We start from the raw sequence: 115,343 nt of genomic DNA, 5'->3' as shown, positions 1-115,343 counted from the left end.
ATTCGAAGAAAATATCACTGCTGAGTGCTGTACTTATTGGAGTGACATCCATGGTTGGCTCAGGATGGCTATTTAGTGCCCAGCTTACAGCAAAAGCAGCTGGGAACTGGGCATTTTTGGCATGGGTACTAGCATCAATTGTGATTATGATGGTTGGACTATGTCTAGCAAAAGTTGTTTCGGTCTTCCCGGTAAGAGGAGCTACTACAAGATCTAGCGCCCTTTCTCATAACAGCTTATTCGCAATGCCTTTTGCATTTGCCAACTGGTTTGGTGTTGTAGTTATGATCTCCACAGAGGCGCAAGCAACTACCCAATATTTGGCCGGGCTAAAAAGTTTTAGCTGGTTAATGAATGGTGGTGTTATCTCAACTTATGGGATAATACTATCTTTATTTATCCTTTTTCTTTACCTAATTATTAATTTTTATGGTGTAAAACTCCTATCTAGTGTTAATAATGGTATAACCATATTCAAGATGACTGTGCCCGCGCTTATAGTCGTTATATTTATTGTTTACGCGTTTACACATAGTGGTGAACATCATAGCCTATTATCTCCAGAGATACCTAATAATAACTTTACAGCTTATAATGCTCTTACTGCAATTGTCGCAGGTGGACTTGTGTATACATTCAATGGTTTCCAGATAGTAGTTGCTTATAGTAGTGAAATCAAAAACCCATCTAGAAATGTTCCTATAGCAATAATACTATCGCTAACAATAGTTTTAATACTTTATATTGCTTTACAATATGCCTTTATGGAAGCTGTACCGCATAGCTACCTTATTGAAAAAGGTGGTTGGGCAGGACTAGATTTCGAGTCTCCTTTACTACAAGTTGCAACAATGATAGGACTAGGATATATTGCCGTACTATTAATCATCGATAGTATTGTTAGCCCTTCTGCAACTGGATATAGTTATCTTGGTGCTTCTTCTAGAATGTTATATGCGATGTCTGCTGAAGGTCAAATGCCAAGATTTTTTGCTAAAATAAATCAAAAAGTTAATATTTCGAGAAGATCACTTATTGCTAACTTTATTTTATGTGCAATCTTCTTGATGTTTGCTGATAACTGGGCTGCTTTGATGCTATTTGTCACAGGTTTCAATATTATTGGTTATATGGCAGCCCCTGTTAGTATGGGTGCTATTGCTCCTAAATTAAGAATATTTGGTCTAGTTGTATTTGTACTTTTAACACTCCTATTAAATACTGTTGATATTTTATCTAATATTTATCTCGGCGTGATCCTCGCTGTACTAGTTATTATATTCTGCTTTTTTGAATATAAACGTGTCGGCATCAAAACTCTAATGATACTAGTACTTCCTTTTATAATATTTATATGTGCTACAGCTCCTGTAGAAAACTATATAATTAATGCAATTGCTGGGGCTATATTCTATATTGTAGTTACTGATAAGCGTTATGTGGCATATTGTAAAGAAACTGCTAATAAAGATAATATTGTTGAAGATTAAAATATCTCAATTATTTGACCCAAATCTCTTTTCCTCTAACTTGTTATAATCAAATATTTTAGCTAAACTCTAGATCAAATTGATATTTTGAATAGCTAAAAATGTTAGTAGATAAGCTAATTAACCTTAAAACTGCTACAGATATAGTTAATAATAATAAACACTGCTCTTTTGGTTATGCCATAAAAAATGCTAAAGGACAAGTAATAACTTGTAATCACATGTTCTTAAAGTCGACAGGAGTAGCTAGTCTAAAAGAATTGCAAGGCCTGTCAGATCAAGATATAGAATTGTGGAAAGATGATGTATATGATTATGCTATTGGAGAGAAAATATCAATTGATTCGAAATCGTACTATCTCTCAACCGAGTCACTAGCAAATCAAACAAGTATTGAACCAATAACAATTCTAACAGAGAAAATACCATTTTATGATGAGGATGGTAAAAACTATATTTTGGTCAGAATTAAGATTCTAAAAGATAATGATTTAATTAAATGTAGAATTTATACACTCAACGATGTACCAATAATTGAGTTTAAATATTATTTTGAAACACTTAAATTCACAGCTAAAGAATACCAGACTCTTAAGTATCTAATTGAGCATAATCTAGAATATAATCAAATAGCAAAACTGATGAATTATACACCAAGCTCAATAAAAGCCTGTATTTCAAAGATGTACGATAATCTTAATATATATTCAAAAGATTATAGAAAACTAAATTTTTTACGCTCACTATTAAAGTACATGTTCCTGCCAGAGCTAAATAGAGAAATTTCAAAAATTATAAGATTTTGATAAAATGTGACTGAAAAATTACGAATTATACACATAAATATTTTATAATTGATCTCTCAAGTGCTTATTTCGCCAATAAACAAAAAGCATGAATAATGAGCAAACAAATAAGAATCCACATAAATATAATCCTGCATAAGTCAATGAATCGATACTTATCAAATTCTTCGGCATGACAAATCCTGCTATCATAGCAACTAGGATACCTAAAATACCCATAATACATAAACTATAAAAAATCAGCTCATTGTGTATAATAGTTTTTTTAGCTGTTTTTCTAAGTCGTAACGCTGCTAAAAACATCAAAATATACATAGTCAAATATACTTCTGTATTAAGTGATATTAACACCCAATAAAAAGAATTCATATTATTCACCATAGTTATCATCAATGATAATCCAATAACAACTAACCCTTGTACATATAAAATATTACTAGGAACGCCATAGCTGTTATTAGTAGAAAATCTCTTTGGTAAGTAGCCTCTTTCAGCAGCTTGGCGCAAACTCACAGCAGGACTTAAAGCCCAACTGATAGCCGAGCCAAATGCTCCTAAAACTAAGCCAATACTAATCAAAGGCATTGCAGCTGATAAGCCTAGTCTTTCAAAACCAATCTTAAAAGTCTCAAAAAGACCATTGTATAAACTTATAGAACCAGCTGGAATTAGAAAAGCTATAGTCAAAGCTCCCAAAAACATCATTAATACAATAAATACTACTGCTAAGAAAATTGCTCTAGTAAATGTTTTCTGAGGATCTTTTAGCATCGGAACATATACTGAACATAACTCTATCCCCAAAAAAGAAATAATAACTACCGTTAATGCAGATATATCTTTCAGTGCTGATAGATTAAATGATATCTGGGATATTTTGAGCTCTAGAGGATATCCTTTAACCAACCAAAAACCAAGAAATATAAAAAGTACCAAAACAGGAATTACTACTCCAAGAATCATACATATAAACGATACTACCGCAGATTCTTTGACACCAAAATGATTAACAACCATTATTAACAAATACAAAGTTACCATAATACTAGCAATAGCTAGAGGACTCACGAAACCAAACACAGAACATATAGTGGATGACATAAATAGCAAACTAGCAGGAAACCAGATTACATTACTACTCCATTGTGCCCAAATTGCAAACATACCGGCATTATCACTAATACCCTTTGAACACCACTGAAAGATTCCATTTTGATGTTGATCAGCAAAGTTTGCACTAAGCTCAGCTGAAATAAATGCTACAGGTATAAGAAAAAATACAACACCAATTATAAAAAATAATGGTAAATACTCGCCAAATACAGCTAAAGAAGGCAAATTTCTCACAGAATCTACTGATATAATTATCAAACCTGTTAACATTAATAAAGATAGATTATTTTTCATCAACATTGATCTTTTATGAATTTAAGTCCTATAGTAGAAATAAATAGCAAATTAGTAAAGTCAAATATTGAGTATCTTCGTAATAAAAATCCTCACTCAAAAACAATGTTTATCGTCAAAGCTAATGCTTATGGTGTAGGCATAGAAAACATCTATAAGGTAACTAATGATTTAGTTGATGCTTATGGCATAGCTCGTATAGAAGAGTATTATGTTCTAAAGAATTTGGGCTGTACAAAAGATATAGTTTTCCTAAGTGGCATATATGCAGAATGCTTTAACTTTAAGATACCTAAAAATGTTATTCCTATACTTGGTAATGAATTACTAATCAAAGACTATATAAAATATGAAGATAATAAATCGAAACAAGTTATGCTTGATTTTGATTGTGGTATGGGAAGATTTGGTTTTTATAGAGATGACTTTATAAAACATCTTGATATGCTAAAAAGTTTCGGATTTTCAAACATAATATTATTCTCACATATTCCAACTGGCTATAATGGCTATGATAGATCTAAAAAATATATTGATAAAATTCTTTCGTTAGCTGAAGAAACCAAACTTAAATATACTTTTTCTAACTCACCAGTTTCTCTTTTTGATACTGATTTTCAACAAGAGTATATCCGTTCTAGCTCGGCAGTATTAGGCTATGATCAAGAACCTAAAGAAATCAAGTTTAGTTTATCTCTTAAAGCTTGTATTATCTCTATCAGAGATATCCCCAAAGGAGAATATATAAGCTATGGTAATGAATATTTCTGTAATAAAGATACGACTATAGCTATTTTAAATATTGGCTATGCCGATGGACTAGGTTGTGAAATTCATCATGACTCATATCTACTTATCAATGCTACTAAGTGCTCTATCCTATCAATAAATATGGATTATTTATACGTAGATATATCAGCTATTAAACATCAGCTAAAAATGCTTGATATGATTGAACTATTTGGACCTAATAGCCTAAGCTTAGAACAACATGCCAATATGTACAATATAACTAAAGATGAAGCACTCACCAAGCTTAATGCTCTAAGAGTAAGAAAGGTAGTACGATAAAAGAATGTAAATTCGAAGTTTTATATATTTAAGAAACATTAAATGATAGCTGAATGTTCGGCGTAATATAGATAATTCACTCCAGAGAACAGCCGTAGATTTTTGATTTGAATTATAAAATAATTAGAATTCATTTGTCAATTTTTAACAAGCCCTATCAAATTCTAACATACCCGCACACCGATTACTTAATATATAATTAATCACAACTCAAATAAAAAATATTTGAGCGAAATAAGTAATAATAACTACTTAATAATTACTAAATAATCTTAAAATTTATAAGGATATTGAAAATGAATAATAAGATAAAAGTCTTATCAGCATTTACCTTAACTTTAATGGGATCTTTAGCTTTTGCTAATTGCAAACTAGAAGATGTACAAAAAGGTTGGACAGGTAAAATAACTTTTAGCTGCGATAAAAATACGAATCTAGAGGAAAATCCTATCTCATTTAAATTGAGCAATGGTGTAGAAGTTGGAAGTATCTGGGGTATCGGCAATGCTAGCATGACCCTGTCAAATGGAGGTGTTATATCCATTACTTCTAAACAATGGAGTGGTCAGCCAACTATTGTTACAGCGGGTAGTACTGCAAGCTTCAGCTTCTCTCCAAGCGCTCCTGTATTTAATGTTGAAAGCTTTTCAGTTGGCAATGGTAGTAGTGATGACCCTGTAGATCCTACAGATCCAGAGGATCCTGTTGATCCAGTCGACCCTGTTGACCCTGTAGATCCGATTGATCCTCCAAGTGGAGATTATGAGAGCTATGTTGCTGGTACAAAATATGAAAGTGGTACTATAGTCTCTGCTGATGGTAAATTATACAAATGTAAAACTGGTGTCGCTGCTTGGTGCTCAAGCGCTGCTGGGTGGGCTTATGCTCCAGGCTCTGGTACTGCTTGGGAGACTGCTTGGGATTTATACGATCCTAGCAATCCTGATGAGCCGATTGATCCTACAGATCCTACAGACCCTGATGAGCCAACTTCTGATAAATATGTTACGACTCAAGCTAAACTTGATGCAAAAGAAGCTGAATTAACAAGTGGAACAGTTTTAAGCCAAGTGAAAGAGTCGATTAAAACTAGAGATAACAGCGTGGTTGAAGCTGTAACCGCAGGAAACCAGAATAACCCAGAAAATGTTAAGAGAGTAGAAAGTATAATATCTGCAGAAGATTGGGAGTATATGTTCCCTAAACGTTCACCAGAATATACTTATGATAATTTCTTAAAAGCTGTAGCTAAGTTTCCAGCATTCTGTGGCACCTATACTGACGGTAGAGATTCTGATGCTATTTGCCGTAAATCTCTAGCTACTATGTTTGCTCACTTTACTCAAGAGACAGGTGGACATACTAGTTGGTGGGATGTGCCAGAATGGCGTCAGGCTCTAGTTCATGTACGTGAAATGGGATGGGATGAAACTATGCGTGGTGGTTATAATGGTGAGTGTAATCCAGATGTATGGCAAGGTCAAACTTGGCCATGTGGTAAGTTTGAAAATGGTGATTTCAAATCTTACTTTGGTCGTGGAGCAAAACAATTAAGTTATAACTATAATTATGGACCATTCTCACAAGCAATGTATGGTGATGTAAGAATCCTATTGGATAATCCTGAGATGGTTGCTGATACATGGTTAAATTTAGCATCTGCAGTATTCTTCTTTGTATATCCACAGCCACCGAAACCATCTATGCTACATGTTATTGATGGTACTTGGCAACCAAATGCTGCTGATAAAGCAAATAACTTAACTCCTGGGTTTGGAGTAACTACGCAAATCATTAATGGTGGTGTAGAATGTGGTGGTAGTGTTGAGGTTGCTCAGTCTATAAACCGCATAGATTACTATGGTAATTTTATGAACTATCTTGGCTTAAATATTCCAAGTACTGAAGTTCTGGGCTGTAAGGGTATGAAACAATTTGATGCCAATGGTGCAGGTGCTACACAAATATACTGGGAAAAGGATTCTAGTTGGATAGCAAGCAATCCTAATGGTGAGGCATTTGCTTGTAAACTAGTTGGTTATCAAACACCATACTCAGCATTTACAGAAGGTGATTATACTAAATGTGTTAAAGCTCACTTCCCTAATATTGTTATAGAAGGATAATCTTTTCTTAAATCTCAATCTCCATTGAGATTATCTTCCACTTTTCTTTTAAACCAGGAATATCAATATATTCTTCTATAGTTTTCTCAAATCCTATAGCTTCATAACATTTAATTGCTGAGTTATTAAAATCAAAAACTCTTAAGCTTATGTTTTTTAAGCCAATGGATTTAGCAAATTCTAAAAGTTTTTTGATCATTAACTTGCCAAAACCTTTTGCTCTATATTGCTCATATATTAGTAACCTACCTATAGAAGCTTTTTTGTTCGCCTGATCTAATCTAATTATTTGACAATGTCCAATTGATTTACTCTCATCATTTATAACATTAAAGAGTAAGTTTAATTTATTATCCATAGTTTGTTTTATCTGAAGGTAATCAAGAGGAAATTGATAATTAATACCTCCAAACTGATATAAAAAACGAATATCATACTCCTTCAATTCAGACAAAAGATCAGGTATATTGTTTTCTGTAAATTTTTCTAATTTAATCATATATGCCTGATTTACAAAAGTTTTTTAAGATCAATCATTTTTAAAATCACTATCAATAATGGTGGTACCATCATCAATAATCCAAATAAAAATTGATTATTAAGGCTAATACTAGAAACAAGTGATGATGAAATAGTAGTTACAGCTATCTGTATAAATCCGAATATTGCCGATGCTACACCAATCTCTGTGTGTATCTCCTTATAGGCACAAATATAAGTAGCTGTATATTGAAAAACATTCCCGCAAAAAGCTAAAGCACATAATACAACAATTACTTTAGCATCTAATCCAAAAATAAAATAGGACAAAGCCAGTAATATACCACTTAGTGCAGAAAAAGATCCACAATAAAGTATTACCCTATCCATATCTAATTTACTAATCTTATTTTTAAAGATTATTAAAAATATTGCTGAAGGTATAATTACAGTTGCTGATAAAAATGAAAACTCAACAGCAGAAAATCCTAATCTTACCTGGAAGAAAAATGGTGAAAGTGTTGCAAATACAAAAACCAGCGATAATGCCAAACCGCTACATATTGCATTAAGGACAAAGACCTTATGAGATAATATTCTCTTATATGACTCTAGAAGCTTATAATTACTTTTTGGTATAGCTTCTAGATGTAAATACTTAACAATCAAAACTGTAATCGCAAGTGCCATTATTGAATGCAAAGCAAAATTACCACGCCAACCAATAGTCTCTTGGATAATTCCTCCAGTAATCGGAGCTAGAGGTGGAGTTAATGAAACTATACTAGTGATTACAAGACTAGCCTTTGCAAGTGATTGGTTATCACTAAAAACATCTTTCATAATTGCACGAAAAGATACAAAAGAACTACCCATTCCAATACCTTGTAAAAAGCGAAAAAATAACAACTGCTTTTCACTTTGAGCCAGCATACACAAAATACTTGCAATACAAAATACCAAATATCCAGCTAATAATGCTTGTTTGCGACCATATTTGTCAGATAAGTAACCAAATCCAAGCATCGAGCATGTCATACCAAAAAAGTAGATTCCAACGGTTAGTTTAATATCTTTGGCAGCAGCATGAAAATAATCTGCGATATGTGGTAGTGATGGTGTAAAGCTGTCAGTAGCAAATTGTGACATCAAACCAAAAAGACAAATTATGAGAATAACTGTTTTATCAGATGATATTTTTTTAAAAGGATCATTAGACATAATGCCAATCCCAAATTTTTAAAAGATTAAATTTTGAAGAGATTATAGACTAAATATTAGCTTTGGAAATATTTTTTAAATGAATCTTTATATTTAACTAGTTCATCATAAGTAAGTAAAAACACACCATCTCCACCATCAGCAAAGCTTAACCATGTAAATGGAATATCAGGACATATCTCCATAAGAGCATACTGACTATTGCCAACTTCAACTATTAATACACCAGCTTCTGTCATATACTGGTCAGCTTCAAGAATTATTCTTTTTGCCAAATCTAAACCATCATCTCCAGCTTCTAGAGCAAGCTTGGGCTCATAATGATACTCTTGTGGCATACTGCTTAAATCTTCTCTATCAACATAAGGAGGATTTGAAACAATCAAATCAAACTTTTGACCATGAAGATTATCAAATAGATCAGACTTCACAGCTTTTACCCTATCACTTAACTGATGCTTTTTGATATTATGATTTGCTACAGCTAAAGCATCATCAGATATATCTACCAAAGTTATATTTGCATCCTCAAAGACATTACTACATGCAATACCTATACAACCACTACCAGTACACAGATCTAGTACATTAGTGACATCATCAATATCATTAATCCATGGAGAAAAATCATTACGGATAAGCTCTGCAATTGGCGAGCGAGGAATAATAACTCGCTCATCAATATCAAACTCCATATCTGCAAACCATGCTTTCTTTAAAATATATGGTAATGGCTTACGTTCACATGTTCTTTGATATACATAATTTATGATTTTTTGCTTTTCTTCTTTTAAAAGTCTTGCAGCAACCATATTACTATCAATATCATGAGATACATTTATTGCACTAAGTACAAGATGTACCGCCTCATCCCAAATAGACTCTGATCCATGACCAAAGTAAACATTATTTGCCGTCATTTCAGAGATACTCCAACGGATATAATCTCTGATTGTATGTAGATTATCTATAATATCTTGTTGCTTTTCGTTTGAATACATTTATTAACCTTTCTTCCATGTAGTACCAGTTGCACTATCTTCTAATACTATTCCTTGATTTTGAAGCTCATTTCTAATCTCATCAGCTCTAGCATAATTTTTATCTTTTTTAGCTTGAGCACGCTCTGCTATAAGCTTCTCAATTTCGCTAGCATCTACATCATCACCCTGCTTGAAGTAATCTTCTGTATCAGTAAATAAAATACCCAATACATCACAAAGCTTACGTAGTAAAAATGCATAACCACTAGCTTTATATTTATTTGTTGTTTTTAATGTATTTATCTCTTTAGCCAAGCTAAATAGAACTGCTAAAGCTTCCGGAGTATTAAAGTCATTATCCATAGCTTTGATAAACTTCTCTTCATACTCGTTAGCATCATCTGGTAGATTTACCTCAACTGGCTCTATATCTCGAAGAGCATTAAATAATCTCTCTACCGATGCTCTAGCGTTATCTAGATTTTCTTTTGAGTAATTAATCTCACTTCTGTATACAGTAGAAGCTAAGAAGTATCTTATAACTTCAGGATGATATTCCTCTATGACCTCGTTGATAGTGAAGAAATTATTCAAAGATTTTGACATCTTTTCAGCATTAACTTTTACCATACCTGAATGTAACCAATAGTTAGCAAAAGTACATTCATTACAAGCTTCAGATTGAGCTATTTCATTTTCATGATGTGGGAATCTTAGATCAGAACCACCAGCATGGATATCAAAAGTATCTCCTAGAAGCTTCTTTGACATTGCTGAACACTCTATATGCCAACCTGGACGACCGGCACCCCATGGTGAATCCCAAGCTGGCTCACCTTGTTTTGCCATCTTCCAAAGTACAAAATCCATAGGATTTTCTTTTTCTTCAACAACATCAACTCTTGAACCTTGCTCAAGTGCTTCAAGATTTTGTTTACTTAATTTACCATAATCAGCAAACTTAGCAACCCTATAAAACACATCACCATTAGTACCTTGATAAGCGAATCCTTTCTCAACCAGAGTTTCAATCATAGCTATCATTTCAGGGATAGTTTGAGTAGCTCTTGGCTCTTTTGTTGGTCGTAAGATATTTAACTTATCAAATGCATCATGCATTGATTTGATAGTTCTCTCAACTAACTGATCTGTAGCTTCACCATTTTCATTGGCTCTTTTGATAATCTTGTCATCGATATCTGTAATATTACGCACAAAAGTAACATCAAAACCACGATACTTGAAGTATCTATTAATAACATCAAAGGCTATATTTGTGCGAGCATGTCCAATGTGGCAATCATCGTAAACCGTAATACCACAAACGTACATCTTGATTTTGTTAGGTTCAATTGGCTTAAATTCTTCTTTTTTACCAGATAAAGAGTTATAAAAAATCATAAACAAAAAGTCCATCTCTCGAATCTTATAATATAAGTTATCAGTATAACTAAATTTTAGTATTTTTGGAAAAAATCTTAATAACTGAAGTTCTTATAAACTATATTCAAATATGGTGAAACATTATTAAGCTCAGTCATTGCATCACAACCACCGCTATATGCTCCACATCCACTATCAAGATAAACCCTAGAAGAAGTATTACAATTGCCATTGATAGTACAAGTAAAACCATCTGGCATTGCATAAATCCTACCACTACTATCTCTAGCAATTTGATAATTTGCTCCATATATAGCCACGCGGCTTATCAGTGCTGAATTTTGGACATCTTCAACATATATATTATTATTAGTGATAATAAATAATGCTCCATATTTAGCTATAATTTTTTGAATTGTCTGTCCAGAAAAAATATTAGTCAACACTAGTGATGGTGAAGATACTCCATAACTATATAGATATTTATAGACAGTATTATTATTGAAATAGACTATATAAAACTGTGTTGCATTTTTCTTGATAATAACTGGCTTATTGGTAACATTAGCTGTTAAAACTGATTTAGTTGAACCTACTCCATCACCCAGTGTATAAGGAGCATCATAATTAAAATCTATAATATTAGTACCTTGAAAAATTAATGGTACTGCACCAAATAGTGTAAATAAACTATCAGGGACTAGTGTGAAAACCTCTTTATCATTAAAATTGGTTGTGCCAGTTACAAATCTATCTGTTAGCGTAGCCGCATAAGTTTTAGTAATTGAGGCATATGTTGTCCGATAGACATCTATATCGTAACTACCACTTCTAAGAAATTTCTCCAAAATCATTAACTTCGGCACATCTTCTACATTATCAAAGTACCATGCCACATTAACAATATCACCACCATCAAACTCTTCTAATCCAGAGACCTCTTTCCAGTTTGATAAAGATACTTCTGCTGTTGATGGATTATTCTTGATATCATTGAGAGTAGTTGAGGAAGTATAAACCCTATCCAAATCATAAACAGCTAAATACAGAGTCCATTGACCATTCTCAAGACCCCAACCAACACTAAAATGATAATAACTCAAAGCCAAAACATCAGGGAAAGTCATAGTAAGAGTATTGCCATATATATTGATAGTAAAACTACGTGAACTATTTAAACAAGGCCCTCTATAATCACCATGATCATGGTGAGCGTCCCAAGAGTTCTCTGATACAACTATTCTATTTCCACCGTCCTCTGGCTTATGACATAAAATATACTTTATATTACCATTACCTTGCTCAACAATATAATCAGACTCTGAGCCAGTACCATCATATCCATCTATTATTGGCTTTCGTAAATACCCAATATAACCACCTTCAACGGGAGCTGCATTTTGACTTCCAATTTTATAATTATATTCTGCTTGACTCATAGCTTCAGCATTAACATATGGTAAATTTAGAGGAATGACTGACCTGTCATACTGAGTCATAACAGAAGAACCTGGCAATATATTATAGATGAACTCTCTTACATACCTATTAATTTCTCCCTCAAAAAATCTGTGAGTATACTTATAGCTAAGCAGGTATGGCTCTGACTCGTATAGATCAGCATTACTATCTTCATATAAGAATTTTAGACCTGAAGAATCAATATTGGTCTGAAACTTATAACCATCTATAGTTTCTTCTTTATCTTGTAAAGTATCTAAATTACCTATAATACCACCAAAATATCCCTCATCTACGCCTATATTTTGCTTTTGACCTAATATAGTACTAACAGCTAAAGAGTCTATTCTATAGTTATACGCAAGTGCTGATATTACCACTAATATTACAAAGGCAAATATTAAAGATGCTAATAGTGCAGAACCTTTAATTTTTTTCGTCATTCTTAATAACCTATAAGTTAATTATCTTATGAAATGCTTGCCCATCTAAATCAAAAGATACCTTAAGTGATGGATAGTTAGAAGTACTGACATCTACATCAGTAGAAACACTATTCCATGTTACATTACCATTACTAACGGTTGCATATTCAACATGCAAATCACTTACTCCTCTAACCAATTCAAAAACACCACAACCATCTTTTGGAATATAGTCAACATCCAAATCATTTCTACAATCAGAATCATTACTTTTAATATAAACATACAAAGAAAAAATTTTTTGCCCATTATCATCAACTACTCCACTATCTCTGATATATAAGATTTGTAAGGAGTATTTACCAACATAATCTCCAGGATAATAATCACCACCCTGAGGGGCTCTTGAGAGATCAACAATATTACTTCCACTATTGATACTAGTCGCTTTCACGAGATTAATATACTTTTTATTACACAGAAACAAATAATCTCCCACAGATATATCTTCTACTGAAGTAGTATGTAATTCTGAACTAGAAGAGTTTATTTGTGTAAGATAAACACTATTCTCTTCTTTTTTAATCATGATATAATCAGTTCCTGCTTTAAAACAATTACCTGAACAACCTTCTTCAAGAGACTTTGCAGCATGATTAGAAGTCGTCAAAGGCAACTGACCTACTTGAATCATTGCTGAATTATAAAAAAAGTTATCAAGAGAATCGGAAGTACTATCATAATATGTTTGATTTAAACTACCAAAGTTACAAGCAAAACCAACATCTTTAATAAAATCATATAAGAAATTTTTGACAAGCAATTCCTTGGATTCTGTAGTTGTTTTATCTTTATATTCTTTATAGCTTCGTTTGACTCCCATATATGTATTAATCAATGCAGAAAGAACAATTATCCCAACCACTGTAGCAACTAAGAGTTCTATTAAGGTAAAACCTTTTTTATTTCTTTTATTGTAAAATATTAGCATTTCTATCCTCTACTATAAAACACACCAAGAAGGAAGTAAATCTGCATCAATATTATATGGCGTACAATGCCACTTAATTGCCGGTGTAACATCAGCATTTGTCATTGGCCCGACTATTATATATGCTCCATAAAAGTCAAAAGGTGGATTTTCCATCGGTTGTGTTGTGTTTAGCTGAGTATTACCTAAATTTAATAATACCATTGTATTACTAGAATGCTTCTCTGTACTAGCTGACAAGTATTGATTCCTTGCTGCTTCTATATCTGCTAATACGGCCGGATCGTCAATTACACTTGCATTTTTCTCTATATATATTTCATTGGCACGACGCATATATGGACCAAGCTCACGATCAATAATATCAGCAACTGTTATAGGTGCATAAGCTCTCTTGATAATTTGTAATGAAAAACTAGAGTTCGTTCCCACAAACTCACGTATGCCACTACCACTATCAACCCTACTAAAAGTCAAATCTCCGAATGAACTATCATCAAAACTTCCAGTTAGCATATAGTTATCTACTCTAGACTCTAACTCATTTGCCAACTCAACTTTTTTCTCAGTTAAAACCGCGTTTGATAATATATTTCCAATAGCATAAAAAGCTGCAATAAGAACAAATATACCTAATATTGAAGCTATTAATACCTCAAGAAAGACGAATCCCTTAAGATTTTTAACACTTATGTTCTTTTTGCTTCTTCTCAAAATATACAGTCACATTAAATAAGCGATTATTGGTAGATAGTATTTTAACATAAAAATATTTATTTAGTTCCAAACCATCTTGACCTTAATCTTAAACTAATTCTTGATGAACAATTCCAAAACTCAAATAACCTGAAATATTTTGAGCTAGCTTATTCATTTGCGAACCATCTTGATTTAAAAGGCTTATTTTATCATCACAATCAGCATTTATAGCACATTCTAAGCCATTCTTAATACCAAAAAGCTCTCTTGATATAGTCCTATAAAACTGTAGATTATTGTTATTGTTTTTTTGAATTTTGTTTGAGTTATTTACTACCCCTCCCCAAAGAATCTTATATTCTAGATTAGTATCTTTTTGGGCAGTTATTGTTACATTTATTGGTTTATCTTTATACGCAGTATAGTCTAAGTCAACAAATAATGTTTTCTTAGAAACATTCAAACTAACTCTCTTAATATTCTCAGCAACAGTATCAATACTATATTTAACATCCGCATCAGAAACATCTATAGACTTGATATCGATATCATTTCCAATTAAGTAAAAAATCACTTTATTATCATCTAATGATATATCTGTATCACAACTAAAGTCTATAAATCCTTTATAACCATTCTGACTATCAATAAGTTGGCAATTAATAGCATATACTAAGTTAGAAGCTAAAATAAAAATAGATATCAATAAGGCAGATTTTAGTTTTAACATATTATTTATCTATATTTGAACCGTTTCAATTCGCTGATTATTAAAATTTTCTATATATACTTTGCTACTAGTAACTATAAATTTTAAACCGTATTTAACTATTATACTCTGGATCTTTTGCTTAGGATATACTACTGGATTTGATACGTTTATGAGCTTCGTATTAATAGTATATAAGTACTGATAATAATGATCTCCTTTATAGACTAAAATATAATTACTGTACTGATCCTTTCTCACAATTATTGGAGCATTTTCTATAACTCTATCTAAGTTCACTTGTTTTTTACTAGTATCAAAAGAGCTTCCTAAACCATATACTACAAGTTTATTCCCAATAAAAAGATATAAAAAACTTTTTGCGAGAGTTCTTGTTGGATCTAATACTTGCACATAAACATTATTATCACCAATCTCTACTCTAGTATCTATGATATCTTTTATTGAAGTTATATATCTATTGTTAGACTGATCATACTCAACATCTTGGATAATTACATTTATATTACCTACATTATCTTTGCGCGTAGACAAAACTATTAGACTTGGCATTGACTCATCTGACTGATAATACCAATCTAATGTTACTATATCTTTTGGTGTATCAGTCACTTTGATTGGTGTTGATAAATCTAAGATTGCTTTAGATAAATTATTTACTAGATTAGTTAGCTTGGTTTTGAATATATATAAATGTTGTTTATCATATATTGCCAATAACATTTGCCAACTACCCTTACTAAGTTGCCAACCAATTTTTAAGCTATAGTTTTCAGAAAGATCTAAGTTTTTTAGATTTATTATTTGAATATTCTTGTTTACTGATATTAATAGCCAGTCATACTCTTTCTTAAGAAAACCAATATAACCTCGCTCTGTATCACTAATATGCCCACTTGAATTAAGTCTATAAAACTTCTGTGAATTATTCATTCTAGCAACATCAATATACGGAACATTGATCGGCACTAATGATGAATCATAATTAATCATTGAATGATGAGGTAGCTTTTTATACAAAATCTCCTTGTTTAACATTAATTTATCTCTATAGAAAAGCTTATGTTCTATATCCATACTTATAGCCGCAGGCTGTGAGTCATATAGATTTATCGTGACATTTCTATTAGAAAATATAGGTTGACTACTTTGTAATGTATTCTCTATATGATAGCTCCCAAAGCTAGTATCTCCTGTGGCAATAGTACCTTTTTGAGATATTTCTTGGATATATTGTTGTTCTACTGTTGATGCTATCTCTTGTGATTGCAAACTTTTTATACTTAATAAATTATATCTAACAATATAGCTAAGACTCGATACTGTAATTAATACTACAAAAGCAAATATCATCGCAGGCATCAATGATGATCCTGTTTTTTTTGTAAAAGTTACTAAGCGAAAATAACTCATATTAGCACTACTTTATCATAATATTGATTGTTGGATTGAAACGATATTTTTAGAGCTTTTGCATTTATTTGATCAATATTAGTATCTTGTAATATTTCTTTCCAACTAAGCTTATCTTTATCTAGTATCGCATAAGCCAACTTAAGGTTAGAAACACCTTCCACAAGAGGATATGTAACTGCATTGTTATCACCACTTTTAACAAACATATATAAAGAGTAAGTATATTCACTTGGATTCTTTAGAGTAGCTACCGCAGCTGTATAAAAGATTTGGATATTTATCTTACCTGCATAATCACCTTTATTAAATTCGTTAGTTGGTGCTGAAACCAACTTAATCGCTTTTGTAGTATTATCAGCTTTTAGTACTTTCACAATATCAATATAATCATTATTACAAAGTGCTAAATAATCTCCCTTTTGCCACTGCTGAAAATCTTGTAAATACAAGCTTAAATTTAATGGTTTTTGAGCAAGCTCGCTTGATGAGCTGTCTGTTTTAATCATTAAGTAATTTGTATTCGGTTGATACAAAAATTTTTGCTTAGTATATAGAGACTGTTGAAGAAATCCTTCTATCGAAGATATCTTTCCCACTCTAACTGATGAAGCATTATACAAAAATTTAAACTCTTGAGGATTTTCTCCAGTTCGATTTATGTAAGTCTGATGATTATCTCCATATTTACATGATAGTCCAGCATTGATGATAGCATCTGACAATACTTTCTGAGTAGAAATAATTTTTATATTTTGCTCGGTATTAAGCTTGGCTTTGTTGTAACTTTTTTTGGTAGAAATATATATATTAACAGCGATTGTAATTACAATAATCGAAATAGTAATGCCAACCATAAGCTCGACTAACGTAAAACCCCAAATAATTCGGTTTCTATAAGTTTGAGCCATATTTGATAATTTCCTTAGAGATACATAAATTGAAGTCTTTATTTTTAGCAACAAACTTAGTTAACTTAGAATCATTAACTTTTTTCTGAAAGAAATAATCATCATCGATAGTTTTTGTATTAAATTTACCTGTTAGAATATAATCAGCTATCTTTTTATCTAACTGCTGTATTAGCTGTGTTTTCTTTTCTGCTATTACTGAAGTAGTTATTGATGAATTTATTATCAAAAATGATGATGATAAAACAAACAAAATCAGTCCTGACGAAACTATACTCTCGACTAGAGATGCCCCTTTTTGTTTATTCGCATTATAAAACTTATACTTAATCATTCAGTCATTTTTTCTTAAAAAAATTTCTGCAATATACTAACACAGCTATATTTTTAAGTCACTTTTTCAAAGGTTTAATTTTTAATATCTTACTTAAGTTCTAAAATAATTTCTTCTAAAGAGCCGTTTTCAAAACGATATGGTCGAACGATGAACATTTGTTGCTCCCAAATATCATCTATAGATGGATAATGCCCGAATAAATTGATTAACAAGTCAATAACGGTATCTACTGGATATTCAGATAGATCCAAATCTGCTAATTTTTCTACTGCGTACACAGGTGCGTTAGCTTTTATCAAAAACTTATTATTTGCTAAGGTTATCCATGGCTCTTTAACAAGATGAAACTCATCTGAAATTCTACCAATCATTATTGTTAACAAATTATCTAATGTAATAAAGCCTATAAGCTTGTTCTTTTTGTAAACTAATGCAAAGTGTGGTTTGCCTTGTTGAAATTTACGTAAAACATCAATCAACTGATCATGATGAGATACTTTCAATATTGGTCTAAGATTCTCTTGTTGTGAATCATTATCTAAAGCACAAAGAATATCTTTTGTATGAATAACTCCAATGATATTATCTTTATTGCCTTGATAAACAGGATATCTTGTGTACAAATTTTCTTTAACTACTTCAAGTTTTTCTTTATTTGATAGATTATAATTAATCACAACCATCTCTTCGATAGGTCTCATAGCATCAATTGCTTGTAGATGAGAAAACTCAACCATCCTTAGCAATATATCTCTATGCTCTTCTGTAAGTGGCTTCTTAAGATGGCTACTCTTTAGGATAATTTTGACTTCATCTGTAGTATAACCATATTCAGCCTCTGCTACCGTATCTAATTTAAACAACTTTAAAAGCTTATTAGCTGTAACATTTAATACCCAGATAAAAGGAAACATTAACCAGTAAAATATATACAACGGTATACACGTCAATAAGGATAGTTTCTCTGTTTGTCTAATAGCCATCGATTTAGGCATAAGCTCACCGATCACTATATGTAAGAATGATATAATCGCAAACCCAGTTGCAAAAGCAATGATCTTTGACAAACTTCCTGTAACTCCAAAAAACATAAAAACAGGTTCTAAAATCTCAGAAAAAGCAGGCTCACCAATCCAACCCAAACCTAATGAGGCTAGTGTGATACCAAATTGACAAGCTGAAAGATAAATATCGATATTAGTATGAACTTTATAGAGTATTTTACCTTTCAACCCTTTTTTCTTACTTAAAATCTCAACCTGAGAGCTTCTTATTTTAACTAGTGAAAATTCAGCGATGACAAAAAAAGCATTAAGTAAAACAAAGCCAAAAGCAACAATTAGATAGACAACATTATCGTATTCAATCATTAATATTTCTCTAGTATCTCGCTCTACCTAATACTAACACACATAAAATAGTATTCAAAAAAAGTAATATACTTGGCAACATACATAACATATACAGATAAAAGTCAGCTTGAGAGTAAAGTGTAAAAATAGAATAAATAGCTATAATCAAGCCAACCAAAGAAAAGCTTAACTTACCAATATTATCATATATAACTTGTGCCCAACCTTCAACTTTATCAAAGACTTTACTTGTTGGTTTCCAACCCTGGGGCTTATTTAGATAATAATTTATTTCTGCTTTTATACCACACCAAAACACAAATGATGACAACATAAACATTGCAATATAAATTTGAGAAATTTTACTTATAAAACTACCTTTTATATCACCGTATAGATAATACCAAACACTTAGGATAAGCAACGGAATAAGTGTCACATTTACTATCGACACAAAAGCTATATTATTTCTTGGAAAAATAACCAATAATAATGCAAATATCGGAAAACCTGAAGCTACAACCTTAAATAATAAATATAACATATCAAGCTTCACTCTAAAGTTCAGATTGGAAGAGCTTATAATATTTGACATATATTTATGCATTACTTGCATACCGCCAAAAGACCATCTTAACCACATTTTCTCAAACTCTTTGAGAGATGTAGGAACCCACTCTCCAGTTTTAAGAAAAACAGGCTTACTATTAAACCCTGCTTCATAACACCTAAATCCAGCTGCAATATCTTCTGTGACCATAACTTGAGATTTATAATATTCTTCCCATTTAGATGTTGCTTGTAGCGCTTGTTTGCTCCATATACCATTGTGCCCTTGATAATTACAGTAGCCATATTTACCTACAAACTCATTAAAATAGCGAATTGTATTTTGGAAAATACTGGCGACCTTAGTAACTAAATTAGTACTATAGTTAGTACTTTCTATCAAGAAACTAACAAAACCAAGCTTAGAGTCTTTTTTAAACTCTGGTAATCCTACTTTTAATGCACTTTGAGGTAAAGTTGAATCAGCATCGAGAAACAATACATAATCAAAATTAATATATTGCATTGCAACATCAAGATTACGTGGTTTAAAACCCTCTGTACCATTTCTATGTATAAACTTACAACTTATGCCATCTTGCATATTGTGCTTGTTAACATAACCTTGCCATTTCAAGAAGTCTGGATGATCTAAATCACTGTTATCAACAATTATTATCTCGATTTTATCAGTAGGATAATCAAGCTGATATGCCGAATCAAAAGTTAATTTACAAACATCAAAAGGTTCATTACGTGTGGTTATAACGACAGAACACCCTAGTTCTTCATCAGTTTCCTGAAAATTCTTACTTTTACCAAAAAGACTATCAATGAAACAATGAACACTCAAAATAATTCTATAACCAAGTAAAAAGAAAGTTGGTAACAATATGCACAATATCAACATTGATATAAATGGATGAGAACTATAATCAACGCTCAATATCGCAATTGTAGTAAATACCACAAAAATAAAGCTTAATAATACATATATTATCGTTATAAGATTTAGCTTACGAGACTTAGATGTCACGAATAGATAGACAACAAAACAACACAAAAAAGATAATAGCGCTATACTTGCAAAAGTCTCACCAACCTGTGAAAGACCATAAAGAACGAGTAAAGCTGCTATAAGAGATAACAGTTTTTTCATAAAAAATCATAGAATCCAAATGATGAGAATTTTACTCCAAAAAAGTACCACTAACAATAAGTAATTATAATGATTGTTTATATTTTTGATATTCTAACTGCACAGATTCTTCTGGCTTCGAGCTTAATAAACTAAATACCACTATACAGATACTGCTCAAAGCAAATCCTGGAACCATAGCATAAACCTTAAACCAGCCACCTAAATGACCAAATAGTGGCCAAACTAAAACTGTCAATGAACCCACAAGGATTCCGGCAATAGCACCATTTTTATTCATCCTAGACCAAAATAATGAAAATATCACTACTGAACCAAATGAACTACCAAGACCAGCCCAAGCAAAACCTACTAAATTTAAAATACTCGTTTCAGGATTATATGACAAGATAATTGCGAATATTGCCACTAATAATACGATCAAACGACTTACATTTAGAAGCTCTCTATGAGATGCATTCTTTCTAAGAAATTTGGCATATACATCTACCGAAAAAGCACTAGATAATGATAGTAATTGTGCTGATGATGTACTCATTACTGCGGATAATACTGCAGCAAGTAAAACTCCTTCCATCCACGGATTAAAAAATACTGATGATAATTTCAAAAATACGGATTCTGGATTAGCTAAACTATCACTATAGTATGCAGCACCAAGTATACCTACACAAGCAGCCCCTATTAATGCTAATATCATCCATATCATACAAATCCACATAGCTTGTGATGTCTTGTTTGGGTCTTTTATTGCCATAAATCGCACAATAATATGAGGCTGACCAAAGTATCCTAACCCCCACGCAAGTAACGATACTATAGTGATCAAAGGAACTCCAGAAGTAACATCGAAGAAACCATCTACTTTTATATTTGATAACGCCGCTGAAATATCTGTACTTCCCAAATTGAAATAAACAACTGCTGGTACAATCAACAAAGCTAAAAGCATCAAAGTTCCTTGAAAGAAATCAATCCATGATATTGCTAAAAAACCACCCACACATGTATAAATAAATATAATTGTCGCTGTTAGAAGCAAAGCTTCATGATAAGAGATACCAAACATTGAACTAAACAATACTCCTCCAGAAACGAATCCTGCTCCTGTATATATTGTAAAGAAAATAACAACTACTACTGCTGTTAATGATCTTATTATACCCTTATCATCATGAAATCTATTTTCAAAATATGCTGGAATAGTTATCGAATCCTTAGCAATTTCCGTATAAATACGTAACCTTCTAGCGATAACACCCCAGTTAACAAAAGCTCCTAATGATAAACCTAACGGTAACCATATTTGATTAAACCCAGAAACCATGAATGCTCCTGGTAGAGCTAATAGTAACCAAGATCCCATATCAGAAGCACCAGCACCTAGGGCTGCTATTGGTGCACTTAAAGACCTACCTCCCAACATATAATCAGAAACTTTTTTTGTTTGAAAATATGAATATATCCCTATACCAAATATAATTAAGATATATATTATAAATGTAACCCAAAGTATGCTGTTTTGACTCATTACCTAATGACTATTTAAAAAAATACATTCTATAAACTTAACATTTTCAGATGCTATTTAAAAGTTTACAACAGAAGTTTAAATGAGAGAATCTCTTGACAAAGTATTTTAAAATACTAATTTAATAATATTTACCAGCAAGTTAAATAAAAGAAAATTACAATATTCAGATAATTATTAAGACATAAATTTTTCAACACCATCTTTAAAATCAAAGCTATGCTCCGCAGTAATATGTCTAACTGTCTTAGTTGTTGAACGCATAACTACACTATGAGTAACTGCATATGAGCCTCTGCGAGTACTATTAACCCTCTTAACGCCTCTAAGCATATTACCATCTGTAACACCTGTTGCCGCAAAAACGATATCTCCAGATGCTAAATCATCAATATCATATTTTTTATCAAGATCTGTTATACCTAACCTATGAGCTCTTTGAACCTCTTCATCACTATGAAATTCTAATCTAGCTTGCATTTGACCACCTAGACACTTAAGAGCTGCTGCAGAAAGGACTCCTTCAGGAGCTCCTCCAGTGCCTATAAAAACATCTATACCAGAGCCTTCTGTAGCTGTAGAGATAACTCCTGATACATCACCATCATCGATAAGAACAACTCTAGCACCGCATTCACGTGCTTCTTTGATAATATGTGCATGACGAGGTCTATCCATAGTACAAACAACTAGTGCCGACATATGCACACCCTTGAACTCAGCAACTCTTCTTAAATTTTCTGTGACAGAATCATCTAAGTCGACAATACCTTTAGGAGCGCCAATACCGCCAACTGCAATTTTTTGCATATATACATCAGGCGCATTTAAGAATCCACCCTTATCAGCTACTGCTAAGACAGTAAGAGCATTTGGACCACCTTTGGATGTTATAGTTGTGCCTTCTAGTGGATCTAGAGCTATATCAACTTCACAACCTCCAGAACCAACTTTCTCACCTATATACAACATCGGTGCTTCATCTAATTCACCTTCACCAATAACAACTGTACCATCGATTGCTACTTCATTTAGTGCTTTTCTCATTGCATCGACTGCTGCTTGGTCTGCAGCAATTTTATCACCCCTACCCATCTGGCTCCATGATGCTAGAGCCGCTAGCTCAGTAACTCTTACTGCTTCTAGTGCTACATTTCTATTCATTTGCTTTGGTCCTTTTTGTTTTATAGTTTATCTACAATTGGTATAAGAAATTTTTCTATTTCATCTTTTAACTGTATAAGCTTACCATGAAAAAAATGCCCAACCTCGTTCATTTTAACCAATGTCAACTCAGATTTAACTGTTTTAAGAGTAAAATCAAAAACAGAATTAGGGTTTACAGTATCATCATCTGCACCTTGGATGACTAACCATGGAAGATTCTTAGGCTCATCAAATTTAGTCAAATCAAATCTATCAACTGCTGGCGCTATAGTTATTAAACCCACAACATTATCTATCTTATTTAAACTCATATATGCTATGGCACCACCAAATGAAAAGCCACACAATATAATTTTTTTAAAATGGGTATTTTCCATAATCCAATCACAGACAGAAATTAGATCCTCTAACTCACCATCTCCCTCACCATACTCACCTTGACTATCTCCAACTCCTCTATAGTTAAATCTATATGACTCAATGTTAAGTGTTTTCATAGCTCTAGAGATAGTAGTTACAACCTTATTGTGCATACTACCTTGATATAGTGGATGAGGGTGACATACTACCGCCACGACTTCTTGGCTAGCACCTTTGACTTTATCATAGGCTACTTCCATCTGGCCAGCCTTACCTTGAATAAAAAAAGTGTTCATAATAACTACAACTATGACTTTCTTGAAAGATCACAATCCTCTAATTTTATCAGTTTCGTTTTTTTAATAAACTTATATGCAAAATATAGTATCACAAATGCAAAGAAACCTACATAAGTTGATAGAAACTCAATCATAACACTTGACCAACTTCTACCTTCCATTGTTAGCATAGTCACACCTTGTCCAACTATAACAACAGAAACCAAGATTAATGCAATAATAGGTGCCCAAGGAAAAAACTTAGCTACAAAAGGTAGGTCACTTAAACTCTTACCTTGCTTAATATATGCTCTTCTAAAGCGATAGTGACTCAAAGCGATTGTAAACCAAGCTATAAATCCAGCTAAGCTTGATACATTAACTAACCATGTAAAGATTTGTCCACTGCCAACAAATGATACAAAAAAGAATGAACTACCAATCAAAGCTGTAATTAAAAGAGCAATCATTGGCGTACCTTTTGAATTAGTAGTAGCAAAAAATTGTGGTGCTTGCTTAATCTTACCTAAATGCCACAAAACTCTAGTCGCACTATACATACTAGCATTACATGCAGATATTATCGCTGTAAGAATAATCACATTCATGATAGTAGCAGCAGAACCTAAACCAACATTTTCAAAAACTATTGTAAATGGACTAACCGAAATATCATCTCCAGCGCTAGACTGTATCAAATAAGGATTATTGTAAGGAATCAAAAAGCTTATTATTACTACAGCTAGTATATAAAATATGAATAAACGCCAAAATGTCTGTTTAATAGCCTTAGGAATAGATGTATTTGGATCTTTAGCTTCACCAGCTGTAACTCCAATAAGCTCACTACCTTGAAAAGAGAATCCAGCAATCATAAATACTGAGATGAATCCCCACCAACCATTATGGAATGGAGCATCTCCAATATGCCAGTTTTCAAAACCTACACTACCATGGTTTCCAACCATACCAAGAATCGATAAGAAACCAATTATAATAAATATAATAACAGTTGAAACTTTAATAAATGATAACCAATATTCAACTTCACCATATACTTTCACCGAGAATATATTCAAAGCAAATACAAGCACAAAGAAAAATGCACTCCATAATAATATCGAGCTTCCTGGAAACCAGTATTGCATAATTATCGCAGCTGCAATTACTTCTGTTGCTACAGTTATCGCCCAATTAAACCAATAACTCCAACCTGTACTGAAACCCAAAGCAGGATCGACATAACGAGTAGCATATTCACAAAATGTTCCACTAACGGGACTATGAGCAGCCATTTCACCAAGACTAGCCATTAAAAAATAAACCATTACAGCAATTATAATATACGCTAGAACTGTACCACCTGGTCCTGCATCGGCTATGGCTCCACCAAGTGCTACAAATAAGCCTGTACCTATACAGCCACCTAAGGCTATCATTGACATATGTCGAGTATGTAATCCACGTTTAAGCTTTTGTGACATCTACTATTTTTCTCCCCAAAGGCATTATTAAAAACTCAAAGAGCCAAAAGTAACAACTTGCTCTTCATAACTAAGATTGGTACCCAGAAAATTTAAGATTTTAAAAGCGATTGGAGTAGATAGAGTATTAGAGACCATTTTTTTGTCTCTAAATATTCCAAATCTTTGCCATAAAAATAAAACCTAAATCCATAATACTGCTCCAATCAATATCTTCAATTTTCAATTATGTATGTTTACAACATATAAATCAATGTTATTTTTCCCGATACATAACCGCATAAACAATCCATGTGCATATATAGACAAATATGCCACAGAACACCACATCACTAAAAAAATGCCCTCCTTGAGCTATTCTCATTAGTCCCAAACTTCCTCCAGCAAACATTGCAGCTGCAAATACTATGGCTTTTTTTCTACGTGTAGTTACTAATGGCATGAATGCAAACAACCAAAAGCCCATTGATGGATCACCACTAACAAAAGAGCAATTTTTATCGCATTGTGATGATATTACAAACGGTGGCTGAAAAACCTTATCACCATTGAATTCTTGCACCATAACAGGTCTAGGTCTACCCCAATGATCTTTAAACACATAGTTAACAACCAATCCAGGACCAATCCATAAGCATACTGCAATAAAAAAGATAGCCTTTCTATACTTAATCTTAAATTTATCTATAAATAGAGAACCTATTAAGAATAAAATTACTCCTATAGAGAAAAATATCGGAAAAAACCTTGCAAACCAATGTAAAAAGCCTAAAAAACCATCATATCCACCAATAAACTGATGCGTAGATGAATCATAAAAATAATTTGCTATCTGTATATCTAAATGAGGAAATATTAAAAAGAATATCCAAGCAAAGAAACAAACCACAAACCCCAATATAATATGAAATCTAGCCAAATCTTACCCCTTTAAAACGTTAAGCTTGATAATTTAGTAGTATAGTCTAACATTTTTAGAGTTTTTTTTGTTAGAATTGTGAATTGGTTTTTATCATTAATTTTTAAACATTTTACAAATCATGGCTGACAATAATATAAATAAAACAAATCATGCAGTAGGTAGACTAAAGATAACTCTTGTAGTTATATTAACTGCCATAATAATATATCTTTTCATAGCACTATTTAGCTTTAACATAAATGATCCTGGTTGGAGCAGTATATCTTCTGAAACTACAATCAAAAACTACGCTGGTCCTGTTGGAGCATATATATCTAGTTTTATACTAGCCATTTTTGGAATTATTGGCTTTGTTTTACCTTTTTTACTTATTGATTTTGTTAGAATCCTGCTTCTAAAAAGGAAACAAGAAAGTCTAAGCTATTTAATGTTTACTGTTAAAACTGTTGGTATTATTACTTTTATACTTTCTTGCTGTGGATTATCTGAGCTTTACCTAAACTTTCTTAATTACTGGGTACCTCAGCGCTCTGGAGGAATATTAGGATATGAAACAGCAAAATTTATTATAAAATACTTAGGCACAGTAGGTGGCTCTTTCACACTACTGATAACGCTGTCTATCGGCTTAATACTATATTCAGGCACCACATGGATATATATTTTCAAAAATATAGTAATGTTTTTAGGTCGAGCTCTAAACTACTTGACAAAAGCTAGGCCTAAAGATGATAAAGATATTCCTGACATAAATGATTTTGATGCTTTTGAGGGACAAACAACTACAACAAAGAATCTTGAAAAAAACAATCCTCAAGAAGCCTCTATTAGCTTACGAAAAGATGAAAATCCTAAAAAGAACGATATCTTCCGCGATGTTTTAGAAAATACTAAAGTTGATAATGAACTATCATTTAAAGATCCTAAAAAAGAATTAAACACAGATATATATGAAGAAACCATATCAGAACTTGATATTGATATTGATTTTGATGACAATGAGAATAGCAATCTATTTGATTCAGAGTCGACTTCATCACAAATGACCAAAGAAGATTTAAGAGCGATCACCCGAACTCAACCTACAGCCAAACCTTTGAAAAAAGCGAATTTACCATCATTAGAGCTACTAACAGAACCTGAACCAAAACAAACTGTTATTTCTCAAGCACAACTCAATGAAACATCCTCTTTACTAGAACAAACACTAAATGACTTTAATATAAATGCTAAAGTTGTCGCTGCTTATCCTGGCCCTGTTATCACTAGATATGAAATAGATTTAGCAAGAGGTACAAAAGTTAGCAAACTTACAAATATCGCTCAGGACTTGGCTAGAGCCTTATCAACCACAGCTGTTAGAGTTGTAGAGGTAATCCCCGGTAAGCCTTATGTAGGTTTAGAATTACCAAACCCAACTAGACAAATGGTACGTATCAAGGAAGTACTTGCATCACCTGAATTTATGAAATCAAAAGCTCCTACTCTAATGGGAATAGGTGTTGATATATCTGGTAAGCCAACATTTGCTGAGCTTGCTAAAATGCCTCATTTACTAGTAGCTGGTACAACAGGCTCAGGTAAATCTGTTGGTGTGAATGCGATGATCCTCAGCATGTTATACAAGTGTAGTCCTGATGAGCTTAAATTTATTATGATCGATCCTAAGATGCTTGAGCTTTCTATCTATGATGGCATTCCTCATTTACTAACACCAGTTGTTACAGATATGACCGAAGCTGCTAACTCTTTGCGCTGGTGTGTAAAAGAAATGGAACGCCGTTATGCGCTAATGTCTGCTGCTGGAGTTAGAAATATAGCATTACTTAATGACAAAATTGAGCAGGCTGAAAAAGCTGGCAGACCGCTCAAAGATACAATGTTTATCAAAATGAATCCAGAGAGAGCTCACGAGGCTCCAACTCTTACAAAAATGCCATACATTGTCGTTGTTGCAGATGAGTTTGCCGATATGATTATGGTTGTCGGTAAGAAAGTTGAGGAGTTGATCGCAAGACTTGCACAAAAAGCTCGTGCTGCGGGGATTCATATCATTCTAGCAACTCAAAGACCTTCTGTTGATGTTGTGACAGGACTAATCAAAGCAAACATTCCAACAAGAATGTCATTCCAGGTATCTTCAAGGATTGACTCTAGAACAATCCTTGACCAGCAAGGTGCTGAGCAACTTCTTGGACAAGGTGATATGCTATATTTAAAGCCTGGCTTTGGAGCCCCTATGCGTATTCATGGCGCTTTTGTTGATGATAATGAAGTACATAGAGTAGTAGAATCATGGAAAGAGTATGGCGAGCCTGACTATGTACAAGATATTTTAGAAGCCTCTGAGGATGCTGATAATGGTAATGGTGGCTCTGATAGTAGTGGAGATAGTGAAGATCCTTTATACAACGAAGCTGTAGAAATTGTTATCAAAACACAAAAAGCGTCTATATCCGCTGTCCAACGCAAATTAAAGATAGGTTATAACCGCTCTGCAAGACTAATGGAAGAAATGGAAGAAAACGGTATTGTTTCTGAAATGAATCAAAATGGTATGCGCGAAGTTCTAATTAAAAGAGACTCTTAAATGAAAAAAATAGCTTTACTCCTAACTCTTATATTTAGCATCAACTATAGTTTTGCTAATGCAAGTGATGATCTTATAAACAAAATCAAAAACATTCACTCAATGACCGCAAGCTTTGATCAAAAACTCATTAATGGTGGAAGAGCTAGTGATAATATTAGCTCAAAAGGTTACATGAGTTTAAAAAAGCCTAAGTTCTTTAGGTGGATAACTACTTCTCCCAATAATCAAGAAATCATCTCAAATGGCACAAAGCTTTGGATATATGATGGAGACTTAGAACAAGTTATCATAAAGAAGGTATCTAACAATATCGCACAATTCCCTTATCTTATTTTGCTTTCTAAAAATACCGACAATATAAATAAACTATTTACTGTTAGAGAACTAGATAAAAACACATATCTACTAAAACCCAAAAATGATCAAATGATTGATAATATACAAATTAAATTCTCTGATAATGAAAATCTTGAATACCTAGCTATATCTACATCTTTGAATCAATTTACTAAAATCTCTTTCTCAGATGTGAAAACCGATATTAACATAGATAATAATAAATTTGATTTCAACATCCCTAAAGATACTGATGTAATTGATGAAACTAAAGATTGATAGGTTTATTTTATATACTTCTTAAATATCACTCCAAAAAAAAGATAATAGTAAATAGCCAGTAATACTGGTAAGGAGGTAATCCACACAAAAGATGCTACCTGAGTCAAACTATGCACTCTGATAACATCTAAAAATTTAAAAAATATTGTCGAATTTTGCACTCTAGCAAACACATAACTATAAATTGCAACACCAATAAAAAAAGTTATAACAAAAACAATCAGCAGCAATATTTTTATAAAAAAACTCTTATTTAACATTATTTCATATCCTAACTTTTAGTTAACCAACAGTCTCACAAATAACACTTTTAAAACCATAAAAGTCAGCATAAGCTTGATTATTATAAAGATCTTTATTAGGTGTAATATCATCAATAAAAACAGTTGGTGATATATAATCAACTATACACGGTAATGTTGGATCAGTAACTCTGGAATGTTGATATTGAGCTACTAAAACATCACGCTTCTGCTCGAAGTTGTAAAAAAACAAACTCATACTAAATATTAAATATAATTGTGCTACTAACAATAACACAAATATCGGACTTAGCTTCTTGAGAGCGGCATATAGTTTGATAACAAATGAACTACTATGACTATAAATTTGCATATAAGCAGCTATAAAAAATATCGCATAATAAATAAGTAATACTCTTTGATTTAGATCATATGATTTAGCTACAGGCACTAATACAAACAGTGATAATATAAGTGCTGCAGAATATACAATTACTGATAGTTTTTTGAAACTCTTATTAGTAAAAGCTAATATTAAAAAGATCACAATCATAATCAACAGTATAAATGTATATTGTGGCGTAAATATTAGCTCACTTATTAAACGAGTAACATTTTGCAATAATGATGACTGAACTCCTGATGATAAATGATCTAGCCTTGCATAGTTTCCAGGTGCTGTTATTAATACAATCCCTCCTATTCCACACGCTACAAAAAAAGCAACAATCGTATCATTTATAACTTTCTTTGTAAGCACCCTTTCAAAAAAGTATGCTAGACAAAGTAAAATACTAACACATACAAATATCTCATTATATAAACCAATAATTGACCCAATAAATAAGCCAAGTAATATACTGTTTTTATTTTTGACTATGGAGAAATAGTATAAAACAGTAAGTAATGTTAATCCCCAAAAGTACTGTATAGCTCCTGTTTTCCATAGGATATTTGCGATAAATCCTGTCTGGTAAAAGACAAAAACAAAGAAAAAACTATATATAACAAAATCTTTAGATAGTATTCTACCTCGATCATAAGTGACTATTTTGAACGTCAGCAGCATAAATATATAAAACGCTATCGAATTAATGACATTGACTATAAATAGCGATAGAGTTATATATGTCTTACTCATCAGGAAGTAGATTAAAGCCTGTGCAGAAACTCTGCCTGTCCACGTAAAATAATCAGCCTGAATAGAGTGAACCATAATTATTAACCCTTTTGCTAGGGTATCTGTATTTGCTCTACCAAAATCATCCGCCCTCATTGGTTGCAAATAATTTAAAATCAAAAAAAACGCAACTATAAAAACAGATATAGTAGTAATAACAAAATACTTCTTTTTCATAACTTACCAACAATCAAGGGATACACAAATACACTCTAAGTGTATTATATTTAATGTCTAATACAAAGCTGATTGTAAAAATAGAACTAAGTAAAGATATACTAATTTATTTTTTTTAAAGAACTAACCATCAAGAAAATCTGTTTTAGGTTTAGCTTCTCTTTTGTAGATATTTCTGTGCTTTAATATTTCTTTCTTCTGTGATTCAGATTTCTGCGGGTTAGCTTTATCGAATTCTTGCAAAAACTGATCTATCTCACTCACATAGGCTCTATCTTTTTTGTTATCAAACAAGTGAGCCAAACGCAATATAAGCTTCATCATACGACGACTTCTCCTAAAATACTAAATATAAATTATCTTGTAGCTTGTGTGTAATTATACTAAACTAAACATCAAAGTCATATATAAAACATTAAGCTTTTAAGTATTAGCAGATTATGTTGAGTCAAAAACCAAAGATAATTGGTATATTCTTAATGTTTTTAAGCATTACTATGCTTAGTCCATTATTAGTTGACTACATATATGCCGAAAAAAACTCTTACCCTTATATTTTAAGCTTTACTGTGACCTTTTCATGCGGCTTCTTCTTGTGGTTCATCTCTAGAAACACCCAAAAGAAACTTTCTAACAGAGATGGTTTTTTAATAGTAACATTAGTTTGGATGTTCGTGACCATATTTGGTGCCATTCCCTATATGTCCTTTCCGGGCTTAAACCTCTCATTCACTGATGCGGTATTTGAATCAGTCTCAGGCTTTACAACTACGGGGGGTACCGTAATTGAAGGACTAGACAAATTACCACACAGCATACTATTTTATCGTCAACAAACTGAATTTTTTGGTGGTATGGGGATTATCGTTTTATCAGTTGCCATCTTACCACTTTTAGGTGTAGGTGGTATGCAGCTCTATAAAGCTGAAATATCTGGACAATGGAAAGATGACAAAATTGCTCCAAAAATTTCAAGTACTGCCAAAGCTCTATGGCTAGTATATTTATTGCTAACATTCCTATGCTTTATTTCTTATTTATTGGTTGGTGTAGATCCTTTTAATGCTATATGCTATACATTCTCTACCGTATCTACTGGTGGTTTTGCACCATCTGATTCAAGTATGGCTGACAAGCCTTTTGGAATGATTCTAGTTTGTGGAATCTTTCTTTTCTTGGGAGCCACTAGCTTCAAAGCTCACTATATAGCTTTATCGAAATTTAAAATAAGCCACTATTTCAAAAATGTTGAATTCAAAGCATACTTTTACTTCGTATTTTTTGCTTCTTTCATAGTGTGTATAACTATGATTGCTCATACTGATGACTTGTCAAATGTCTTTAGTATAGTTACAAACAGTGTTTTTCAAGTCATCTCCATATCCTCAAGCGCTGGTTTTGTTTCCGATACAAACTACTATTTATGGCCTAGTTTCTTACCAATAATGCTAATGTTTATTGGAATAATTGGTGGTTGTGGTGGCTCGACTGCCGGTGGTTTGAAAATGATTCGCGCCATTCTTTTTAAAGAAAAGGCTATCCTAGAAGCCAAAAGAGTAATCCACCCTCAAGGAGTCTTCACTGTTAAACTTGGAGATATTCATATATCCGAACAAGCTTTAAATAGGGTTTCTGGGTTTATTTCTGTTTATATTATAATCTTTGCTGGTGGTTGGTTAGCACTGCTAGGTTGTGGCTTAGACGTAACTACAGCATTTTCTACTATTGCAACAACACTATCGAATGTCGGTCCAGGACTAGGAGAAATTGGTTCTAACTTCAAAAGCTTACCTAAGGAAGCTCTATGGATATGTGACTTCGCAATGATTGCAGGACGTCTTGAGATATTTACAATCCTAGTACTATTCATGCCAGATTTTTGGAGAAAATAAAAATACTTACAAACCTCCCGAAGCAGCTAAGTAAGATAGATTTCCTACCTTGTTATATTCTACACTATTAGCATAAACGACAATCTTATAGTCAATATTTGAGTCTTCACCTTTACACTCTAATTTCAGTAACTCATTACTACCTGATAAGTATGATACAAAAGAACTAGTTTTGGTAATCTCTTCTTTTTTACCTTCTTTATCCATAGTATAAGTAAACTTACAACCATAATTATCACCAATATATACATTAACCAAAAACTCAGTAGGTTTTTTATCAAGAGTGTTATAAATACCACTAGGAGTATTTTCAAACTTAAAACCGTATATATTATAAGCTGTCTGTTTTTTCTTTGAATGGCCATGCTTTATAATCGGAAGTACTTGCCCTTGATAGCCATCACCAGTAGTAGAACAACCACTCAAAAGAAATGATACGGATAGAAGTAATACTACCAAAAACTTTCTAGAAAAAAATATTTTTATCATACTGTCAGATAATCAGATTTGATAATTCATGAATAAAAGAATAAACCTAAAAGGCAAAAGAGGCAATAATTTACAGTGATTTTAAAAACTTATTCTTCAGTATCTACCTTTTCTTCTTGTTGCTGTTTTTTGTACTCGTAATAATCTTTCATAGTCAAGCCCTTTGCTCTAAACTCGGCTTTCTCAGCGATTTCATCAAGACGCTTTTTAGAATACTCAACGTGTTCAGGAGAGTAATCTTCAACTGGTTGACCTTGTAGATTAAATCTTTGCTTGAGTTCAAAAACAGCCTTATGATAACGCGTATCACCAACATAGCGACGCAACACATTTCTAAGAACCATTTTATCTACAGGAGCAAAGTGCTCATTTTGATAAATTATTTCAATTTCTTCACTTATACCAATTTTAAGTGGCTTCTTATTGATCGGATCGAAACATTTAGGAAAACGAAGACACAACCATTTGAACAGTTTTGCTTCTTCTTTTTGTCTTTCTTTCTCAACATCAACAGTTATCACAATTTCTTGAGCATCCTCTAATTGAGGATTCTGCAATTCATCTACTGTTTTATTATTTATTCTATGACCATACTGTGGAATACGGATAAAAGAAGTATCTCTTTCTTCAACTTTTTTAGCAGGAGCTTTTGGAATATTTTTACTTTTAGAAATATTCTTATCTCTAGCCTGCCTCATTCTAGAAGTCTTTTCTTCTATTTTAGATGACCCACCCAACAATGATTGTAACAATGAAAAATCGTTTAATTTATTTCTACCTTCAGACATTTCTTTATTTTATTAATAGTTATATAGGGTAAACCCTGTGTATACTTGGTTTATATCGTACTACAAAACTAATATATTTAGCAAGCAATAAAACATCTGTAATATTTTTTTTAACATCGATATGAATTAATATTGACAATTTTTATAAATTACATATAATAAATCTCATCTTTCGTGGCTATGTAGCTCAGTTGGTTAGAGCACAGCATTCATAATGCTGGGGTCACTGGTTCAAGTCCAGTCATAGCTACCACTTATTATCATGTTTTTTTTCAAATTAACATTAAATAACAAATCCAAATCAATTTTGTCCTTACTTTTATATAGCAAAAGTTTATTTTTTAATAAAAAACAGATTTAAAAGATAGCTAAATTAAAACTCACTACTCTCTTTAGGCAACCATAGATCAGCTAACTCAGATGAGGTTAGTTTTGTAGTAGTTTGAACTGTACTATCTACACCTCCTCCATCTATATCTATATCATCTGCTCCAGCCGCTGCTAATAGCTCCGCTATCTTATTTGAGTTAGCAGATAAATCTAGTGCAAATCCATCACTAGCATCTATCTCTAAGCCTTGATTAGTGTATTGACTAGAAAAATAATCATCTACTATCACTGAACCTAATGGATCAGTATCAAAACTAATTAACAAATCTTCTCCATCTCTACTTAAATTAATAGCATCATGATCCATATCTGTTAACTCTAATGTATCCATAGTTCCATCATTAGATGATACATTTAAGATATCGTTACCATCTCCTTGAGAATATCTATAGGTATCTGAGCCTTTCTAAATTATTTTTACAATATACCCGAGGATATTTATTAACCATTATTAAAATAATTATTATTTGATATTTCATTATTAATACAGATATAATTAACCGCAACTCATATAAAGATAACCATATAGAATGAAGCATTGTAGTATGTTAAAGAATCTAATTTTTGTTCTACTGCTTCTTTATTCTTGTAATGCTATTGCTTGGCAAATTGTTTACTACTGTCCCACACCTGAAGATTTTATAAATACGAATAATAAACTAGTAGCCAAAACAAGGTACCATCAATTTAAATATACTTGGCTAGCTGAAGATAAGACACCTTCTCAATTCCCTGAGTACCCTTTAACATTTAAAGGCGCTGATCTAGTTAACTGTAAAGGTGGTCTATGTGATATAAAATGTTACTATTACTCAAATATTGAAGGGCACTTAATTACTTCTACAATATCTTCAACTAAAAATATTAATATCTTTGAATATCCTAATCGTTATTTAAACAACTTTAGTTGCCAATATACAGAACATGTCGACTGCCCTTTTTTAGTAGATATTTAATGTATACTTACATATCTTTAACAGCAGATAACGCACTTATCATTTCTGAAGTTAGATTGTTGAAGCCTTTTGGTGAATTTGGAGTGAAGATTACATTTGATTTGCCAGATTTTGTCATATTCTCTAGAGTATCAAGGTATTGATACATCATTACTAAAGATGAAATATATTCAGAAGAAATATTTCCTCCAGTACCCTCTTTGACATCTTCTATAGATACACGCAGACCTCTTGCTATTGCCTTACGCTGCTCTGCTATACCTTCACCTAGCAGCTTCATTGACTCTTTTTGCCCTTCTGCTTCTTTGATTTTGATAAGTTTCTCAGCTTCTGCTTTTGCTTTTGTTGCTTCAAGCTGTCTTTGTGCAGCATTGATCTCGTTCATCGAACGTTTAACATTTTCCTCAGGATTAATATCAACAACTAATGACTTAATTATCGTATATCCATAAGTACTCATCTCTTCAGATAGCTCTTTCTTGATATCTAATGCTATTGCATCTTTATTTTCAAAAGATTCATCCAAACTCATACGTGGCAATGATGATCTAATCACATCAAAAACATATGACTCCATTTGAGCTCTAGCATTTGTCAACTTATAAAACGCATCTACAGCTTTCGACTCTTCAACTAGAAATTGTACCGATACTTTCATATGCACAAATACATTATCTCTTGTTTTAGTCTCTGCAACTATATCAAGTTGCTGAACTCTCAAACTAACTCTACCAGCTATTCTCTCGATAAAAGGTATTCTAAAGTTAAGTCCTGCTCGTTGGATCCTCACAAACTTACCAAATCTCTCTATTATATTTACAGATTGAGTCTCAACTATACTTATTGAGAAAGCCAATAAGAATATAGAAATTATTATCAAGAATATTAAAAAAAACACAAACATCTCCCTATATTACATAAATTACGACTGTGGAAAATCGACTATTATACTATAGTTATTTTCACTACCTTTTTGCCAAACAAGTAAATCATGTCCTGAGGCAACTTTGCCATCAGAACTTGTCCAAATAAACTTTAATATGACTAATTGATGATTTTCATCAAGATTTCTACAATACTCGTAGTTAAGTTTTAACTTACCCATATCTCTTTTACCAGTTTTATTTGCAGCAAATCCATCAACGTAATGCTTTAACACAGCATCTTTATTTGTATAAGGTTTACCTCCGCTCATATACATAAAAGCATCACTATAAAAGGAAACTACTTTTTCAAGATCTGCAGAATCCCAAGCTTGTTCCATTTGTCTAGCTTTAGCTCTTATTGAATCAAAGCTTTTATCACTACAATCCATAGCTGTTGCACTCAAAGCAATCAACATTGCGGATATTATCATCAATATTTTTTTCATATATACTCCTAGTCTAAAAGTGATAATACTGTCACATCTTTTGTTAAAATCTTAGGGTGTTCTTCAAACGGTCGAAAACACTCAAAATGCAATACAATTTTATGAGGCACTTTTCTAAATTTCTTAGTAAGTTTAAGTTTAAAATTATCCATACCGCCCCATTTTGAATTTTCAATATCAACACTCTCATGAGTATAACCAGTATCATCTACATAATCATAATCAGGTGGGATAAGAAACCATCTGTATCCATCTATTGAGTCAACAGGCAACTCGATATTAAAAGTATATTGTTTACTATCTAAAACAATAGATTTTGTGTATATCTTATCTATCTCAGCCTGAGTCATCTCTGCCAACCCCAAATATGGAAAAAACAATAAAAGCACTAATATTCGATACATTCTCAAAGTATAAAATCACTACTCATATAAGATAATTATATACATAAAAGCTAACCAAATGCATAACTTTGTATCAATCAGTATATATGCCATATCCTAATGACTTAGATTTTGTAGATATCTATATTTCTAGGTATTTTGGGTATATAATTAGTGCTGTTATAAATCATAATAGTTTTAAATAAAATGGCTTTGGAAAAATTTGAACTTGAATTAGTTTCTTTTAAAGATATCACTAATAATGTTAGACACTTTGCATTCAAAAGAACTGATGGCAAACCTCTTAACTTTATCGCAGGACAATTTATTACCTTTTTACTTACTGATGAAGAAGGCAATCTTAAGCGTAGAAGTTACAGCTTAGGCTCTCTACCTGTTGACAATATGCTTTTAGAAATAGGTATCACTTATGTAAAAGGTGGTGTTGCAACTGATACGTTCTTCAACATGAAAGTTGGTGATACAGCACCAGCTATGGGGCCTGCTGGTAGACTTGTCCTAAAGGATGAGCAAATAAACAAGTTAGTTCTAGTTGGTACTGGTACTGGTATCGTCCCATACAAATCAATGTTCCCAGAACTACTAGAGAAAGCTGATAATACTGAAATTCATATTCTTCTAGGTGTTCAATATCGTAAAGATGCTCTTTATCAAGATGAATTTGTAGAATTTTCCAAAAAGCATCACAATATTCATTTTAAACTTTGCCTTAGTAGAGAAACACAAGATCTTAAAGATTATGAAATCTCTGGATATGTACAAAATCAATTTGATACTATAGGACTAAATCCGGAGACTGATGTTGTTTATGTTTGTGGTAATCCTAATATGATCGACCAATCTTATGAGATGTTAACAAATGCCGGTTTCAACCCTAAAAACGTACGTAGAGAGAAATACATTTCTTCTAATTAAGCTTGATACTGTGGATAATTTAAGCTACAATCTCTGAGCTATTCTAATAAGGGATATGGTGCTTAGATGAGATAGTCTAAGTGGCGATGTCAGATTATAAATATAAGGAAACTATAAAAATGAGACAAGAAATTCATCCTAAGTATACTGAAGTGACAGTAACTTGTAGTTGTGGAAACACTTTTGTTACTAAATCAACTATCGGTAAAAATGATTTAAATATTGATATTTGTTCAGAGTGTCACCCATTCTACACAGGTAAGCAAAGAATCGTTGATACAGCTGGTCGTGTTGATAAGTTCAAGAAGAGATTCGGCGGTATCAAGAAAGTATAATTATACTTTACTTGTATCAAAATATCTAAACCAGCTTCATGCTGGTTTTTTTATATCTAGTAATTTATAAATAATGAAGACAATCGTAGTTTAAGGCAACTAACAACATCCTTTTGATGATTGATAGTATCGACTAATATATTCATCTAAAGATATATTATCGCCTGCCACTAGTTCCTTTTCTGTAACTATCGATGTAGAAACTTGATTTTGTAATTTAGTCTCAACATCTGTAGATAGTTTATAGTTTCTAAACTCTTGAGATACTTTTTGAGACACTTCTAGCGCAAAGTTTTTATATCCTTGCTCTTGTGCAATTTTAACCATTTTAGCAGATGGAGTTTTATTAACATCTAAAACTTTTTGCTTCTCTAGTTTTACTGCTTCAACATACTCTGGCAGCATTTTACTTGCTACTCTCTCAATTTTATTGAATAGCTCTAGTGCATAATCTTTTAGTGAGATTTCACTAAAATCTCCAACTTTATTAAGCCTAAGATCCAGATTACGCCCTGCTATTGCTACAGCTGTTAAATTCTTCTTAGCTTGTTTAATTTGCTCTTTATCATACCTCACCTCACCTTCTTCTAAACATGTCATCAGCATTGCTTCAACAAAAAGAGCTGTATTTTTACTTATCCCAATAGGAGCAAAAGGATCGACATCTAGAACCCTAATTTCAATATACTCTACACCACGATTATATAAGGCACATGCTGGTCTTTCGCATCTTTTAGCAATTTGCTTAGGCCTAATCGCACTGTAGTATTCGTTTTCTATTTGTAAGATACTGTCATTAAGCTGTATTCTTTGACCGCTAGTGTCATACAGACCTAATTTTTTATAATCATTAAAAGTGTCATCTGTAGCATGTATTAAATCTTTAACATAAGATTTAACATCATTATAAGATATAGCCAAATCTTTTTGTGCTGGACTTGTATAGCCAAGGTCACTCATTCTCAAACTTGTAGCATATTTACCAACATAAAACTCTTCATCTAGATCCGATAAATAACTAGGCTTACTTTTAACCGAAGTTTTAGCACATATTGGACTAGAACCAAACAAGTATGGCAATAACCACATGAATTCAAAATAATTATTTAGAACATCAAAATAAACATCAGAGATTGAAATCTGCTTTTTATCAGCAATACTTTCTACTAATTTCTTATCAAAAGAAAAATTATAGTGTATTCCTGATATTATCTGCATAATCTTACCATATCTAACGGATAATCCCTTACGATAAACTCTTTTCATTTGCCCAGAGTTTGAGATGCCAAAATTAGCTTCTTGTATTTCACTTTCATTAGCTGATAATGGCATACTAGTATTAAGTATAATCTCATCATTAGCCATATTAACTAGAGTAAAAGCTGAAAGATCATATAGCTCACAAAAAGCACTTTCAATACTATCATGAGGCTTTGTTATTAACTCAAGGAGATTCTCTGAAAAATCTACTGTTATACTGCTATTAGTTAGTTTATGCCCGAGAGCATATGGATGGCTAGAGCTAGCAAGGGCTCCATTATGACTAATCCTTAGAGTTTCTCTTTCTATTCCTCTAAGATTATTTATTTTTTTAAAGTCGTACATTTTTATCCTAAATAAATTTGTTCTGATCACCTAATAAACTATTCAACTAACTTATCGCTTCAATTCTTTAAAAGACCCTAAGCCTCCTAGTATTATCATAATCACAGAATAAACAAACACACCAGCACAAACTATTAGAGCTATACCTTTGAGTCTATCAAACATTGATAAAGTAATCCAATAACTATCACTTAGATTAAATGATTTTAATACTAAAACCATACATATACTCGCAATTATTATTCTAAAAATTGTCATAAAATGTAAATAGCTTTTGATAAATAATCTAAGGCTAAAATCACAAAGAACCCACAGCTGGATAACCAAATTTAACAATGCCACAAATGAGCTTACCAATGCCAAATATAAAAAGGCATGAACATCGCTTGCAAACAAATTCACAATTAGCATATCAGCAGCTATAGTAATTATCAAACATATTAAACTAATATAAAAAACTATTGATGTTTTATTTTGTGTATAAAGTGCTGAGACAATCACTCTAACAAGCACAAAACAAAATAGTGATACAAGATATCCAAGCATAGCCAAATAGGTGAAATCAACATCCTTAAGACTAAATTTACCATAAAAAAACAGTGAGATAACTACTGGCTTAGCCAAAATAAATAAACCCAATACGGCAGGAACCGTAACTATCAAAGTAAATCTTATAATTAACCCTAATGTTTGAAAAAATTTTTGCTTATCCTTTTTACAACTAATTAAGTATGGAATCATAACAGTTGCAATTGCTGTGCCAAACACCCCATATAAAAACTGATTAACTCTATCAGCATAATACAACCAAGCTAAACTTCCAGATATCAAAAATGATGCAAAAAACGTTTCTACCAATCCATTTATCTGCAATATTGCTGTTCCGAAAAATGCTGAAGGAAGCTTTTTGAGAAAAGTCTTTGCTCGTACATCTTTGACTAGAACTATACCTTTATCAAGCTTAAATTTACCAATTAGCTTTATAAGACTATACCCACCAATAGCAACTTGAATTACTCCTGCTAACAAAACAGCATAAGCAACCGCAAATATAGGAACATTTAATTTAGGTGATATGATTATACCTATTATCATGACAATATTTAGTACTATCGGTAACATTGATGATATAAGATATTTACTATAACTATTCAAAACTGCTGATATTACACCCATAACACCATTAAACAGCAAGTATGGGATCATGATAATAAACATACTTCTAACTAAACTTAGAGTGTCACTATCATCGACTAAACCATATGCATATATCTCTACCCAAATATTACTAAATACTATTGCTACAACAGCTATAACCAACAACAATAATGCTATAGAATAAAGTATAGTTATAATAAATTTTTTATTTCTATCGTTAGCGTTACCATCAAGATACGGATTAAGTATTTGTGTCAAAACCCCAGATGAAGTGACTTTACGCATAAACTCAGGAAATCTAAAAGCTACCAAAAATGCTTGTAAGGCAGATCCACTACCAAAAAAACTAGCTAACAATAAATCTCTGACAAAACCTAAAAGTTTCGATAAAAATAAAAATATAGATACAATTAAACTATTTGAGAAGAATTTTTTCATTTCCTCAAATCACAAGCATATTCATTAAGATTGGCTTGATTCTACTTCTGTTTTTTCACTAACTTGCTGCTGTGTCTGAGAAGATTCTTGCGTTGGCTGCTCTTGTTTAACATTAGGATTCCATACTTCTAGACTCTCTTGTTCTTTAACCGCCAGCTCTTTTTCTTCTGGTGTAAGCTTTATTTTAGCTAACTCTTGTTCAGCTTTCTTTAGTCCTCGCTTATCAGAAAGATTTGGCATACAGTAAGGATTAAACTGACGCCAGAAATCAAACAATGGATTATCATACAACTTGATAGCTTCTGATAAATAAGCATACTTAGCAACCTTGTTATCAGTCAATTCCGCCATAATAACAAATGCTGGTGCATATGGTTGCGTTATAGCTTCACGCGCATATTTATATGCGCGTTGCTTATCATCTTTTGCAATAAGTGCTTGAGCCATTCCTGCATGCTTAAATGCATGTTTACCGTGATTAATATTCTTATGCTCATTATAATATCCTTCAGCCAAACCAGCTTCTACCTCAGCTGAATGATCTAAGTCATATGCCTTCTGATACCATTTGATAGCATACTCAGGATTCTGTGGAAGACCTCCCTTCCCATTCAAATACGCATCAGCGATAAAAGCCCTACCAAGAGACATACAGTAAGGATATTCTTGAATAAATTTTTGCTGATTATTAATCAAATAAGCCCCTCTAGCTTCTAAGCTGCCATTAGCTATAGCAAGCTTATACCACTTATAAGCCTTAGCTACATTCATACCAGGCACTTTATCATTTCTTACATATAGATTGCCTAGCTGATTCTGTGCAACATCATAACCTAGATCCGCTGATTTAGTTATATACTCAATACCTTTTGGCTGATCTACTTTAACACCTTCTGAACCGAAGAAATATAACTCACCAATTAAATATACTAGATATGAATAAGATCTAATACCTTCAGGATCAGTTGGAGCACCATTCTTTTCATAAAAATCAGAGGCCCACAATGCATAATCTAGAGCTTCTTTGTCACTCATATCAAGTTGAACATTCGCTTCAGCCAATAGTCCTGTAGCTCTAGCATCGGTTTTAAGATATGGCTTACAAGACTCTAAAACTTTTTCATACTCCTGATCAACACCATCTTTATAGCACTCTTGCATAGTTGCGTATGATGAACCAAAGAACATAACTGATAAAAAGGCGATTGCAAATCTAACTTTCATCCCTCTCTCCTACAGACGAGTAATATAAATACAAATATTTTTAACAGTATAATATACTTTCACACCATATTTGTAGAGATTTTTAACAAAAATCTATTTGCCTACCTTCCGGTAAGTATTTTATATATATGTCAATGCTATTTTTTGGCAAAAATCCTCTACCTTTTTCTGGCCATTCAACAAAACAAATAGAACTATCATTTAAATAATCTCGAATACCTATCCACTCTAACTCTTCTGGATCAGCTAATCTATACAAGTCAAAATGATAAATATTAAAATTATCGAACTCATAACTCTCAACCAAAGTATAGGTTGGGCTTTTGACATTACCTTTATACCCCAAAGACTTAAGCACCCCTTTTACAAAAGTAGTTTTACCAGCACCTAAGTCTCCGTGTAAATATATAATCTGACCTGCTTGGAGTTTTTTAGCATACTCTTGAGCAAACTCAAACATCTGCTTTTCATTTTTCACTATTATGCTTTTCATACTGCTTTATAAATTCTCCAGCTAATACAAATGATCCAAAAACAACTGTTACTGTGTCTTTTTTTGACAAATATATACCACTTAAGTCTTTATTAAAATCGACTCTCACAATCTGCTGCGACTTAAACTCTTGCTTTATTTTATCCAAACTTGCTGCTCGATTATCTAGATAACAAAGGTCAACAATATTCCATTTATATATATGAGGTTTTGCAATATTTAATATTTCGTGCAGATCCTTACTTGCCAAAACTCCAAACACTGCTTCATACCTAATACTTTTATCGCCAAATTTTGTATCTAAAAGCTCAAACAAATGTCTCACAGAAGCTGGATTATGTGCAACATCTACAACAATATAGCTATTATTTATATAGTCACTTTTCAAAGTCGCAAATCTTGCCTTAGCCCTTATACCTTCTAAATTTGGAATATAGGATATCAATAGCCTATCAAAAAGATAATTAGCTACACTTACAGCGATATTATAACTATGCACAAAGCAGTCTCTAGAACTATACTCATGAGTTTGTTCATAAATGATTGCTCCACATGCTTGTGCATACTCATAAACACTATCAGGCATCTTTGTACCCAAAAATAAAGGAACTTCTTGCCTAGCTACACCAGCTTTTTCACGCCCTATTTTATCTAGAGTATCACCAAGAATCTCGCAATGATCAAAATCAATATTAGTAATTGCCGTAATATCAGCATCTATTATATTTGCGGCATCTAAACGCCCACCTATACCAACTTCTAAAATCAGATAATCAATAGCAACTCTTTGAGAATACATACAAGCACATAAGAAAGCTATTTGATAATAAGATAGTCGATACTCTGGGGTTATCTCCTCTAATCTTTCTAATAGCTCCAAAAGGATATTATCTGCTATTGATTGCTTATTTAAAGAAATTCTTTCATTAAATTTGAAAACATGAGGAGATGTATGACTTAATACTTGTTTGTTATTAGACACTAATAGCTCTTCTAACATAGCTACTGTAGTACCTTTACCATTTGTCCCAGCAATTGCTATTACTTTAAACTTCTTGATAAAGTTAAATCTGTCAAGGATAAGTAGTAAATCTAAAAGATCACAATTGCGAGCATCTAATTTAGCCATTATTTTAGCTATTTTAACTTCGATGCTCATCTTTGTTACGAACTACGCTTGTTGCTCAGATTTGTATTCTAGAGAATGATTATGGTTAATTTTAGTCAAATTAGGCATAAGCTTGTCTATCAGCTTTGCAACTTCTTCTCTTAAGTTTCTACGATCAACGATCATATCAACCATACCCTTTTCTACTAGAAATTCACTTCTTTGGAACCCTTCAGGTAGCTTCTCTCTAACTGTCTGCTCAATTACTCTAGGTCCAGCAAAACCTATCAAAGCTTTTGGCTCAGCAAGATGTACATCACCAAGCATAGCTAGAGATGCAGATACACCACCTGTAGTAGGATCTGTCAGTACAACTAAGTACGGTAGCTTAGCTTCTGCCAATTTTTGTAAAGCAGCACTAGTTTTCGCCATTTGCATTAATGAGAATAATGATTCTTGCATTCTAGCTCCACCACTTGCAGTAAAGCATACAAAAGGAACTTTCTTCTCAATAGCAAGCTTAACTCCTCTTACAAACTTTTCACCAACAACTGAGCCCATAGATCCACCCAGGAACATAAAGTTAAAAGCTGCAGCGACTACAGGAAAGCCTTTAACAGTTCCTTCCATTACAACTAATGCATCTTGCTCATCAGTTTTTTTCTGCGCTTGTGAAAGTCTATCTTTATATGCTTTAGTGTCCTTAAACTTCAACATATCGACAGGAGAAATATTTGCAAAATGCTCATTTGTACTTTCTCTATCAAAGAATAGATTTAATCTATGTCTAGCAGATATTCTATAATGATAGTTACAACTTGGACATACTGACTTATTGTTATGTAACTCTTCAGAATATAATGTTACTCCACAGCTTGGGCATTGACTCCAAACTCCTGTAGGCATATCTTTTTTCTGTGCTTCTAAACCAAGACTTCTACCAATTACTCTAGTTAACCAACTCATTATCAATCTCCTCCTAGATATTATTAGATATAGACCGGCTTAGCCAACAATCTCTATATCACTAAAGAAATATTTAATTTCTTGTGCTGCTGTCTCTGGAGCATCTGAACCATGAACAGCATTAGCATCAATACTATCAGCAAAATCAGCTCTAATAGTTCCAGCTTCTGCTTCTTTAGGGTTTGTAGCACCCATTAACTCACGATTCTTAGCTATAGCGTTCTCACCTTCTAAAACTTGTATCATCACAGGACCTGAAATCATAAACTCTACAAGAGCACTAAAAAATGGTCTATCCTTATGTACCGCATAAAACCCCTCTGCTTCTGCTTTTGACAAATGTTTCATTTTAGCAGCAACAATTTTTAGTCCAGATTTTTCAAAACGTCTATAGATTTCACCAATTATATTTTTTTCTACCGCATCAGGTTTGATAATAGACAAAGTTCTTTGTTTACTCATTTTAATTAATTCTCCAATTCTTAGTTAATTCAGATTATATCACTTTTATTAACAAAATTTCAAAACTAGGGATTATTTATTAGATTTTTCAACTGCAGCTTGAATATATGATTCAAATAATTTATGCCCATATCTAGGAGTAGATGTAAATTCTGGGTGAGCTTGACAAGCTATAAACCATTTATGTTCTGGGATTTCTATGAGCTCCATTAGTTTATTATCTTCAGATCTTCCTGAGAAAATCAAACCAGCATCTTCTAAACGCTCAACATAGTTATTATTAACTTCATATCTATGACGATGTCTTTCAATCACTTCATCTGCTTGATAAATTTCTCTAGCACGAGAGCCTGCTTTTAATACGCATTTATATCCACCTAGACGCATCGTACCACCTAAATCTGAATCATGTGCTCTTTGGTGTATAGTACCATCCTCTGCTTGCCATTCTGTTATTAGACCTATAACTGGATTAGTAGTTGATGGGTTTAATTCACTCGAGTGTGCATCTTGTATGCCTAACACATTTCTAGCATATTCTACAACTGCCAGCTGCATCCCTAAACAGATACCCAAGAAAGGAATCTGATTTTCTCTAGCATATTTGATTGATGCTATTTTACCCTCAACACCTCTACTACCAAAACCACCTGGAACCAAAATAGCATCAGTATCCTCAAAGAATGACCCTACATTAGTATCATTAACCTCTTCAGAGTCAACAAATTTTATTTTGACTTTAACACCCTTCTTATACCCTGCATTATAAAGGGCTTCATTTAAAGACTTATATGCTTCTGTTAAAGAAACATATTTACCAACCATTGCAACTGTTACTTGACCTTTAGTATTTCTGATAGTGTTTACAACATTTTGCCATTCTGATAGATCAGCTTCTTTTGTATTTAGGTTCAAAAGTTCGACAAGCTTTGCATCAAAACCCTGTTGATTATATCTAAGTGGCACCTCATAAATTGTACCAACATCTTCAGCTGTAAATATACAATCTTGATCTACATTTGTGAAAAGAGCTATTTTACGTTTCTCACTATCATCAAATCTTTTCTCACAACGACAAACTAACATATCAGCTTGAATTCCAATACCTCTTAGCTCTTTAACAGAGTGTTGTGTTGGTTTTGTCTTTAGTTCTCCAGCCACTCTTATATACGGTAGCAAAGTTAAATGTACAAATAATGTTCTATTTTTACCAAGTTCTATTCTTAGTTGTCTTATTGCCTCCAAAAATGGTTGAGACTCTATATCTCCAACAGTTCCACCAATCTCAACAATTGCCACATCAACATCTTCAGCAATCCCTTCACATACTCGTCTTTTTATTTCATCTGTAATATGAGGTATTACCTGTATAGTAGCTCCAAGATAGTCACCCCTACGTTCTCTTCTTAGAACACTTTGATAAACTTTACCAGTTGTAAAGTTGCTTGCTTGAGTCATTTTATTACGAATAAAACGCTCATAGTGACCCAAGTCAAGATCAGTTTCTGCTCCATCTTCGGTTACAAAAACTTCACCATGTTGTAGCGGACTCATAGTTCCTGGATCAACATTTATATACGGATCGAGCTTCATCATAGTTACATTTAAGCCACGACTTTCTAAAAGAGTTGCTAAAGAAGCTGCGGTTACGCCTTTACCCAACGATGATACAACACCGCCAGTCACAAAAATAATTTTAGTATTAGGATTCATTTGAACACATGAAAATATAAAAAATCATGGAACACAATAATAACATTTTTAAAGGCATGTTGCTATTTGAAAATATGACAATCTTTGTTAATTTTTATACCTACTTTTTATCAAATACTGATAATCTAAATAAACACTCATAATAAAATTATTCCATAGATGAGAAGTCAAAAAAAAATACAAATGCCTGATACTTTAGTGATACTATTCTGTATCGCGATCCTCGTAGCTATCACAAGCTATTTCATACCTGTTGGTAAATTTGATGTAAAAAAAATCCAATACTCTTCAGATGGCCAAACATATTCTAGAAATGTATTAGTTGCTGATAGCTTTCAATATAAATTAGATTTTCAAGGCAATCCAGAAACATCACCCGTCAAAGTTTTTGCAACTGAAAATAGTCAAAGTCGAGGTTTTACCAATTTTATATACGATGGTATAACTTCAGGATCAAAAGATGGTGGTGCTGTTGCAATTATAGCTTTCTTATTGATTATAGGAGGCTCTTTCGGGGTTCTTCTTAAAACAAAAGTTATTGACCAATCAATTCTTAGAGTAGTGAATAAATTCCAAAATAACAAAATTATCCTACTACCCGTTTTATGTTTTATTTTTTCTTTAGGTGGGGCTGTATTTGGTATGGGAGAGGAAACGATTCCTTTTATAATGTTGCTTGTGCCAATTTTTGTACTTATTGGCTTTGATGCTCTGACTTGTACTGTGGTTATCTACTTAGCAACTCAAGTAGGATTTGCAACTTCTTGGATGAATCCTTTCTCAGTTAGTATTGCTCAAGGAATTGCAGAGATTCCAATATTATCAGGTAGTCTTTTTAGGATTATTATGTGGTTTATATTTACTTTATCTATAAGTATTTTTGCAATCATCTATGCACTAAAAATACAAAAGAAACCTCAATCCTCACCCATGTATATTTATGATAATTTCTATAGAAACTCTGATGAACATAGTTTAGAACAGACACAAAAAATGTGTATCTACTCATGGTTAATACTCTTGAGTTTAATCGCTACGATAATATGGCTAGTGTATGGCGTAGTAGAACTAGGCTATTATATCCCAGAAATTGCAACACTTTTCACAATCCTAGGGCTATTAACTGGGCTGTTTGCTATAGTTGGTAAAGTAAATGGTATGAATTTAAGTATTGCTATTGATGCTTTCAAAAATGGTGCCAAAGATCTTTTACCTGTTTGTTTAATCATTGGTTTTGCTTATGGTCTGATATATCTTATGGGAGGCTCTAATCCCCAAGATTACACAATGTTAAACACTATACTACACTATGCTTCAGAAGCTATCTCAGGTACCAATGAGTATGTATCTGCTATAGGGATGTTTTTCTTCCAATCAGTATTTAACTTCTTTGTCACCTCAGGCTCAGGTCAAGCAGCTCTTACCATGCCAATTATGTCGCCATTAGCAGACCTAACGGGCCTAAGTAGGCAAATTGCTGTCTTAGCATTCCAACTTGGTGATGGCTGGACACATTGCTTAATGCCTACATCAGCTACACTTATGGCTGTGCTTGGTGTTGCTAGGATACCTTATGGGTTATGGCTAAAATTCATCTTTAAATTCTATCTATATCTGATGACTTTAAGTACTATTATGATAATTATAGCTGTGTATATAGGGTATAAATAAAGCCATAATCATATAAATATTTATTCGCCATAGCCGCGATAAAATCCTTGATGTCGAATATTAATTTGATAAAATGAATAAATATTCAAAATAATTGGTAATTAAAATGTCTACCTCATATCAAAAAGTCGCAAGTCATGAAGCAAAAAAAGGTGATTTTACACGTTGTCTTCTATTATACTCAGGTGGTCTTGACACATCAGTAATGCTCAAGTGGATTCAAGAAGAATATAATGTTGAAGTTGTTGCTTTAACTATGGATATTGGTCAAGTTGCTGATAATCTAGAACAAATAAAACAAAAAGCTATCACTTTAGGTGCTATAGATGCTGTGGTGTATGATGCCAAAAATCGTTTTGCAGATGAGGTTATAAGCAAAGCTATTAAAGCAAATGCTGATTATCAAGGTGGTTATGCTCTTTCAACACCTCTTGGCAGAGTTATTATTTCAGAGATAGCTGTTGAAGTAGCTAAGAAATATGATTGTCAAGTTATTGCCCATGGCTGTACGGGTAAAGGTAATGATCAAGTTCGTTTTGAAAGCTATCTTACAACTCTTGATGAAAATATAAAAACAATCGCTCCTGTTAGAGAATGGGGAATGGGAAGAGAACAAGAATTAGAATACGCCGAAAAACATGGTATCCCTGTTAAGCAACAAAAAGATAAACCTTACTCTTATGATGAAAATATGTGGGGCAATACCGCAGAAGGTGGTGAAATAGAACACTCTAACCTTATAGCTCCTAAAGAGGCAATTTTACAATGGTGTAAGACTCCCGAAAATGCCCTTGATAAACCACAAAATATTACCCTAGAGTTTGTCGAAGGTATACCAACTAAACTAGATGGAAAAGCTATGCCTTTAGCCGAGCTAATTATGCAGTGTAACAAAATTGGTGGCGAGCATGGTGTTGGGGTATTTAATCTTATTGAGGATAGATTGATTGGTCTAAAAGTTAGAGGTATTTATGAAAACCCAAGTGCTAGCATTATAATAGCAGCCCACAAAAAGCTAGAACAACTTGTCTCTACTCGTCAAGAAAATGAGCTAAAAACATTTATGGATAGCAAATGGGCTTACCTTGCTTATGCCGCTGAGTGGTATAACCCAGTTATGAATAATATTCTTGCATTTATCGAAGAACAAAATAAAAAAGTAACGGGAAAAGTGACTGTATCTTTATATAAAGGTAATATAGAAGTAGTAGCTGTCGAATCACCATTTTCAATGCTAAAACCTGAGTTAGCAACTTTTGAAGCTGGTGGTGATTTATTTAATCATAATGCTTCTGCTGGATTTATAGAACTTCATAGCTTAGCCCAACGTACAGCATATTCAATAATGAAAAATAAGAAATAAATATTATGAGTAAAAAACTTTGGCAAACTGAAACAGATAAACTCTTACCTATAGTTGAAAAATATACTGTAGGTCAGGACTATGTACTTGACCAGAAACTATTAAAATACGATCTACAAGCTAGTTTAGCTCATGCAAAAATGCTTTATAAGATGAAAGTTATCACAAAAGATGAACTTAATCTTCTCAAAAAAGGATTACAGGAAATACAGGAGCTCTTATCTACCAATGAATTTAGAATAACTCAAGATCAAGAAGATGGTCACACTGCAATTGAACAGTATCTATGTACGCATTATGGTGAAGTTGGTAAAAAGATACACACCGGTAGAAGTAGAAATGATCAGTCATTAGTGATGCTACGTCTTTTCATGATAGATAAGATTCAATTCTTAGAAAAAACTATTCAAGACAATATTTACACTCTTCGCTCTAAAGCTAGTAAATTCAAAAACATACCTATGCCTGGCTATACACACATGCAAAAAGCAATGCCAACTACGGTTGCAACTTGGTTGGGCTCTTTTGCTGATGCACTAGCAGACACTCTGTTACTAATATCAGCTACTAGCAAAGTTATCAACCAAAATCCTTTAGGATCAGCATCAGGATTTGGCATTAGTAACTTCAAACATGATAAAGAATATACTACCGAACTACTTAGTTTTAATAGAGTACAAGACAACCCTATTTATTGCGCATTCTCTAGAGGATATTTTGAGAAGCTAATTCTTCAAACACTATCAAATCCTATGAGTATTTACTCAAGATTTGCTAATGATATGATGCTATTTACAATGGCAGAATTTGACTATTTTAGTCTAAACAACTCATATACAACAGGGTCTTCAATTATGCCTCAAAAGCGTAATTATGATTTATTTGAAATTATGAGAGGCAATGCAAAACTGTACCAAGGTTATCTCCAACAAATCACTTCCATAATTGATAGTGTCCCTAGTGGTTATAATCGTGACTACCAACTAACAAAACTACCTTTCTTTGAAGCTATAACTATAATCGAAGATACTGCTTTGTTATTTAACTCAACAATCAAAGATTTAAATGTTCATATAGATAAGCTAGAGCAAGCAATGACCTCTGATTTGTATGCTACCGAAGAAGTATATAAATTAGTAGAACAGGGTCTATCTTTCCGTGATGCTTATGTAGCCATCAAACTTAAACTAAATAAATAATCCTAGTATTTTTGCAAAAAATAGATATATTCTTCTGAAAAGCTTATAATTGCGATATCTCAATATCGTCAAAATAACGAAAGACTGAAACAAGATTGTGGTTAGTTTATTTAAGGAAATTTTATGGATAAATCTGATATTTATAACGATTTAAGACAGCTCATTCTTAGCAAAGAATTTTCTTCTCAGAACGATATCTGTGATACTTTGGAGGGCTTAGGCTATAGTGCTAGCCAGTCAAAAGTTAATAGAATGCTCAAAAAAATTGGGGCTGTTAAAGTCAAAAATGAAAAAAGTACTCTAGTATATAAAATACCTAATGAGCCAGCTCCTCCAATAATGACTGATAATATTTCATCATTAGTTATTAATATTGACGCAAATGAAGCTGTTGTAGTAATAGATACCGCGCCAGGTGCTGCACAATTAGTAGCAAGAACTTTAGATTATAATAAAAATAGCTTTGAAATAATCGGTATAGTGGCTGGAGATGATACAATTTTTGTTGCTCCATCATCAATCAAAAATATTAAAAAATTAAAAACAAACATAGAAAACTTCTTATTTTCAAAATTTTAGATTTTTTATTATATTTGCAGCATCCATAAGAATATCTCTGTCTATAGTTAGTGGTGGCAATAAACGAATAGTATTATTTCTAGTTTTTACAGCAAGTATACCTAGATTTAAAAGCTCTTGATAAAAACTCTCAAAATACTGTGGATATATTTGCAAAGCAATAAATAAGCCTTTTGCTCTTATTTCTTGTATATATTTTGAATTTATCTTTTTTAACACATCTACAAATAAGCTTCCTAAGACTTCAGCTCTCTCAGCTAAAGCTTCTTCATCCAAAACACTAAGAGCCTTATATGCTATAGCAGAAGCCAATGGATTTCCTCCAAAAGTACTACCATGATCGCCAGGGTGTAACACTTCCATAAGATCTTCTTTGCCTAGAAATAGTGAAATAGGTAAAACTCCTCCTCCCAAAGATTTCCCCAATGTCATCCCATCAGGATCTAAACCATAATGCTCTTTAGCAAAATTTTTGCCAGTACGTCCCATACCTGTTTGTATCTCATCTAGAATAAACAAGACATTATTCTTTTTGCAAATTTCTTGACACTTATATAAATATCCTTCATCTGGAATAACAACTCCGCCCTCACCTTGGATAGGCTCAATAATTATTGCTGCTGTATTTTTTGTGATAGCTTTTTCAAGAGCATCTAAATCATTAAACGGTATGGAAATAAATCCACTGGGCATAGGACCAAACTTATCTTTATAGGCAAGATTAGATGATGTGCCTATTGCCGTTATTGTTCTGCCATGAAAACTATTATCAAAAGTTATTATTTCTACTAGACCATCTGGAATTTGTTTCTTAACATATCCCCATTTTCTAGCTACTTTTATAGCGGTTTCTATAGCTTCGGCGCCACTATTCATAGCTATAGCTTTATCCATATTTGTTAATTCACAAGCTTTTTTAAATAGATTTGCCAATGGCTCATTATAAAAAAGTCTTGGAACAACTGAAATTTTATTTGCTTGCTTGAATAATTCTTCAAGAATCTTGGGATTATTATGACCAAAATTTACTGATGAAATCCCTGTTGCCATATCTATATATTGTTTACCTAAATCATCATATACATAAGCATTATCTCCTTTAACTATTGTTATAGGTGCTGGTAATATAATACTTGCATCATATTGCTTTGTTGTATCAATTGTTGTCTGCATTGATTATCTCCCACTTGAATACCAACTCACAAAAGTTGAATAAAAAAACAATAAACTAGTATTATTATAAATTTTTATTCCTTTTTAGTAAATAATTATTCACTTTTTATTTTTTTGATGTTAAGTTAATTATCAAACGCAAATTTATAAGATAAAACTATGACTTGGAAAATATGTATAGCTGGTGTAAATGGCTACACTGGTCAACTTCTTAAAAAACTGATAAATAAACACCCCAACTTCGAACTTGTTGGAAGTCTAGGAATATCACCACAAGAAGACAAAGCATATACATATACCTTAGATAGCATAAACACAGAAAACTTTACTGTAGATTTCCTACTTCTTGCAACACCTGCTGAGGTTTCTATTAATATCTTAGAAAAGTTACAAACTAAAAATATCAAAGTTAAAGTCATTGACCTAAGTGGTGCTCTTAGATTAGATAAAGAATCCTTAAGATCATGGTATAACTTATCTCATTCTATTCAAGGACTTGAGCATAGTGCTAAATATGGGCTTTCTCCATATGTTAACTTTAATAAGAATGATACTGTAATAGCAAATCCTGGATGCTATGCGACATGTGTATTATTATCACTACTCCCCCTACTAAAGCATAATCTAATAAAAACTAGCAATATTATTATAGATGCTAAATCAGGAGTTTCTGGAGCAGGCAAAAAACCTAGAGAAGATCTAATGTTCTCAGAGATGCTCAATAACTTTTTTCCATATAAAATTGGCAAACATCAACATACTCCGGAGATTCTAAAAGCTTTATCAGAGTTTGATATTAAAGAAGATGAGCTTTACTTCAACACAAGTATGTTGCCTGTTCACTCAGGTATTTCTATGAGCATTTATGCAGATCTTAATTTAGCAGATAATCTATCAAAAAAAGAACTTAGAGATTTAGTCAGTGATGCTTATAACAAAGAATATGCTGGCTACCCTTTATTTAAATTTATTGATATTGCAGCAACAACGAATTCAGAAGCATCATCATTCTTATCAATTAAGAACATAGCTGGCACACCCAACACTCATTTAGGATTTTCGATTAAAAATAACAAAATCATAATTTTTTCTTTTATCGACAATTTATTTAAAGGTGCTGTTACTCAAGCAATTGAGAACTTAAACAATTATTACGGGCTTCCTATAACCACAGGATTATAAAAAAGGAGATAGATATGGAGAGCTTATTTAGAACAAAATTACCAAAAGGATTTTTAGCAGGCGGTGTAAATTGTGGTGTTAGGCTCTATCGTCCAGATCTAGGAGTCATAATCTCAGAATACAACTGTAAAGCTGTAGGAGTTTTTACAAAAAACAAATACAAAGCTGCACCAGTCAAATATTGCATGAAGTTATTACCTGCAGATAATATCAAAGCGATCATTACAAATAGCGGTCAAGCTAATGCTGCTACAGGAGAAATAGGTGATAAACACAATCAACAAGTAATTGATAGTCTAGCAACAGAGCTAAGCTGCTCATCCGAGCAAGTCTTAATCGCTTCAACAGGTGTTATTGGTCAGAAAATGTCTATTGATAAAATAACCTCTGCGATACCAAAACTAGTAAATAGCATATCAAATATTGCTGATAAGTTTGCAATCTCAATACTAACTACAGATCTACTACCTAAATCAGTTTATAAAAAAATACAGCTATCCACAGGAGAAATCACTATTACTGGGATTTGCAAAGGTTCTGGAATGATAAATCCAAATATGGCAACAATGCTTGGATATTTTCTAACAGATGCTGATATAGATATTCATTTAGCTCAAGAAATCCTTAAAGAATCAAGCGATAACAGTTTTAATATGATTTCAGTAGATGGTGATATGTCTACAAATGATTGTGTATTTTTGTTGGCAAATAGCGCAAGTGGTCTAAAAATTTCATCTAATGATGATATAAAAATATTCAAAGAAGCATTACATGAAATAGCTGTAATTTTAGCTAAAAGCATTGCTCGTGATGGCGAAGGAGCAACCAAACTTATCGAAGCAAAAGTTTCTGGCCTAAACGATATAGCACTTTCTAAGGAATTAGCAAAAAAGATCATTTCTAGTTCTTTAGTCAAAACAGCTGTATATGGCGAATCTCCTAACTGGGGAAGAGTTTTAGCAAAAATTGGTGAAGTTGATATAAATGAACAAACTCTAGAAAGTTGCCAAATATTTATGCAAGGACAAAAAATCTTCGCTAATGGCCTACCTGTTTCAGACGATTTAACAAATCTTAAAAATGCCATGAAAGAAGATACTGTAACTATTGATGTCACATTTTCTCAAGGAAACAAACAAGCAATAGCATGGGGCTGTGACCTGACTCAGCAGTATGTAAACATAAATGCGGAGTATTTATCATGAAAGAATTAGTAAATAAAAGAATCCTAATAAAACTAGGTGGCTCAGTACTTGAAGATGAAAAAGTCATGAAAAATCTATGTATTGATATAAAAAACCTAAAAGAAGCTGGAGCAGAAATAATCATTGTCCATGGTGGTGGTAAATTTATAACTAAGTGTCTAGAAAAGCATAATATTCAAACGAAGTTTCTAGATGGTTTAAGAGTTACCCCAAAAGAGCATATGGAGATAATTCAAATGGCTTTGTATAGAGTTAATAAAAAACTCTCACAAATGTTTAGTAGTATTAATTTAGATGGTATTAGCATCTCTGGTGAAGATAGTAACTTACTTACTTGTAGTCTAATTGACAAGGAAAAGTATGGTTATGTTGGTCTAGTCAAAGATGTTGACCCTACAGTTATCCTAAAAGCTCTACCACAAGGACTAATTCCTATAGTTGCAACAATTTGTCTTACCGATAAATTTGAGTCAGTAAATGTCAATGCTGATAACGTAGCATCTGAACTGGCTATTATTTGTGATGTCGATAAGCTTATCTATATAACCGATCAAAATGGTGTACTTGATAATAATGGCAACCTAATCAAAAGCCTATCAGTAAAAGATATTTCAAAACTAATTGAAAATAAAACAGCTATTGGTGGAATGAGTATCAAGCTTGACTCAATAAAAAACTTTTTAAATTGTTCAAAAAAAACCATCAGCATACTAAATGGTAATCAAGAGAAAATTTTAACAAAAAAAATATTACTTAATGTAGAAGAACTAGGAACAACTTGTGTATTTGGAGGAGGAATATGAAAAACTTATCTTTTAATCATCTACTTTCTGGAGCAGAAATAACAACTGAAGATTTTGAAAACATCATGCAAATAGCCCAAGACATGAAAGCTAATCCTCAAAAATATAACAATGCCTTAAAAGATAAGATAATTGCTCTAATTTTTGACAAACCATCTCTTAGAACTCGTTTTAGTTTTTCCGCTGCTATTATTGAAATGGGTGGCAATCTTATCGAAAGTGTCTCGGCTTCGAGAAAAAATGAACAGCCCAAAGATTTTATTAGAGTAATTCAAAACTATTGCTCTGCTGTTGTGATTAGAACTTTTGCTGATAGCGATGTTGAGGAAATGGTTTCTTACTCTAAAGTTCCTATTATAAATGCTCTAACAGACTTATATCATCCTTGCCAAACATTAGCAGACTTACTAACTTTAAAAGAAGTTTTTGGTAGTCTAAATTCCCTAAAAATAGCTTATATAGGTGATTCTAATAATATTTTATATAGTTTGTTATTATTAGCTAATACTATCAGCTTAGAGGTACACTATGCATGTCCAGAGGGTCATAAACCAGATCAAAAGATTTTAGATCAACTTCAAGATCTAAGTATTGTTAAAGGTTTCAATGATCCTAAAGAAGCTGTCAAAGGATGTGATGCTGTATATACTGATGTTTGGTGTAGCATGGGCTTTGAACCAACCACAGAAGATGCTTTCGTAGGATTTCAGGTAAATAAAGAGCTAATGTCATACGCAAATGATAGTGCCATCTTTATGCATTGTATGCCGATGGAAAGAGGCAAAGAAGTCAGTGAAGATCTTCCCGATGATAAGTGTTCCGTTATTTTCCAACAAAGCTTGAATAGAAAATTTGTCCAAAAAGCTCTTTTGTATATGCTTCTAGGAAAACATGTAGCAGAGTGAATTATCTAAACTAATCCTTTAATTTTAATAATTTTCTAATCTGTAAAGCGATTAAAAACCATAGCAATGTGGCTAATATGGATGTAAATTTTAGAGCTAAAATAACTCCAGGCAGACAAACACCTTTAGAGTGCGTAAATAAACCTGACATTGGTAAGATGTTGTTTATCGCATAAATTAAAACTTCACTTCCTTCCTTGAGTTTTAAAAACTGAAACTCTAAAACACCGATATTTACATATAATAAACAAAGCATTAAAATAAATGGCATTTGTAAACTAGTCCCACAGCCATTAATCAAATCATATAAGCCAACCCAAGTTTTCAAACCACAGCTTTTAGACTCCTTAGCTTTTGCCAACAAATAATGTCTATGTAATTGCTGCGCTTCCATATAAGCATTATTGCGGTTAAAAAATTCTGCAAGTCGGCTGTATTCTAGCGAGCCTGTATTTTCTATTTTTAGTAAGTTATCAAAAGTTTTTTTGTCTATATCTACAGAATGTTTTATTGATGTTTTTTCATCAAATTGTGGCATTGCGACAAACTCACTTTTAGATAAATTTAGTTTATCAATGGTAGTATTAGAACATTTAAATTTATGACAAGTAGCATTATGAAAATTAATTTCATCAAAGATGCTATCATTTAAGTTAAAATTTTTTATTTGACCATTTACAATCACACTAAAGTAAGTGGCATTTTTAAAATTAACTTCTTGAGATATATTTTCAATTTGCACTCTATTTTTTAAATTTATATCTAAGCCACCATGCTGTTCTTTAATTTCTTTACTGTTTTCTATGATATTTAAAAACTTACTATCTTTAATAGTAATATCATAAACTAAAGGTTTGTTACCAATTCGTGAAATATACTTACCATCACTAGATATCCAAATATTATTACAATTTATAAGTTCAAATTTTGATAAACCAATAGATGTAGTCGAATTATTAATGAATACATTAGAAATATCTTTATAAAAATACCTATTATTTTCAAAAATACACATATTAAAACTAAGAATAGAAAAAGCACCTTCAATTTCGATACGCCCACGAAAACAAACATTTTTGAAAATTATTTTTTCAAATTGCTTATACTTTTCACCATGATACATGAAAAAAATATCATTCAAATGTCCTTCATAAAAACAAATTTTTGTTATATCTTTAAAGTTTGGATTATCTTTTTTAATGTGATCTATATATGTATCTAAAAAGACATTAATGTTTTTAATATTATTTTTAATACTCAAACTTATTATCAAAGTATTATTCTCAATAGAATAATTACTCATATCATTATTCATATTCAATCCTTAAATAAAAATCGCCGTCATTCCATGACTTACTTCGACCGACGCTCAGCACAAGTGACCACGGAATTCATTTGATAATTTAAAGTATTACCCCGACCTGCTTTGCAGCCCACCCCTTCGACACTCGAAGGGGAATAACCAAACTTTAGCTACTAGCCAAATTCCCCTTCGCTTCGTGAAGGGGTGGCAGTCGTTAGACTAATGGGGTAGTTTTTACCCAACCGACTTCTCGATAATAGCAATCTCATCATCACTTAGCTCATAGCGCTTGTAAACAGTTTTATTAACTTCTATAGCATTATCTAATTGATTTGTAAAAATTTTAGATGACATAAAACCATATCATTAAGTAAAACAACACTACTAATAGATTATAAGTAAGAAATATGAAGATAAAAAGGAAAGAAAAACTATCTAATATATTTATTCACAAGCTTAACAAAAGCCATTGGATCTTCTATCTTAGCACCTTCAACAAACATTGCCTGAAGAAGTAAAAGCTCAGATAAATCAGCAAATATTTCTGTATCTGCTTCATTTTTAAGCTTTTGAACTAAATTATGCTCTGCATTAAGCTCTAAGATAGGCTTCATACCCATACCAGGCATAAACCCTTGACCAGCCTCTTCCATCATCTTCTGCATATGTAGGCTCATACCATAGTCATTTACAACCACACAGCTTGGAGAATCTGTCAAACGCTTAGATAAGCGTACATCTTCAACCTTATCTTTTAAAACTTCTTTGATTTCTTTTAAAACACTTTCAAAGTCTTTCGCTTCTTTCTCGAATTTTTCTTTGTTCTCTGGAGTCTCAAATTTATCAAGATCGATATCACCTTTGATAATAGACTTCATATGCTTACCATCAAACTCAGTCAAAGTAGACATCATCCATTCATCGATTCTATCTGTCATCAAGATAACTTCGATACCTTTCTTCTTGAATGCTTCAAGTTGCGGATTATTTACAGCAGCCTTATAACTATCTGATGTAATATAGTAGATAGTATCTTGACCCTCTTTCATGCGAGAGATGTAGTCAGCTAAAGAAACTGTTTGCTTAGCATCACCACTTTCAGTAGTCGCAAATCTTAATAAGCCAGCGATCTTTTCTTTGTTTGAGTAATCATCAGAAACACCTTCTTTCAGCACCTGACCAAAACTATCCCAGAACTTTTGATATTTTTCTGTATCTTTACTAGCTAGCTTCTTAAGTTCGCTTAGAATTTTAGTTGTTATTGCTTTTTTGATCTTATCAATAACTTTATTATGCTGTAATATCTCACGCGATACATTAAGTGGTAAATCAGCAGAATCAATCACACCCTTAACAAATCTTAAATATGGAGGTAATAATTCCTTATTCTCCATAATAAAGACTCTACGCACATATAGTGATAGTCCATAATCCTTATCTCTATTCCAGAAATCAAAAGGCTTATTCTCAGGAATATACAACAAGCTATTATACTCAAGATTACCTTCTACTTTGTTATGTATCCACATTGAAGCATTCGCAAAATCATGAGAAATATATTTATAAAACTCTTGATACTCTTCATCAGTTACTTCTTCTTTTGATCTTAACCAAATAGCCTTAGTATTGTTTATTGTCTCATACTCATCTTTGATAGTTTCTTTACCATCTTTATCGTGCTCAACTTTTTTCATCTGAATTGGAGTATTGATACAATCTGAATACTTATTAACCAGACCTTTAAGCAAATGAAACTCAAGTAAATCTAAATGCTCTTCCTTAATATGGAGAGTAATCTCTGTACCACGCTTCTCTTTTGTAATAGTCTCAACTGTGAAGCCATTTTGAGCATCCGAAATCCACTTAGTAGCTTGAGACTTATCCTGACCTGCTTTTCTAGTTCTAACTGTAACTTTATCAGCAACGATAAATGATGAATAAAAACCAACGCCAAACTGACCAATTAAGTCATTATCTTTACTTTTATCACCAGTTAAGCTTTCTAAAAACTTCTTAGTGCCTGATTTTGCAATTGTACCTAGGTTCTCAATAACTTCTTCTTCAGTCATACCAATACCATTATCACTAACAGTAATTGTTTTTGCATCTTTATCAAAATCAATTCTGATAGCATAATCAGTATCATCTTCATTCAAAGCTGCATTTGAGATACTTTCATATCTTAGCTTCTCGATAGCATCAGAGCTATTAGATACTAGCTCTCTTAAAAATATTTCACGGTTTGAATATAATGAATGGATCACAAGATGAAGCAACTTATCAACTTCTGTTTCAAATGTATATTTTTTCTCTGACATTTATATAACCCTCTTTTGTTATACTTTTTCAAATAACTTTATGACAAGTATGTATATGAGAGTTATTGCTATTTTTTCAAGACTTTTTAGATAATTATTCTACTTTTTGTTTATTTTTAGCAGCTAATTCTCTTTCTTGACGTATTTCATCAATAAAAGCGCCCCCAATCAAACCACTTGGAATAGCGAAAACTCCAATTCCCAACATAGAAACTATTGCGGCTATTAACCTACCTAAAAGTGTGATAGGAAACATATCTCCATAACCTACCGTAGTTAGAGTAATAACACCCCACCACAAAGTATTGGATATAGATGAAAAAACCTGAGGTTGAGCATCATGCTCAGCATAAAACATCAAGATACAAGATATTATCAATATTACAAAAATTAAGCAGTATGATACTAACAGCTCGAGATAGATTTTTTTAAATACATTAATTAATCTATTCATAATTGCTGTATTCTGGAAAATTTTGAATACTCTTAGTAACCTCAAAACTATTAACTCATGAGAATTGATACCAAATAATGATAATATTAATGGTAAAAATATAGCTATAAAATCAATAATATTATAAAAGCCGAAAATAAAAACTAGTTTTCTACGAGCAATAATTAATCTAACAATATACTCAATAGAAAATATAGCTGAGAAAGTTATATTAATATAATTTAGATAATCAATATCACCATAATCGATCTGAGCAATTAAAGTAAAAGAATTTATAATAACAAGAACAATTATTATACTTTGATAAATTTTTTGTAGCATATGATAATTTTCATAACTCTTTTATTAAGAGTTTAGCAAAATTTATAAGTATAGGTTAAATTTAAAATAGAAATATTTGTTTAAGATAAATATAGAATATAGAAAAGAGATTATTATTCTTCGTCAGCTGATTCTTCAACTTGAGGTCTATCAACCAATTCAATGAAAGCCATAGGAGCTTTATCACCGAATCTATAACCACACTTAAGAATTCTAGTATAACCACCAGCTCTTTCAGCATAACGAGCACCAAACTCTTCAAAAAGCTTAGTTACAGCAGCTTTATTTCTTAAGAAGTCGAAAGCTTGTCTTCTAAGAGCAACTGATTGTGCTTTAAACTCATTAGAATTAACATCTAATTCATTTCTTAATTTATACTCTCTCTTAGCTAATGTTACTAAAGGCTCAACTATAGTTCTTAACTCTTTAGCTTTTGGTAAAGTAGTTTTAATAAGCTCATGATTAATCAAAGATGCTGACATGTTCTTAAACATAGCTTTTCTATGACTACTAGTTCTACCGAACTTACTACCTCTTTTATGATGTCTCATAGTAATTACTCCTTTATAGTTAATATTATATGATTACTATATATGTTTATTTTCCTTCAACTAGTTCTCTAAAGTTGTCAATTTGAACACCTAGAGATAAGTTGTTATCTATTAATATTTGCTTGATCTCATTTAGAGATTTTTTACCTAAATTAGGTATCTTCATAAGCTGTGATTCTGAATACTGTACTAAGTCACCTAAATACTTGATATTTTCTGCTCTCAAACAATTAGATGATCTAACAGTTAACTCTAGATCATCAATTGGTTTAAGCAATATAGGATCAATATTAGAATCTAATAAAGCATCTCCACTTTTACCATTGCTTGGTACTCTAAGAGATACAAATACAGATATCTGCTCACAGAAATACTCAAGAGCTTTTGTAACAGCTGCTAGTGGCTCAATAGTACCATTTGTTTTCACAAATACTTCTAGAGTCTCACTAGCACCATTATCAAAAATTTCAAAAGCAACTCTTTTTATTGGATTAAAATCAGAATCTACAGCTATATCTCCGACTCTTTCAAGTTCGGTTGGCAGTGCTGAAAGAATTCCAACATTTCTACCTACACTCACAGTAGCTACTAAGCTAAATTCTCTTTCATTAGTTAAAGTAGCAATAGGTTGATCCTTGTTAATTATTTCAATACCTTGAGTAGTTTTGAAATCGCCAGCAGTCACAACACCAGATTTAGTTACTGATAGTTCTAATTCTACTTTTGTTACATTTTTATCAAGTTTTATTGCAACCTTCTTCAGATTAGAAACAATCTCAACAACATCTTCTTTAACATCTTCTAAAGTCGAATATTCATGTAAAACACCACTAATATTGACTTTAATAATAGAAGCACCTGACAATGAAGATAATAAAAACCTTCTAATAGAGTTACCAAGGATATGAGCCATACCTTTTTCTACAGGAGAAACTTGAATTTTATATCCAAAAGCCCCTAACTCTTCTTTAAGCTGTATATTAGGTACAAATTCCTGATTTGAATTATTATTACTCACTAAAAAAATCTCCTTGAAATAAGGCTATATACGAGTCTTTAAAAAATAATAAAATATTACTTAGAGTAAAGCTCGATGATTAACTGTTCATTTATGTCTGCAGATAATTCTGATCTGTCTGGTGAAGACTTCATAGTACCTTCTAAAGAATCAGTATTAACATCGATCCAAGAAAGTTCTTTTCTATGCTTAGCAAGCTCAACAGCATTTTGAATTCTTAATTGCTTTTTAGCTTTTTCTCTAACAGCAACTATATCACCAGCTTTAACTTGAGCTGAAGGAACATTACAAGTATGTCCATTAACTAAAATACCTTTATGTACAACAAGCTGTCTAGCTTCAGCACGTGTAGCAGCAAAGCCCATTCTATAAACAACATTGTCTAATCTTGATTCTAATATTTCTAGTAAAGTAGCACCAGTGTTACCTTTTCTTCTATTAGCTTCAACATAGTATTTTTTGAATTGACCTTCTAAAACACCGTACATACGACGAACTTTTTGCTTTTCTCTTAACTGTAAACCATAGTCAGATAGGCGCGCTCTTCTTGCTCCATGTTGACCTGGTGCAGTATTCATTTTACATTTTTCGTCGTTAGCTTTTACGCCACTTTTTAAAAATAAGTCTGTACCTTCTCTTCTAGAAAGTTTACATTTTGGTCCTAGATATCTAGCCATTATTAATTTCCCTTTAAAATATTAAACACGACGTTTCTTAGGAGGACGACAACCATTATGAGGTAATGGAGTCACATCTGTTATGCTTGTTACTTTTAAGTTTTTAGCATTTAAAGCTCTAACAGCAGAATCTCTACCTGAACCCGGCCCTTTTACTAAAACATCTACGTTTTTTACACCATATTCAAGAGCCATATCAGCAGCTCTTTCAGCAGCTACCTGAGCAGCGAAAGGTGTACTTTTTCTTGAACCTCTAAAGCCACTACCACCAGAAGTAGCCCAAGATAAAGCATTACCTTGTCTATCAGTAATAGTTACTATAGTGTTATTAAAAGATGAGTAAATATGAGCAACTGCATCAGTCACTACTCTTTTTACTTTTTTCTTTGATGATCTAACAGACTTAGCCATATAATCTACCCTTTAATCTTTATAGTTATAATTGTATTACGCCTTTATTGGCTTTCTTGGACCCTTACGAGTACGTGCATTAGTCTTCGTTCTTTGTCCTCTTACAGGAAGGCTACGACGATGTCTTCTACCTCTGAAGCAACCTAAGTCCATAAGTCTTTTTATGTCCATAGAAACTTCACGGCGTAAATCACCTTCTACCGTAAACTTAGCAACTTCTGTTCTTAAAGTTTCAATCTGTTCTTCAGATAAATCTTTAATCTTAACAGTTGGATCTACTTTGCAAGATTGGCAAATTTGTTGCGCTCTTGTTTTACCTATTCCATAAATTGAAGTTAATCCTATCACTGTATGTTTATGAACAGGAATATTAACACCAGCTATACGAGCCATCTACTTCACTCCTAATAATTATTCTTAATTTAGTTGCTATCTGTTGCATTTTGTAACTTGCTAGGATAGCTTTTTAAAAACAAATAATCAAGCTTTATTTAATTTGCTTGATTGATTAACCTTGTCTTTGCTTATGTCTAGGGTCTGTACATATCACACGAACAACTCTATTACGTTTGATAACTTTACAGTTTCTACACATTTTTTTAACTGAAGCTCTAACTTTCATTATATTTCTCCAAAAATATTTCTCTATTTTCTCTTACCACTAAGATTTGCTTTCTTTAGTAAAGAATCATATTGTGTTGACATCATATGAGATCTAACCTGAGCCATAAAGTCCATCATAACAACTACTACAATCAGTAAAGAAGTACCGCCAAATGTAAATGATAGTCCTTGAGCAAAGAACTTAACCACAAAAATTGGCAATAAACATATAGCTGTGATGTACAGTGAACCAACTAAAGTTAGTCTAGTCATAACTGCATCAATATACTTAGCTGTTTGCTCACCAGGTCTCACACCAGAAATGTAAGCACCAGATTTTTTAAGATTATCTGCTGTTTCTTTTGGATTAAAAACCAATGAAGTATAGAAGAAACAAAAGAAAATAATTGTCGCAGCAAATACTACAGTATATACAATACTACCAGGCTGTAATAGTTCTGCAACATCAGCAAACCAACCAAGTGAATTATAGTTAGACAACCAACCAAGCAATACACCAGGCACCATAAGTATAGATGATGCAAAAATTGCTGGGATCACACCTGCCATGTTTAGTTTCAATGGCAAATGACTAGTTTGAGCAGCAAACATTTTTCTGCCTTGCTGTCTCTTAGCATAGTTTACTGTAATTTTTCTTTGAGCACTTTCCATAAATACCACAAAAGCAATCACTAGCAAAAGAAGTATCAATAGAACCCAAACAGATAAGTAAGATATTACATGTTGGTTGGCCTGTGATAGTGTATTAGAGATCTCAAACGGTAAATTCGCAACAATACCTGAGAAGATTAGTAGCGATATTCCATTACCTACACCTCTTTCTGTAATTTGCTCACCTAACCACATCAAAAACATACTACCTGTAGTTACAGAAACAATAGTAGTTAAATAAAATAACCCCATATTGTTTGTAGTAACTAGACCATCCTGATGCAATACAAACGCAACAATACCAAATGATTGTACTATAGCCAAAGCAAGAGTTAAGTATCTTGTATATTGAGTTATTTTCTTTTGACCAGATTCGCCTTCTTTTTTAAGCTCTATAAATTTAGGATATACAGCAGAAAGCATCTGAAAAATAATAGATGCCGAAATGTAAGGCATCACACCCAAAGCAAAAATACTCATTTGAGTAAGAGCGCCACCAGAGAACATATTAAACATACTCATCAAGCCACCTGTTGATGAGTGTTGATTCGATATAATCTCAACCAATTTAGTAGGATCAATATTAGGTATAGGAATATATACACCTAATCTAAATACCAATATAGCAACAACTACAAAAATTAGTCTTGATTTCAATTCACCTGTTGTACCAGAAGCACTATTATACTTTGACATATCTTAAATCTTACTCTACCTTACCACCAGCTTTTTCAATAGCTTCTTTAGCACCTTTAGTGCAAGCTATACCCTTAAGGCTAACAGCTTTTTGAATTTCTCCACTAGCTATTATTTTTACTGATTTGATATCTTTTCTTATAAGACCAGAATCTTTTAAACTATCTAATGTTACTTCTTCAAGAGCTAGATTATTTAATTCATGCAACCTGATTTCAGCAACAAATCTTTTAGACGCAGAAGTAAAACCAAATTTTGGCAATCTTCTTTGTATAGGCATCTGACCGCCTTCAAAACCTACTTTATGATAGCCACCTGAACGCGCTTTTTGACCTTTATGACCTTTACCAGAAGTTTTACCTAAACCACTTCCAATACCACGCCCTAGTCTTTTAGGAGCACTTTTAGAGCCAGCAGCAGGAGCAATTGTATTTAATTTCATCTTATACTACCCCTCTATCTTAACCATATAATATATTTTGTTTGCCATACCACGATTCTCTGGAGTATCTAATACTTCAACAGTGTGGTTTATTTTTCTTAGGCCTAAACCTCTAGCCGATGCTATATGGTTTTCTTTACGACCAATTAGGCTTTTTACTAAAGTAACTTTAAATGTTTTAGCTTGAGTCATTTCTAATTACCCCTGAATCTCTTCAACAGATAGACCTCTTTTATCAGCGATCTCTTCTGGTGATTTAATTTTTGCCAAACCTGCAATTGTTGCTCTTACAACATTAGCTGGATTAGTTGAGCCATATGTTTTTGCTAAAACGTTGTGTACACCAACAGCTTCAAAAACTGAACGCATAGCACCACCAGCAATAATACCAGTACCAGCAGAAGCCGGCTGCATAAATACTTTAGAAGCACCATGGTTAGACATTACAGGGTACCATAACGTATCATTATTTAAGTTAACTGATACCATGTTCTTTTTAGCGTTTTCCATAGCCTTTTGGATAGCAGCAGGCACTTCTCTTGACTTACCTCTACCTACACCAATTCTACCTTTACCATCACCCACAACAGTCAATGCGGCAAAGCTCATAATTCTACCACCTTTAACTGTCTTAGAGTGTCTTTTAACACTAACTAACTTTTCAATCAGTTCTTCGTTTTTTTTCACTTCATTAGACATAATGAATAATCATCCATATTTTATTTATTAAAACTGAAGACCATGCTCTCTAGCAGCTTCTGCTAAAGCTTTAACACGTCCATGATACTTATATCCAGATCTATCAAAAGCAACCTGAGAAATACCCTTCTCTTTACATCTATTAGCGATAATTTCACCAACAATTGCAGCAGAGTTAACATTCCCAGTATATTTACACTTCGCTTTTACATCTTTCTCTACAGTAGATGCAGCAGCTAATACAGTAGAACCATCACCAGATATTACCTGAGCATATACATGTCTAGGCGTTCTATAAACACACAGTCTAGTATGACCAAGCTCTTTTAGTTTAATTCTAGTACGCTTACTACGACTTAAACGAGCAGTTTTTTTATCCATAATTATACTATCCCTTACCTAACTACTTCTTCTTAGCTTCTTTTTTCGCTACGTACTCATCTTCATAACGAACACCTTTGCCTTTATATGGTTCAGGTTTTCTATATTCTCTAATTTCAGAAGCTACTTTACCTAAAACTTCTTTATCAGCACCTTTTAGAATAATTTCTGTAGGAGCTGGAGTTTCAGCCGTTATACCCTGAGGTAACTTATAAACAACTGGATGTGAGAAACCTAGTGTAAGATTTAGCTCATTACCTTGAGCTTTAGCACGGTAACCGACACCTATAATCTTAAGCTTTCTTTCAAAACCTTTGTTTACGCCCTCAACCATATTGCTAAGTATAGCTCTTGCAGTACCAGACTGAGCAATAGCATTCTTACTATTATTCTTAGGTGATACAGTTGCTACTCCATCTTCAATACTAAAAGTTACATCTGTAGAAAAAGTCTTACTTAAAGTTGCTTTAGTGCTCTTAACTTCAACCTGATTACCAGCAGCAACATTTATCGTAACGCCACTTGGGATAGCAACAGGTTTTTTACCTATTCTTGACATATCAAATCTCCTTGCTAACTAAGCTACGTAGCCGATAATTTCGCCACCAACACCAAGATCTCTTGCTTTTCTATCACTAACTAAACCTTTAGACGTAGAAATGATAGCAACACCAAAACCACCATATACTTTTGGTAGTTCTTCATGAGATTTATAAATTCTCAAACTTGGTCTAGAAACTCTTTTTATCATTTCAATCACAGGAGCGCCAGCATGATACTTAAGCTCAATTTCAATTGAAGGATGACCAGCTGTAGTCGTACCTTTTGTACAACCTTTAATATAACCTTCGTTAACTAAAAAGTTCGCGATTTCCATTTTCATCTTAGAGAATGGTACAGAAATAATTTCTTTCTCAGCAGAAAGACCATTTCTAATTCTTGTAAACATATCCGCGATTGGATCTTGCATACTCATAACTTAAATTCCTTATTACCAACTAGCTTTTTTCAAACCAGGAACATCACCTGCCATTGCATACTCTCTAAGCTTATTACGGCATAAGCCAAACTTTCTGTATACAGCATGTGGTCTACCTGTAACCTTACATCTTCTTTGTACTCTAGAAGCTGAAGAGTTTACCGGTAACTTTTGCAGTTTAATTTGAGCTTCCCATACTTGTTCTTCAGAAGAATTTATATCAAGAATGATAGCCTTAAGCTCAGCTCTTTTTTGAGCATATTTAGCTACTAATTTCTCTCTCTTTAATTCTCTCTGAATCATTGATTTTTTTGCCATTTAAAACCCCAATTTAAATTAAGACTTAAAAGGAAAACCAAATGCTTTAAGCAAAGCTCTTCCTTGATCATCATTTTTAGCTGTAGTAGTTATCGAAATATCTAAACCTCTGATAGAGTCAATTTTGTCATAATCAATTTCAGGAAAAGAGATTTGCTCTTTCATACCCAGACTATAATTGCCTCTGCCATCAAAAGATTTAGCACTTAAACCCCTAAAATCTCTAATTCTAGGAATAGCAATTGTTATAAGTCTATCTAAAAATTCATACATACGTTCACCACGCAGTGTAACTTTAGCGCCTATCGGCCATCCGTCACGAATTTTGAAACCAGCAATTGATTTCTTAGACATAGTAACAACTGGTTTTTGACCAGCGATAGCTGTCAAATCATTTAATGCAAAAGTCATTATTTTTTTGTCTTTCGCAGCATCACCAACACCCATATTAAGAGTAATTTTCTTAATAGCAGGTACTTCCATTATATTATCTAGATTTAGCTCAGACTTTAACTTTGCTACAAGCTCTTTTTGATAATAATCTTTTAATCTTGCCATAAAAACTTAGTCCTATAAGTCTATAAGCTCGCCATTAGATTTAAAGTAGCGAACCTTTTTCTCATCAACAAACTTATAACCCACTCTATCTGCTTTCTCAGTAGCAGGGTTAAAGATAGCAACGTTAGAAGCATCAACAGGAAGTTCTTTCTCAACAACCCCACCTTCTACACCTCTATTAGGGTTAGGCTTAACATGTTTTTTAACAACGTTAATACCTTCCACTAAAACTAAAGAACCGCCTTTAGCGAATGACTTAACAACGCCTCTACGACCCTTATCTTTACCAGCGATAACTATTACATCATCACCTTTTTTTAATCTATTCATTATCTACACCTCAATAAATATGACTATAGTACTTCTGGTGCTAAAGATACGATCTTCATGAACTTCTCTGTACGTAATTCTCTAGTAACAGGACCAAAGATACGAGTTCCTATAGGTTGACCATTATTGTTTAGAAGCACAGCTGCATTATCATCAAATCTGACTTTAGAACCATCTTTTCTACGCACACCTTTAGCAGTTCTTACAACAACAGCATTATATACAGATCCTTTTTTAGCTTTACCTCTTGGAGCAGCTTCTTTCACAGTGACTTTTATAACATCTCCTACAGATGCATATCTACGGTGTGAACCGCCCAAAACTTTAATACATTCAACTCTCTTAGCGCCACTATTATCAGCAACTTGAAGTTCTGTTTGCATTTGAATCATACAAATAACCCTTAATTATTATTATACAGGACTGCTGTGTATTTTGCAGTCCGATAAATATACCAATAAACTATAATAAAATCAAATTTATTATTTTTCTCTATTGATAATATCAACTAGACACCATTTCTTAGTTTTTGAATACGGTCTAGTTTCTTTGAATTTGATAACATCACCTTCTTTACATTCATTATTTTCATCATGAACATAGTATTTTGTTGTTTTTTTAACAAACTTACCATACAAAGGGTGCTTAACATATCTTTCAGCTTTTACAACTACAGTTTTATCCATAGCCACGCTAGAAACTTTACCTTCTAACAATCTAATTTTATCGCTCATCTTCAAGGCACCTATTTATTCTTTTCTGATATTATTGTATTTATACGAGCAATATCTCTCTTAGCACTTTTGAACAAGTGATTTTTCTTTAATTGCCCGGTACCCTTCTGCATACGAAGAGAAAATAACTGTTGCAATAACCCTATTTTCGCTTCTTGCAATTGGTCAATACTTTTACCTCTAAAATCTTTTAAAGTATCATTTCTTTTCATTACATCACCTGCTTTTCAACAAAAGTTGTCTGCACTGGCATTTTAGCAGCTGCTCTAGCAAAAGCTTCACGTGCTAATTCTTCTTTTACACCAGTAATTTCATATAGTACACGACCCGGCTGAATTTGAGCAACCCAATATTCAACTGAACCTTTACCTTTACCCATACGAACTTCAAGAGGCTTCTGTGTAATTGGCTTATCAGGAAAAATTCTTATCCAAATCTTACCACCACGCTTGATATGACGGCTGATCGCCCTTCTTCCTGCCTCGATTTGTCTAGCAGTTACTCGACCTCTAGATGTTGCTTGAAGACCAAACTCACCAAAGCTTACCTTGTTACCTCTGTGAGCCAAGCCTCTATTACGCAACTTCTGCTGTTTACGAAACTTTGTACGCTTAGGCTGTAGCATTATTTAGCTCCTTTTTTATTATTTTTCTGATTCATTTGACCAGGAAGAACTTCACCCTTATAGATCCAAACCTTAACACCAATAATACCATAAGTAGTCAAAGCTTTTGATGTTGCATAATCCACATCTGCTCTAAAAGTTTGTAGCGGAACTCTACCATCTCTAGCCCACTCAGAACGAGCAATCTCAGCACCACCTAAACGGCCGCTTACCATTATCTTGATACCTTTAGCACCAGATTTCATAGCAGCTTGCATAGCTTTTTTCATAGCTCTTCTGAACATCACTCTTTTTTCTAGTTGCTGAGCTACGCTATCTGCCACTAGTTTAGCATCGATTTCTGGCTTACGCACTTCTTCGATATTAATTTGTACAGGTACACCCATTAACTTATTGACATCAGCACGTAATTTCTCAACATCTTCACCTTTCTTACCAATTACAATACCAGGTCTTGCTGTATGAATTGTAATCTTAGCATTTTGAGCAGGTCTCTCAATCTGGATTTTACTAACCGCAGCTGCTGCAAGTTTTTTATGTAAAAACTCTCTAACCTTGATATCTTCATTAAGCTTAGTAGCGTAGTCAGAAGAGTCAGCATACCAAGTTGAATTATGCTCTTTTACTATGCCTAATCGAATTCCATTAGGATTTACTTTTTGACCCATTTTTACTACACCTCTTAATTTTTCTCAGCAACTTTCACAGTAATATGTGAAGTTCTCTTTAAAATACGATTACCACGACCTTTTGCTCTAGCTTCAAAACGCTTCATAGTAGGACCTTCGTCAACAAATACAGTTGAAACAATTAGAGAATCAACATCCATACCATCATTATGCTCTGCGTTAGCGATTGCTGAATTTAAAACCTCTTTAAATAACACCGCCGCTTTCTTATTGCTAAAAGTCAAAAGATTAATAGCTTTTTCTACAGGCAAACCTCTGATTTGATCAGCGACCAACCTACATTTTTGAGCTGAGATTCTTGCAAATTTTAATTTAGCTTGTACTTCCATGTATCCTAACCCCAACTATTTCTTCTTAGCTTTCTTATCAGCCGCATGACCACGGTAGTTACGAGTAACAGCAAACTCACCCAATTTATGACCTACCATTTCTTCAGTCATAAGAACAGGCACATGCTGCTGACCGTTATGTACAGCTATAGTTAAACCTATCATATCTGGCACAATCAATGATCTTCTTGACCATGTTTTGATTGGCTTTTTAGAATTACTTTCTTGCGCTTCAAAAACCTTCTTTAAAAGATGATGATCTACAAAAGGTCCTTTTTTTAATGAACGAGGCACAACTTTCTCCCTAATTACTTACGTTTTTGAACAATCAACTTATTAGAACGCTTATTTTTACGCGTCTTATAACCTTTAGTTGGGATACCCCATGGTGTAACTGGATGTCTACCACCAGATGTACGACCCTCACCACCACCATGTGGGTGATCTACCGGGTTCATAGCCACACCTCTAACAGTAGGTCTTATACCTCTCCAGCGCTTAGCACCAGCTTTACCTAAAGACTTCAAGTTGTGCTCAGAATTAGAAACAACACCAATAACCGCTCTACAATCTAAAAGTACTCTTCTCATCTCACCTGATCTTAGACGAATAATTGCGTAAGCATTATCCTTACCAACCAATTGAGCAAAAGTTCCAGCACTTCTAATCATTTGCGCACCTTTTTTAGGCTTCATTTCGATATTGTGAATAACAGTACCTAAAGGGATATTTCTCAAAGGCATACAATTACCAACTGCAACATCTACTTTTTCACCTGAAACAACAGACATATCTTTCTTTAGACCCTTAGGAGCAACGATATATCTTCTCTCACCATCAGCATATAATACCAATGCAATGTTTGCACTACGGTTAGGATCGTACTCGATTCTCTCAACCTTAGCTACGATATCATCTTTATTTCTCTTAAAATCAACAATACGATAATGCTGCTTATGTCCTCCACCTTGATGGCGAACTGTAATTCTACCAGTATTATTTCTACCAGCTTTACTTTTCTTAACCTCTACCAAACCTTTGAATGGCTTACCTGTATGTAATTCTGTATTCTTTACGCTCACTACGTGGCGACGGCCAGGTGAAGTAGGTTTAGCTTTTTTTATTTCAATCATGATTATAAACCTTCTTTAAGTTACTCTGCACCAACAAAATTGATGTCATGTCCTTCAGCAAGTTTTACATAAGCCTTTTTCCATGCTTTTGTTCTACCCTCAACACGACCAAATCTACGCGCCTTACCCTTAATATTAAGGATATTCACAGACTCAACTTTTACCTCAAAAAGCTTCTCTACAGCACTTTTCACATCCTGCTTAGTTGCAGTTCTAGCTACTTCGAATACTATAGTTGAATTAGCATCTGAAAGACCATAAGTTTTATCAGAAACGTGAGGTCTAACAACTGTTTTTAATAATTTTTCTTGAGAATTCATACTAGCTTCTCCTCTATTTCCTTGATAGCTTGCTTAGTGAAAACTACATTTTCAAAACAAACCAAAGAAACTGGATTAATTTCCACAGAATCACATACTGCTACATTCTTAAGGTTTCTAGAAGATAAGTATAAATTTTCATTAAACTCTTCCACACCAACAACAAAAAGAACATCTTTAACACCTAAAGAATCAACTACTGATTTGAATTCTTTTGTTTTAGGAGTTTCTAATTTCAATGATTCAACCACAGTCATTCTATCTGATCTTACAAGTTCAGATAATATAGATTTAACTGCACCCGAGTACATTTTACGATTTACTTTTTGCTTATAGCTTTTAGGCTTAGCTGCAAATGTAACACCACCCTTTCTGAAGATAGGCGAACGAATAGTACCCGCTCTTGCTCTACCCGTACCTTTTTGTCTCCAAGGCTTAGCCCCACCACCAGATACTTCTGATCTAGTTTTTTGAGCCTTAGTACCTTGACGAGCGCCTGCCATATAAGCAACAACAACCTGATGAATCAGAGATTCATTATAGTCTGCCGCAAAAACTCCGTCTGCAACACCTACTACACCAGCCTCTGCACCAGCTAAAGATTTTATATTTAAGTCCACAACAACTCTCCGGTATAATTAATATTTATCTACTAACTTTTAACAGCTGGAGTAACGATAATATCTCCACCAACTGAACCTGGAATACCACCCTTCAAAAGTAATAAACCATTTTCCGCGTCCACTCTCACAACTTCAAGTGACTGAATAGTAACATTCTCGCTACCTAAATGACCAGCCATCTTCTTGTTCTTAAATACTCTACCTGGAGTCTGGTTTTGACCAGTAGAGCCATGAACCCTATGAGAAACAGAGTTACCATGAGTAGCATCTTGAGTAGCAAAGTTGTGACGCTTAACACCACCTTGGAAACCTTTACCTTTAGATACACCTCTGACATCGACTTTCTGACCTGCTTCGAAAATTGTAGCATCTATAGACGCACCAACCTCATACTCAGAAGCATTATCAATAGCAAACTCCCACAAACCTCTGCCAGGCTCAACACCAGCTTTCGCATAGTGACCTGCTGCAGGCTTGTTTACATTAGAACGCTTCTTAAAACCAGTAGTTACTTGGACAGCATTATACCCATCTGTTTCAGTAGTTTTAACCTGAGTAACTTTATTAGCCTCAACTTGAACAACCGTTACAGGAATAGAAACACCATCTTCAGTAAATATACGAGTCATACCACATTTGCGACCAACTAATCCTAAAGACATTATTATATCCTCTATTATTATTATATTAACTTCGCGATTACGATTGACCGCGAAGACCTAATTGATACTATTTTCGAAAAATTTTCAAAAAAGTAACGTATATATTAGCTTAAACTGATCTGAACATCAACACCTGATGCTAAATCTAGCTTCATTAGAGCATCAACAGTTTTATCTGTAGGCTCTACAATATCAATCAATCTCTTATGAGTTCTGATTTCATATTGATCTCTTGCCTTTTTGTTTACGTGCGGAGAAATAAGAATTGTAAACTTCTCTTTACGAACTGGTAAAGGGATTGGCCCTTTAACTTGTGCCCCTGTTTTCTTAGCCGTATCAACAATTTCTTGAGTAGAAATATCGATAAGTTTATGATCAAAGGCTTTCAATCTAATTCTGATACGCTGATTATTTATAGCCATTTTAAATTTATCCTTTTAATTATGAGTTACGTGATTTTATAATTTCATCTGCAATATTGTTTGGTACTTCTGCATACTTCTTAAACTCCATAGAGAAAGATGCTCTACCTTGGCTCATAGAACGAACATTAGTAGCATAACCAAACATTTCAGCAAGAGGAACTAGAGCGCTAACCACTCTACCACTTGGATTCTCATCCATACCTTCGATTATACCTCTTCTTCTGTTAAGGTCACCCATAACATCACCAAGATAATCTTCCGGAGTCACAACTTCAACCTTCATGATCGGCTCAAGTATACAGGCATTAGCTTTCTTTGCACCCTCTTTAAGAGCCATAGAACCAGCAATCTTAAATGCCATCTCAGATGAGTCAACATCATGGTATGAACCATCAAATAGAGTAGCCTTAACACCAATCATAGGATATCCAGCCAACACACCATTAGTCATTTGCTCTTCGATACCTTTAGCAACAGGACCAATAAATTCTTTAGGTATCACACCACCAACAATCTCATCAACGAACTCAAATATTTTTTCTTCGCCAGCATCATTAGTAGAGACTTCTAAAGGCTCAAACTTAACTACAACATGACCATACTGACCACGACCACCCGACTGACGAACAAACTTACTATTTTGCTCAACAGTTCCGCGAATAGTCTCTCTATAAGCAACCTGTGGGTTACCTACATTAGCTTCAACCTTAAACTCACGTCTCATACGATCAACAATAATATCTAAGTGAAGCTCACCCATACCAGAAATAATTGTTTGACCTGACTCTTCATCAGTCTTAACTCTGAAAGATGGATCCTCTGCAGCTAACTTACCTAAAGCTATAGACATTTTTTCTTGGTCTGCTTTAGTTTTTGGCTCAACAGCAACAGAAATTACTGGCTCTGGGAAATCCATTCTCTCAAGAATTACTGGCTTATCAAGATCACAAAGAGTATCACCTGTAGTTACATCTTTAAGACCGATACAAGCAGCAATATCGCCAGCACGAACTTCTTTAATCTCTTCACGCTTATTCGCGTGCATCTGTACGATACGACCTACACGCTCTTTTTTACCCTTAACAGGGTTATAAACAGCATCACCAGACTTAAGCACACCAGAATAAACACGAATAAACGTTAAGTTACCCACAAACGGGTCTGTAGCAAGTTTAAATGCTAAAGCTGCAAATGGCTCATCATCAGATGAAGATCTAGAAGCTGGCTCACCATCTTCAGTCTCACACTTAATAGCAGGAACCTGGTTTGGAGCTGGCAAGTACTCAATAACACCATCAAGAACTGCTTGAACACCCTTGTTCTTAAATGCAGAACCACAGAATGCTAAAACAATCTCATTCGCAAGAACTCTAGCACGCAAGCCTTGCTTTATCTCAGCATCGCTAAGCTCACCTTCTTCAAGATACTTTTCCATTAGCTCTTCAGAAGCTTCAGCAGCTGCTTCCATCATTTCCATACGAAGTTCTTCAGCTCTATCTTGAAGTTCAGCAGGAATATCAACAAGATCATAAGTAAGACCTTGATCTGCCTCATTCCACATGATTGCCTTCATTCTAATAAGATCTACAACTCCCTTGAAATCTTCTTCTGCACCAATATTCAACTGAACTGGAACAACGTTAGCTTTTAAACGCGTTCTGATTTGGCCACAAACTCTCTCAAAGTCAGCACCTGATCTGTCCATCTTGTTTACAAATACAATTCTTGGAACACCGTATTTGTTAGCTTGGCGCCATACAGTTTCTGACTGAGGCTCAACACCTGATGAACCACAGAACACAACAACCGCACCATCTAGTACACGAAGAGAACGCTCTACTTCAATAGTGAAGTCAACGTGACCCGGAGTATCAATAATGTTTATACGATGCTTATCAAATTGCTGATCCATACCAGACCAGAAAGTAGTTGTCGCAGCAGAAGTAATTGTAATACCTCTCTCCTGCTCTTGCTCCATCCAGTCCATAGTAGCAGCACCATCATGTACCTCACCAATCTTATGAGATAACCCTGTATAGAAAAGGATACGCTCTGTAGTTGTTGTTTTACCAGCATCAACGTGAGCACAGATACCAATATTTCTATATTTTTCTAAAGCTGTATTACGAGGCATTTTCTAATCTCCTATTACCATCTAAAGTGAGCAAATGCTTTGTTAGCTTCAGCCATCTTATGAGTATCTTCTCTTTTCTTGACAGCAGCGCCTCTACCCTCTATAGCTTCTAGAATTTCCGCAGCAACTCTATCACCCATAGTACTCTCTTTTCTCTTACGCGCAGCATCTATAATCCATCTCATACCCAAAGTTTGACGACGTTCTGGTCTAACTTCTACAGGAACTTGATATGTAGCACCACCAACACGACGTGACTTAACCTCTACCATAGGACTAATACTATCTAAAGCCTTCTCAAAAACTTCAACTTCATTAGCAGAAGCATCTTTAGCTTTAATCTTATCAAACGCACCATATACAATCTTTTCTGCAACAGATTTTTTACCATCTAGCATAATATGGTTTACAAACTTAGCAACAACCTGACTCTTAAACTTAGGATCAGGTAGAATATCTCTTTTAGGAGCTCTATTTCTTCTAGACATTTTTACACCTTCTTCAAATGTTAAACTTTAAACACAAATTAAGACTTAGGACGCTTAGTACCATACTTTGAACGACCGTGCTTACGATTATTAACACCTGAAGTATCTAAAGCACCCCTAACAATGTGGTAACGCACACCTGGCAAATCTTTAACCCTACCACCTCTAATAAGCACAACACTGTGCTCTTGCAGGTTATGACCTTCACCACCAATGTAGCTTGTCACCTCAAATCCACTCGTTAATCTTACACGAGCTACTTTTCTAAGTGCTGAGTTAGGCTTCTTAGGAGTTGTAGTATACACTCTTGTACACACACCTCTTCTTTGAGGACACGCCTTTAACGCAGGAACCTTAGACTTAACAACCGATCTCTTGCGAGGGTTGTTCACCAACTGATTTATAGTTGCCATTAGTTATTATTCTCCGTTTTTTATCAGTTTTTTGATTTAAATAGTTTCAAATGCTAAGCACTGGTAGTACCTATGCAAAAATAGCATTAGACAGACATAATAACAAAAAAGCAAAGAAAAGAAAAGAAAAAGTATTATTTATGAGAACTGCCAAAAACAGATTTAAATGCAACATAGAGATAGTTACACATAGAATAAACCGTGAGAATCACCGCTACATAAAGCATCAAAAAGCCCAAAAGAATAAACCAAGTATTAAAGCTAGAGTAATCTAACGAATGTCTAAAATCTATTGCTGGCTTAATTAAGAATATAAAAAGTGCTGCCATCTGAGCCGTAGTTTTGACTTTACCCCACATACCAACTTTGACAACACTACGCTGCCCAAGCTCAGCCATCCACTCTCGCAATGCAGAAACAACAATCTCTCTACAGATCATCACAATTGCTGGAATAGTTGCCCACCAGTATGGGTACATTTCAATAAATAAACAAAGAGCCGTAGCAACAATCAATTTATCAGCAACAGGATCTAAAAAAGCTCCCAACTTACTTGTCTGCTCCCACTTACGCGCTAAATAACCATCCAACCAATCAGTAGCCGCACCCAATAAAAACAATGTAGCTGTAATACCATGATGATGCGGAAATTCAAAATAATAGCACACTACTATGAAAGGAATTAAGGCCAAGCGACCAAAAGTTAAAATATTAGGGATATTAAAAAACATAATACTAAACCCCAGTATGTCCAAATCCTCCAGCAGCCCTAACAGTCTGCTGAGAAAACTCATCTACAACATCGAACCTTGCTTGAACCACAGGAACAATCACAAGTTGAGCAAACCTCATTAAAGGCTCGATCTCTACAATCTCTTGAGAGCGATTAAAGCAAGACACCATCAACTCCCCTTGATAGTCAGAGTCAATAAGACCAGTACCATTACCCAACACCAAGCCTTTTTTATGTCCTAATCCAGATCTTGGCAAAATCATTGCAGCATAATTTGGGTTTGCCACATTAATAGCAATTCCAGTACCTATTAGCTTACATTCACCAGGTTTTAAAAACTCTGCTTGTGATATACACGCCCTAAGATCAACTGCCGCCGAGCCTTCTGTACCATACATAGGTATTTCTTTAACAATCTCTCTATTCAAAATCTTCAATTCTATATTCAAAACAAATCCCCTATATGACAAACACGCCAGCTAAATAACCAAGAGTCACAAAAATAGGCAATGCAGGCATATAACCATCCAACCTATCAAGCACCCCACCATGACCTGGCAATATATTTCCACTATCCTTAACTCCTGCGATACGCTTCATCATACTTTCAAAAACATCTCCAATAACAGACAAAGCAGCTACCAAAGCAGAAATGACAACCATTGATAAATATTCAAAAATGTCCAAATTCATAAATAACAGAAATATTACAGCGATAACCACCGCACAGACCATTCCTCCCAATAAACCCTCGATAGTTTTATTTGGACTCAACCGTGGAAGCATCTTACGCTTACCAATCGCCTTACCTGTAAAATATGCACCACTATCAGCACCCGCAACAACCAATATAAACATAAATATCCATGCAACCGAATTACTGTGAAGCACATATAATGATGCCGCAAATGGAGAAATTGCAAATAATCCAAGTATCAACATTTCATTAACAGATAACGTATCAAATTTTTGACGTTCATATCCGCTAAGTCTATAAATCGCATATAGCCAAAATATAGGAAAAATATACTGAATATAAACAAAGAACTCTGAAACAACAAACAGCACTATCATAAATATCATAAGATAATTTACTGTTTCTTGTTGACCAACCTTTGTAAACTTAAGCCATTCATATGCTGAAAGCATAGCAACCAAAAATACCCCAACACCAAAAAGATAGTCATTTGCATACACAAGTCCTGCAAAAACAAAAACTACTAACAATATCCCAGTTATTATCCTTTCTTTCATATATTCCTCTTTTCAAGTTGTTCGCCACTCTTGCCAAACCTTCTCTGGCGTGAGTAAAAATACTCTTCTGCTTTCTGAAACTCAGACTTTGTAAACTCAGGCCACATAACATCAGTAAAATACATCTCAGCGTAAGATAACTGCCACAGCATAAAATCACTTAACCTAACCTCTCCACTAGTTCGAATAAGCAAATCTACTGGCATCTCACCGGCAATTGTATAACTACCAAAACTATCTTCTGATATATCATCCGGTGCTATCTTACCACTATCCACCTCCGCAACAATAGACTTCACAGCGTGAACAATATCCCATCGCCCAGCATAGTCAACTGCCAGTCTAAGCTGAAGTCCCGTATTACCATCAGTAACCGACTCGCAATGCTCAATCATTTGCACAAGCCTATCTGATAATCTAACCCTATCTCCAATAACTTTTAAAACAACATTGTTTTCATGTAATTTTGGAGTCTTGTCCTTCAAAGTTTTATAAAAAAGATCCATCAAATCAGAAACTTCTTTAGCAGGCCTAAGCCAATTATCTCGACCAAATGCAAAAAGAGTCAACATTTGAATATCATGCTCAATACAATACTCTATAGAAGCATCTACACTGGATATCGAATTTCTATGACCAAATATTCTTGGCTTTAACTTACTTCTAGCCCAGCGCCCATTACCATCCATAATTATAGCAACATGCTTGAGAGCATTTTCCTTAGCCAAGCTCATAACAAGTAAATATAAAGTTTAAACTAGATAAATAATAAGAAAGAATAAAGAGAAATACAAGTTTTATTGAGAAATCTAATAATTAGACCACCATTAGATCTTGTTCTTTTTTAACAGCAAGAGCATCTGCCTGAGCGATCATCTTATCTGTAATTTTCTGAATATTATCTTCTGCTCTTTTAGCCTCATCTTCTGTTATCTCTTTTTCTTTAAGAAGTTCTTTGATGTCACCATTAGCATCACGGCGTATATTTCTGATAGAAACTCTACCACTCTCAGTTTCAGATTTAACAAGTTTAACAAGCTCTTTTCTACGTTCTTCATTAAGCGCAGGCATAGGAACTCTCAAGCTATCACCTAAGTTAGTTGGATTAAGACCTAAGTCAGAAGTTATAATAGCCTTCTCAATCTTGCCTGCAAGACCCTTCTCCCAAGGAGTAATACCTAGCGTTCTAGCATCAAGAACAGTGACATTAGCCACTTGAGTAATTGGCGTAGCAGAACCGTAATAATCTATAGTTACATGAGCTAAAATATCAGGATGAGCTCTTCCAGTTCTAATTTTAGCTAAATCATCGGCTAAAACCTCTAATGTTTTACTCATTCTATTTTCAGCATCTTTTAGAATATCGCTTATCATAAAAACTATTCCTTTTAAAAAAATTAGTTAGTCTAAAGTAACCCAAGTACCATACTTTGAATCAACAACAGCATCAACCAAAGCATTCGGCTGAGTCAAATCAAACACATATATTGGAATACCAAAGTCTCTACACTGGGTAAATGCTCCCAAGTCCATCACACTCAACTCTTTACTAACCACCTCTGAAAAAGTAACTTTATCAAAGCGCTTAGCATCTGGGTATTTATTTGGATCCTTATCATACACACCATCTACAGTTGTAGCCTTTAACAAGGCATCTGCACCAATCTCCACCGCTCTAAGGCTAGCTGTAGTATCAGTTGTAACAAATGGATTACCAGTACCACCTGCAAATATCAAGACCTTACCTTTTAAAAGCTCTTGATTAAATTCATGTGCACTAGCAACTTTTAACAAACCATCAATACCTTTAGCCGAAAAAGCCTCAGCTTCGACTCCCTCGCTGATCAACATATCACGAAGAGCTAAAGCATTAATCATAGTAGCAATCATACCCATAGAATCTGCAGTAGCTCTTCTAATTTTATCACCAAAGTTAGCTCTGCCACCACGAAGGATATTACCACCACCAACAACTATCGCTAGCTCAACACCTGAATTAACAAGAGTTTTGATTTGATTTATGATAGGAGCAGCAGATTCAACACTTATACCAAAACCTTGATCTGCCGATAAAGATTCTCCACTCAACTTAAGAAGAACTCTTTTAAGTTTTGGAGAACTTTGAGAACATTCTAACGAATCATTAGACATATATTAACCTTTAATTTGGCTCATCACCTCTGCTGCGAAGTCTTCTTCTTTCTTCTCAATACCTTCACCAACATCTAGACGGATAAAGTTGATTACTTTCGCACCCTTATCTTTAACTAGTTTTTCAACTAAAATACTAGGGTCTTTAACAAAAGCCTGACCAGTTAAGCTAACTTCACCAGTGAACTTCTTCATACGACCAACAACCATTTTCTCAGCGATTTCTTTTGGCTTACCAGATTGTATAGCAATCTCAACTTGAATAGACCTTTCTTTCTCTACAACATCTGCAGGAACGTCTTCAGGGTTAACATATTGAGGATTAGCAGCAGTTACATGCATAGCAATATCTTTAGCCAATTCTTCATCACCACCCTCTAGAGCAGCAACTACACCAATTCTACCACCATGAACATAAGCGCCTAAATTACTAGCTTCGATAGTCTTAACTCTACGCACTTGAATATTTTCACCAATTTTAGCAATTAGTGATTTACGCGCATCTTCAACAGTTTCACCAGTTGAAGTCTTAGAAGCTAAAACTTCTTCGATAGTCTCTGCCTTTGCTGCATGAGCTGCTTTTACAGCCTCTTGAGCAAACTTCTTGAAAGTCTCATCTCTAGCAACAAAATCTGTCTCAGAATTGATTTCAAGTAGAACAGCTCTACCATCAGCAGCATAAACTTCGATAACACCCTCAGCCGCAACACGTGAAGCTTTTTTGTCAGCCTTTGCTTGTCCAGAAATTCTCATTTCTTCAGCAGCTTTTTCAATATCACCAGCAGCTTCAACTAGAGCCTTTTTACACTCCATCATTCCAGCACCAGTTCTTTCTCTAAGTTCTTTTACTAATTTAGCAGAAATATTTGACATTGTTTTATCCTTGTTTGTTTCTTATGCTTCTGTAGTTTCTTCAGCTTTTGCTTCCACTGCTCTGTCTAAACCTTGAGCATCAATAACAGCATCTGCAAATTTCGTCATGTAGAAAGATATTGACTTAACAGCATCATCATTACCAGGGATGATATAATCAATACCTTCAGGGTTTGAGTTAGTATCTACAATTGATACAACTTTGATACCTAGTTTTTGAGCTTCTTGAATAGCAATATGCTCTTTGTTGCTGTCGATAACAACGATAGCATCAGGTAAGCCACCCATTTCTTTGATTCCACCAAGAACTTTTTCTAACTTTTCAATTGTTCTGATATTTTGAAGCATTTCTTTCTTAGTCAATGAATCTAAAGTACCATCTTCTTTCATCTTCTCTAACTGAGCAAGTCTTTTGATAGATTGTCTAACAGTTTTGTAGTTAGTAAGCATACCACCTAACCATCTATGGCTTACAAATGGCATACCACATCTTTTAGCTTCTGCTTCTATGATATCTTGCGCTTGTCTTTTTGTGCCAACAAAAAGAACTTTACCACCATTAGCTACAGTTTTACCAACAAAGTTAACTGCATCTTGAAAAAGAGGAACTGTTTTCTCAAGGTTTATAATATGTACACCATGGTTAATACCAAAAATGTATTCTTTCATTTGAGGGTTCCAGAAAGCTTTTTTGTGTCCGAAGTGAACACCAGCAGATAACATTTCTTTCATTAAAGACATTTTGATTTTCCTTATTTGGGTTATATCTAGTATCTTAGTTATGCCAAATATCCCTAACAGACACCCTTTGACACAACTTACTAACTTTGAAGATACATGATTTATTAATTAAACATTAGCTCATATATAATACAAGCCGTAAAATTTTATCACACTTAATTTATAAATTACAAAAGGTATTTTATATTTATTTAAAATGCTAAAATGTCCCAAAATAAATTAAAAATAGAGATCAAAAATGATTTCATTAATCGTTGCTTATGATAAAAATCTTGGTATAGGTAAAGAAAATACTCTAGCATGGAAGCTTTCTGAGGATCTAAAAAACTTCAAAAAGATAACTGAGAATAACTATATCGTAATGGGTAGAAAAACCTTTGAATCAATTGGTTGCCCCCTCCCTAACCGTAAAAATATTATCCTAACTAAAGATAAAGATTATAGGCAGGATAAGTGTTTAATAATCAATAATGTTCAAGAAATTCTAAACTTCGCGCAATCAAAACCGCATTATGAGATTTTTATAATTGGTGGCGCACAAATTTACAAAGAGTTTCTAGGACATGCTGACAGGCTATACGTAACCGAAGTAAATACAGAAATGGCTGATCTTGATGCTTTCTTTCCTCAATGGGATAAGTCACAATTCAAAAGGATTGGCTTTAGAGAATATATAAAAGATGAAAAAAATCAGTTTGACTTCACGTTTAGCGTATATGAAAAAATCTCTATCTAATCTTCCGTAAATAAAGCTGTCGATAAGTACCTCTCCGCACTAGATGCAAAGATAACCACTATCAATTTGTTCTCATTCTCAGTACGTTGTGCTATCTCAATTGCAGCCTTCAACGCTGCACCGGATGAAATACCAGCCGGCACGCCTTCTTCACGTGCCACTAAACGAGCATACTCTAAAGCATCCTCATCACTAACCGTAACAATATCATCGATTATAGATGTATTTAGAATCTCTGGAACAAATCCAGCACCTATCCCTTGAATCTTATGCGGACCAGACTTACCACCAGATAAAACAGGGCTAGACACAGGTTCTACTGCTACCGCCTTAAAACTAGATTTCTTGTGCTTGAGAACTTCAGCAACACCTGTAATAGTACCACCCGTACCTACACCTGCAACTAGAATATCTACCCTACCATCGGTATCTTGCCAGATTTCTAAGGCTGTTGAGTTCCTATGCGCTTCTGGATTAGCAGGATTAGTAAATTGACCCAATATAACACTATCTTTTAATTCTTTTAATAAATCATTAGCTTTGGCGATCGCTCCAGCCATGCCCTCTGCCGCAGGAGTTAAGATAAGCTTGGCTCCAAAGTGTTGTATTAACTTCCGTCTTTCAATTGATACAGTCTCTGGCATAGTAATGGTTAGATCATAACCCTTTGCAGCAGCAATAAATGATAGTCCAATCCCAGTGTTGCCCGATGTTGGTTCTATCAAAGTTGTAATACCCGGCTTTATATCACCAGCCTTTTCAGCATTTTCGATAAGATTTAGAGCTACTCTATCCTTAACAGAAGACAACGGATTAAAAAACTCCAATTTAGCAACCAAATTAACTTTTAAACCAAATAACTTCTCTATTTTATGTAATCTAAGCAATGGCGTGTTACCAATGGTTTCAGCAAAATTGTTACATATATTCATATCCATAACCTTTTATTATATTCATACAACAACCTGATGCCATTTTATCTTATTTTAATAGCCAAAACATTGGTTTTATAATAGTATAGTAAAATCAAAACAACGCTTTGGAGTCTTATGATTAAACTAATACGATACTATCAACAACAAGACCCCGCTGCACCAAGCATCCTTGAAACAATATTTGCATATCCTGGACTACACGCAATATTACTTCACAGACCTGCAAATCTACTATGGCGCTGTAAATTGAAATTTTTAGGTAGATTATTATCACACATCACGCGTTTTTTAACAGGAGTCGAAATACATCCTGGAGCAACTATCGGCTCATACTGCTTCATTGATCATGGTATGGGGATTGTAATTGGTGAAACAGCAATAGTTGGAAATTATGTATCTCTGTATCATGGCGTAACACTTGGGTCATCTGGAAATCCAAAGCTCAGACATACAAAACGTCACCCAACAGTTGAAGATGAGGTAATAATCGGAGCTGGAGCTAAAATTTTAGGTAATATAACTATCGGTAAACACTGTCGAGTATCACCAAATAGTGTAGTAATGGAAAGTATGGAGCCGTATACCACTACCTTACCTATACAAACAAAGATAGTTCACCAATCAACTCAAAAAAATTAATTCATCCATGTGAAATAAATAGAACAAACATCTCTTGATGACATAAAAAAAGCCACTCAAGGTGGCTTTTTAATTTGGCATCCCGTAGGGGATTCGAACCCCTGTTGCCGCCGTGAAAGGGCGGTGTCCTAGGCCTCTAGACGAACGGGACTTAAGACTTTTAATCACTGTCTTCAGCGATATGATGTGTATTATAATGACTTTTATAACTTAGTCAAGCCCTTTTGTTAATATTTTTATTTTTTTATGAATTGCATAGTTCTTTTATTGCTCTTTGTAATCTAGATAGTACTTTTTCTTTCCTCAAAAGCTTCAAAGTAATACCAATATCTGGTGACTGGCCTGAGCCAGTGATAGCTATACGCAACGGCATACCAACTTTACCCATACCAACTTCACACTGCTCTGCTGTTGATGCGACTACGTTATGCAAAGTATCTGGATCTTGCCATTGCTCCGCAGATAAAGCTTCGAAATTTTCTAAAAGCTTAATAAATATCTCGCCTGTTGTCGTTTTAACATGCTTTTTGACTGCTTTTTCATCATAGGCGATATCATCACTATAAAAGTAGCTCGATTTCTCTGTAAGCTCTACTAGAGTATCAACCTTTTCTGCCATCACAGCTACAAGCTCTTGAAGATCAGGACCATTAGCAATATCCAAACCTGCTTTGGCAAAATGATATTCAACCTCTGCTCTAATATCTTCAAAGTTAGATTCTTTAATGTAGTGTTTGTTTAACCACTTAAGCTTGTCAAAGTCAAAACGTGAAGGCGAAGCATTGATATGCTCTAAATTAAAAGACTCTATCATCTCATCTATAGAAAAAATCTCTTGATCTCCATGCGACCACCCAAGTCTAACCAAATAGTTAAGTATAGCCTGAGGTAAATAACCATCTTCACGATACTGCATAACATTGACCGCGCCATGTCGCTTAGACAACTTTGCTCCATCTGGACCAAGAATCATTGGAACATGTGCAAACACCGGAACATTAGCATTTAAAGCTTTATAAATATTAATTTGTTTAGGAGTATTATTAACATGATCATCACCACGAATAATATGCGTAATAGCCATATCAATATCATCAACAACCACACAAAAATTATATGTCGGTGAACCATCAGTCCTTTGGATAATCATATCATCAAGTTCATGATTCGAGATTGAAATTCTACCCTTTACAGCATCATCCCAGCTGACAACACCATCTTGAGGATTTTTAAAACGTACTACAAAACCCTCGCCTTCTTGAGGAATATAGCTTGCATCACGGCACTTACCATCATAACCAGTTTTAAGATTATTTGCTTGTTGATGTTCTCTTAGCTCATCTAATCTTTCTTTAGAGCAGTTACAATAATATGCTTTACCTTCTGCTATCAATTGCTTAATAACTTCATGATATCTATCAAATCTTTTCGTTTGATAATAGATCTCTTCATCATTTTTTAGACCAAGCCAGCTCATACCATCTAAAATAGCATCTACAGCAGCTTGAGTAGATCTCTCAAGATCTGTGTCTTCGATTCTTAATAAAAACTTACCGTTATTGTGTCTAGCATAAAGCCAGCTAAAAAGTGCTGTACGTACCCCGCCAACATGTAGAAAACCTGTTGGACTTGGTGCAAATCTTGTTGTAATCATAACAAAATACCTTGAATATAAAATTGCTTAAAGATTAAACTAGAAACGGACTTCTTGCAAGGATTAAAGCAAACGATTAACAAGTGCTAGCATATCTAATCAAGATGCTATTTCTTGAAAAGAATTGCTCACTATAAGATACCACCTTTTATCATTTTGTATGGATCTACCACTTTATTAAACTGCTCTTGTGATAGAAATCCAAGGATTTTATTTGCTTCGGCTAATGATAAGTTATTACTATCAGCGTAATGCGCCATTTTAGAAGCTTTATCATAGCCTATTACTGGACTAAGAGCTGTAACAAGCATCAATGAATTTTTGAGATAAAAATCTATTTTGTCATAATTTGGTGTCATTCCTTCTAAAAGGTATTTTGTAAAGTTTACACAACTATCTGAAATAATCTTAATCGCTTGAATAATATTAAAAATAATCAGGGGTTTGTAAACATTCATTTCAAGATAGCCTGCTGAACCACCGATACCAACTGCAACATCATAACCCATTACTTGAGCTGCTACCATTGCGATAGCTTCACATTGTGTAGGATTAACCTTTCCAGGCATAATGGATGATCCAGGCTCATTCTCAGGAATTAATAACTCATGAAACCCTGCTCTTGGACCACAGCTTAATAAGCGAATGTCATTAGCGATCTTAAATAATGAATTTGCCAAAGTTTTGAGCTGCCCCATAATCGCAACTAAAGCATCATGTGAACCTTGCACCTCGAATTTATTTGTAGCTGTAACAAATGGTAATCCAGTAATATTAGCAATCTGTTTCGCTACTATTTCAGCAAAACCATTAGGCGCATTTAAGCCGGTACCAACAGCTGTTCCACCGAGAGCTAACTCATACACATCTTTTAGAGATTCTTTAATTCTTTGAATATTTTTCTCAAGTAACGCCGCATAGCCTGAAAATTCCTGTCCGAGAGTTAGTGGCACAGCATCTTGCATATGAGTTCTACCAATCTTAGCGATAGCTTGCCAATCGTTGCTCTTTCTTTTTAGATCCTCATGCATGTATTTGAGAGCTGGCAATAATTTCTTATTTATCTCAAAAGCAGTAGCAATATACATCGCACTTGGAAAGGCATCATTTGATGATTGTGACATGTTGACATCATCATTTGGATGAATAGGAGATTTACTACCCTTTTTGCCACCTAGTAGCTCAATCGCTCTGTTTGAGATAACCTCATTGACATTCATGTTTGACTGCGTACCACTGCCGGTCATCCAAACGTGTAGTGGAAAGTGATTATCAAGCTTACCAGAAGTTATCTCATCAGAAACTGTAACAATAATATCTTGCTTATCTGTAGGCAAAATACCCAACTTGTTATTGGTAATTGCTGCTGCTTTTTTGATAATAGCTAAAGCCTTAACAACCTCTATAGGCATCAAATCCTTACCTATAGAAAAATGCTCTATAGATCGCTGAGTTTGAGCGCCCCAATAACATCTGTCATCAACCTTGACTTCTCCAATACTATCAGTCTCTATCCTATACAAAGCCATCACCCACAATGAATATCCTGATAAATCTAAGATAACATCAAAAACACTAAAAACAAACTTAACAAATAGCATAAATAGATCACTATTGAATTTAGCAACTAAAGAATATTAAATATTGCTTATAGGTTAATTATGGATATCAGTTGTCATGGAATTATTTGAGTTTTTGATTGATCCTAACTACAAGTTACTGTTAGTTATCCCAGTAGCAATACTCTATTATGCACTTAACTTTTTATTTGGTGAAACTGAGAAAGTAAATGTCTTTAGCCATCATAAGATAAAAGACATGGCTGAAATAATAGAGAAAATAGACTCTACAACAGACCCTATTGCTAGAGCAGCTTTGTATTTACAATTTAAGATAGATCATAAAAACTTCCTCAAACGAGAATTTTCGATAGTTCCACCGAGATTTAGAGATATTTATTTACTAAATAAACTTACTGAGTATCTTTCTTTTCAAGAGATAAAAAAATTAAACAAACTAAAAGCTATTGTTTTTGATAATAAAAACGATACTTTTTATATTACACCAAGTTCAAAGATCCTAAAGAAAGTAATTACTAGCTTTATCACATTTATATTTTTAACACTGTTAGCATTTTTAGTATTAGTAGTCTTTGACAAAATCATCTATCTAAACTTTGAAATAAAAGGCAACATAAAAATAATGAGATATTTCTATGAAACTATGATCTCAATATTTATGCTATTGATGTATGTAAAAACTTTAAGATCAATTTCACTAATAATATTTCTAAAAAAAGATTTTCCAAAAATAATAGCTAAGTTACCAGAAAATTTTAACTGGAAATGTCCAATTAAAAATAATTCTTAATTTCTTGATAAAATGTTTATTCAATAGTATTAATCTTTTTATTAAGACTACCAACCACTAGAACTTCCTCTGTAGTTCCCATACTATTTTGTTGTGCAAACTGTTCCCATGAAATATAACTATCTCCATACTTGCCTACTAATAGCGCTTGGTCACCTACTTTAACCATCTTATCTTTCGGCTCATCTGTAATATCCACAACAAGCATATTCATAGATGTTTTACCAATAACAGGATATTTGACACCATCGATAATAACTTGCATTTTACTTTTATAAGCTCTTTGAGGGAAACCATAATTATAGCCAGTTCTTAATGTCGCTGTTGTTGATTTTCTATCCGAACGAGTATATTGCTCAGCATCATAGTTAATTGGTGAATGTGGTGGTATGTCTCTCTCAATAATCGCAACTTCTGATCTAAATGATTTCATCACAGGTCGAAGTTCATGCTTAGGATCTTGTAAATCATCAAGATCTTCACCATAAATAAGAGAACCGGCTCTAACCATATCTCTTCTAGCCCAAGGATATTTCGCAGCAGCGCCTGAGTTAGCAACATGCTGTATAGTTCCTTCTGGTAAATCTAGCTGAGAGACCATCTCATCAAACTTTGCTAATTGCTTTTCTGTCGCAGTTTTTGCTATATCCTCACTTTCATAATCTTTAGCAAAATGTGTCATAACTCCAACTACCTTAATGTTTGGTAGTTTCATAGCTTTTTTTATGTCTTCAACTTTTCTAAAAGCCATTCTTCCCATCGCGGTCTCTATATTTATAGAAACTTTTATTATCACTTTCTTACCAAGAATTTCACTCATTTGCTGAGCTGTCTCAGAAATAATCTTTGCTTGCTCATAAGAGCCTATAATCTCTTCGATATCCCATCCATTATTAATGGCTTGGATTAGTTCAGATTTAGTAACAGGAGCTATTCTTAGAGCTGTAATCTCTCTCCCACTTTGCTGAATTTTAGGAGAGATAATCGCAAACTCTTTATTATCAACCGCAGCAATACAATCAACAGCAGGCGAATTGACTGTAGCATCAATCAAATTATCTAACCCATGCCCATAAGCATCTGACTTCATTACAGCACATAATTTGACATTATCTCCAATAATACTCTTCACTACTTTTAGATTATGTTTATATGCTGAAACATCGATTTCAACAAAATTAGGGTTTACGCTAACGATCTTTTCTGAACTATCTCTCATCTGCTCTATATTCTCTGCAGTTGCAAACGATAATCCTGTAAAAACACCAAGCATCGTTACTAAAATCTTTTTTCTCATTTACATATCCTTAAAAATTAATCTTTACAAAGTAATATGATTACAAAAAAATATAAATATCTCTAGATTAAAAAACATTGTTGTATATTTTTGAATCAAATATACTGAGTTAATCTTTTGATAAAACTTCACTTTGAATTATGAATATCGTCGAATATGCTAAAACTCGCTACACTACAAAGGCTTATGACTCAACAAAAAAGTTAACCCCTGAACAAATACAACAAATAAAAGACTTGCTAAGATTCACACCATCAAGTGTAAACTCACAACCATGGCATTTTATCCTAGCGACGTCTGATAAGGCAAAAGCCAAAATTTCAAAAGCTGCTGAAAATATACATCCCAAAAATGTAACAAATATTAAAGATTGTGCTTTGGCTATCGTATTTTGCCTAAAAACAGATATTGATGATAAATATCTAGAGCTACTTCTTGATCAAGAGCGTAAAGATGGTAGATTCCCTACTTCAGATTTTGAGAATATGCAAAGAGACGTACGTAAAAAATTTGCTCTAGCATACAAGGATAAACCCCAAGAATTACAGATTTGGACAGAAAAGCAGCTTTACATTGCCCTTGGTAATATTCTATTAGGATTATCCGCACTAAAGATAAATGCTACACCAATGGAAGGTATCGAGGCTCATATAATAGATGAAGAATTTAATCTTATAGAAAAAGGTTATAAAACATCCGTGGTTGTAACTGCTGGTTATGCTTCAGAAGAAGATTTTAATGCTAAACTACCAAAATCTAGACTACCTGAAGATAAAATATTTACAGAAATTTAGCTTATTACATCCCCACTACAATTTTGATAAAAATATCATTATAGTTGAGAAAACTTTTATGAAAAAAAACCTAGAAAAAATCACATCTCTTGATGATATACGTAAAATTTATCATCGCAGAGTTCCTAAAATGTTTGTTGATTACTGTGAATCAGGCTCATGGCAACAAAAAACTCTAGAGTATAATCAAAAAGATTTTGATAAATACTTTTTTAGGCAAAAAGTACTAACTGATATCCAACATCGATCATTAAAAACCAAAATTCTTGGACAAGAGTACAGCATGCCTTTAGCATTTGCTCCAGTCGGTCTACTAGGAATGCAACATCCAGATGGCGAGATTCATGCTGCCAAAGCTGCTGAAGCATTTGGCATCCCTTTTACACTATCGACAATGTCTATATGCTCTACAGAAGAAGTAGCTAAACATACAACCAAACCATTTTGGTTTCAGTTGTATATGATGAAAGATAGAAAGTTTATGGCAAATCTTATAGCGAGCGCAAAACATGCTGGTTGTAGTGCCCTAGTACTAACTGCTGACCTACAAATGCTAGGTAATCGTCATGCTGACATAAAAAATGGCTTAACAGTACCTCCAAAACCTACTCTTAAAAATCTAATTAACCTAAGTACTAAAACATATTGGTGCTTGAATATGTTAAAAACCAAAAATAGAACCTTTGGTAATATTGCAAATCACGCTGAAAATAAAGGTGGATTTGCATCTCTAGGTAAATGGACAAATGAACAATTTGATTTAAGCCTAAATTGGCATGATGTCGAGTGGGTACAAAAGCAATGGAATGGCCCAATGATTATCAAAGGGATTATGGATACACAAGATGCTATTATGGCTCAAAACACTGGAGCAGATGCTATAGTTGTATCAAATCATGGTGGTCGCCAATTAGATGGAGCACCTTCTAGTATATCCATACTTGAAGAGATAGTTGATGTAGTTGATACAAAGCTTGAAGTTCTAATTGATAGCGGTATTCGTAGTGGTCAAGATTTACTCAAAGCAAAAGCCCTCGGCGCTAAAGCTGGACTAATTGGTAGACCAATGGTTTACGGTCTTGGTGCTTATGGCGAACAAGGTACTTATAGAGTTCTTGAAATCTTCTATCAAGAAATGGATAAAACCATGGCATTTTGCGGTTTCACAGATATCAATAATGTAGATAAATCTATATTAATGAAATAAAAATCATTATTAGCAATGATATCTCGTTTAAAATCTTATAATCATGATCCGAAATCTCTATCTGATAGATTATTTTCGGTTTAAACTACCTTTAAAGTACATTAGGTTCTAATATATGAGTATTTCGCTATCTTTTAGAGATAATTCCCTAAGCTTAGATAAGCTTAAATTACCCTCGCGCTATTATCATTTTAATGAAGAACAAAACTATATTAAGCTTTTAAATATCGGTGAAGGGATTTTTCCAGCAGATAGAATTTCAACAAAAATAAACTTATCAAACTCCGATATAATTATTACTACTGAATCTGCAACAAAAGTATATCCATCAACAAGTAAGTTTGGAATAAGTAACATAAAGATAAACCTAGCTAACTCAAACATAGAATTTATAAATGATGAGTTGATTCTTTATAAAGAGTCTAAATTTTTACAATTATTAAAACTAACAATAGATGAATCATCTACTTTCTTTTATGGAGATATCCTTAGTCACGGAAGAAGCTTTGAAAGCTTTGATTTTAATACAATAGCTATAAAAAACCATTTTTACATAAATGAAGAAATAGAGTATTTAGAAAAATATATAAGATCTGGAAACCAGCTAAAAGCTTATATAAAAAGACATAACTCTAAAAACTCTATCTTTGCAAAAATATATTTACGCTTAAAAAATAATGAAATATTTTTAGAGACTCTAAACTCACAAAACTTAGATAGCTTTGCTTTAACTATGAATAAAAAAATGATTCTTGGTGTTTTAAATGATAAAAACATGGACTCATTAAAAACCAAAGTTTTAAAAGTTTGGGAACTTTATAGAAAAGAGTTAGACAAAGGTAAGTTTAACTTGGGAAAACAGTAACTAAAATTATTACTAATGTTAAGGAAAAGTCATGTTTTTAACAAATCGTGAACAAGAAAAACTAATGATCTATACCGCAAGTAAACTAGCCCTAGAGAGAAAGCAAAGAGGTTTAAAACTAAATTATCCTGAAGCTATAGCTATTATTAGTAGTTTTATAGTAGAGGGTGCTAGAGAAGGAAAAAGCGTTGCTGAGTTAATGGTAGCTGCCACAAAAGTGCTCTCTGCTGATGATGTCATCGATGGAGTAGCAAATATGATCGAAATGGTACAAACAGAAGCAACTTTTAATGATGGCACGAAACTTGTTACAGTACATAACCCCATTCAAACTAAAAATAAAGGGATCATTGCTGGAGAGTACATTATTGATGATGGGGAAATTGAGCTAAACTCCCAGAAGCAAAAGTTAAAGGTAGATGTCAAAAATAATGGCGACCGTCCGATTCAAGTAGGATCTCACTATCATTTCTTTGAAACAAACCCTGCTCTTAGTTTTGATAGAGCATCTGCTTATGGAATGCGCTTAAATATTTTAAGTGGAACATCGGTAAGATTTGAACCAGGTTCTATTAAGAAAGTTGAGCTAGTAGCATATGCTGGTAAAAGATATATTAGTGGATTTAATGGTCTTGTTGAAGGGTATCTTGATGATGAAAAAGTAAAAGAAAGAGCTTTCATCAATTTAGAAAAATTTTTAAAGGAATATAGATGATGGCTTTTATCAATAAGAAAAAATATGCTTCTATCTATGGCCCTACTACTGGCGATAGATTTAGACTTGCTGACACTCAACTTATAGCAGAAATTGAGAAAGATTTTTCAATCTATGGCGAGGAGAGTAAGTTTGGTGGCGGTAAAACTATTCGAGATGGGATGAGTCAAAGCCCAACAGCTGGAAATGAAGTAGCTGATTTAATTATCACAAACGCTATAATCATAGATTATACAGGTATTTATAAGGCCGATATTGGAGTCAAAAATGGAAAAATATCGGCTATTGGCAAAAGTGGTAATCCAAATAATTGTGATGGTATCACAAATGGACTAGAGATAGGCGCTAATACAGAGATTCTCTCAGCAGAAGGCAAGATAATAACAGCTGGAGGAATTGATTCTCATATCCACTTTATTTCTCCTGGACAAATTGATGAAGCACTTCATAGTGGCATAACAACAATGATAGGCGGTGGTACAGGTCCAAATACTGGAACAAACGCAACCACTTGTACCCCTGGAGAATTCAATATACAAAAAATGATCGAATCAGTAAATAATTTTCCTTTGAACTTTGGTTTCATGGGGAAAGGAAATTCTAGTAATTATGAAGCTTTAGCATCACAAATAAAAGCAGGTGCAATGGGACTTAAACTTCATGAGGACTGGGGAAGCACACCCAAAGCTATAGATACCTGCTTAAAAGTGGCAGATGATTATGATGTCCAAGTGGCTATTCATACTGATACGTTAAATGAATCTGGTTTTGTAGAAAATACCATAAATGCATTCAAAGGAAGAACTATCCATACTTTTCATAGTGAGGGCGCTGGAGGTGGTCATGCTCCAGATATCATAAAAGTAACAGGTATTGAAAATGTTTTACCATCTAGTACAAACCCAACCTTACCATATACCAAAAATACAATAGAAGAACATCTTGATATGCTTATGGTTTGTCATCATTTAAGCCCTAAAATTCCTGAAGATGTAAGTTTTGCTGAATCTAGAATTAGAGGCAAAACAATCGCCGCTGAAGATGTATTACATGATATAGGCGCTATTTCTATAACAAGTTCTGACTCACAAGCTATGGGTAGAGTTGGTGAAACTATTACTAGAACTTGGCAAGTTGCGCATTCGATGAAAGTACAAAGAGGTGCTCTGGATCTAGATAATCAACGAAATGATAACGAAAGAATAAAAAGATATATCGCAAAATATACTATAAATCCAGCTATTGCATGTGGAATAGATGAATATGTTGGCAGTGTAGAAGTTGGAAAAATGGCAGATTTAGTACTCTGGAATAGAGCATTTTTTGGGGTTAAACCAGAAATTATTATAAAAGGAGGATTTATTGCTAGTGCTATGCTAGGTGACTCAAATGCCTCTATCCCTACTCCAGAACCAAATATATATAGACCCATGTTTGGTAGTTTTGGAAATACTCCTGCTAAAACAAGTGCCATATTTGTAGCAAAAGCATCAAATAAAGAAGCTTTAAATACTGAAAAAGAAATTTTAGAAGTTAAAAATACAAGAAAAATAACTAAACACGATATGAAACTGAATAATTTTGTAGGGGATGTCTCTGTTGACCCAGAAACTTATGATGTAAAAGTAAATGGCGAACTTATAACAGCTGATTATATGCAAGAATTACCAATGGCTAGAAAATATTTTTTATTTTAAGGATACGCTCGTGATAAAAAAAGTTAGAGAAATAGCAAAAAATCTAGAGCCAAATGATAGTGTTGAATTAAACTGGTTTGATATACAAAAGCCAAATTTAACTGCCACAACCCAAAATGATGTAGATTTTATTATCAAAATAAAATTCACACACCTATATGATAATGATATTTTAGTTTGTGAAGATGGTTACAGTATTATAGTAAGAAGACTAAAAGATGATATCTATAAGATAAACTTTAGTAATCCCTTATCATTTGCAAAAATTGCTTATGAAATTGGCAATAGACACCAACCAATTTGTATAGAAGAATATAGCATAAAAGTCTTAGATGATATTTCTCTTGATGATATTATCCAAGCTTGTAAAAATGATCAAACAATACAAATAGTTAAAACCAAAGAATATTTTAGACCAAATGGAAAAGCACATCACTCTCACTAATACAAAAGCTATAAGTCGTTTTCTTCAATTACTTGATGGAAGCTTTCCTAATGGTGCATTTGTTCACTCATTTGGGCTAGAGCCACATATAATATTAGAAAAAGTATCAGATAGATTAGAATTAAAAACATTTTTAGAAAATTTAATTATAGATCAATACTGTAACTTTGATTTCGTATTTATAAGAAATATTTATAAATACTTTACAAAAAATCAACTAGATTTAATAATTAGAGAAGATAATTTTTTCAGCGCAAGATTACCCTATGAATATGCGAAAGCTTCACAAGATATTGGTGAAAATTACCTTAAACAAATAAATTTTTCAATAACTTCATCAATAGTTAAAAAATACTTTGATAGTGTGGCTAATAAACATTCTAAAGGCAATGAACTTTGCATACTCTCAGCTTATGCTTATGAAATAGGACTTAATGTAGATACTTTATTACTTTTTTGGGCTAAGAAAAATATTATAAACATTGCTATGACAAGCTTAAAAATTTCTAAGATAACGCCTTCTCAAATACAACAAACTCTTTTTGAACTTGATGACATATTAATAGACTATATAAATAACACCTCAAAAGAAATAGGTATTTTTAATCCCTTATTTGAAGAGATAATTCATCAACACCATAAATTAGAACCAAAATTATTCACAACCTAGATTATGCTACTAAAGCCTCTATCCATGCATACAATCTATCTATACTATTATTTTTTTTAGAAAGAAAAAGATATGGCTTATTTTTTCTATTTTCTTTCACATCTTTTTCCATAGACTCAATATTAACATCAACATAAGGTGCAAGATCTGTTTTATTTACAATAAGTAGATCACTAAACAAGAGTCCCGCACCCTTTTTTCTAGGAATATCTGCTCCTTGAGCAACATCGATAACATAAAAATAATAATCAACCAATTCATATGAAAATGTAGCGCTAAGATTATCTCCACCACTTTCAACAAAAATAATATCTGGACTAAATTCTTGTTCTAGTATCTGTATAGCTTTTGCATTAGCAGAAATATCATCTCTAATTGCAGTATGTGGACACCCTCCAGTTTCTACACCAATTATTCGTCCATCCTCTATATCTAAGTGCGACTTTAGATAATTAGCATCTTCTTTTGTATAAATATCATTAGTAACTATACCTAAAGAATATTTATCTTTTAAAATATTAGTAAGTTGTTCTATTATCGATGTTTTACCACTACCAACTGGGCCTGCTACACCTATTTTTACACTCATCAAAACCCCCTAAACTCTAACCTGCCCATTTCCTCTAATAATATATTTTAGAGTTGTTAGCTCATTGATACCCATAGGTCCTCTAGCATGAAGCTTCTGCGTACTAATACCAATCTCACCACCAAAACCAAATTCTGAACCATCTGTAAATCTAGTTGAAGCATTAGCATATACTGCTGCTGCATCTACTTCATTTAAAAAGATCTCTGTATTTGTATAATTTTCAGTGACTATGCACTCTGAATGCATACTACCATGGGTATTAATATGCTCTATAGCTTCATTAATATTTGCCACTGTTTTAATAGAAAGTACTAGATCTAAATATTCTGTATCCCAATCTTCTGTAGTGGCTAGTGTAGCATTTTCTAGATATTTTAAACTCTTAATATCAGCTCTTAGTTCAACATTATATTTAGCAAGCTCTGTTTCTAATTCTGGTAAAAATCTATCTGCTATATTTTGATGAACCAAAAGAGTTTCTAAAGCATTACAAACTCCAGGGCGCTGGGTTTTTGCATTTATGATGATCTTTATAGCTTTATCTAGATCAGCAAACTCATCAATATATGTATGACAAATCCCCGCTCCTGTTTCTATCATTGGAATAGTAGCTTGCTGTTGGATAGCTTTTTTAAGACTTTTTCCACCTCTTGGAATTATCACATCAATATATTTATCGAGTGTTACTAATTCTGTTACACGCTCTCTGGCGACGTCCTCGACTAACTGTACTATATTTTTTGATAACCCATGCTTTTCACATACCTCTTGGAAAATATTTTTCAAAGCTATATTTGTATGCAAAGCATCAGAACCTCCTCTAAGGATAATGGCATTACCTGATTTAAGAGCTAATGCTCCAGCATCTATAGTGACATTTGGGCGTGATTCAAAAATCATCGCAATAACGCCTAGAGGCACTCTAACTTGAGAGATTGTCATTCCTTTAGGATGCTTAAAGCCTTTCTCAATCTTACCAATAGGGTCTGCAAAATCAGCAATTTGTCTGACTCCTTGAGCCATAGATTCTATTCGAGCAGAAGTCAGTGTTAATCTATCAACAAATGCTTTTGATAAATTATTTTTTTTAGCATTATCTAGATCTTTTTGATTCTGTTGCAAAATATACTCGGCATTGTCTAACAATGATTTTTCTAACTGATGTAACACATTATTCTTAAGCTCTGTATTTACTTTAGCTAAGTCTTTTGCAGCTTGCTTAGCATTTTTACCCATTTCTACGATAGATAAGTTCATCTAACACTCCTTTAAAAACATATTATCAACATGGACAACTTCATTGTAATCACAATGCCCTAAAATATTAGCAATATCATAACTTTTATGTCCTTTGATTTTTGCTAAATCCTGTGATGAATAATTAACCAATCCAGTAGCTATTTCTTGAGTATCTTCACTACAAACAACAACCGTAGCGCCCTTTTGAAAATCTCCATTAATTGAAATAATTCCACATGGTAAAAGGCTCTTGTTTTGTTTTAGCGCCGTTATGGCTCCTTTATCAATTATAATTTCTCCACGTTTGTGACTACTGTATGTTATCCAATGCTTTTTAGCTGTGATTTCTTTTTTGTTATTTTTTGCAAATAATGTCCCGATATCATGACCTAATATTATCTCCAAAAGAATTTTAGGATCTTCTCCACTGGCAATAACCATATTAACCCCACCTGCTACAGCAATCTCAGCCGCCTTAATCTTAGTAGCCATACCACCAGTACCAAACTTAGAGCCAACATCACCAGCCATTGCTCGAATATCATCTGAAATTTCTGGGATAATATTTAAAAGTTTTGCTGAGCTATCTATACGTGGATTTGCTGTATACAGACCATCAATATCCGAGAGAATAATCAATAAATCAGCATCTATTAAATTTGCAACTAGTGCCGATAAAGTATCATTATCACCAACCTTAATCTCATCAACTACTACCGCATCATTTTCATTAACGATTGGGATAACTCCCTTTGCCAATAAAGCTGAAAAAGCATTTCGCGCATTTAGGTATCTTTCTCTATTAGCAACATCATCTTTTGTCAGAAGCAACTGAGCAATATTCTTACCATATTCAGAGAAAAGCTTTTGATATAAATGAGTTAAAGCTACTTGCCCCACTGCTGCTACAGCTTGCTTCTCGGGTAGCGTTTTTGGTTTTTGTTGCAATCCAAGCTTACCCATACCCGCACCAACAGCTCCTGATGTTACAAGTATTACTTCATAGCCTTGATTATGAAGGTCTGATAACTGTCTAACTAGCTTTTCTATTCGATAAATATTTAGTAGACCTGTTTGATGAGTTAGAGTACTAGTCCCAACTTTTACAACTATTCTCTTAACCGCATTTAGTAGCTCTTTTCTTTGCATATTTTTTGATAATTCATTAGCAATTTGAAACAAGTTTATACTAGCTTATGAGTTTATTTAATCATTTAAATATGTATTTGAAAAAATTATGATTTAAAGTCTAAAATAATACCTAAAATATCTATATTTGCCACTCACCACTTTTGTATTTCGCAATAACCTCTAATACAGCTGGTGCAACGAACTCAGTATCATCAAAGTCAAACCATTTGATTGCTGAGATCTCAGCGCAAGGTTTGATTTCTTGATTAGTATCAGCCGTAAAACACTCTAAAGAAACCGTTGTAGTTCTATCATGATTATCCGTAGTTATGTTCCCTAAGTAACGCATATCATCTATTGTAAGCTCCAGACTTAACTCTTCTTTTAGCTCTCTTACAATAGTTTGGATAGGTGTTTCATCTTGCTCGATTTTACCACCTGCTTGATACCAAATAGTATTATCTCTAGTTCTAGTCAAAAGAATCTTATCATCTTTGATAGCTACAAATGCTGCCGCATAAATCATTAATTTACTTCCCTAACCATTTAAATGATTTTTTAAGAAAGTCTACAGCATTTATTTCAATATTTTTACCATGAGCAACGATTATTCTCTCAGGTTGCCAAGCCAAGATTATCTCAAAACACTCTCGAGCCTGCTTCTTACCAAAAAAGAAAGATATCCTCCAATCTATAGGAGTTTTGCCATTTGGGGCAACTATACCTGATAACTTAGCTATTAAACCTTTAAATCCTGAAAAATAATTTTCATCAAAATTTTCTATAAGATCTGTAAGAATTAGTGTTTTAGAAGGTTTATGAAAAAACACAACCTCTTGCATTACTCTACTACCTTTAAATATTAGCTGGTCAATTTCATTCTGCCACTCAGGTTCTGGAAAATCTTTTAAATCAGCAGTAAAGTTAATATCTTTTCTTTTATCTCTAAGTCCAGGCGATGCATATATCTTTGCATCAGGAAAAATCTTTGCCCAATCTTGCAAAAACAAATGGTGAATTTTATTCGGTGATATTAAAAATTTTACATTACCAATCTCAGATACCTGTGAGATTAACTCAGAATCAGCCTTAACTGGTGAATGAATAAATAAATCGTTATTCTCAAGTCTTATAATCGTCATTCTTGTCGTATACGGAAGACCAAAAAAAGGAACTGCTCCGCCATCTACAACCCAAATATTTTCAGCAAGTTGATTCAACATGGTTTTATGCTAAACAATGTAAAATACAATGAGTCAACGCATATTGAATAAAATATAAAACAGCAACGGTAACTATCATCGGTATTATCAAAAACTTTTTATTTTCATCAAATACAGCAAAAATAATAGCAAAAATAATACTAAGAACTCCCGAAATCTTAATAGCTCCATATATTGACATCCAAACAAAGCCATAAGACTTTAGAACACTATAAACATATTCTGATGCTGCGAAGCTTACTGCTAAATAGCCAACAAAAAGACCGGCAACAAACCAAAATATTGCCATAAATAAGTTTTTCAAAATATAGTCAAGCAATACATATGCTTTTTTCATACTTACAAATTCCCAATCTATAATGCAAATAAAATTGTTTTAAGATTAAACTAGAAATTTGATGGTTTCAAGATAGTTATTTAATAAGCCCTTATTCATTAACACAAAACTAAAGCAATAATTATAGAAAATTACTAAAATAAGCGTATAAACATATACTCTGTATACTAAATAGTTTTAAATGTTTATTTATATATTCTTATAAATTTGAGGAGTTGCCAATGTCATTTTATTCAATCCAAGATGAGCTAGTAGAAAACTATAGATCTGAGGTTGAGCTTAAGTATAAGATGTTAAATGGCCTTTTTTTGAGTACTCCTCTTGATAAAGAACACAATGCAAATGCAATGCTAGCTACATTTGCTAATATCTGTAAAGATCTCATAGAAAATGCTAAAGATCCAATAGAGACTATTGAAAATCTATATCCTGAAATGTCAGAAGAGCAAAAGCTTCAAATCTTTGTCAAATTCATACGCTATATTGAACGACAAACAGTCTTGATAGATGCTCTTGAAGAAGCTGCTTATGCCAAAACACATGATTTAAATGGTGAGTATAGTATCACAAGGCTAGCTAGAAGAGTCGAACGACACGATAAACAAAATGCTTTAAATAGAGCCTTACAAGAATATAAAACAAGACTTGTACTCACAGCTCATCCTACGCAATTTTATGCAAAACTAGTACTACCGATTATCCATGATCTAAAAAAGGCGATTATCGACAATGATATAAATAAAATTCAGGATATTTTCCTACAAATGGGAAAAACTAAATTCAGTAATAAAACTAAGCCAACACCTGAAGATGAAGCTGTTTCGATAATATGGTATCTAAATAATATTTTTTATAATGTGATTCCAGAAATCCAACATAAACTAACCAATGATAATACTAATATTGAAATTGGATTTTGGCCAGGTGGAGATCGTGATGGCAACCCTTTTGTAACAGCAAGTGTTACCAAAAAAGTTTCTAAACATTTAAGAACAAATATATTAAATAGCTACAATAAAGATCTAAAGAGATTAGTCAAAAAGCTTACTTTTGAAAATGTGCATGAAGAGCTTACAAAAATACGCAAAAGACTAAAAACTAATAAATACCCCAACTCACAAACATTCTTGGACGATTTAGTCAAAGTAAAAAATGTCGTAGATAGTGAATATGACTCTTTGTTTGTTGATAAACTTGATAATCTTATCCTAAAGGTCAAAATTTTTGGCTTTCATTTTGCTAAATTGGATATTCGTCAAAATGCAAAAATACATAATCAGTTTTTTAATGAACTTTTTAGTGAGAACTATAACCTTGACTATCAAGCACTCAGTGACTCCGAGAAAGTCAAACACCTTGTCGAACTTGCTGAACAAAAATCTTTTAAAGAACTAGAAATCAACAGCTGCCAAGCTAGAGAACTTCTAGAAACTATTGAAGTGATACAATATATTCAGCAACACAGTGGTTACGATGCTATTCAAAGATATATAATAAGTAATGCTGACTCTACCGTAAGTATCTTAGAGGTTTTGACAATATTTAAACTCTTCAACAAAGATATCGATACTAATAGTAAAATAAAAATTGAAGTAGTGCCTTTATTTGAGACTATGGAGGACCTCAAAAATTCGATAAAAATACTTGATGAACTACTCAAAATACAGCTCTACACAGATAATCTCAAAGTATGGCAAAATACTCAAACTATTATGCTTGGATTCTCTGATGGCACCAAAGATGGGGGTTATTTCATGGCTAACTGGTCTATCCTTGAGGCAAAGAGAGCTCTAAGCAAATATCTTAGCTCAAAAGGTATCAAACCGATATTTTTTGATGGCCGTGGTGGCCCTCCTTCACGTGGGGGTGGAGATATGTTCCTATTCTACAAAGGACTATCTAATGTTGTCTCAAACCACGATGTACAGATAACTATCCAAGGACAAAGTATCTCTTCAAAATTTGGTAATACCAATAGCGCTCAATATAATCTTGAGCAAATTTTGACATCTGGCTTATACGGCAAACTAAACTTACACAATGCACATAAGCTTAATCCTACCGAGATCGCCCTTATCAATGAGCTAGGAAAACTATCTTTCGATACTTATATAAATCTGAAGAATCATCCTCAATTTGTTGACTACATTACAGAAATCACTCCTTTGAAATATATTAGTGAAATGAATGTCGGATCTCGCCCTGCTAAAAGAAACTCTAGCGATAAATTTAAACTAGATGATCTTCGAGCTATACCTTATGGTGCTGCTTGGACGCAAATGAGACAGAGTATCTTGGCATTTTATGGTTTAGGAACAGCTATAAGTACCGTAGTGACAAAAGATAGCAATAGTCTAACCGCACTACAAAAAATATATAAACGCTCTCTTATAATCAAAGGAATATTTGATAATGCGCTACAGAGTATTGCTCAAACAAATTTCAACATTACAAAGCATATAAGTAAAGATCCTAAATACAGCGCATTTTGGCAACAACTGTTCGATGAGCATCAGTTAGCTAAAAAGTATTTGTTAGCTGTAACTGAAAAAGATGAGAACTTCTTGCATGCAAACCCTGTCAAAGAAAGATCTATCAAAATGAGGGATGATATAACTCTACCTTTGGTTATATTGCAACAATATGCGTTAGACTGCTTAAGAAAAAATCCTAATCATAGACATAAAAAGCTTCTAAAAACTATAATCAAAAAATCTCTAGCAGCAAATATAAATGCTAATCAGAATTCTATATAAATTAAGTTTTATTCAGAAAATGGTAGAAATAAGGTGATTTATGAGTAGCTATGCTAATGCTTGCTTCTTCTCTAAAGTTTTAGCATATAACTCTTGATACTTAGCTAACTTTTCTTGCTCTGCAGCAACTACTGCTTCTGGAGCATTTGAGACAAATCTTTCATTAGAAAGTTTCTTTTGTACTCTATCAACTTCGCCTTTAAGCTTGTCTAGCTCTTTATCTAGTCTTGCCTTTTCAGCTTCGATATCAACCAAACCTGCTAACGGAATATTTAACTCAAGCCCTTCGACAATCTGTGATAAAGATGTTGGTGGATTATCATTAAACTCAATATTACTTACTCTTGCTAGAGCTTTTATAAATCCTTCTGTTTGAGCAAGATATTCTTTGTCTGTCTCAGCAACATCTTTGACTATTAGAGAAATCTCTAAAGATGGCTTAATACCTACTTCACTACGCATATTACGTAGAGTTGTAACAACATTTTGCAACCATACAATAGCTTTCTCAGCTTCTGGAGCTTCTAAATCTTGAGTAGCTACAGGATAAGATACATCCATAATTGTATCTTTAGCATCATTTAAATGTGCTTTTAACTGCTGATAAATACTCTCTGTGATAAATGGTATAAGCGGATGCGCTAAAGCTAAGATATTTTCCAAAACTTTAGTCAGTGTATATTTAACACCATTTTTTTGTTGCTCAGATAGTGAATCATCTTTTAAAGCAACTTTTGCAAACTCAACATACCAGTCACAATAGTTATTCCATACAAGATCATAAATAGTGTTTGCCACTAAATCAAAACGATAGTTTGCAAGATGTCTATGTACATCAGCAGTAGCAGTGTTTAACACACTCCAAATCCACTTATCAGCCACACCTAACTCATAGTTATCACAAACTTTATAATCATCAAGGTTCATCATCACAAATCTTGAAGCATTCCAAAGCTTGTTACAGAAATTACGATATCCTTCTACCCTAGCAGTATCGAAACTGATATCACGCGATGTAGAAGCTAATGCCGCATAAGTAAATCTCACTGCATCAGCACCATACGCGCTAATACCTTCAGGAAATTCTTTCTTAGTTGCCTTTTCAATTTTAGCTTTCATCTGTGGCTGCATCAGACCAGTAGTTCTCTTTTTCAGAAGCTCATCTAATGATATACCATCAATCAAATCTACAGGATCTAAAACATTACCTTTAGATTTTGACATTTTCTGCCCTTCGCTATCGCGAATAAGCCCCGTGATATAGATATCTCTAAATGGCACATCATTCATAAAATACATGCCAAACATCATCATTCTAGCTACCCAGAAGAAGATAATATCAAAACCTGTTACAAGTACGCTTGTTGGATAATATTTTGCTAACTCAGGAGTCTTTTCAGGCCAGCCTAATGTACTAAAAGGCCATAATGCCGATGAGAACCAAGTATCAAATACATCTTCATCTTGTTTGATAGCGATATCATTAGCCAAATTATATTTAGCTCTAACATCTGCCTCATCTTCGCCGACATAAGCATTACCTGCTTCATCATACCAAGCTGGGATTCTATGACCCCACCATAACTGGCGTGATACACACCAGTCTTGAATATCTCTCATCCACGCAAAATAAGTATTTTTCCAGTTATCTGGAACAAATCTTACATCGCCCTTTTCAACTGCTTCTATAGCTGGTTTTGCTAGCACATCAGCTTTAACAAACCATTGTTTAGTCAAATATGGCTCAAGAATTTCTCCAGTTCTATCTCCAGTTGGTACTTTTAGTGCGTGTGGCTCTATCTTATCTAAAAGACCTAGTGCATCCATATCAGCAACTATTTGCTTACGTGCTTCAAATCTATCTAAACCTTGATATTTCGATGGTACATTAGAATTTAATGCTGCATCATCAGTCAAGATATTTAACATTGGTAACTCATGTCTTTTACCCATTTCATAGTCATTAAAGTCATGAGCAGGAGTGATCTTTACACATCCTGTACCAAAATCTTTCTCAACATAATCATCTGCTATAATTGGAATTTGTCTATCCGTAAGTGGTAGATTTATCATTTTACCTACTAAATGAGTGTATCTTTCATCTTCTGGATGAACCGCAACAGCCATATCACCAAGCATTGTCTCTGGACGAGTCGTTGCAATTATAATCTTCTCATTACTATCAGCTACCGGATATACGAAATGCCAAAGAGAACCTTGCTTATCTACTTGAGCAACCTCAAGATCTGAAACAGCTGTCTTTAGTTTAGGATCCCAGTTTACTAACCTCTCACCGCGATATGCTAAACCATCTTCGTATAGTTTGATAAAGCACTTCTTAACTGCATCAGATAAACCATCATCCATTGTAAATCTCTCACGATTCCAATCTGGAGATGCGCCAATTCTACGCATTTGAGATGTGATAGTTCCTCCTGATAGCTCTTTCCATTCCCAAACTTTACTAACAAAATTCTCACGACCAAGATCATGCCTTGAGATACCTTGAGCATTAAGCTGTCTTTCAACTACCATTTGCGTAGCAATACCCGCATGATCCGTACCTGGTTGCCAAAGTGTATCTTTACCGTTCATACGATTATAACGCGTAAGGATATCCATCAAAGTCATTTGGAAACCATGTCCCATATGTAATGTGCCTGTCACATTAGGTGGTGGTAGCATTATTGCATAAGCATCTTTTGAATCAGTATTACCACAAGCAAACTTGCCTGAAGCTTCCCAATTTTGATAGTTAGATTGCTCTATTTCTTTTGGATTATAATTTTTATTCATTTCTTGAGTCATTTATAAAGCCTAAATATATAAGTTTATAGAAAAAATTAATGCTGATAATTTTAACAAAGTTCTTTAGAAAGTACTATTGGTTAGTTGGTAATGATATCTTTGCTCCAGCAATTTCTAAAAATTGCTGTTAGCTAAATCATTAAATATTAATATTCATGGATAATTAGCTTAAAATAAGAGTATTACAAAGAAGATGAATAAATATAAAAATTTTTATAAATGAGGTCTTGAGAGAAAACTTATGACTCTTTTGCAGCCTTGATCAAAGATTTTTGAGCAAAATCAGCATCACCTATTTTATAGTCACCAGATAAATCCCAAAACATTACACCATTTAACCCATTATTTTTTGCAATGCTAACTTTATTTACGACACTTGCAGGATTATCAAATGTAATAAATGCTTTCTTATTACTATCATACGCTGTAGCTTGTCCAGCAAGATAATCCTGATTAGTTACCCAATTAAATCCTCCGGCATTCTTTTGTATTTCGGTATATCTCAAAGTACCATCTCCACTAGGAGTAATTGCCGCACCATTAAATGGTTGATAAAGTCCCTGTGTTGTACTTGCTTCGACATTAGCATAAGTTCTTCCATATGCAGGGATGCCTAAATTCATTTTAGCTGGAGAAACTCCGGCATTTACATACGCCTCAATAGTTGCTACATTGTTAAATGTTTCTCTACCCGTTACATCTGCAGGCTGTCTGTTATCATAGTAAAGTGGCGCGTTAAAGTTTGTTACTTGCCCAACATCCCAGGCACCATGATAGTCATAACTCATAACATTTACTATATCAACTTCATTTGTAATTTTTTTCCAGAACTCAGGATATACTGCATCCACATTTTTTATTACTGTTGGGCTTGCTGGAGCTGCAATTCCAACTTTGTTTTGTCCTTTAGGAAGTGCAGATTTAAGATCCTTAATCAAATCAATATAATTTTGTAATTGCTGTCTACCTGTTGATGTATTAACAAAACTCCAAGAATTTTCATTTGGTTCCCAGTCAACATCTATTCCGGCAAATGTTTTGCCTGTGTCATTTTTAACCTGTTCAAAGAATCTCACTACAGATTTAACAAAGCCAGCTCTATGCTGATCATCCATAGCTTTGAATAAAGGTACTGATAAAGACCACCCCCCAACAGATAATACAACTGGCTTACCAAGAGATAATACTTCTCCTATTATACCTTTGCCACCATCCCAATCTTTAGGATGATAATAATCACTTGGAATCTTTTTAAAATCTGCATAAGGGTCAGTTGAGTATAACTTATAATCTTGACCACCTTTAAAATATCCGCTATTTGGATCACTTGCATTACAGAGTTCAGGATTGTCATCTGTTGCATATGGTTGAGCACAATTTCCAACTTGAGCAAAAGCATAAACAATCTCATCTACATGCTGAGCTGGAATATCACTAGGTTGATAATTTGCTTCATATGTCCCCCAGTTAGGATAATATGCTGTTACATTTGCTGCATTTGATGCGCCATAAGTTGAAAGCCCAACTAAGGTAGCTATTACTGTTCTTTTGATTTTTCTTAAACTCATTTTGATTTTTTCTCCCTATTATATTCATGCTAATCAATTTCAAAACTAATTTTATATAAGAGAAAAATAAAAGTCTGTTTCAATGGTGTAACAGTATGTAACAGTTTTGTTACACTATATAAATACGAATAAAATAATCTTTTAGAATTTTATGAAATATAGCAGTTTTCTGCCTATGCCTTTACATTAAACTATAAGTCTCGATATGAAATTTCTACTTTATTGTACTTATCTCTAAACTACATCTTTTATAATAGACATACTTCTTACGCGAAGCCTGCAAAGCTCTATCTTCCTGATAAACAAACTCTTTTAACTCTTTGATTTTAACTCGTTGATGATCAACTGCTACTTCCATGATATTAATCAAAACATCATAACCTGAAGTGATAAATAAATTATCTGTGATAAGAATCGGAATATTTTTATATTGGTTATATTCTCTAGCAGTTATAGCACAATGATGCGGTATAAAAGAATCTTGACCATCTTGCCACAAATCATCATCAAGTTGTTTTGCAATGCCTGTAGGAGCAAGAATCGCTATTGTTTTGCGTTCGTTATATTCTTTGATAACTGTAGTAATCAACACTTCTAGCATTTGGTTAATATCTGGCGTTTGTAAAACTCTAAACTCTACTTTCATCACAAATATCACCACTCCAAAAATTACAATTTAGCTATCTACCAAAATACACAACCATAATAATACAAATAGAATCTATAGACAAATGACTAGATACTATTTATCTACTGAGTCTGACTTTATAAAGACTCCTGAAGTATAGCTATTAGTCCTAAAATCGTCATAACTAGTATACGAAGAAAGCTCCACTTTATCAGCTGATTCTAGTCTTAGTACATAATATCCTTTCGACCAATCAATATCATAATTAGCAATAGCAGATACCGCTTTTTTAGATGCTACACTATCTCCATATAATACTAGTTTATACGGTCCAATATCACAAAATGTTGGTGAACAATTTCCCTTTAGACTAATCAAAGGATTACCTTTAGCATCGGCAACTATTTCAAATTTAACTATGGATTGAGTATTTTTATCTATATTAGTCCAAGTTCCGAGAAAATTAGAATAATCTAACTTTTTATCTTTTGCATAAAGACTAAAAGGTAGTAGCATTACGGTCAAACAAAAGATTAATTTAGCTTTATGAAACATATTTTGTACCCATTAGTTAAATCATGCTTAGTTATTGTACCTAAATACTGATTTTAATTTATTGATAAAGTCACCACCTAAGACAAAAAAACTAGCCACAAAAATAATATCCCCACTAAACAAGATAAGCATCATATTTAGTTGCCCAACTTGATTAATTTTGTCAAAAATTAGTATCATCTCAAGCAATAATGTTGGATATACTAAACTAGCAAAGAACATTACCAAACCTACATTATGTCTGGTACGACCAATCGGCTTCTGTATTGTAAAAGCTGATTTAAATATTGTCTTAATCGCTGACTTTATCGTATCAATTATTACTTTACCTAAAAGCATAACTGATATCAGAAAGATTCCCTCTGCACTAACAAGTAAAACTGATGAGATCGCCAAATAGCTAGATGTAGATAACCCTAAAAAAGGCATTATGCAAAAAACTACAACATAAGGCACAAATGATAAGATAAATAATAATAATCCTAAATAATATTTCCAATCTTTTGTCATGTTAGCTACCCGTGCTTAATTAATGACTCTTGTATAGCAATCTTTAATGCTTTAGTAGCATCATTAGTGCTCATACTGGGTATATCTGCTTTATTTACAACTTGCTGTGGTGCATATGGCACATGTATAAATCCAACTACCTTATTAGGATATGTCTCTAGTAAATGATACATTACATGATTACAAACATATGTTCCCGCACTATTAGATATATATGTCGGAATACCCTGCGCTTGTATTGCATCTTGGATTTGATAAATTGGTAACTTAGAGAAATAAGCATTATCACCATTTGTTGATATTTTGACATCCTTAGGCTGATAGCCATTATTATCCGCAATCCTAGCGTCATCGACATTTATTGCTACTCTTTCGATAGAGATTGCTGCTCTACCTCCAGCTTCGCCAATTGCAATAATCACATCAGGATTATATTCTTTGATTAACTTATCTAGCTCATTAACAGAGCCTTTGAATGTAACAGGAATTTGTCTTTTAATAACCTTAACTCCATCAATAGAGTCTGGAAGCTGTTTAACTGCTTGCCAAGATGGATTTATCTTTTCTCCACCAAAAGGACTAAAACCAGTTACAAGAACAGTTTGTGAATTCGCTGAAACAGCAAAAGTCAAAAATATAAATATACTTAATAAAAATTTTTTCATGATCCCTACCTATTCATACAAACCTTTAACTAGTGTATCAGATTTAGATTTAGTATTTTTTGTTGTACTTTTAATTAAACTTAACAGTTCTTGGTAATTACTAAAACTTTTTCCTGCATATATACTCGCATTTAACGATTTTAATTGCTCTTTTAATTGTGGGAATATCTCGGCAACCTCTAATAATGAAAAGAGTCGCTTATCACTCTTAGTATTTGCCCAACCAATAATCGCTTTTTGAAGCTGTATGTTATCTCTCTTAGCACATGCTTTTTTAATATCTTTTATGTTTACAGGATTTTTATCCTCTATAACAAGCTCTTCTTCATGTACATTTTTAGTTTTACGAGTTAGCTTACATTTTATGAGTAGCATAAATGTAATAAGCCATAGTACAAAAAGTCCTACTGCAACATTTCGCCAAAAAGTATCCTCAACAACCTTTTTTATAACTTGTGGTGTAGCCTGACTATTTGCATTAAAACTTGTACTTGGTATAGTGCCTTTTTTAACATCAAATGTTTTCGCAGCTATTGTCGCAAGCTGTGATTTACTATTATCAATATCGAACCATTTTAATATAACAGCAGGAACTGTCGTTTTACCTTGCTTAATAGGCATATAACCAATCTTGTAAGTCGCTGTACTTATTAGCTGACCACCTTGCTCAATATCCTCAAGTACTGGCTTTTCAGGATAAACATTAAAAGCATCTGAAGATTTAAATTCTAATTTTGGAATATCCTCACTTAGGACACCTTTTGCCTTAATAGTTACAGTCCTAGTTAATAGCTCACCCTCTTTTACGGTATCTCCTGCTGACCAATTATCACTAATTTTAACATCTGATGCAGGGAACCAATCTTTAATAGCAATTTTCTCAGGAATTGGCTTAACTCTTAAGAATTTAGCATCCGTAGAGAAGCTCTTGACCCTAGTTCCTAACTGACCAAATGTATTAGGAATAGTCGCTTGCATTGCGATAGCTGGGATAGCAATAGTTCCTGTTCTATGTGGAATTATCAAAAAACTTTCTTCAACAACATCATACATTTTACCATTAATGCGCTTTTGATAAGTTCTTCTATGATTGGTTTGTTTTATTTCAGAGTTTTTTATATCAAAATTTCTAGGATTCAGACTCAAAATAGGTGTCGAATAATACAGCTTCAAAGTATACAGCACAGGCACATTAACATAAGTTTCGCTTGTAGCTAGTGTTCCTATAGCAAATATATCCTGATAATTACTTGCTTCTTCACTTGAGAGTTTCTTATCTACTTTTATAGAAATTGGCTTTGTTGACTGATTACCAACTTCAATTGCAGGTATTGTCAGATTACCCGATCTATTTGGCATAAGCGTGACAATCATTTCAAATTGTGAGCTTGATTTACCATTTATAACAGTGGTCTTACTACTGGTACTAGTGTTATAAACTGTAAAATCCTTATCTAAAACATCTAAGTCAGGTTGGGTGTCAAAATCATCTAGATGGAGTATTAGCTCAAAAGTTTCTCCATACTCAAGATGAGTATTATCCACACTAGCTATGACATTAGCATAACTAATATTCAATCCAGCGATTAACAGCAAAAGTATACTTACTAATTTTAATAATTTAGTTCTCACGCTTACCTCCTATCATCCTCTGGTAGTCACGTGCAAATTTATTTCTAAGAAGCCCCCCTGGATTATCATTTATCGCAGCTAGAAGCTTATTCGCCTCTTTGTCATTTAGTTCTTGTTGGCGCTGATCTGCTGCATCTGATTGCTCAGGATTATCTTTATTATCTTTATTATCTTTATTATCTTTATTATCTTTATTATCTTTATTGTCTTTATTGTCTTTATTGTCTTTATTGTCTTTATTGTCTTTATTGTCTTTATTGTCTTTATTGTCTTTATTGTCTTT

The 115,343-nt window shown here is 33.4% G+C and carries 124 protein-coding genes, 2 tRNA genes and 1 pseudogene (1 of these 127 running past the window's edge); 30 read left to right on the top strand and 97 right to left on the bottom strand.

Annotated elements, in window-relative coordinates:
• On the top strand, positions 1-1,490 hold the 3' portion of the coding sequence (locus ACKTR7_RS04705) for an APC family permease (RefSeq protein ID WP_407877240.1). 13 nt of this gene lie to the left of the window's left edge; the window shows 1,490 of its 1,503 coding nt (coding positions 14-1,503); its start codon lies beyond the left edge, outside the window; it ends in the stop codon at positions 1,488-1,490.
• 101 nt (positions 1,491-1,591) lie between these two features.
• Complete coding sequence (locus tag ACKTR7_RS04700; protein ID WP_407877238.1) at positions 1,592-2,296, top strand: hypothetical protein; 705 nt, start codon at positions 1,592-1,594, stop codon at positions 2,294-2,296.
• Positions 2,297-2,338: 42 nt separating this feature from the next.
• Here the strand turns inward: ACKTR7_RS04700 and ACKTR7_RS04695 are convergent, their stop codons facing one another.
• Positions 2,339-3,703, bottom strand: coding sequence for an APC family permease (locus tag ACKTR7_RS04695; RefSeq protein WP_369850790.1), 1,365 nt, complete (start codon positions 3,701-3,703; stop codon positions 2,339-2,341).
• Between the two features lie 15 nt (positions 3,704-3,718).
• Here ACKTR7_RS04695 and alr (ACKTR7_RS04690) point away from each other — a divergent pair, with 15 nt between their 5' ends.
• Complete coding sequence (alr, locus tag ACKTR7_RS04690) at positions 3,719-4,774, top strand: alanine racemase (RefSeq protein WP_407877237.1); 1,056 nt, start codon at positions 3,719-3,721, stop codon at positions 4,772-4,774.
• Between the two features lie 296 nt (positions 4,775-5,070).
• Positions 5,071-6,900 (top strand): chitinase, encoded by a 1,830-nt coding sequence (locus ACKTR7_RS04685; protein WP_407877236.1) that lies wholly within the window; start codon positions 5,071-5,073, stop codon positions 6,898-6,900.
• A gap of 7 nt (positions 6,901-6,907) precedes the next feature.
• Here the strand turns inward: ACKTR7_RS04685 and ACKTR7_RS04680 are convergent, their stop codons facing one another.
• From ACKTR7_RS04680 to lpxF, 18 genes are all read right to left on the bottom strand, one after another.
• Positions 6,908-7,399 carry a GNAT family N-acetyltransferase gene (locus ACKTR7_RS04680; RefSeq protein WP_407877235.1) on the bottom strand — a complete coding sequence of 164 codons (492 nt, stop codon included), beginning with the start codon at positions 7,397-7,399 and terminating at the stop codon, positions 6,908-6,910.
• Positions 7,400-7,410: 11 nt separating this feature from the next.
• Positions 7,411-8,601 (bottom strand): MFS transporter, encoded by a 1,191-nt coding sequence (locus ACKTR7_RS04675; RefSeq protein WP_407877234.1) that lies wholly within the window; start codon positions 8,599-8,601, stop codon positions 7,411-7,413.
• A 56-nt stretch (positions 8,602-8,657) separates the two neighbouring features.
• A complete protein-coding gene (prmB, locus tag ACKTR7_RS04670; RefSeq protein ID WP_407877233.1) occupies positions 8,658-9,602 on the bottom strand; it encodes a 50S ribosomal protein L3 N(5)-glutamine methyltransferase in 945 nt (314 codons plus the stop codon).
• A gap of 3 nt (positions 9,603-9,605) precedes the next feature.
• A complete protein-coding gene (gene cysS / locus ACKTR7_RS04665; RefSeq protein ID WP_456237544.1) occupies positions 9,606-10,985 on the bottom strand; it encodes a cysteine--tRNA ligase in 1,380 nt (459 codons plus the stop codon).
• A 77-nt stretch (positions 10,986-11,062) separates the two neighbouring features.
• Positions 11,063-12,871 carry a hypothetical protein gene (locus ACKTR7_RS04660; protein ID WP_407877231.1) on the bottom strand — a complete coding sequence of 603 codons (1,809 nt, stop codon included), beginning with the start codon at positions 12,869-12,871 and terminating at the stop codon, positions 11,063-11,065.
• A 10-nt stretch (positions 12,872-12,881) separates the two neighbouring features.
• Positions 12,882-13,844 carry a PilW family protein gene (locus ACKTR7_RS04655; protein ID WP_407877230.1) on the bottom strand — a complete coding sequence of 321 codons (963 nt, stop codon included), beginning with the start codon at positions 13,842-13,844 and terminating at the stop codon, positions 12,882-12,884.
• Between the two features lie 12 nt (positions 13,845-13,856).
• Positions 13,857-14,558, bottom strand: coding sequence for a type II secretion system protein (locus tag ACKTR7_RS04650; RefSeq protein WP_407877229.1), 702 nt, complete (start codon positions 14,556-14,558; stop codon positions 13,857-13,859).
• Between the two features lie 91 nt (positions 14,559-14,649).
• The gene (locus ACKTR7_RS04645; RefSeq protein WP_407877228.1) at positions 14,650-15,273 is read right to left on the bottom strand and encodes a hypothetical protein; all 624 of its coding nucleotides are present in this window, start codon (positions 15,271-15,273) and stop codon (positions 14,650-14,652) included.
• 9 nt (positions 15,274-15,282) lie between these two features.
• A complete protein-coding gene (locus ACKTR7_RS04640; protein ID WP_407877227.1) occupies positions 15,283-16,686 on the bottom strand; it encodes a hypothetical protein in 1,404 nt (467 codons plus the stop codon).
• Positions 16,683-17,597, bottom strand: a complete 915-nt coding sequence (locus ACKTR7_RS04635; RefSeq protein WP_407877226.1) for a prepilin-type cleavage/methylation domain-containing protein — start codon at positions 17,595-17,597, stop codon at positions 16,683-16,685. The genes ACKTR7_RS04640 and ACKTR7_RS04635 overlap by 4 nt, the downstream gene beginning before the upstream one ends.
• A complete protein-coding gene (locus ACKTR7_RS04630; protein ID WP_407877356.1) occupies positions 17,581-17,928 on the bottom strand; it encodes a type II secretion system protein in 348 nt (115 codons plus the stop codon). Before ACKTR7_RS04630 ends, ACKTR7_RS04635 begins: the two co-directional genes overlap by 17 nt.
• A gap of 92 nt (positions 17,929-18,020) precedes the next feature.
• Complete coding sequence (locus tag ACKTR7_RS04625) at positions 18,021-19,304, bottom strand: hemolysin family protein (protein WP_407877225.1); 1,284 nt, start codon at positions 19,302-19,304, stop codon at positions 18,021-18,023.
• Positions 19,305-19,314: 10 nt separating this feature from the next.
• Positions 19,315-20,994, bottom strand: a complete 1,680-nt coding sequence (locus tag ACKTR7_RS04620) for a glycosyltransferase (RefSeq protein ID WP_407877224.1) — start codon at positions 20,992-20,994, stop codon at positions 19,315-19,317.
• A 64-nt stretch (positions 20,995-21,058) separates the two neighbouring features.
• Complete coding sequence (putP, locus tag ACKTR7_RS04615; protein ID WP_407877223.1) at positions 21,059-22,525, bottom strand: sodium/proline symporter PutP; 1,467 nt, start codon at positions 22,523-22,525, stop codon at positions 21,059-21,061.
• 177 nt (positions 22,526-22,702) lie between these two features.
• Positions 22,703-23,689, bottom strand: coding sequence for a class II fructose-bisphosphatase (glpX, locus tag ACKTR7_RS04610; protein ID WP_407877222.1), 987 nt, complete (start codon positions 23,687-23,689; stop codon positions 22,703-22,705).
• A gap of 20 nt (positions 23,690-23,709) precedes the next feature.
• Positions 23,710-24,348 (bottom strand): alpha/beta hydrolase, encoded by a 639-nt coding sequence (locus ACKTR7_RS04605; RefSeq protein ID WP_407877221.1) that lies wholly within the window; start codon positions 24,346-24,348, stop codon positions 23,710-23,712.
• An 11-nt stretch (positions 24,349-24,359) separates the two neighbouring features.
• Positions 24,360-25,814 carry an amino acid permease gene (locus ACKTR7_RS04600; RefSeq protein ID WP_407877220.1) on the bottom strand — a complete coding sequence of 485 codons (1,455 nt, stop codon included), beginning with the start codon at positions 25,812-25,814 and terminating at the stop codon, positions 24,360-24,362.
• A gap of 256 nt (positions 25,815-26,070) precedes the next feature.
• A complete protein-coding gene (gene lpxF / locus ACKTR7_RS04595) occupies positions 26,071-26,733 on the bottom strand; it encodes a lipid A 4'-phosphatase LpxF (protein ID WP_407877219.1) in 663 nt (220 codons plus the stop codon).
• Between the two features lie 121 nt (positions 26,734-26,854).
• Here lpxF and ACKTR7_RS04590 point away from each other — a divergent pair, with 121 nt between their 5' ends.
• Together ACKTR7_RS04590 and lolA are read left to right on the top strand one after the other, a co-directional pair.
• Positions 26,855-29,326 carry a DNA translocase FtsK gene (locus tag ACKTR7_RS04590; RefSeq protein WP_407877218.1) on the top strand — a complete coding sequence of 824 codons (2,472 nt, stop codon included), beginning with the start codon at positions 26,855-26,857 and terminating at the stop codon, positions 29,324-29,326.
• Complete coding sequence (gene lolA / locus ACKTR7_RS04585; RefSeq protein WP_407877217.1) at positions 29,327-29,944, top strand: outer membrane lipoprotein chaperone LolA; 618 nt, start codon at positions 29,327-29,329, stop codon at positions 29,942-29,944. It begins immediately after the preceding gene.
• Between the two features lie 285 nt (positions 29,945-30,229).
• Here the strand turns inward: lolA and ACKTR7_RS04580 are convergent, their stop codons facing one another.
• A complete protein-coding gene (locus ACKTR7_RS04580; protein ID WP_407877216.1) occupies positions 30,230-31,546 on the bottom strand; it encodes a DUF6056 family protein in 1,317 nt (438 codons plus the stop codon).
• 123 nt (positions 31,547-31,669) lie between these two features.
• Entirely contained in the window at positions 31,670-31,870 is a 201-nt protein-coding gene (locus tag ACKTR7_RS04575; RefSeq protein ID WP_004286565.1) for a CBU_0585 family protein, read from the bottom strand.
• A gap of 113 nt (positions 31,871-31,983) precedes the next feature.
• Between ACKTR7_RS04575 and ACKTR7_RS04570 the strand changes: the two genes are divergently transcribed.
• Positions 31,984-33,438 (top strand): potassium transporter TrkG, encoded by a 1,455-nt coding sequence (locus ACKTR7_RS04570; RefSeq protein ID WP_407877355.1) that lies wholly within the window; start codon positions 31,984-31,986, stop codon positions 33,436-33,438.
• Positions 33,439-33,444: 6 nt separating this feature from the next.
• On the opposite strand, the gene ACKTR7_RS04565 is transcribed toward ACKTR7_RS04570, so the two are convergent.
• Together ACKTR7_RS04565 and ACKTR7_RS04560 are read right to left on the bottom strand one after the other, a co-directional pair.
• Complete coding sequence (locus ACKTR7_RS04565) at positions 33,445-33,927, bottom strand: FTL_1709 family lipoprotein (protein WP_407877215.1); 483 nt, start codon at positions 33,925-33,927, stop codon at positions 33,445-33,447.
• An 89-nt stretch (positions 33,928-34,016) separates the two neighbouring features.
• Positions 34,017-34,715, bottom strand: coding sequence for a ProQ/FINO family protein (locus ACKTR7_RS04560; protein ID WP_004286568.1), 699 nt, complete (start codon positions 34,713-34,715; stop codon positions 34,017-34,019).
• 176 nt (positions 34,716-34,891) lie between these two features.
• Between ACKTR7_RS04560 and ACKTR7_RS04555 the strand changes: the two genes are divergently transcribed.
• Positions 34,892-34,968: transfer RNA gene (locus tag ACKTR7_RS04555), tRNA-Met, on the top strand.
• A 120-nt stretch (positions 34,969-35,088) separates the two neighbouring features.
• Here ACKTR7_RS04555 and ACKTR7_RS04550 read toward each other — a convergent pair.
• The gene (locus tag ACKTR7_RS04550; RefSeq protein WP_407877214.1) at positions 35,089-35,436 is read right to left on the bottom strand and encodes a hypothetical protein; all 348 of its coding nucleotides are present in this window, start codon (positions 35,434-35,436) and stop codon (positions 35,089-35,091) included.
• Positions 35,437-35,650: 214 nt separating this feature from the next.
• Here ACKTR7_RS04550 and ACKTR7_RS04545 point away from each other — a divergent pair, with 214 nt between their 5' ends.
• Positions 35,651-36,061, top strand: coding sequence for a hypothetical protein (locus tag ACKTR7_RS04545; RefSeq protein WP_407877213.1), 411 nt, complete (start codon positions 35,651-35,653; stop codon positions 36,059-36,061).
• Between the two features lie 7 nt (positions 36,062-36,068).
• Here ACKTR7_RS04545 and ACKTR7_RS04540 read toward each other — a convergent pair whose 3' ends face one another.
• From ACKTR7_RS04540 to ACKTR7_RS04530, 3 genes are read right to left on the bottom strand one after another with little or no spacing between them, the layout of a single operon-like run.
• Complete coding sequence (locus ACKTR7_RS04540) at positions 36,069-36,965, bottom strand: SPFH domain-containing protein (protein WP_407877212.1); 897 nt, start codon at positions 36,963-36,965, stop codon at positions 36,069-36,071.
• 18 nt (positions 36,966-36,983) lie between these two features.
• Positions 36,984-37,433 (bottom strand): YybH family protein, encoded by a 450-nt coding sequence (locus ACKTR7_RS04535; protein WP_407877211.1) that lies wholly within the window; start codon positions 37,431-37,433, stop codon positions 36,984-36,986.
• Positions 37,434-37,441: 8 nt separating this feature from the next.
• Positions 37,442-37,837, bottom strand: coding sequence for a hypothetical protein (locus ACKTR7_RS04530; RefSeq protein ID WP_407877210.1), 396 nt, complete (start codon positions 37,835-37,837; stop codon positions 37,442-37,444).
• A gap of 186 nt (positions 37,838-38,023) precedes the next feature.
• Here ACKTR7_RS04530 and ACKTR7_RS04525 point away from each other — a divergent pair, with 186 nt between their 5' ends.
• Together ACKTR7_RS04525 and rpmE are read left to right on the top strand one after the other, a co-directional pair.
• Positions 38,024-38,752 (top strand): ferredoxin--NADP reductase, encoded by a 729-nt coding sequence (locus ACKTR7_RS04525; protein WP_407877209.1) that lies wholly within the window; start codon positions 38,024-38,026, stop codon positions 38,750-38,752.
• 119 nt (positions 38,753-38,871) lie between these two features.
• Positions 38,872-39,087, top strand: a complete 216-nt coding sequence (gene rpmE, locus ACKTR7_RS04520; RefSeq protein ID WP_035722084.1) for a 50S ribosomal protein L31 — start codon at positions 38,872-38,874, stop codon at positions 39,085-39,087.
• A gap of 99 nt (positions 39,088-39,186) precedes the next feature.
• Here the strand turns inward: rpmE and gshA are convergent, their stop codons facing one another.
• The 8 genes from gshA to ACKTR7_RS04480 all read right to left on the bottom strand — a co-directional run bounded on the left by gshA (position 39,187) and on the right by ACKTR7_RS04480 (position 48,254).
• Entirely contained in the window at positions 39,187-40,692 is a 1,506-nt protein-coding gene (gene gshA, locus ACKTR7_RS04515; RefSeq protein ID WP_407877208.1) for a glutamate--cysteine ligase, read from the bottom strand.
• Between the two features lie 51 nt (positions 40,693-40,743).
• Entirely contained in the window at positions 40,744-42,288 is a 1,545-nt protein-coding gene (murJ, locus tag ACKTR7_RS04510; protein WP_407877207.1) for a murein biosynthesis integral membrane protein MurJ, read from the bottom strand.
• A 24-nt stretch (positions 42,289-42,312) separates the two neighbouring features.
• Positions 42,313-43,512, bottom strand: coding sequence for a tetratricopeptide repeat protein (locus ACKTR7_RS04505; protein ID WP_407877206.1), 1,200 nt, complete (start codon positions 43,510-43,512; stop codon positions 42,313-42,315).
• Between the two features lie 82 nt (positions 43,513-43,594).
• Positions 43,595-44,005: a tRNA (adenosine(37)-N6)-threonylcarbamoyltransferase complex ATPase subunit type 1 TsaE gene (gene tsaE, locus ACKTR7_RS04500; RefSeq protein ID WP_407877205.1), complete on the bottom strand. Its 411-nt coding sequence runs from the start codon at positions 44,003-44,005 to the stop codon at positions 43,595-43,597.
• Positions 43,980-45,164, bottom strand: coding sequence for a bifunctional folylpolyglutamate synthase/dihydrofolate synthase (locus tag ACKTR7_RS04495; RefSeq protein ID WP_407877204.1), 1,185 nt, complete (start codon positions 45,162-45,164; stop codon positions 43,980-43,982). Before ACKTR7_RS04495 ends, tsaE begins: the two co-directional genes overlap by 26 nt.
• Positions 45,165-45,176: 12 nt before the next feature.
• Positions 45,177-46,079, bottom strand: a complete 903-nt coding sequence (gene accD, locus ACKTR7_RS04490; protein WP_407877203.1) for an acetyl-CoA carboxylase, carboxyltransferase subunit beta — start codon at positions 46,077-46,079, stop codon at positions 45,177-45,179.
• A gap of 39 nt (positions 46,080-46,118) precedes the next feature.
• A complete protein-coding gene (gene ndk / locus ACKTR7_RS04485; RefSeq protein WP_044525541.1) occupies positions 46,119-46,541 on the bottom strand; it encodes a nucleoside-diphosphate kinase in 423 nt (140 codons plus the stop codon).
• A gap of 72 nt (positions 46,542-46,613) precedes the next feature.
• Positions 46,614-48,254, bottom strand: a complete 1,641-nt coding sequence (locus ACKTR7_RS04480) for a CTP synthase (protein ID WP_407877202.1) — start codon at positions 48,252-48,254, stop codon at positions 46,614-46,616.
• A gap of 159 nt (positions 48,255-48,413) precedes the next feature.
• Between ACKTR7_RS04480 and yfcC the strand changes: the two genes are divergently transcribed.
• The 4 genes from yfcC (at position 48,414) to ACKTR7_RS04460 (ending at position 53,066) form a co-directional block, all read left to right on the top strand.
• Positions 48,414-49,925 carry a putative basic amino acid antiporter YfcC gene (gene yfcC / locus ACKTR7_RS04475; RefSeq protein ID WP_407877201.1) on the top strand — a complete coding sequence of 504 codons (1,512 nt, stop codon included), beginning with the start codon at positions 48,414-48,416 and terminating at the stop codon, positions 49,923-49,925.
• Positions 49,926-50,031: 106 nt separating this feature from the next.
• On the top strand, positions 50,032-51,288 hold the full coding sequence (locus tag ACKTR7_RS04470) for an argininosuccinate synthase (protein WP_407877200.1): 1,257 nt from the start codon (positions 50,032-50,034) through the stop codon (positions 51,286-51,288).
• A gap of 5 nt (positions 51,289-51,293) precedes the next feature.
• Positions 51,294-52,487, top strand: coding sequence for an argininosuccinate lyase (gene argH, locus ACKTR7_RS04465; RefSeq protein WP_407877199.1), 1,194 nt, complete (start codon positions 51,294-51,296; stop codon positions 52,485-52,487).
• Between the two features lie 123 nt (positions 52,488-52,610).
• Positions 52,611-53,066 (top strand): arginine repressor, encoded by a 456-nt coding sequence (locus tag ACKTR7_RS04460; protein WP_222830112.1) that lies wholly within the window; start codon positions 52,611-52,613, stop codon positions 53,064-53,066.
• Here ACKTR7_RS04460 and rocD read toward each other — a convergent pair.
• Positions 53,055-54,239, bottom strand: a complete 1,185-nt coding sequence (gene rocD, locus ACKTR7_RS04455) for an ornithine--oxo-acid transaminase (protein WP_407877198.1) — start codon at positions 54,237-54,239, stop codon at positions 53,055-53,057. The two genes, ACKTR7_RS04460 and rocD, sit on opposite strands and share 12 nt — an antisense overlap.
• Before the next feature lie 159 nt (positions 54,240-54,398).
• On the opposite strand from rocD, the gene argC reads away from it, so the two are divergent.
• From argC to argF, 4 genes are read left to right on the top strand one after another with little or no spacing between them, the layout of a single operon-like run.
• Positions 54,399-55,421, top strand: a complete 1,023-nt coding sequence (gene argC / locus ACKTR7_RS04450; protein WP_407877197.1) for an N-acetyl-gamma-glutamyl-phosphate reductase — start codon at positions 54,399-54,401, stop codon at positions 55,419-55,421.
• A gap of 14 nt (positions 55,422-55,435) precedes the next feature.
• Complete coding sequence (argJ, locus tag ACKTR7_RS04445; protein ID WP_407877196.1) at positions 55,436-56,626, top strand: bifunctional glutamate N-acetyltransferase/amino-acid acetyltransferase ArgJ; 1,191 nt, start codon at positions 55,436-55,438, stop codon at positions 56,624-56,626.
• Positions 56,623-57,429 (top strand): acetylglutamate kinase, encoded by an 807-nt coding sequence (gene argB, locus ACKTR7_RS04440; protein WP_407877195.1) that lies wholly within the window; start codon positions 56,623-56,625, stop codon positions 57,427-57,429. Before argJ ends, argB begins: the two co-directional genes overlap by 4 nt.
• A complete protein-coding gene (argF, locus tag ACKTR7_RS04435) occupies positions 57,426-58,334 on the top strand; it encodes an ornithine carbamoyltransferase (RefSeq protein ID WP_407877194.1) in 909 nt (302 codons plus the stop codon). Before argB ends, argF begins: the two co-directional genes overlap by 4 nt.
• Before the next feature lie 10 nt (positions 58,335-58,344).
• Here argF and ACKTR7_RS04430 read toward each other — a convergent pair whose 3' ends face one another.
• The 42 genes from ACKTR7_RS04430 to rpsB all read right to left on the bottom strand — a co-directional run bounded on the left by ACKTR7_RS04430 (position 58,345) and on the right by rpsB (position 85,392).
• Positions 58,345-59,649 (bottom strand): hypothetical protein, encoded by a 1,305-nt coding sequence (locus ACKTR7_RS04430; RefSeq protein WP_407877193.1) that lies wholly within the window; start codon positions 59,647-59,649, stop codon positions 58,345-58,347.
• 419 nt (positions 59,650-60,068) lie between these two features.
• Positions 60,069-61,955, bottom strand: a complete 1,887-nt coding sequence (gene htpG, locus ACKTR7_RS04425; RefSeq protein WP_407877192.1) for a molecular chaperone HtpG — start codon at positions 61,953-61,955, stop codon at positions 60,069-60,071.
• A gap of 94 nt (positions 61,956-62,049) precedes the next feature.
• Positions 62,050-62,730, bottom strand: a complete 681-nt coding sequence (locus ACKTR7_RS04420) for an ion transporter (protein ID WP_407877191.1) — start codon at positions 62,728-62,730, stop codon at positions 62,050-62,052.
• 113 nt (positions 62,731-62,843) lie between these two features.
• A complete protein-coding gene (gene rplQ, locus ACKTR7_RS04415; protein WP_407877190.1) occupies positions 62,844-63,281 on the bottom strand; it encodes a 50S ribosomal protein L17 in 438 nt (145 codons plus the stop codon).
• Between the two features lie 46 nt (positions 63,282-63,327).
• Entirely contained in the window at positions 63,328-64,299 is a 972-nt protein-coding gene (locus ACKTR7_RS04410) for a DNA-directed RNA polymerase subunit alpha (protein WP_407877189.1), read from the bottom strand.
• A 56-nt stretch (positions 64,300-64,355) separates the two neighbouring features.
• On the bottom strand, positions 64,356-64,976 hold the full coding sequence (rpsD, locus tag ACKTR7_RS04405) for a 30S ribosomal protein S4 (RefSeq protein WP_407877188.1): 621 nt from the start codon (positions 64,974-64,976) through the stop codon (positions 64,356-64,358).
• Positions 64,977-64,997: 21 nt separating this feature from the next.
• Positions 64,998-65,387: a 30S ribosomal protein S11 gene (gene rpsK / locus ACKTR7_RS04400; protein ID WP_003021583.1), complete on the bottom strand. Its 390-nt coding sequence runs from the start codon at positions 65,385-65,387 to the stop codon at positions 64,998-65,000.
• A 36-nt stretch (positions 65,388-65,423) separates the two neighbouring features.
• The gene (rpsM, locus tag ACKTR7_RS04395) at positions 65,424-65,780 is read right to left on the bottom strand and encodes a 30S ribosomal protein S13 (protein WP_004286596.1); all 357 of its coding nucleotides are present in this window, start codon (positions 65,778-65,780) and stop codon (positions 65,424-65,426) included.
• A 115-nt stretch (positions 65,781-65,895) separates the two neighbouring features.
• A complete protein-coding gene (gene rpmJ / locus ACKTR7_RS04390) occupies positions 65,896-66,009 on the bottom strand; it encodes a 50S ribosomal protein L36 (RefSeq protein ID WP_003017816.1) in 114 nt (37 codons plus the stop codon).
• A 23-nt stretch (positions 66,010-66,032) separates the two neighbouring features.
• The gene (gene secY, locus ACKTR7_RS04385; RefSeq protein WP_407877187.1) at positions 66,033-67,358 is read right to left on the bottom strand and encodes a preprotein translocase subunit SecY; all 1,326 of its coding nucleotides are present in this window, start codon (positions 67,356-67,358) and stop codon (positions 66,033-66,035) included.
• A 10-nt stretch (positions 67,359-67,368) separates the two neighbouring features.
• The gene (rplO, locus tag ACKTR7_RS04380) at positions 67,369-67,800 is read right to left on the bottom strand and encodes a 50S ribosomal protein L15 (RefSeq protein WP_407877186.1); all 432 of its coding nucleotides are present in this window, start codon (positions 67,798-67,800) and stop codon (positions 67,369-67,371) included.
• 6 nt (positions 67,801-67,806) lie between these two features.
• Positions 67,807-67,992: a 50S ribosomal protein L30 gene (rpmD, locus tag ACKTR7_RS04375; protein WP_003014363.1), complete on the bottom strand. Its 186-nt coding sequence runs from the start codon at positions 67,990-67,992 to the stop codon at positions 67,807-67,809.
• A 6-nt stretch (positions 67,993-67,998) separates the two neighbouring features.
• The gene (rpsE, locus tag ACKTR7_RS04370; RefSeq protein ID WP_014714344.1) at positions 67,999-68,499 is read right to left on the bottom strand and encodes a 30S ribosomal protein S5; all 501 of its coding nucleotides are present in this window, start codon (positions 68,497-68,499) and stop codon (positions 67,999-68,001) included.
• 27 nt (positions 68,500-68,526) lie between these two features.
• On the bottom strand, positions 68,527-68,880 hold the full coding sequence (gene rplR / locus ACKTR7_RS04365; RefSeq protein ID WP_044525525.1) for a 50S ribosomal protein L18: 354 nt from the start codon (positions 68,878-68,880) through the stop codon (positions 68,527-68,529).
• Positions 68,881-68,902: 22 nt separating this feature from the next.
• A complete protein-coding gene (gene rplF, locus ACKTR7_RS04360) occupies positions 68,903-69,439 on the bottom strand; it encodes a 50S ribosomal protein L6 (RefSeq protein WP_407877185.1) in 537 nt (178 codons plus the stop codon).
• A gap of 18 nt (positions 69,440-69,457) precedes the next feature.
• Positions 69,458-69,856: a 30S ribosomal protein S8 gene (rpsH, locus tag ACKTR7_RS04355; RefSeq protein ID WP_407877184.1), complete on the bottom strand. Its 399-nt coding sequence runs from the start codon at positions 69,854-69,856 to the stop codon at positions 69,458-69,460.
• A 15-nt stretch (positions 69,857-69,871) separates the two neighbouring features.
• Positions 69,872-70,177, bottom strand: a complete 306-nt coding sequence (gene rpsN / locus ACKTR7_RS04350; protein WP_407877183.1) for a 30S ribosomal protein S14 — start codon at positions 70,175-70,177, stop codon at positions 69,872-69,874.
• Positions 70,178-70,195: 18 nt separating this feature from the next.
• Positions 70,196-70,735: a 50S ribosomal protein L5 gene (rplE, locus tag ACKTR7_RS04345; RefSeq protein ID WP_407877182.1), complete on the bottom strand. Its 540-nt coding sequence runs from the start codon at positions 70,733-70,735 to the stop codon at positions 70,196-70,198.
• A gap of 12 nt (positions 70,736-70,747) precedes the next feature.
• A complete protein-coding gene (gene rplX / locus ACKTR7_RS04340; protein ID WP_407877181.1) occupies positions 70,748-71,065 on the bottom strand; it encodes a 50S ribosomal protein L24 in 318 nt (105 codons plus the stop codon).
• A gap of 23 nt (positions 71,066-71,088) precedes the next feature.
• A complete protein-coding gene (rplN, locus tag ACKTR7_RS04335) occupies positions 71,089-71,457 on the bottom strand; it encodes a 50S ribosomal protein L14 (protein ID WP_004286607.1) in 369 nt (122 codons plus the stop codon).
• 90 nt (positions 71,458-71,547) lie between these two features.
• A complete protein-coding gene (gene rpsQ / locus ACKTR7_RS04330; RefSeq protein WP_014714337.1) occupies positions 71,548-71,799 on the bottom strand; it encodes a 30S ribosomal protein S17 in 252 nt (83 codons plus the stop codon).
• Positions 71,800-71,810: 11 nt separating this feature from the next.
• Positions 71,811-72,011 carry a 50S ribosomal protein L29 gene (gene rpmC / locus ACKTR7_RS04325; protein ID WP_407877180.1) on the bottom strand — a complete coding sequence of 67 codons (201 nt, stop codon included), beginning with the start codon at positions 72,009-72,011 and terminating at the stop codon, positions 71,811-71,813.
• Positions 72,011-72,424, bottom strand: a complete 414-nt coding sequence (rplP, locus tag ACKTR7_RS04320; protein ID WP_407877179.1) for a 50S ribosomal protein L16 — start codon at positions 72,422-72,424, stop codon at positions 72,011-72,013. The genes rpmC and rplP overlap by 1 nt, the downstream gene beginning before the upstream one ends.
• The gene (gene rpsC, locus ACKTR7_RS04315) at positions 72,424-73,092 is read right to left on the bottom strand and encodes a 30S ribosomal protein S3 (protein WP_014714334.1); all 669 of its coding nucleotides are present in this window, start codon (positions 73,090-73,092) and stop codon (positions 72,424-72,426) included. The genes rplP and rpsC overlap by 1 nt, the downstream gene beginning before the upstream one ends.
• Before the next feature lie 14 nt (positions 73,093-73,106).
• Positions 73,107-73,442 carry a 50S ribosomal protein L22 gene (gene rplV / locus ACKTR7_RS04310; RefSeq protein WP_407877178.1) on the bottom strand — a complete coding sequence of 112 codons (336 nt, stop codon included), beginning with the start codon at positions 73,440-73,442 and terminating at the stop codon, positions 73,107-73,109.
• 15 nt (positions 73,443-73,457) lie between these two features.
• The gene (gene rpsS, locus ACKTR7_RS04305) at positions 73,458-73,736 is read right to left on the bottom strand and encodes a 30S ribosomal protein S19 (RefSeq protein WP_004286613.1); all 279 of its coding nucleotides are present in this window, start codon (positions 73,734-73,736) and stop codon (positions 73,458-73,460) included.
• A 14-nt stretch (positions 73,737-73,750) separates the two neighbouring features.
• Positions 73,751-74,575, bottom strand: coding sequence for a 50S ribosomal protein L2 (gene rplB, locus ACKTR7_RS04300; RefSeq protein ID WP_407877177.1), 825 nt, complete (start codon positions 74,573-74,575; stop codon positions 73,751-73,753).
• A 20-nt stretch (positions 74,576-74,595) separates the two neighbouring features.
• Entirely contained in the window at positions 74,596-74,895 is a 300-nt protein-coding gene (gene rplW / locus ACKTR7_RS04295; protein WP_200155961.1) for a 50S ribosomal protein L23, read from the bottom strand.
• Positions 74,892-75,515 carry a 50S ribosomal protein L4 gene (gene rplD / locus ACKTR7_RS04290; protein ID WP_407877176.1) on the bottom strand — a complete coding sequence of 208 codons (624 nt, stop codon included), beginning with the start codon at positions 75,513-75,515 and terminating at the stop codon, positions 74,892-74,894. The genes rplW and rplD overlap by 4 nt, the downstream gene beginning before the upstream one ends.
• Positions 75,516-75,547: 32 nt before the next feature.
• Positions 75,548-76,180 carry a 50S ribosomal protein L3 gene (gene rplC / locus ACKTR7_RS04285; RefSeq protein ID WP_407877175.1) on the bottom strand — a complete coding sequence of 211 codons (633 nt, stop codon included), beginning with the start codon at positions 76,178-76,180 and terminating at the stop codon, positions 75,548-75,550.
• Positions 76,181-76,284: 104 nt separating this feature from the next.
• Positions 76,285-76,602 (bottom strand): 30S ribosomal protein S10, encoded by a 318-nt coding sequence (gene rpsJ, locus ACKTR7_RS04280; protein WP_004286618.1) that lies wholly within the window; start codon positions 76,600-76,602, stop codon positions 76,285-76,287.
• A 19-nt stretch (positions 76,603-76,621) separates the two neighbouring features.
• On the bottom strand, positions 76,622-78,739 hold the full coding sequence (gene fusA / locus ACKTR7_RS04275; protein WP_407877174.1) for an elongation factor G: 2,118 nt from the start codon (positions 78,737-78,739) through the stop codon (positions 76,622-76,624).
• Between the two features lie 14 nt (positions 78,740-78,753).
• Positions 78,754-79,227 (bottom strand): 30S ribosomal protein S7, encoded by a 474-nt coding sequence (gene rpsG / locus ACKTR7_RS04270; RefSeq protein WP_407877173.1) that lies wholly within the window; start codon positions 79,225-79,227, stop codon positions 78,754-78,756.
• A gap of 38 nt (positions 79,228-79,265) precedes the next feature.
• Complete coding sequence (gene rpsL / locus ACKTR7_RS04265; RefSeq protein WP_003035357.1) at positions 79,266-79,640, bottom strand: 30S ribosomal protein S12; 375 nt, start codon at positions 79,638-79,640, stop codon at positions 79,266-79,268.
• A 134-nt stretch (positions 79,641-79,774) separates the two neighbouring features.
• Positions 79,775-80,371: a CDP-diacylglycerol--glycerol-3-phosphate 3-phosphatidyltransferase gene (gene pgsA / locus ACKTR7_RS04260; RefSeq protein ID WP_407877172.1), complete on the bottom strand. Its 597-nt coding sequence runs from the start codon at positions 80,369-80,371 to the stop codon at positions 79,775-79,777.
• A 4-nt stretch (positions 80,372-80,375) separates the two neighbouring features.
• Positions 80,376-80,822 carry a dUTP diphosphatase gene (gene dut, locus ACKTR7_RS04255; RefSeq protein WP_407877171.1) on the bottom strand — a complete coding sequence of 149 codons (447 nt, stop codon included), beginning with the start codon at positions 80,820-80,822 and terminating at the stop codon, positions 80,376-80,378.
• 10 nt (positions 80,823-80,832) lie between these two features.
• Positions 80,833-81,627 (bottom strand): phosphatidate cytidylyltransferase, encoded by a 795-nt coding sequence (locus ACKTR7_RS04250; protein WP_407877170.1) that lies wholly within the window; start codon positions 81,625-81,627, stop codon positions 80,833-80,835.
• Positions 81,624-82,361, bottom strand: a complete 738-nt coding sequence (gene uppS / locus ACKTR7_RS04245; RefSeq protein WP_407877169.1) for a polyprenyl diphosphate synthase — start codon at positions 82,359-82,361, stop codon at positions 81,624-81,626. Before uppS ends, ACKTR7_RS04250 begins: the two co-directional genes overlap by 4 nt.
• 82 nt (positions 82,362-82,443) lie before the next feature.
• Positions 82,444-83,001 (bottom strand): ribosome recycling factor, encoded by a 558-nt coding sequence (frr, locus tag ACKTR7_RS04240; RefSeq protein WP_407877168.1) that lies wholly within the window; start codon positions 82,999-83,001, stop codon positions 82,444-82,446.
• A gap of 27 nt (positions 83,002-83,028) precedes the next feature.
• Positions 83,029-83,778, bottom strand: coding sequence for a UMP kinase (gene pyrH / locus ACKTR7_RS04235; RefSeq protein ID WP_407877167.1), 750 nt, complete (start codon positions 83,776-83,778; stop codon positions 83,029-83,031).
• Positions 83,779-83,781: 3 nt separating this feature from the next.
• A complete protein-coding gene (gene tsf, locus ACKTR7_RS04230) occupies positions 83,782-84,651 on the bottom strand; it encodes a translation elongation factor Ts (protein WP_407877166.1) in 870 nt (289 codons plus the stop codon).
• Positions 84,652-84,672: 21 nt separating this feature from the next.
• The gene (rpsB, locus tag ACKTR7_RS04225; RefSeq protein ID WP_407877165.1) at positions 84,673-85,392 is read right to left on the bottom strand and encodes a 30S ribosomal protein S2; all 720 of its coding nucleotides are present in this window, start codon (positions 85,390-85,392) and stop codon (positions 84,673-84,675) included.
• Positions 85,393-85,630: 238 nt separating this feature from the next.
• Between rpsB and ACKTR7_RS04220 the strand changes: the two genes are divergently transcribed.
• The gene (locus ACKTR7_RS04220) at positions 85,631-86,128 is read left to right on the top strand and encodes a dihydrofolate reductase (RefSeq protein WP_407877164.1); all 498 of its coding nucleotides are present in this window, start codon (positions 85,631-85,633) and stop codon (positions 86,126-86,128) included.
• Here ACKTR7_RS04220 and cysK read toward each other — a convergent pair.
• Positions 86,125-87,060, bottom strand: coding sequence for a cysteine synthase A (cysK, locus tag ACKTR7_RS04215; protein ID WP_407877163.1), 936 nt, complete (start codon positions 87,058-87,060; stop codon positions 86,125-86,127). The two genes, ACKTR7_RS04220 and cysK, sit on opposite strands and share 4 nt — an antisense overlap.
• Before the next feature lie 117 nt (positions 87,061-87,177).
• Here cysK and epsC point away from each other — a divergent pair, with 117 nt between their 5' ends.
• Entirely contained in the window at positions 87,178-87,702 is a 525-nt protein-coding gene (gene epsC, locus ACKTR7_RS04210; protein ID WP_407877162.1) for a serine O-acetyltransferase EpsC, read from the top strand.
• 75 nt (positions 87,703-87,777) lie between these two features.
• Here the strand turns inward: epsC and ACKTR7_RS04205 are convergent.
• The 3 genes from ACKTR7_RS04205 to fumC all read right to left on the bottom strand — a co-directional run bounded on the left by ACKTR7_RS04205 (position 87,778) and on the right by fumC (position 90,879).
• A tRNA-Glu gene (locus ACKTR7_RS04205) sits at positions 87,778-87,853 on the bottom strand.
• 93 nt (positions 87,854-87,946) lie between these two features.
• Positions 87,947-89,356, bottom strand: coding sequence for a glutamate--tRNA ligase (gltX, locus tag ACKTR7_RS04200; RefSeq protein WP_407877161.1), 1,410 nt, complete (start codon positions 89,354-89,356; stop codon positions 87,947-87,949).
• A 131-nt stretch (positions 89,357-89,487) separates the two neighbouring features.
• Positions 89,488-90,879 carry a class II fumarate hydratase gene (gene fumC / locus ACKTR7_RS04195; RefSeq protein ID WP_407877354.1) on the bottom strand — a complete coding sequence of 464 codons (1,392 nt, stop codon included), beginning with the start codon at positions 90,877-90,879 and terminating at the stop codon, positions 89,488-89,490.
• A gap of 154 nt (positions 90,880-91,033) precedes the next feature.
• On the opposite strand from fumC, the gene ACKTR7_RS04190 reads away from it, so the two are divergent.
• Entirely contained in the window at positions 91,034-91,726 is a 693-nt protein-coding gene (locus ACKTR7_RS04190) for a hypothetical protein (RefSeq protein ID WP_407877160.1), read from the top strand.
• A gap of 16 nt (positions 91,727-91,742) precedes the next feature.
• Here the strand turns inward: ACKTR7_RS04190 and alr (ACKTR7_RS04185) are convergent, their stop codons facing one another.
• Complete coding sequence (alr, locus tag ACKTR7_RS04185) at positions 91,743-93,023, bottom strand: alanine racemase (RefSeq protein WP_407877159.1); 1,281 nt, start codon at positions 93,021-93,023, stop codon at positions 91,743-91,745.
• A gap of 140 nt (positions 93,024-93,163) precedes the next feature.
• On the opposite strand from alr (ACKTR7_RS04185), the gene nfsB reads away from it, so the two are divergent.
• From nfsB to ACKTR7_RS04150, 7 genes are all read left to right on the top strand, one after another.
• Positions 93,164-93,817, top strand: coding sequence for an oxygen-insensitive NAD(P)H nitroreductase (nfsB, locus tag ACKTR7_RS04180; protein ID WP_407877158.1), 654 nt, complete (start codon positions 93,164-93,166; stop codon positions 93,815-93,817).
• 58 nt (positions 93,818-93,875) lie between these two features.
• A complete protein-coding gene (locus ACKTR7_RS04175) occupies positions 93,876-95,024 on the top strand; it encodes an alpha-hydroxy acid oxidase (protein WP_407877157.1) in 1,149 nt (382 codons plus the stop codon).
• Positions 95,025-95,139: 115 nt separating this feature from the next.
• On the top strand, positions 95,140-95,889 hold the full coding sequence (locus ACKTR7_RS04170; protein ID WP_407877156.1) for an urease accessory protein UreD: 750 nt from the start codon (positions 95,140-95,142) through the stop codon (positions 95,887-95,889).
• A 31-nt stretch (positions 95,890-95,920) separates the two neighbouring features.
• Positions 95,921-96,604, top strand: coding sequence for an urease subunit gamma (locus tag ACKTR7_RS04165; protein ID WP_407877155.1), 684 nt, complete (start codon positions 95,921-95,923; stop codon positions 96,602-96,604).
• Complete coding sequence (gene ureC, locus ACKTR7_RS04160) at positions 96,604-98,301, top strand: urease subunit alpha (protein WP_407877353.1); 1,698 nt, start codon at positions 96,604-96,606, stop codon at positions 98,299-98,301. The genes ACKTR7_RS04165 and ureC overlap by 1 nt, the downstream gene beginning before the upstream one ends.
• 10 nt (positions 98,302-98,311) lie before the next feature.
• Positions 98,312-98,746, top strand: a complete 435-nt coding sequence (locus ACKTR7_RS04155) for an urease accessory protein UreE (protein WP_407877154.1) — start codon at positions 98,312-98,314, stop codon at positions 98,744-98,746.
• Positions 98,721-99,416, top strand: a complete 696-nt coding sequence (locus ACKTR7_RS04150; protein WP_407877153.1) for an urease accessory protein UreF — start codon at positions 98,721-98,723, stop codon at positions 99,414-99,416. The genes ACKTR7_RS04155 and ACKTR7_RS04150 overlap by 26 nt, the downstream gene beginning before the upstream one ends.
• Position 99,417: 1 nt before the next feature.
• Here ACKTR7_RS04150 and ureG read toward each other — a convergent pair whose 3' ends face one another.
• The 6 genes from ureG to ACKTR7_RS04120 all read right to left on the bottom strand — a co-directional run bounded on the left by ureG (position 99,418) and on the right by ACKTR7_RS04120 (position 103,938).
• A complete protein-coding gene (gene ureG / locus ACKTR7_RS04145; protein WP_407877152.1) occupies positions 99,418-100,005 on the bottom strand; it encodes an urease accessory protein UreG in 588 nt (195 codons plus the stop codon).
• A gap of 9 nt (positions 100,006-100,014) precedes the next feature.
• Entirely contained in the window at positions 100,015-101,265 is a 1,251-nt protein-coding gene (locus tag ACKTR7_RS04140) for a glutamate-5-semialdehyde dehydrogenase (RefSeq protein ID WP_407877151.1), read from the bottom strand.
• Positions 101,266-102,396: a glutamate 5-kinase gene (gene proB / locus ACKTR7_RS04135; protein WP_407877150.1), complete on the bottom strand. Its 1,131-nt coding sequence runs from the start codon at positions 102,394-102,396 to the stop codon at positions 101,266-101,268.
• Positions 102,397-102,517: 121 nt separating this feature from the next.
• A complete protein-coding gene (locus ACKTR7_RS04130) occupies positions 102,518-102,904 on the bottom strand; it encodes an NUDIX hydrolase (RefSeq protein ID WP_407877149.1) in 387 nt (128 codons plus the stop codon).
• Positions 102,905-102,908: 4 nt separating this feature from the next.
• Positions 102,909-103,601, bottom strand: coding sequence for a DUF4336 domain-containing protein (locus ACKTR7_RS04125; RefSeq protein WP_407877148.1), 693 nt, complete (start codon positions 103,599-103,601; stop codon positions 102,909-102,911).
• A 4-nt stretch (positions 103,602-103,605) separates the two neighbouring features.
• Positions 103,606-103,938: a hypothetical protein gene (locus ACKTR7_RS04120; RefSeq protein WP_407877147.1), complete on the bottom strand. Its 333-nt coding sequence runs from the start codon at positions 103,936-103,938 to the stop codon at positions 103,606-103,608.
• A gap of 221 nt (positions 103,939-104,159) precedes the next feature.
• Here ACKTR7_RS04120 and ACKTR7_RS04115 point away from each other — a divergent pair, with 221 nt between their 5' ends.
• Entirely contained in the window at positions 104,160-106,694 is a 2,535-nt protein-coding gene (locus ACKTR7_RS04115) for a phosphoenolpyruvate carboxylase (RefSeq protein ID WP_407877146.1), read from the top strand.
• 48 nt (positions 106,695-106,742) lie between these two features.
• Here the strand turns inward: ACKTR7_RS04115 and ACKTR7_RS04110 are convergent, their stop codons facing one another.
• From ACKTR7_RS04110 to ACKTR7_RS04075, 8 genes and pseudogenes are all read right to left on the bottom strand, one after another.
• Complete coding sequence (locus ACKTR7_RS04110; protein WP_407877145.1) at positions 106,743-109,502, bottom strand: valine--tRNA ligase; 2,760 nt, start codon at positions 109,500-109,502, stop codon at positions 106,743-106,745.
• Positions 109,503-109,741: 239 nt separating this feature from the next.
• On the bottom strand, positions 109,742-111,070 hold the full coding sequence (locus ACKTR7_RS04105) for a glycoside hydrolase family 18 protein (protein WP_407877144.1): 1,329 nt from the start codon (positions 111,068-111,070) through the stop codon (positions 109,742-109,744).
• A gap of 214 nt (positions 111,071-111,284) precedes the next feature.
• On the bottom strand, positions 111,285-111,716 hold the full coding sequence (locus ACKTR7_RS04100) for a DNA polymerase III subunit chi (protein ID WP_407877143.1): 432 nt from the start codon (positions 111,714-111,716) through the stop codon (positions 111,285-111,287).
• A gap of 96 nt (positions 111,717-111,812) precedes the next feature.
• Positions 111,813-112,253, bottom strand: a complete 441-nt coding sequence (locus ACKTR7_RS04095; RefSeq protein WP_407877142.1) for a hypothetical protein — start codon at positions 112,251-112,253, stop codon at positions 111,813-111,815.
• 27 nt (positions 112,254-112,280) lie between these two features.
• On the bottom strand, positions 112,281-112,763 hold the full coding sequence (locus tag ACKTR7_RS04090) for a transporter suffix domain-containing protein (protein WP_407877141.1): 483 nt from the start codon (positions 112,761-112,763) through the stop codon (positions 112,281-112,283).
• A 5-nt stretch (positions 112,764-112,768) separates the two neighbouring features.
• Positions 112,769-113,428: a pyroglutamyl-peptidase I gene (pcp, locus tag ACKTR7_RS04085; RefSeq protein WP_407877140.1), complete on the bottom strand. Its 660-nt coding sequence runs from the start codon at positions 113,426-113,428 to the stop codon at positions 112,769-112,771.
• Positions 113,429-113,437: 9 nt separating this feature from the next.
• The gene (locus tag ACKTR7_RS04080) at positions 113,438-115,060 is read right to left on the bottom strand and encodes a BatD family protein (protein WP_407877139.1); all 1,623 of its coding nucleotides are present in this window, start codon (positions 115,058-115,060) and stop codon (positions 113,438-113,440) included.
• A pseudogene (locus ACKTR7_RS04075) lies at positions 115,050-115,343 on the bottom strand (tetratricopeptide repeat protein); the annotation flags it as partial. The pseudogene ACKTR7_RS04075 and the gene ACKTR7_RS04080, both read right to left, overlap by 11 nt.

This window comes from Francisella sciaenopsi, from assembly GCF_045862875.1.
In the GTDB taxonomy this organism is placed as follows: domain Bacteria; phylum Pseudomonadota; class Gammaproteobacteria; order Francisellales; family Francisellaceae; genus Francisella; species Francisella sciaenopsi.
This window is presented reverse-complemented; position numbering and strand designations above follow the sequence as displayed.

Excerpts from the sequence above, each read along its gene's own strand:
- argC (WP_407877197.1), top strand. The coding sequence starts at position 54,399 with ATGACTTGGAAAATATGTATAGCTGGTGTAAATGGCTACACTGGTCAA.
- rocD (WP_407877198.1), bottom strand. The coding sequence starts at position 54,239 with ATGCAGACAACAATTGATACAACAAAGCAATATGATGCAAGTATTATA.
- ACKTR7_RS04170 (WP_407877156.1), top strand. The coding sequence starts at position 95,140 with ATGAGTATTTCGCTATCTTTTAGAGATAATTCCCTAAGCTTAGATAAG.
- ACKTR7_RS04530 (WP_407877210.1), bottom strand. The coding sequence starts at position 37,837 with ATGTATCGAATATTAGTGCTTTTATTGTTTTTTCCATATTTGGGGTTG.
- rplC (WP_407877175.1), bottom strand. The coding sequence starts at position 76,180 with ATGTCTTTAGGATTAGTTGGTCGCAAATGTGGTATGACTCGTATATTT.
- ACKTR7_RS04480 (WP_407877202.1), bottom strand. The coding sequence starts at position 48,254 with ATGAATCCTAATACTAAAATTATTTTTGTGACTGGCGGTGTTGTATCA.
- ACKTR7_RS04525 (WP_407877209.1), top strand. The coding sequence starts at position 38,024 with ATGGCTTTGGAAAAATTTGAACTTGAATTAGTTTCTTTTAAAGATATC.
- ACKTR7_RS04090 (WP_407877141.1), bottom strand. The coding sequence starts at position 112,763 with ATGACAAAAGATTGGAAATATTATTTAGGATTATTATTATTTATCTTA.
- proB (WP_407877150.1), bottom strand. The coding sequence starts at position 102,396 with ATGCAAAGAAAAGAGCTACTAAATGCGGTTAAGAGAATAGTTGTAAAA.
- ACKTR7_RS04100 (WP_407877143.1), bottom strand. The coding sequence starts at position 111,716 with ATGAAAGTAGAGTTTAGAGTTTTACAAACGCCAGATATTAACCAAATG.
- ACKTR7_RS04675 (WP_407877234.1), bottom strand. The coding sequence starts at position 8,601 with ATGTCTAATGATCCTTTTAAAAAAATATCATCTGATAAAACAGTTATT.
- rplP (WP_407877179.1), bottom strand. The coding sequence starts at position 72,424 with ATGCTACAGCCTAAGCGTACAAAGTTTCGTAAACAGCAGAAGTTGCGT.
- glpX (WP_407877222.1), bottom strand. The coding sequence starts at position 23,689 with ATGAATAGAAATGTAGCACTAGAAGCAGTAAGAGTTACTGAGCTAGCG.
- ACKTR7_RS04220 (WP_407877164.1), top strand. The coding sequence starts at position 85,631 with ATGATTTCATTAATCGTTGCTTATGATAAAAATCTTGGTATAGGTAAA.
- ACKTR7_RS04565 (WP_407877215.1), bottom strand. The coding sequence starts at position 33,927 with ATGATAAAAATATTTTTTTCTAGAAAGTTTTTGGTAGTATTACTTCTA.
- rpsB (WP_407877165.1), bottom strand. The coding sequence starts at position 85,392 with ATGTCTTTAATGAAAGAAATGTTATCTGCTGGTGTTCACTTCGGACAC.
- ACKTR7_RS04645 (WP_407877228.1), bottom strand. The coding sequence starts at position 15,273 with ATGTTAAAACTAAAATCTGCCTTATTGATATCTATTTTTATTTTAGCT.
- putP (WP_407877223.1), bottom strand. The coding sequence starts at position 22,525 with ATGAGTCAAAACAGCATACTTTGGGTTACATTTATAATATATATCTTA.
- rpmE (WP_035722084.1), top strand. The coding sequence starts at position 38,872 with ATGAGACAAGAAATTCATCCTAAGTATACTGAAGTGACAGTAACTTGT.
- rpmC (WP_407877180.1), bottom strand. The coding sequence starts at position 72,011 with ATGAAAAGAAATGATACTTTAAAAGATTTTAGAGGTAAAAGTATTGAC.
- rplB (WP_407877177.1), bottom strand. The coding sequence starts at position 74,575 with ATGATTGAAATAAAAAAAGCTAAACCTACTTCACCTGGCCGTCGCCAC.
- ACKTR7_RS04540 (WP_407877212.1), bottom strand. The coding sequence starts at position 36,965 with ATGTTTGTGTTTTTTTTAATATTCTTGATAATAATTTCTATATTCTTA.
- rplW (WP_200155961.1), bottom strand. The coding sequence starts at position 74,895 with ATGAATTCTCAAGAAAAATTATTAAAAACAGTTGTTAGACCTCACGTT.
- gshA (WP_407877208.1), bottom strand. The coding sequence starts at position 40,692 with ATGTACGACTTTAAAAAAATAAATAATCTTAGAGGAATAGAAAGAGAA.
- secY (WP_407877187.1), bottom strand. The coding sequence starts at position 67,358 with ATGTCAAAGTATAATAGTGCTTCTGGTACAACAGGTGAATTGAAATCA.
- ACKTR7_RS04550 (WP_407877214.1), bottom strand. The coding sequence starts at position 35,436 with ATGGATACATTAGAGTTAACAGATATGGATCATGATGCTATTAATTTA.
- rplV (WP_407877178.1), bottom strand. The coding sequence starts at position 73,442 with ATGGAAGTACAAGCTAAATTAAAATTTGCAAGAATCTCAGCTCAAAAA.
- ACKTR7_RS04250 (WP_407877170.1), bottom strand. The coding sequence starts at position 81,627 with ATGAAAGAAAGGATAATAACTGGGATATTGTTAGTAGTTTTTGTTTTT.
- rpsM (WP_004286596.1), bottom strand. The coding sequence starts at position 65,780 with ATGGCTCGTATAGCTGGTGTTAATATTCCTGTTCATAAACATACAGTG.
- ACKTR7_RS04460 (WP_222830112.1), top strand. The coding sequence starts at position 52,611 with ATGGATAAATCTGATATTTATAACGATTTAAGACAGCTCATTCTTAGC.
- ACKTR7_RS04190 (WP_407877160.1), top strand. The coding sequence starts at position 91,034 with ATGGAATTATTTGAGTTTTTGATTGATCCTAACTACAAGTTACTGTTA.
- ureG (WP_407877152.1), bottom strand. The coding sequence starts at position 100,005 with ATGAGTGTAAAAATAGGTGTAGCAGGCCCAGTTGGTAGTGGTAAAACA.
- ACKTR7_RS04620 (WP_407877224.1), bottom strand. The coding sequence starts at position 20,994 with ATGAAAAAACTGTTATCTCTTATAGCAGCTTTACTCGTTCTTTATGGT.
- ndk (WP_044525541.1), bottom strand. The coding sequence starts at position 46,541 with ATGAGTAAACAAAGAACTTTGTCTATTATCAAACCTGATGCGGTAGAA.
- rpsN (WP_407877183.1), bottom strand. The coding sequence starts at position 70,177 with ATGGCAAAAAAATCAATGATTCAGAGAGAATTAAAGAGAGAGAAATTA.
- rpsJ (WP_004286618.1), bottom strand. The coding sequence starts at position 76,602 with ATGGCTATAAATAATCAGCGTATCAGAATTAGATTGAAAGCCTTTGAT.
- ACKTR7_RS04685 (WP_407877236.1), top strand. The coding sequence starts at position 5,071 with ATGAATAATAAGATAAAAGTCTTATCAGCATTTACCTTAACTTTAATG.
- ACKTR7_RS04105 (WP_407877144.1), bottom strand. The coding sequence starts at position 111,070 with ATGAGTTTAAGAAAAATCAAAAGAACAGTAATAGCTACCTTAGTTGGG.
- rplE (WP_407877182.1), bottom strand. The coding sequence starts at position 70,735 with ATGGCAAGATTAAAAGATTATTATCAAAAAGAGCTTGTAGCAAAGTTA.
- rpmJ (WP_003017816.1), bottom strand. The coding sequence starts at position 66,009 with ATGAAAGTTAGAGCTTCAGTTAAAAAAATGTGTAGAAACTGTAAAGTT.
- rplO (WP_407877186.1), bottom strand. The coding sequence starts at position 67,800 with ATGAAATTAAATACAATTGCTCCTGCTGCTGGCTCTAAAAGTGCTCCT.
- ACKTR7_RS04535 (WP_407877211.1), bottom strand. The coding sequence starts at position 37,433 with ATGAAAAAAATATTGATGATAATATCCGCAATGTTGATTGCTTTGAGT.
- cysS (WP_456237544.1), bottom strand. The coding sequence starts at position 10,985 with ATGATTTTTTATAACTCTTTATCTGGTAAAAAAGAAGAATTTAAGCCA.
- rpsH (WP_407877184.1), bottom strand. The coding sequence starts at position 69,856 with ATGAGTATGCAAGATCCAATCGCGGATATGTTTACAAGAATTAGAAAT.
- argJ (WP_407877196.1), top strand. The coding sequence starts at position 55,436 with ATGGAGAGCTTATTTAGAACAAAATTACCAAAAGGATTTTTAGCAGGC.
- prmB (WP_407877233.1), bottom strand. The coding sequence starts at position 9,602 with ATGTATTCAAACGAAAAGCAACAAGATATTATAGATAATCTACATACA.
- rpsG (WP_407877173.1), bottom strand. The coding sequence starts at position 79,227 with ATGTCTAGAAGAAATAGAGCTCCTAAAAGAGATATTCTACCTGATCCT.
- rplQ (WP_407877190.1), bottom strand. The coding sequence starts at position 63,281 with ATGAGACATCATAAAAGAGGTAGTAAGTTCGGTAGAACTAGTAGTCAT.
- rpsQ (WP_014714337.1), bottom strand. The coding sequence starts at position 71,799 with ATGAGCGATAAAATTAGATTGTTAGAAGGTAAAGTTTCTAGCGTGGCT.
- ACKTR7_RS04660 (WP_407877231.1), bottom strand. The coding sequence starts at position 12,871 with ATGACGAAAAAAATTAAAGGTTCTGCACTATTAGCATCTTTAATATTT.
- rpsD (WP_407877188.1), bottom strand. The coding sequence starts at position 64,976 with ATGGCTAGATATCTAGGACCAAAATGTAAACTTTCTAGAAGAGAAGGT.
- ACKTR7_RS04605 (WP_407877221.1), bottom strand. The coding sequence starts at position 24,348 with ATGAACACTTTTTTTATTCAAGGTAAGGCTGGCCAGATGGAAGTAGCC.
- frr (WP_407877168.1), bottom strand. The coding sequence starts at position 83,001 with ATGATAAGCGATATTCTAAAAGATGCTGAAAATAGAATGAGTAAAACA.
- ACKTR7_RS04590 (WP_407877218.1), top strand. The coding sequence starts at position 26,855 with ATGGCTGACAATAATATAAATAAAACAAATCATGCAGTAGGTAGACTA.
- ACKTR7_RS04130 (WP_407877149.1), bottom strand. The coding sequence starts at position 102,904 with ATGATTTATGCGGCAGCATTTGTAGCTATCAAAGATGATAAGATTCTT.
- rpsE (WP_014714344.1), bottom strand. The coding sequence starts at position 68,499 with ATGTCTAATGAAGTGAAAAAAAACGAAGAACTGATTGAAAAGTTAGTT.
- ACKTR7_RS04505 (WP_407877206.1), bottom strand. The coding sequence starts at position 43,512 with ATGAAAGTTAGATTTGCAATCGCCTTTTTATCAGTTATGTTCTTTGGT.
- rplF (WP_407877185.1), bottom strand. The coding sequence starts at position 69,439 with ATGTCAAGAATAGGTAAAAAACCTGTTGCTATCCCAAGTGGCGTTACG.
- ACKTR7_RS04495 (WP_407877204.1), bottom strand. The coding sequence starts at position 45,164 with ATGAGCATCGAAGTTAAAATAGCTAAAATAATGGCTAAATTAGATGCT.
- argB (WP_407877195.1), top strand. The coding sequence starts at position 56,623 with ATGAAAGAATTAGTAAATAAAAGAATCCTAATAAAACTAGGTGGCTCA.
- ACKTR7_RS04680 (WP_407877235.1), bottom strand. The coding sequence starts at position 7,399 with ATGATTAAATTAGAAAAATTTACAGAAAACAATATACCTGATCTTTTG.
- ACKTR7_RS04635 (WP_407877226.1), bottom strand. The coding sequence starts at position 17,597 with ATGGCTCAAACTTATAGAAACCGAATTATTTGGGGTTTTACGTTAGTC.
- rpsL (WP_003035357.1), bottom strand. The coding sequence starts at position 79,640 with ATGGCAACTATAAATCAGTTGGTGAACAACCCTCGCAAGAGATCGGTT.
- rplR (WP_044525525.1), bottom strand. The coding sequence starts at position 68,880 with ATGGATAAAAAAACTGCTCGTTTAAGTCGTAGTAAGCGTACTAGAATT.
- cysK (WP_407877163.1), bottom strand. The coding sequence starts at position 87,060 with ATGAATATATGTAACAATTTTGCTGAAACCATTGGTAACACGCCATTG.
- fusA (WP_407877174.1), bottom strand. The coding sequence starts at position 78,739 with ATGCCTCGTAATACAGCTTTAGAAAAATATAGAAATATTGGTATCTGT.
- rpsK (WP_003021583.1), bottom strand. The coding sequence starts at position 65,387 with ATGGCTAAGTCTGTTAGATCATCAAAGAAAAAAGTAAAAAGAGTAGTG.
- ACKTR7_RS04700 (WP_407877238.1), top strand. The coding sequence starts at position 1,592 with ATGTTAGTAGATAAGCTAATTAACCTTAAAACTGCTACAGATATAGTT.
- pyrH (WP_407877167.1), bottom strand. The coding sequence starts at position 83,778 with ATGTCTAATGATTCGTTAGAATGTTCTCAAAGTTCTCCAAAACTTAAA.
- epsC (WP_407877162.1), top strand. The coding sequence starts at position 87,178 with ATGATTAAACTAATACGATACTATCAACAACAAGACCCCGCTGCACCA.
- ACKTR7_RS04580 (WP_407877216.1), bottom strand. The coding sequence starts at position 31,546 with ATGAAAAAGAAGTATTTTGTTATTACTACTATATCTGTTTTTATAGTT.
- murJ (WP_407877207.1), bottom strand. The coding sequence starts at position 42,288 with ATGAAAAAATTCTTCTCAAATAGTTTAATTGTATCTATATTTTTATTT.
- ACKTR7_RS04600 (WP_407877220.1), bottom strand. The coding sequence starts at position 25,814 with ATGTCACAAAAGCTTAAACGTGGATTACATACTCGACATATGTCAATG.
- pgsA (WP_407877172.1), bottom strand. The coding sequence starts at position 80,371 with ATGTTTTTTAATATCCCTAATATTTTAACTTTTGGTCGCTTGGCCTTA.
- ureC (WP_407877353.1), top strand. The coding sequence starts at position 96,604 with ATGGCTTTTATCAATAAGAAAAAATATGCTTCTATCTATGGCCCTACT.
- ACKTR7_RS04175 (WP_407877157.1), top strand. The coding sequence starts at position 93,876 with ATGAAAAAAAACCTAGAAAAAATCACATCTCTTGATGATATACGTAAA.
- rpmD (WP_003014363.1), bottom strand. The coding sequence starts at position 67,992 with ATGACTCAAGCTAAAACATTTAAAGTTACTTTAGTAAAAAGCCTAATT.
- tsaE (WP_407877205.1), bottom strand. The coding sequence starts at position 44,005 with ATGAAAAGCATAATAGTGAAAAATGAAAAGCAGATGTTTGAGTTTGCT.
- ACKTR7_RS04095 (WP_407877142.1), bottom strand. The coding sequence starts at position 112,253 with ATGTTTCATAAAGCTAAATTAATCTTTTGTTTGACCGTAATGCTACTA.
- nfsB (WP_407877158.1), top strand. The coding sequence starts at position 93,164 with ATGAATATCGTCGAATATGCTAAAACTCGCTACACTACAAAGGCTTAT.
- ACKTR7_RS04560 (WP_004286568.1), bottom strand. The coding sequence starts at position 34,715 with ATGTCTGAAGGTAGAAATAAATTAAACGATTTTTCATTGTTACAATCA.
- ACKTR7_RS04115 (WP_407877146.1), top strand. The coding sequence starts at position 104,160 with ATGTCATTTTATTCAATCCAAGATGAGCTAGTAGAAAACTATAGATCT.
- uppS (WP_407877169.1), bottom strand. The coding sequence starts at position 82,361 with ATGAGCTTGGCTAAGGAAAATGCTCTCAAGCATGTTGCTATAATTATG.
- ACKTR7_RS04110 (WP_407877145.1), bottom strand. The coding sequence starts at position 109,502 with ATGACTCAAGAAATGAATAAAAATTATAATCCAAAAGAAATAGAGCAA.
- argF (WP_407877194.1), top strand. The coding sequence starts at position 57,426 with ATGAAAAACTTATCTTTTAATCATCTACTTTCTGGAGCAGAAATAACA.
- ACKTR7_RS04695 (WP_369850790.1), bottom strand. The coding sequence starts at position 3,703 with ATGAAAAATAATCTATCTTTATTAATGTTAACAGGTTTGATAATTATA.
- ACKTR7_RS04640 (WP_407877227.1), bottom strand. The coding sequence starts at position 16,686 with ATGAGTTATTTTCGCTTAGTAACTTTTACAAAAAAAACAGGATCATCA.
- rpsC (WP_014714334.1), bottom strand. The coding sequence starts at position 73,092 with ATGGGTCAAAAAGTAAATCCTAATGGAATTCGATTAGGCATAGTAAAA.
- yfcC (WP_407877201.1), top strand. The coding sequence starts at position 48,414 with ATGAGAAGTCAAAAAAAAATACAAATGCCTGATACTTTAGTGATACTA.
- pcp (WP_407877140.1), bottom strand. The coding sequence starts at position 113,428 with ATGAAAAAATTTTTATTAAGTATATTTATATTTTTGACTTTTGCTGTT.
- ACKTR7_RS04625 (WP_407877225.1), bottom strand. The coding sequence starts at position 19,304 with ATGATTGAATACGATAATGTTGTCTATCTAATTGTTGCTTTTGGCTTT.
- ACKTR7_RS04140 (WP_407877151.1), bottom strand. The coding sequence starts at position 101,265 with ATGAACTTATCTATCGTAGAAATGGGTAAAAATGCTAAGCAAGCTGCA.
- alr (WP_407877237.1), top strand. The coding sequence starts at position 3,719 with ATGAATTTAAGTCCTATAGTAGAAATAAATAGCAAATTAGTAAAGTCA.
- rplX (WP_407877181.1), bottom strand. The coding sequence starts at position 71,065 with ATGAATAGATTAAAAAAAGGTGATGATGTAATAGTTATCGCTGGTAAA.
- alr (WP_407877159.1), bottom strand. The coding sequence starts at position 93,023 with ATGAGAAAAAAGATTTTAGTAACGATGCTTGGTGTTTTTACAGGATTA.
- ACKTR7_RS04125 (WP_407877148.1), bottom strand. The coding sequence starts at position 103,601 with ATGTTGAATCAACTTGCTGAAAATATTTGGGTTGTAGATGGCGGAGCA.
- lolA (WP_407877217.1), top strand. The coding sequence starts at position 29,327 with ATGAAAAAAATAGCTTTACTCCTAACTCTTATATTTAGCATCAACTAT.
- ACKTR7_RS04165 (WP_407877155.1), top strand. The coding sequence starts at position 95,921 with ATGTTTTTAACAAATCGTGAACAAGAAAAACTAATGATCTATACCGCA.
- tsf (WP_407877166.1), bottom strand. The coding sequence starts at position 84,651 with ATGTCAAATATTTCTGCTAAATTAGTAAAAGAACTTAGAGAAAGAACT.
- ACKTR7_RS04655 (WP_407877230.1), bottom strand. The coding sequence starts at position 13,844 with ATGCTAATATTTTACAATAAAAGAAATAAAAAAGGTTTTACCTTAATA.
- argH (WP_407877199.1), top strand. The coding sequence starts at position 51,294 with ATGAGTAAAAAACTTTGGCAAACTGAAACAGATAAACTCTTACCTATA.
- htpG (WP_407877192.1), bottom strand. The coding sequence starts at position 61,955 with ATGTCAGAGAAAAAATATACATTTGAAACAGAAGTTGATAAGTTGCTT.
- rplN (WP_004286607.1), bottom strand. The coding sequence starts at position 71,457 with ATGATTCAAATGCAAACAGAACTTCAAGTTGCTGATAATAGTGGCGCT.
- ACKTR7_RS04575 (WP_004286565.1), bottom strand. The coding sequence starts at position 31,870 with ATGATGAAGCTTATATTGCGTTTGGCTCACTTGTTTGATAACAAAAAA.
- ACKTR7_RS04150 (WP_407877153.1), top strand. The coding sequence starts at position 98,721 with ATGGAAAAGCACATCACTCTCACTAATACAAAAGCTATAAGTCGTTTT.
- ACKTR7_RS04430 (WP_407877193.1), bottom strand. The coding sequence starts at position 59,649 with ATGAATAATGATATGAGTAATTATTCTATTGAGAATAATACTTTGATA.
- accD (WP_407877203.1), bottom strand. The coding sequence starts at position 46,079 with ATGAGTTGGTTAACTAGAGTAATTGGTAGAAGTCTTGGTTTAGAAGCA.
- ACKTR7_RS04545 (WP_407877213.1), top strand. The coding sequence starts at position 35,651 with ATGTTAAAGAATCTAATTTTTGTTCTACTGCTTCTTTATTCTTGTAAT.
- ACKTR7_RS04470 (WP_407877200.1), top strand. The coding sequence starts at position 50,032 with ATGTCTACCTCATATCAAAAAGTCGCAAGTCATGAAGCAAAAAAAGGT.
- gltX (WP_407877161.1), bottom strand. The coding sequence starts at position 89,356 with ATGATTACAACAAGATTTGCACCAAGTCCAACAGGTTTTCTACATGTT.
- ACKTR7_RS04420 (WP_407877191.1), bottom strand. The coding sequence starts at position 62,730 with ATGCTACAAAAAATTTATCAAAGTATAATAATTGTTCTTGTTATTATA.
- ACKTR7_RS04120 (WP_407877147.1), bottom strand. The coding sequence starts at position 103,938 with ATGAAAAAAGCATATGTATTGCTTGACTATATTTTGAAAAACTTATTT.